Origin of the sequence: Psychrobacillus sp. OK032, assembly GCF_900111345.1 — a bacterium.
Classification (GTDB): Bacteria; Bacillota; Bacilli; order Bacillales_A; family Planococcaceae; genus Psychrobacillus.
This window is the reverse complement of sequence record NZ_FOGY01000002.1, coordinates 172,778-288,120: the sequence shown is the minus strand read 5'-3', so window position 1 is coordinate 288,120 and position 115,343 is coordinate 172,778. Positions and strand designations below refer to the sequence as shown.

General features: G+C 37.1%; 106 protein-coding genes, 1 pseudogene and 1 other annotated feature (1 of these 108 cut by a window edge). Of the genes and pseudogenes, 102 read left to right on the top strand and 5 right to left on the bottom strand.

Annotation, left to right across the window (positions count from 1 at the left end; all coding sequences use genetic code 11):
• From mnmA to mtnN, 15 genes are all read left to right on the top strand, one after another.
• A protein-coding gene (mnmA, locus tag BMZ04_RS04990; RefSeq protein ID WP_143128273.1) for a tRNA 2-thiouridine(34) synthase MnmA crosses the window boundary here: on the top strand, positions 1 to 892 show its 3' portion. The gene continues 221 nt to the left of window position 1, outside the view; the window shows 892 of its 1,113 coding nt (coding positions 222–1,113); its start codon lies beyond the left edge, outside the window; the stop codon is at positions 890 to 892.
• A gap of 14 nt (positions 893 to 906) precedes the next feature.
• A complete protein-coding gene (locus BMZ04_RS04985; RefSeq protein WP_093266178.1) occupies positions 907 to 1,563 on the top strand; it encodes a tetratricopeptide repeat protein in 657 nt (218 codons plus the stop codon).
• A 29-nt stretch (positions 1,564 to 1,592) separates the two neighbouring features.
• Positions 1,593 to 4,007, top strand: coding sequence for an SF1B family DNA helicase RecD2 (locus BMZ04_RS04980; RefSeq protein WP_093266176.1), 2,415 nt, complete (start codon positions 1,593 to 1,595; stop codon positions 4,005 to 4,007).
• Positions 4,008 to 4,063: 56 nt separating this feature from the next.
• Positions 4,064 to 4,279, top strand: a binding site (T-box leader).
• Between the two features lie 44 nt (positions 4,280 to 4,323).
• A complete protein-coding gene (alaS, locus tag BMZ04_RS04975; protein WP_093266174.1) occupies positions 4,324 to 6,957 on the top strand; it encodes an alanine--tRNA ligase in 2,634 nt (877 codons plus the stop codon).
• Positions 6,958 to 7,191: 234 nt separating this feature from the next.
• Positions 7,192 to 7,458, top strand: a complete 267-nt coding sequence (locus BMZ04_RS04970; RefSeq protein ID WP_093266172.1) for an IreB family regulatory phosphoprotein — start codon at positions 7,192 to 7,194, stop codon at positions 7,456 to 7,458.
• A gap of 2 nt (positions 7,459 to 7,460) precedes the next feature.
• Positions 7,461 to 7,880, top strand: a complete 420-nt coding sequence (gene ruvX, locus BMZ04_RS04965; protein ID WP_093266170.1) for a Holliday junction resolvase RuvX — start codon at positions 7,461 to 7,463, stop codon at positions 7,878 to 7,880.
• A 10-nt stretch (positions 7,881 to 7,890) separates the two neighbouring features.
• On the top strand, positions 7,891 to 8,178 hold the full coding sequence (locus BMZ04_RS04960) for a DUF1292 domain-containing protein (RefSeq protein WP_093266168.1): 288 nt from the start codon (positions 7,891 to 7,893) through the stop codon (positions 8,176 to 8,178).
• Positions 8,179 to 8,276: 98 nt separating this feature from the next.
• Positions 8,277 to 9,395, top strand: coding sequence for an endolytic transglycosylase MltG (gene mltG / locus BMZ04_RS04955; RefSeq protein WP_093266166.1), 1,119 nt, complete (start codon positions 8,277 to 8,279; stop codon positions 9,393 to 9,395).
• 215 nt (positions 9,396 to 9,610) lie between these two features.
• Entirely contained in the window at positions 9,611 to 10,246 is a 636-nt protein-coding gene (locus BMZ04_RS04950) for an O-methyltransferase (RefSeq protein ID WP_093266164.1), read from the top strand.
• A gap of 4 nt (positions 10,247 to 10,250) precedes the next feature.
• Positions 10,251 to 11,180 (top strand): peptidase U32 family protein, encoded by a 930-nt coding sequence (locus BMZ04_RS04945; RefSeq protein ID WP_093266162.1) that lies wholly within the window; start codon positions 10,251 to 10,253, stop codon positions 11,178 to 11,180.
• Positions 11,181 to 11,491: 311 nt separating this feature from the next.
• Positions 11,492 to 12,766: a peptidase U32 family protein gene (locus tag BMZ04_RS04940; protein ID WP_093266160.1), complete on the top strand. Its 1,275-nt coding sequence runs from the start codon at positions 11,492 to 11,494 to the stop codon at positions 12,764 to 12,766.
• The gene (gene udk / locus BMZ04_RS04935) at positions 12,766 to 13,404 is read left to right on the top strand and encodes a uridine kinase (RefSeq protein WP_093266157.1); all 639 of its coding nucleotides are present in this window, start codon (positions 12,766 to 12,768) and stop codon (positions 13,402 to 13,404) included. Before BMZ04_RS04940 ends, udk begins: the two co-directional genes overlap by 1 nt.
• A 113-nt stretch (positions 13,405 to 13,517) precedes the next feature.
• Positions 13,518 to 13,991 (top strand): transcription elongation factor GreA, encoded by a 474-nt coding sequence (greA, locus tag BMZ04_RS04930; RefSeq protein WP_093266154.1) that lies wholly within the window; start codon positions 13,518 to 13,520, stop codon positions 13,989 to 13,991.
• Positions 13,992 to 15,012: 1,021 nt separating this feature from the next.
• Positions 15,013 to 15,684, top strand: coding sequence for a YrrS family protein (locus tag BMZ04_RS04925; RefSeq protein WP_093266151.1), 672 nt, complete (start codon positions 15,013 to 15,015; stop codon positions 15,682 to 15,684).
• Between the two features lie 364 nt (positions 15,685 to 16,048).
• Positions 16,049 to 16,741 (top strand): 5'-methylthioadenosine/S-adenosylhomocysteine nucleosidase, encoded by a 693-nt coding sequence (gene mtnN, locus BMZ04_RS04920; RefSeq protein ID WP_093266149.1) that lies wholly within the window; start codon positions 16,049 to 16,051, stop codon positions 16,739 to 16,741.
• 197 nt (positions 16,742 to 16,938) lie between these two features.
• Here mtnN and sigK read toward each other — a convergent pair whose 3' ends face one another.
• Together sigK and pssA are read right to left on the bottom strand one after the other, a co-directional pair.
• The gene (sigK, locus tag BMZ04_RS04915; protein ID WP_093267153.1) at positions 16,939 to 17,667 is read right to left on the bottom strand and encodes an RNA polymerase sporulation sigma factor SigK; all 729 of its coding nucleotides are present in this window, start codon (positions 17,665 to 17,667) and stop codon (positions 16,939 to 16,941) included.
• A gap of 105 nt (positions 17,668 to 17,772) precedes the next feature.
• Complete coding sequence (pssA, locus tag BMZ04_RS04910) at positions 17,773 to 18,312, bottom strand: CDP-diacylglycerol--serine O-phosphatidyltransferase (RefSeq protein ID WP_093266147.1); 540 nt, start codon at positions 18,310 to 18,312, stop codon at positions 17,773 to 17,775.
• Between the two features lie 89 nt (positions 18,313 to 18,401).
• Between pssA and BMZ04_RS04905 the strand changes: the two genes are divergently transcribed.
• From BMZ04_RS04905 to BMZ04_RS04850, 12 genes are all read left to right on the top strand, one after another.
• A complete protein-coding gene (locus BMZ04_RS04905) occupies positions 18,402 to 19,184 on the top strand; it encodes a phosphatidylserine decarboxylase (protein ID WP_093266145.1) in 783 nt (260 codons plus the stop codon).
• Positions 19,185 to 19,222: 38 nt separating this feature from the next.
• The gene (locus BMZ04_RS04900) at positions 19,223 to 19,744 is read left to right on the top strand and encodes a YqeG family HAD IIIA-type phosphatase (RefSeq protein WP_093266143.1); all 522 of its coding nucleotides are present in this window, start codon (positions 19,223 to 19,225) and stop codon (positions 19,742 to 19,744) included.
• Positions 19,741 to 20,844, top strand: coding sequence for a ribosome biogenesis GTPase YqeH (gene yqeH, locus BMZ04_RS04895; protein WP_093266141.1), 1,104 nt, complete (start codon positions 19,741 to 19,743; stop codon positions 20,842 to 20,844). The genes BMZ04_RS04900 and yqeH overlap by 4 nt, the downstream gene beginning before the upstream one ends.
• An 11-nt stretch (positions 20,845 to 20,855) precedes the next feature.
• A complete protein-coding gene (gene aroE, locus BMZ04_RS04890) occupies positions 20,856 to 21,686 on the top strand; it encodes a shikimate dehydrogenase (protein ID WP_093266138.1) in 831 nt (276 codons plus the stop codon).
• Entirely contained in the window at positions 21,673 to 21,978 is a 306-nt protein-coding gene (yhbY, locus tag BMZ04_RS04885) for a ribosome assembly RNA-binding protein YhbY (protein WP_093266136.1), read from the top strand. Before aroE ends, yhbY begins: the two co-directional genes overlap by 14 nt.
• Positions 21,975 to 22,547: a nicotinate-nucleotide adenylyltransferase gene (locus BMZ04_RS04880; protein WP_093266134.1), complete on the top strand. Its 573-nt coding sequence runs from the start codon at positions 21,975 to 21,977 to the stop codon at positions 22,545 to 22,547. The genes yhbY and BMZ04_RS04880 overlap by 4 nt, the downstream gene beginning before the upstream one ends.
• Complete coding sequence (yqeK, locus tag BMZ04_RS04875; RefSeq protein ID WP_093266132.1) at positions 22,537 to 23,103, top strand: bis(5'-nucleosyl)-tetraphosphatase (symmetrical) YqeK; 567 nt, start codon at positions 22,537 to 22,539, stop codon at positions 23,101 to 23,103. The genes BMZ04_RS04880 and yqeK overlap by 11 nt, the downstream gene beginning before the upstream one ends.
• A 4-nt stretch (positions 23,104 to 23,107) precedes the next feature.
• Entirely contained in the window at positions 23,108 to 23,461 is a 354-nt protein-coding gene (gene rsfS / locus BMZ04_RS04870) for a ribosome silencing factor (protein WP_093266130.1), read from the top strand.
• Complete coding sequence (locus BMZ04_RS04865) at positions 23,461 to 24,198, top strand: class I SAM-dependent DNA methyltransferase (protein WP_255367802.1); 738 nt, start codon at positions 23,461 to 23,463, stop codon at positions 24,196 to 24,198. The genes rsfS and BMZ04_RS04865 overlap by 1 nt, the downstream gene beginning before the upstream one ends.
• Positions 24,199 to 24,268: 70 nt before the next feature.
• Positions 24,269 to 24,901, top strand: a complete 633-nt coding sequence (locus tag BMZ04_RS04860) for a helix-hairpin-helix domain-containing protein (RefSeq protein ID WP_093266128.1) — start codon at positions 24,269 to 24,271, stop codon at positions 24,899 to 24,901.
• A gap of 63 nt (positions 24,902 to 24,964) precedes the next feature.
• Positions 24,965 to 25,528, top strand: coding sequence for a ComE operon protein 2 (locus BMZ04_RS04855; RefSeq protein ID WP_093266126.1), 564 nt, complete (start codon positions 24,965 to 24,967; stop codon positions 25,526 to 25,528).
• 110 nt (positions 25,529 to 25,638) lie between these two features.
• The gene (locus BMZ04_RS04850; protein ID WP_255367801.1) at positions 25,639 to 27,810 is read left to right on the top strand and encodes a DNA internalization-related competence protein ComEC/Rec2; all 2,172 of its coding nucleotides are present in this window, start codon (positions 25,639 to 25,641) and stop codon (positions 27,808 to 27,810) included.
• A gap of 462 nt (positions 27,811 to 28,272) precedes the next feature.
• Here BMZ04_RS04850 and BMZ04_RS04845 read toward each other — a convergent pair whose 3' ends face one another.
• A complete protein-coding gene (locus BMZ04_RS04845) occupies positions 28,273 to 28,407 on the bottom strand; it encodes a YqzM family protein (RefSeq protein ID WP_093266124.1) in 135 nt (44 codons plus the stop codon).
• 155 nt (positions 28,408 to 28,562) lie between these two features.
• Here BMZ04_RS04845 and holA point away from each other — a divergent pair, with 155 nt between their 5' ends.
• The gene (holA, locus tag BMZ04_RS04840; RefSeq protein ID WP_093266122.1) at positions 28,563 to 29,567 is read left to right on the top strand and encodes a DNA polymerase III subunit delta; all 1,005 of its coding nucleotides are present in this window, start codon (positions 28,563 to 28,565) and stop codon (positions 29,565 to 29,567) included.
• 70 nt (positions 29,568 to 29,637) lie between these two features.
• On the opposite strand, the gene rpsT is transcribed toward holA, so the two are convergent.
• Positions 29,638 to 29,886 (bottom strand): 30S ribosomal protein S20, encoded by a 249-nt coding sequence (gene rpsT, locus BMZ04_RS04835; protein WP_093266120.1) that lies wholly within the window; start codon positions 29,884 to 29,886, stop codon positions 29,638 to 29,640.
• A 161-nt stretch (positions 29,887 to 30,047) separates the two neighbouring features.
• Between rpsT and gpr the strand changes: the two genes are divergently transcribed.
• The 24 genes from gpr (at position 30,048) to recO (ending at position 55,623) form a co-directional block, all read left to right on the top strand.
• Complete coding sequence (gpr, locus tag BMZ04_RS04830; protein WP_093266118.1) at positions 30,048 to 31,061, top strand: GPR endopeptidase; 1,014 nt, start codon at positions 30,048 to 30,050, stop codon at positions 31,059 to 31,061.
• A gap of 55 nt (positions 31,062 to 31,116) precedes the next feature.
• Positions 31,117 to 31,926: a stage II sporulation protein P gene (gene spoIIP / locus BMZ04_RS04825; protein ID WP_093266116.1), complete on the top strand. Its 810-nt coding sequence runs from the start codon at positions 31,117 to 31,119 to the stop codon at positions 31,924 to 31,926.
• Between the two features lie 804 nt (positions 31,927 to 32,730).
• A complete protein-coding gene (gene lepA / locus BMZ04_RS04820; protein ID WP_093266114.1) occupies positions 32,731 to 34,560 on the top strand; it encodes a translation elongation factor 4 in 1,830 nt (609 codons plus the stop codon).
• A gap of 64 nt (positions 34,561 to 34,624) precedes the next feature.
• Positions 34,625 to 35,761, top strand: a complete 1,137-nt coding sequence (gene hemW, locus BMZ04_RS04815) for a radical SAM family heme chaperone HemW (protein ID WP_093266112.1) — start codon at positions 34,625 to 34,627, stop codon at positions 35,759 to 35,761.
• A gap of 87 nt (positions 35,762 to 35,848) precedes the next feature.
• Positions 35,849 to 36,886 (top strand): heat-inducible transcriptional repressor HrcA, encoded by a 1,038-nt coding sequence (gene hrcA, locus BMZ04_RS04810; RefSeq protein WP_093266110.1) that lies wholly within the window; start codon positions 35,849 to 35,851, stop codon positions 36,884 to 36,886.
• Between the two features lie 15 nt (positions 36,887 to 36,901).
• Positions 36,902 to 37,459, top strand: a complete 558-nt coding sequence (gene grpE / locus BMZ04_RS04805; protein WP_093266108.1) for a nucleotide exchange factor GrpE — start codon at positions 36,902 to 36,904, stop codon at positions 37,457 to 37,459.
• 44 nt (positions 37,460 to 37,503) lie between these two features.
• A complete protein-coding gene (dnaK, locus tag BMZ04_RS04800) occupies positions 37,504 to 39,336 on the top strand; it encodes a molecular chaperone DnaK (protein ID WP_093266106.1) in 1,833 nt (610 codons plus the stop codon).
• A 129-nt stretch (positions 39,337 to 39,465) separates the two neighbouring features.
• The gene (gene dnaJ, locus BMZ04_RS04795; RefSeq protein WP_093266104.1) at positions 39,466 to 40,587 is read left to right on the top strand and encodes a molecular chaperone DnaJ; all 1,122 of its coding nucleotides are present in this window, start codon (positions 39,466 to 39,468) and stop codon (positions 40,585 to 40,587) included.
• A gap of 13 nt (positions 40,588 to 40,600) precedes the next feature.
• Positions 40,601 to 41,545, top strand: coding sequence for a 50S ribosomal protein L11 methyltransferase (gene prmA / locus BMZ04_RS04790; protein ID WP_093266099.1), 945 nt, complete (start codon positions 40,601 to 40,603; stop codon positions 41,543 to 41,545).
• 10 nt (positions 41,546 to 41,555) lie between these two features.
• Positions 41,556 to 42,296, top strand: a complete 741-nt coding sequence (locus BMZ04_RS04785; protein ID WP_093266094.1) for a 16S rRNA (uracil(1498)-N(3))-methyltransferase — start codon at positions 41,556 to 41,558, stop codon at positions 42,294 to 42,296.
• A 15-nt stretch (positions 42,297 to 42,311) separates the two neighbouring features.
• Positions 42,312 to 43,652 carry a tRNA (N(6)-L-threonylcarbamoyladenosine(37)-C(2))-methylthiotransferase MtaB gene (gene mtaB / locus BMZ04_RS04780; protein WP_093266092.1) on the top strand — a complete coding sequence of 447 codons (1,341 nt, stop codon included), beginning with the start codon at positions 42,312 to 42,314 and terminating at the stop codon, positions 43,650 to 43,652.
• A gap of 84 nt (positions 43,653 to 43,736) precedes the next feature.
• Positions 43,737 to 44,408: a deoxyribose-phosphate aldolase gene (gene deoC, locus BMZ04_RS04775; protein ID WP_093266090.1), complete on the top strand. Its 672-nt coding sequence runs from the start codon at positions 43,737 to 43,739 to the stop codon at positions 44,406 to 44,408.
• Positions 44,409 to 44,511: 103 nt separating this feature from the next.
• Positions 44,512 to 44,685 carry a 30S ribosomal protein S21 gene (gene rpsU, locus BMZ04_RS04770; RefSeq protein ID WP_016426884.1) on the top strand — a complete coding sequence of 58 codons (174 nt, stop codon included), beginning with the start codon at positions 44,512 to 44,514 and terminating at the stop codon, positions 44,683 to 44,685.
• 260 nt (positions 44,686 to 44,945) lie between these two features.
• The gene (locus BMZ04_RS04765; protein WP_093266088.1) at positions 44,946 to 46,271 is read left to right on the top strand and encodes an NfeD family protein; all 1,326 of its coding nucleotides are present in this window, start codon (positions 44,946 to 44,948) and stop codon (positions 46,269 to 46,271) included.
• Positions 46,271 to 47,275, top strand: a complete 1,005-nt coding sequence (gene floA, locus BMZ04_RS04760) for a flotillin-like protein FloA (RefSeq protein ID WP_093266086.1) — start codon at positions 46,271 to 46,273, stop codon at positions 47,273 to 47,275. The genes BMZ04_RS04765 and floA overlap by 1 nt, the downstream gene beginning before the upstream one ends.
• 29 nt (positions 47,276 to 47,304) lie before the next feature.
• The gene (locus BMZ04_RS04755) at positions 47,305 to 47,754 is read left to right on the top strand and encodes a hypothetical protein (RefSeq protein ID WP_093266085.1); all 450 of its coding nucleotides are present in this window, start codon (positions 47,305 to 47,307) and stop codon (positions 47,752 to 47,754) included.
• Positions 47,755 to 48,043: 289 nt separating this feature from the next.
• Complete coding sequence (locus BMZ04_RS04750) at positions 48,044 to 49,150, top strand: sporulation protein YqfD (protein WP_093266083.1); 1,107 nt, start codon at positions 48,044 to 48,046, stop codon at positions 49,148 to 49,150.
• On the top strand, positions 49,147 to 50,106 hold the full coding sequence (locus BMZ04_RS04745) for a PhoH family protein (RefSeq protein ID WP_093266080.1): 960 nt from the start codon (positions 49,147 to 49,149) through the stop codon (positions 50,104 to 50,106). The genes BMZ04_RS04750 and BMZ04_RS04745 overlap by 4 nt, the downstream gene beginning before the upstream one ends.
• Before the next feature lie 124 nt (positions 50,107 to 50,230).
• Positions 50,231 to 52,342 carry an HD family phosphohydrolase gene (locus BMZ04_RS04740; protein ID WP_255367800.1) on the top strand — a complete coding sequence of 704 codons (2,112 nt, stop codon included), beginning with the start codon at positions 50,231 to 50,233 and terminating at the stop codon, positions 52,340 to 52,342.
• Between the two features lie 20 nt (positions 52,343 to 52,362).
• Complete coding sequence (gene ybeY / locus BMZ04_RS04735; RefSeq protein ID WP_093266078.1) at positions 52,363 to 52,848, top strand: rRNA maturation RNase YbeY; 486 nt, start codon at positions 52,363 to 52,365, stop codon at positions 52,846 to 52,848.
• The gene (locus BMZ04_RS04730) at positions 52,835 to 53,200 is read left to right on the top strand and encodes a diacylglycerol kinase family protein (RefSeq protein ID WP_093266074.1); all 366 of its coding nucleotides are present in this window, start codon (positions 52,835 to 52,837) and stop codon (positions 53,198 to 53,200) included. The genes ybeY and BMZ04_RS04730 overlap by 14 nt, the downstream gene beginning before the upstream one ends.
• 11 nt (positions 53,201 to 53,211) lie before the next feature.
• Positions 53,212 to 53,619 (top strand): cytidine deaminase, encoded by a 408-nt coding sequence (locus tag BMZ04_RS04725; RefSeq protein WP_093266071.1) that lies wholly within the window; start codon positions 53,212 to 53,214, stop codon positions 53,617 to 53,619.
• Positions 53,606 to 54,526 carry a GTPase Era gene (era, locus tag BMZ04_RS04720; RefSeq protein WP_093266068.1) on the top strand — a complete coding sequence of 307 codons (921 nt, stop codon included), beginning with the start codon at positions 53,606 to 53,608 and terminating at the stop codon, positions 54,524 to 54,526. The genes BMZ04_RS04725 and era overlap by 14 nt, the downstream gene beginning before the upstream one ends.
• A 314-nt stretch (positions 54,527 to 54,840) precedes the next feature.
• Positions 54,841 to 55,623 carry a DNA repair protein RecO gene (gene recO / locus BMZ04_RS04715; protein WP_093266065.1) on the top strand — a complete coding sequence of 261 codons (783 nt, stop codon included), beginning with the start codon at positions 54,841 to 54,843 and terminating at the stop codon, positions 55,621 to 55,623.
• Between the two features lie 222 nt (positions 55,624 to 55,845).
• Here recO and BMZ04_RS04710 read toward each other — a convergent pair whose 3' ends face one another.
• Positions 55,846 to 57,228, bottom strand: coding sequence for a glycine--tRNA ligase (locus BMZ04_RS04710; RefSeq protein ID WP_093266062.1), 1,383 nt, complete (start codon positions 57,226 to 57,228; stop codon positions 55,846 to 55,848).
• Between the two features lie 504 nt (positions 57,229 to 57,732).
• Between BMZ04_RS04710 and BMZ04_RS04705 the strand changes: the two genes are divergently transcribed.
• The 50 genes and pseudogenes from BMZ04_RS04705 to BMZ04_RS04460 all read left to right on the top strand — a co-directional run bounded on the left by BMZ04_RS04705 (position 57,733) and on the right by BMZ04_RS04460 (position 115,268).
• Entirely contained in the window at positions 57,733 to 58,371 is a 639-nt protein-coding gene (locus BMZ04_RS04705) for a helix-turn-helix transcriptional regulator (RefSeq protein ID WP_177184327.1), read from the top strand.
• Between the two features lie 11 nt (positions 58,372 to 58,382).
• The gene (locus BMZ04_RS04700) at positions 58,383 to 59,192 is read left to right on the top strand and encodes a pyruvate, water dikinase regulatory protein (protein ID WP_093266058.1); all 810 of its coding nucleotides are present in this window, start codon (positions 58,383 to 58,385) and stop codon (positions 59,190 to 59,192) included.
• A 218-nt stretch (positions 59,193 to 59,410) separates the two neighbouring features.
• Positions 59,411 to 61,240: a DNA primase gene (gene dnaG, locus BMZ04_RS04695; protein WP_093266055.1), complete on the top strand. Its 1,830-nt coding sequence runs from the start codon at positions 59,411 to 59,413 to the stop codon at positions 61,238 to 61,240.
• A 28-nt stretch (positions 61,241 to 61,268) separates the two neighbouring features.
• Entirely contained in the window at positions 61,269 to 62,393 is a 1,125-nt protein-coding gene (gene rpoD / locus BMZ04_RS04690) for an RNA polymerase sigma factor RpoD (RefSeq protein ID WP_093266052.1), read from the top strand.
• Positions 62,394 to 62,473: 80 nt separating this feature from the next.
• Positions 62,474 to 63,037 carry a hypothetical protein gene (locus tag BMZ04_RS04685; protein ID WP_093266049.1) on the top strand — a complete coding sequence of 188 codons (564 nt, stop codon included), beginning with the start codon at positions 62,474 to 62,476 and terminating at the stop codon, positions 63,035 to 63,037.
• A 408-nt stretch (positions 63,038 to 63,445) separates the two neighbouring features.
• Positions 63,446 to 64,402, top strand: coding sequence for a sugar kinase (locus BMZ04_RS04680; protein ID WP_093266046.1), 957 nt, complete (start codon positions 63,446 to 63,448; stop codon positions 64,400 to 64,402).
• 52 nt (positions 64,403 to 64,454) lie between these two features.
• Entirely contained in the window at positions 64,455 to 65,075 is a 621-nt protein-coding gene (locus BMZ04_RS04675) for a bifunctional 2-keto-4-hydroxyglutarate aldolase/2-keto-3-deoxy-6-phosphogluconate aldolase (protein ID WP_093266043.1), read from the top strand.
• Between the two features lie 16 nt (positions 65,076 to 65,091).
• Positions 65,092 to 66,165: a mannonate dehydratase gene (gene uxuA / locus BMZ04_RS04670; protein ID WP_093266040.1), complete on the top strand. Its 1,074-nt coding sequence runs from the start codon at positions 65,092 to 65,094 to the stop codon at positions 66,163 to 66,165.
• Positions 66,165 to 67,001 (top strand): SDR family oxidoreductase, encoded by an 837-nt coding sequence (locus BMZ04_RS04665; protein ID WP_093266038.1) that lies wholly within the window; start codon positions 66,165 to 66,167, stop codon positions 66,999 to 67,001. Before uxuA ends, BMZ04_RS04665 begins: the two co-directional genes overlap by 1 nt.
• 5 nt (positions 67,002 to 67,006) lie before the next feature.
• Complete coding sequence (locus BMZ04_RS04660; protein WP_093266035.1) at positions 67,007 to 68,023, top strand: LacI family DNA-binding transcriptional regulator; 1,017 nt, start codon at positions 67,007 to 67,009, stop codon at positions 68,021 to 68,023.
• Positions 68,024 to 68,101: 78 nt separating this feature from the next.
• Positions 68,102 to 69,439: a gluconate:H+ symporter gene (locus tag BMZ04_RS04655; RefSeq protein WP_093266033.1), complete on the top strand. Its 1,338-nt coding sequence runs from the start codon at positions 68,102 to 68,104 to the stop codon at positions 69,437 to 69,439.
• 319 nt (positions 69,440 to 69,758) lie between these two features.
• Complete coding sequence (locus BMZ04_RS04650; protein ID WP_093266031.1) at positions 69,759 to 70,898, top strand: acyl-CoA dehydrogenase family protein; 1,140 nt, start codon at positions 69,759 to 69,761, stop codon at positions 70,896 to 70,898.
• A gap of 135 nt (positions 70,899 to 71,033) precedes the next feature.
• Entirely contained in the window at positions 71,034 to 71,408 is a 375-nt protein-coding gene (cccA, locus tag BMZ04_RS04645) for a cytochrome c550 (protein WP_093266028.1), read from the top strand.
• A gap of 91 nt (positions 71,409 to 71,499) precedes the next feature.
• The gene (locus BMZ04_RS04640; RefSeq protein WP_093266026.1) at positions 71,500 to 72,192 is read left to right on the top strand and encodes a tRNA (adenine(22)-N(1))-methyltransferase; all 693 of its coding nucleotides are present in this window, start codon (positions 71,500 to 71,502) and stop codon (positions 72,190 to 72,192) included.
• Between the two features lie 3 nt (positions 72,193 to 72,195).
• On the top strand, positions 72,196 to 73,314 hold the full coding sequence (locus tag BMZ04_RS04635) for a Nif3-like dinuclear metal center hexameric protein (RefSeq protein WP_093266023.1): 1,119 nt from the start codon (positions 72,196 to 72,198) through the stop codon (positions 73,312 to 73,314).
• Between the two features lie 1,570 nt (positions 73,315 to 74,884).
• Positions 74,885 to 75,292, top strand: coding sequence for an FAS1-like dehydratase domain-containing protein (locus BMZ04_RS04630; protein WP_093266020.1), 408 nt, complete (start codon positions 74,885 to 74,887; stop codon positions 75,290 to 75,292).
• Positions 75,293 to 75,303: 11 nt separating this feature from the next.
• A complete protein-coding gene (locus BMZ04_RS04625) occupies positions 75,304 to 75,684 on the top strand; it encodes a MaoC/PaaZ C-terminal domain-containing protein (protein ID WP_093266017.1) in 381 nt (126 codons plus the stop codon).
• A 321-nt stretch (positions 75,685 to 76,005) separates the two neighbouring features.
• Entirely contained in the window at positions 76,006 to 77,085 is a 1,080-nt protein-coding gene (gene dctP / locus BMZ04_RS04620) for a TRAP transporter substrate-binding protein (protein WP_177184326.1), read from the top strand.
• Positions 77,086 to 77,182: 97 nt separating this feature from the next.
• Complete coding sequence (locus tag BMZ04_RS04615; RefSeq protein WP_093266011.1) at positions 77,183 to 77,704, top strand: TRAP transporter small permease; 522 nt, start codon at positions 77,183 to 77,185, stop codon at positions 77,702 to 77,704.
• Positions 77,705 to 77,718: 14 nt separating this feature from the next.
• A complete protein-coding gene (locus BMZ04_RS04610) occupies positions 77,719 to 79,008 on the top strand; it encodes a TRAP transporter large permease (protein ID WP_093266009.1) in 1,290 nt (429 codons plus the stop codon).
• 198 nt (positions 79,009 to 79,206) lie between these two features.
• The gene (locus tag BMZ04_RS04605; protein ID WP_093266006.1) at positions 79,207 to 80,091 is read left to right on the top strand and encodes an NAD(P)-dependent oxidoreductase; all 885 of its coding nucleotides are present in this window, start codon (positions 79,207 to 79,209) and stop codon (positions 80,089 to 80,091) included.
• 202 nt (positions 80,092 to 80,293) lie between these two features.
• Positions 80,294 to 80,710 carry a cupin domain-containing protein gene (locus BMZ04_RS04600; RefSeq protein ID WP_093266005.1) on the top strand — a complete coding sequence of 139 codons (417 nt, stop codon included), beginning with the start codon at positions 80,294 to 80,296 and terminating at the stop codon, positions 80,708 to 80,710.
• Between the two features lie 258 nt (positions 80,711 to 80,968).
• On the top strand, positions 80,969 to 81,733 hold the full coding sequence (locus BMZ04_RS04595; protein WP_093266002.1) for an SDR family NAD(P)-dependent oxidoreductase: 765 nt from the start codon (positions 80,969 to 80,971) through the stop codon (positions 81,731 to 81,733).
• A gap of 103 nt (positions 81,734 to 81,836) precedes the next feature.
• Positions 81,837 to 82,961 carry a zinc-binding dehydrogenase gene (locus BMZ04_RS04590; RefSeq protein WP_093265999.1) on the top strand — a complete coding sequence of 375 codons (1,125 nt, stop codon included), beginning with the start codon at positions 81,837 to 81,839 and terminating at the stop codon, positions 82,959 to 82,961.
• 153 nt (positions 82,962 to 83,114) lie between these two features.
• Entirely contained in the window at positions 83,115 to 84,209 is a 1,095-nt protein-coding gene (dctP, locus tag BMZ04_RS04585) for a TRAP transporter substrate-binding protein DctP (RefSeq protein WP_093265996.1), read from the top strand.
• A gap of 117 nt (positions 84,210 to 84,326) precedes the next feature.
• Positions 84,327 to 85,091 carry an N-acyl homoserine lactonase family protein gene (locus BMZ04_RS04580; protein ID WP_093265993.1) on the top strand — a complete coding sequence of 255 codons (765 nt, stop codon included), beginning with the start codon at positions 84,327 to 84,329 and terminating at the stop codon, positions 85,089 to 85,091.
• Positions 85,092 to 85,190: 99 nt separating this feature from the next.
• Positions 85,191 to 86,300, top strand: coding sequence for a TRAP transporter substrate-binding protein DctP (gene dctP, locus BMZ04_RS04575; RefSeq protein WP_093265990.1), 1,110 nt, complete (start codon positions 85,191 to 85,193; stop codon positions 86,298 to 86,300).
• Positions 86,301 to 86,470: 170 nt separating this feature from the next.
• Positions 86,471 to 87,550: a TRAP transporter substrate-binding protein DctP gene (gene dctP / locus BMZ04_RS04570; protein WP_093265988.1), complete on the top strand. Its 1,080-nt coding sequence runs from the start codon at positions 86,471 to 86,473 to the stop codon at positions 87,548 to 87,550.
• Positions 87,551 to 87,679: 129 nt separating this feature from the next.
• Positions 87,680 to 88,840, top strand: coding sequence for a serine hydrolase domain-containing protein (locus tag BMZ04_RS04565; RefSeq protein ID WP_093265986.1), 1,161 nt, complete (start codon positions 87,680 to 87,682; stop codon positions 88,838 to 88,840).
• Positions 88,841 to 89,027: 187 nt separating this feature from the next.
• Positions 89,028 to 89,795: a glucose 1-dehydrogenase gene (locus tag BMZ04_RS04560; RefSeq protein ID WP_093267138.1), complete on the top strand. Its 768-nt coding sequence runs from the start codon at positions 89,028 to 89,030 to the stop codon at positions 89,793 to 89,795.
• Positions 89,796 to 89,991: 196 nt separating this feature from the next.
• Positions 89,992 to 91,329, top strand: a complete 1,338-nt coding sequence (locus BMZ04_RS04555; protein WP_093265984.1) for an MmgE/PrpD family protein — start codon at positions 89,992 to 89,994, stop codon at positions 91,327 to 91,329.
• Positions 91,330 to 92,260: 931 nt separating this feature from the next.
• Positions 92,261 to 94,258: an acetoacetate--CoA ligase gene (locus BMZ04_RS04550; RefSeq protein WP_093265982.1), complete on the top strand. Its 1,998-nt coding sequence runs from the start codon at positions 92,261 to 92,263 to the stop codon at positions 94,256 to 94,258.
• A gap of 126 nt (positions 94,259 to 94,384) precedes the next feature.
• The gene (locus tag BMZ04_RS04545; protein WP_177184325.1) at positions 94,385 to 95,377 is read left to right on the top strand and encodes a zinc-binding dehydrogenase; all 993 of its coding nucleotides are present in this window, start codon (positions 94,385 to 94,387) and stop codon (positions 95,375 to 95,377) included.
• Positions 95,373 to 95,591, top strand: coding sequence for an SDR family oxidoreductase (locus tag BMZ04_RS04540; protein ID WP_369802633.1), 219 nt, complete (start codon positions 95,373 to 95,375; stop codon positions 95,589 to 95,591). The genes BMZ04_RS04545 and BMZ04_RS04540 overlap by 5 nt, the downstream gene beginning before the upstream one ends.
• Before the next feature lie 1,496 nt (positions 95,592 to 97,087).
• Positions 97,088 to 97,855: an SDR family NAD(P)-dependent oxidoreductase gene (locus BMZ04_RS04535; protein WP_093265980.1), complete on the top strand. Its 768-nt coding sequence runs from the start codon at positions 97,088 to 97,090 to the stop codon at positions 97,853 to 97,855.
• Between the two features lie 152 nt (positions 97,856 to 98,007).
• Positions 98,008 to 98,556 (top strand): TRAP transporter small permease, encoded by a 549-nt coding sequence (locus BMZ04_RS04530; RefSeq protein WP_093265978.1) that lies wholly within the window; start codon positions 98,008 to 98,010, stop codon positions 98,554 to 98,556.
• Between the two features lie 30 nt (positions 98,557 to 98,586).
• The gene (locus tag BMZ04_RS04525) at positions 98,587 to 99,855 is read left to right on the top strand and encodes a TRAP transporter large permease (protein ID WP_093265975.1); all 1,269 of its coding nucleotides are present in this window, start codon (positions 98,587 to 98,589) and stop codon (positions 99,853 to 99,855) included.
• Between the two features lie 141 nt (positions 99,856 to 99,996).
• On the top strand, positions 99,997 to 101,055 hold the full coding sequence (locus BMZ04_RS04520; RefSeq protein WP_093265972.1) for a TRAP transporter substrate-binding protein: 1,059 nt from the start codon (positions 99,997 to 99,999) through the stop codon (positions 101,053 to 101,055).
• 148 nt (positions 101,056 to 101,203) lie between these two features.
• Positions 101,204 to 102,127, top strand: a complete 924-nt coding sequence (locus tag BMZ04_RS04515; protein ID WP_093265969.1) for an alpha/beta hydrolase — start codon at positions 101,204 to 101,206, stop codon at positions 102,125 to 102,127.
• Between the two features lie 620 nt (positions 102,128 to 102,747).
• Entirely contained in the window at positions 102,748 to 103,152 is a 405-nt protein-coding gene (locus tag BMZ04_RS04510; RefSeq protein WP_143128272.1) for a hypothetical protein, read from the top strand.
• A gap of 103 nt (positions 103,153 to 103,255) precedes the next feature.
• Positions 103,256 to 104,326: a TRAP transporter substrate-binding protein gene (locus tag BMZ04_RS04505; RefSeq protein ID WP_177184324.1), complete on the top strand. Its 1,071-nt coding sequence runs from the start codon at positions 103,256 to 103,258 to the stop codon at positions 104,324 to 104,326.
• A 1,001-nt stretch (positions 104,327 to 105,327) separates the two neighbouring features.
• Positions 105,328 to 106,074 carry an SDR family NAD(P)-dependent oxidoreductase gene (locus BMZ04_RS04500; RefSeq protein WP_093265961.1) on the top strand — a complete coding sequence of 249 codons (747 nt, stop codon included), beginning with the start codon at positions 105,328 to 105,330 and terminating at the stop codon, positions 106,072 to 106,074.
• 658 nt (positions 106,075 to 106,732) lie between these two features.
• Positions 106,733 to 107,914: a thiolase family protein gene (locus BMZ04_RS04495; RefSeq protein WP_093265958.1), complete on the top strand. Its 1,182-nt coding sequence runs from the start codon at positions 106,733 to 106,735 to the stop codon at positions 107,912 to 107,914.
• A 54-nt stretch (positions 107,915 to 107,968) separates the two neighbouring features.
• Positions 107,969 to 108,988 (top strand): zinc-binding dehydrogenase, encoded by a 1,020-nt coding sequence (locus BMZ04_RS04490; RefSeq protein ID WP_093265955.1) that lies wholly within the window; start codon positions 107,969 to 107,971, stop codon positions 108,986 to 108,988.
• Between the two features lie 272 nt (positions 108,989 to 109,260).
• Positions 109,261 to 109,439 (top strand): annotated as a pseudogene (locus tag BMZ04_RS04485) (3-hydroxyacyl-CoA dehydrogenase family protein); the annotation flags it as partial.
• A gap of 46 nt (positions 109,440 to 109,485) precedes the next feature.
• Positions 109,486 to 110,664: an acyl-CoA dehydrogenase gene (locus BMZ04_RS04480; RefSeq protein ID WP_093265952.1), complete on the top strand. Its 1,179-nt coding sequence runs from the start codon at positions 109,486 to 109,488 to the stop codon at positions 110,662 to 110,664.
• A 44-nt stretch (positions 110,665 to 110,708) separates the two neighbouring features.
• On the top strand, positions 110,709 to 111,488 hold the full coding sequence (locus tag BMZ04_RS04475; protein ID WP_093265949.1) for an enoyl-CoA hydratase-related protein: 780 nt from the start codon (positions 110,709 to 110,711) through the stop codon (positions 111,486 to 111,488).
• Positions 111,489 to 111,666: 178 nt separating this feature from the next.
• Positions 111,667 to 112,644: an NAD(P)H-dependent flavin oxidoreductase gene (locus BMZ04_RS04470; protein ID WP_093265946.1), complete on the top strand. Its 978-nt coding sequence runs from the start codon at positions 111,667 to 111,669 to the stop codon at positions 112,642 to 112,644.
• Positions 112,645 to 112,926: 282 nt separating this feature from the next.
• Positions 112,927 to 114,303 (top strand): MFS transporter, encoded by a 1,377-nt coding sequence (locus BMZ04_RS04465; protein WP_093265943.1) that lies wholly within the window; start codon positions 112,927 to 112,929, stop codon positions 114,301 to 114,303.
• Between the two features lie 224 nt (positions 114,304 to 114,527).
• Positions 114,528 to 115,268, top strand: a complete 741-nt coding sequence (locus BMZ04_RS04460; RefSeq protein WP_093265940.1) for an IclR family transcriptional regulator — start codon at positions 114,528 to 114,530, stop codon at positions 115,266 to 115,268.
• Positions 115,269 to 115,343 lie beyond the last annotated feature (75 nt).

The following is a 115,343-nucleotide window of genomic DNA, read 5'->3' as shown; positions in this document are numbered from 1 at the left end:
TTTTGAAAAACAATATTGGGATAAAGTATTTACGTATTTCTTAGAAGAGTACAAAGCGGGGCGAACACCAAATCCTGACGTTATGTGCAACAAAGAAATCAAATTCAAAGCGTTTTTAGAGCACGCATTAGCATTAGGTGCTGACTATTTAGCTACTGGGCACTACGCGCAAGTAGAAGTACGTGATGGACAAACGCGCATGTTACGCGGCAAAGATAATAACAAAGATCAAACGTATTTCTTAAACCAATTAAACCAAGAGCAATTAGAAAAAGTCATGTTTCCAATTGGCCATTTAGAAAAGAAAAAAGTTCGAGAAATTGCATTAGAGCAAGGCTTGGCAACAGCAACGAAAAAAGATTCTACTGGTATCTGTTTCATCGGAGAAAGAAATTTCAAAGAATTTTTAGGTCAATATCTTCCTGCTCAAAAAGGTGTAATGGAAACGATGGATGGTAAACAAATGGGTCATCATGACGGGTTGATGTATTATACAATTGGACAGCGTCATGGTTTGGGTATTGGTGGTTCGGGAGACCCTTGGTTCGTTATTGGAAAAGATCTAGAACGAAATGTATTGTTAGTAGGTCAAAATATTAACAATGATGCATTGTTTTCTACTAGTTTAACAGCAACCGATCTATCTTTTACAACTACATTAGAAAAACCAAAATCATTTACTTGCACAGCAAAATTCCGTTACCGTCAAGAAGATGTAGGTGTTCATGTAGAGTTACTTTCAGAAGACAAAGTACTTGTAACATTTGATCAACCTGTTCGCGCAATTACACCGGGACAAGCAGTTGTACTTTATCAAGGCGACGAATGCCTAGGTGGAGCAACGATTGACGAAGTGTTTAAAGATGGATTGAAATTGGACTACGTCGGGTAACAGGAGGTTTTAGAATGAATTACAATGAATTAGGGATTCAAGCGATTCAAGAAGAAAATTATGAAAAAGCAGTAGAATTATTCACAAAGGCAATTGAAGAAAATCCTGATGAAGCGATTGGCTATATTAACTTTGGAAATCTACTAGCTTCTATGAATGAAAATGACCGTGCAGAACGATTTTTTCAAAAAGCAATTACACTAGACGAGCACGCTGCCACTGCATTTTATAGTCTAGCAAACTTATACTATAATACTGACCGTTTCGAGGAAGCTGCTAAACTTTATGAAAAAGCAATTTCGAATGGAATTGAAGGGGCAGATGCATATTTTATGCTAGGAAAAAGCTTTGAAAAAGAAGGGCATACTAAGCTTTCCTTGCCATATTTACAACGTGCTTTTGAACTAGCACCCGAAGATATTCAAATTGCACTTTCGTATGGTATTGCGCTAGCAAGTATGGAAATGTTTGAACAAGCGGAACCCCTGTTCAAAGAAATTTTAGCGTTAGAAGCAGAAAATGCAGATGCGCATTATAATTTAGGTGTGTTATATGCTGTTTCTACATCGGATACAGATGCCGCTTTACATCATTTAAAAGAAGCTTTTACCATTCAACCAACTTATGATCAAGCACGTTATGTGTACGACATGATTTCGTTACGTAATTAATGAACAGAGTAAACCCCGGAGGCGATAGTATGACAAACGAAATGAACATGGAAAAACAGTTTATATCTGGTCGTCCTATCGTCTCTATTTTTCATAATCCTCAAAACCTATTTTCCATCATCAAATTAAAAATAAAATCTACCAATACTACATATACCGATAAAGAAATAATTGTAACTGGTTATTTCCCATCACTCGTGTTAGAAGAAGCATATAAATTTACTGGGTATATTAAGAATCATCCGAAATATGGTGTACAGTTCCAAGTGGAGACATTTCAAAAAGAAGTGCCTGCAACAGAGCAAGGAATTGTCCATTATTTATCGAGTGATATGTTCCCAGGTATTGGACGCAAAACGGCTGAAATAATTGTGAAAAAGCTTGGTTCAAATGCTATCAATAAAATATTAGACGACCCTGCTGCTTTAGATGCGATTCCAAGGCTCGCGGAAGAGAAAAAACAAACACTACGAGCCGTCTTAGAACAAAATTTAGGTTTAGAGAAAGTAATGATCCAGCTGAACGAATGGGGTTTTGGACCTCAAATTGCGATGAAAATATACCAAGCATACCGAGAAGAAACCCTCACAGTGCTAACAAAAAATCCATACCGTCTGATTGAAGAAGTGGAAGGTGTCGGATTTGTACGTGCAGATGAACTTGGTTATAAATTAGGCATTAAAGGGAATCACCCAGACCGTATTAAAGCGGCAATCTTTCATCTGTTGCAAACTGCATCTTTAAGTGAAGGACATGTCTTTTTATATGCGGAGCAGTTACTCGAATCGGTTAAAAAACTGTTGGAGACTGCTCAAAGAGAAGAAATACCGTTTGACTCGATTACGAAATGTTGTATAGAACTTGCAGAAGAAAGCCGAATAGTAGGGGAAGTAAATCGTTTTTATATCCCGTCTCTTTACTACTCAGAAGTAGGAATCGGTTCAAAAATTGAAACATTGCTCGGTGAAAATGACGCGCATCATAAATTTCCACTAGCAGAGATGAAAAAACATTTAGGTGGAATTGAAGAACGTTTAGGTGTGCAATATGCTACTACCCAAGTAAAGGCGATTGAAACGGCATTAAATGCTAGTATGACTTTACTTACAGGTGGACCGGGTACAGGGAAAACGACGGTAGTCCGAGGGATCGTTGAATTGTATGCGGAACTTCATGGACTTTCACTCGATCCAAAAGAATGGGCTAAAGACAAAAAGCCGTTCCCTATTGTATTGGCGGCTCCAACTGGGAGGGCGGCTAAACGATTAAGTGAGTCAACGGAATTACCAGCGATGACTATTCACCGGTTGTTAGGATTTACAGGTCAAGAAGACTCCGATGTGGAAGGAAAAGAAATAGAAGGGAAGCTAATCATTATTGATGAGACTTCCATGCTCGACACTTGGCTTGGACATCAATTGTTAAAAGCAATTCCGAAAGATGCACAAGTAATTTTTGTAGGAGATCAAGATCAGTTACCTCCTGTTGGACCTGGACAAGTATTGAAAGATTTACTTGCTTCTAAACGAATTCCAACAGTAGAACTTAAAGATATTTATCGACAATCGGAAGGTTCTTCTATCATTGAATTAGCGCATGACATGAAAAGAGGCTCAGTTCCCAAAACGTTGTTGGATAAAACGAGGGATCGTTCTTTTATTAAGGCTTCGACAGAACAAATACCAAAAGTAGTGGAGCAAGTATTAAAAAGTGCTTTATCCAAAGGACATTCTATTCGTGATATACAAGTTCTAGCCCCAATGTATAGAGGACCAGCTGGAATTGATGCATTAAATAAAATGATGCAAGAAATGGTCAATCCAAATCCTGATGGTAAGCGAAAAGAAATGATTTTTGGAGAAACGATTTATAGAATCGGCGATAAAGTGCTCCAACTCGTCAACCAGCCGGAAAGCAACGTGTTTAACGGAGATATGGGGGAAGTAGTGAGTATTTTTAGAGCTGCGGAAACGGTAGAGAAAAAGGAAATGCTAGTCGTTTCATTTGATGGTACGGAAGTGACGTACGAAAAAAATGATTTAAATCAAATTACATTAGCTTATTGCTGTTCTGTACATAAATCGCAAGGTAGTGAATTCCAAACGGTTATTATGCCAGTGACGAGAAGTTATATGAAAATGCTACGTCGAAACCTATTATATACAGGAATTACGAGAGCTAAAAGTTTCTTAATACTTTGCGGGGATCCAGAAGTATTTAAGTTTGGGGTTGAGCGGACGGATGACTTACAGCGTCTAACAACACTAAAAGATCGATTGGCTGGTAGTGAAGAGCAGCCCGTGGAGGAGGAAGTGGAAGATGCACCTTCCGAAGAAATCTTTGTAGACACGACTTTTTTAACAGCGGATAATTATCACTTGATCGATCCATTAATCGGCATGAAAGGAATTACACCGTATCAATTTATGGGTGCTGACAATTGACAATGGGACAATTGTTTCTTATAATCAATTGCATATAACGAAATCAATTGCATATAACGAAAATGTTGACGGAGAAAGTACTATTATTACCTGACTAGAGAGGGATTCCAAGGCTGGAAGAATCCCCAGTGCATAATAATTAGGAAAGCTACTCTTGAGTGCAGTTAAAACCTGCCGTATTGCTGCGTTAAGGCTTCTTTAAGAGACATATTTGGCCGTAAGCTAATATGTAACTAGGGTGGTACCACGAAATAATAGCTTTCGTCCCTTTTGGGATGAGGGCTTTTTTTATTTCTAAAAATTAGGAGGAATTTTGATGAAACAATTAACAGGTGCTCAAATTAGACAAATGTATTTAGACTTCTTTATTGAAAAAGGACATACACAAGAACCATCTGCTCCACTAGTACCGATTAATGATCCATCTTTGCTTTGGATTAATAGTGGTGTTGCAACATTAAAAAAATATTTTGATGGTCGTGTTGTGCCGGAAAATCCACGTATTACAAATGCGCAAAAATCGATTCGTACAAATGACATTGAAAATGTAGGGAAAACGGCTAGACACCATACATTCTTTGAAATGTTAGGTAATTTCTCGATTGGCGAATACTTTAAAAAAGAAGCGATCGAGTGGGCATGGGAATTTCTAACAGACGAAAAGTGGATGGCTTTTGAAGCAGAAAAACTATCGATTACGGTTCATCCAGAAGATGAAGAAGCATATAGTATTTGGAGAAACGAAATTGGTATTCCGGAAGAAAGAATTATTCGACTTGAAGGTAACTTCTGGGATATTGGAGAAGGTCCAAGTGGTCCCAACTCCGAAATTTTTTATGACCGAGGGGAAAGCTATGGAAATGATGAAAATGATCCAGAGTTATATCCAGGTGGAGAAAATGAACGTTATTTAGAAATTTGGAACTTGGTATTTTCTGAATTCAACCATAATCCAGATCACACGTACACACCACTACCAAAACAAAATATTGATACTGGCATGGGTCTGGAACGTATGGCAAGTGTCGTACAAGATGTTCCTACAAACTTTGATACGGATTTATTTATCCCAATTATTCGCCAAACGGAAATAATTTCAGGGAAAACATATCGTACAAACGATGTAGATGATACAGCATTTAAAGTAATTGCCGACCACGTTCGTACAGTTGCTTTTGCAATCGGAGACGGTGCACTTCCATCAAATGAAGGGAGAGGCTATGTACTTAGAAGATTACTTCGACGTGCAGTACGTTTTGCAAAACAACTTGGTATCGACAAACCATTTCTATTTGAGCTTGTTCCTGTTGTTGGAGAAATAATGCAAAGCTTCTATCCGGAAGTAACGGCAAAAAAAGATTTCATCATGCGTGTTATGAAAACAGAAGAAGAACGTTTCCATGAAACACTTCATGACGGTTTAGCAATTTTAGAAAAAGTAATCGAAGAGCAACGTGCAAAAGGGGAATCATTTATTCCAGGAACGACTACCTTTACTTTATATGATACGTACGGCTTCCCAATTGAACTAACAGAAGAATACGCAGAAGAAGCAAATATGACAGTAGACAAAGAAGGATTCAAAACAGAGATGGAAGCACAACGCTCCCGTGCTCGTGCTGCTCGTCAAAATGTCGATTCGATGCAAGTCCAATCAGAGGTTTATAGTAATCTTCATGACGAAAGTGAATTTGTTGGATACGACACACTTACTGTTTCAACCAAAATTTCATCGATTATTCTTGGACAAGCATTGGTGAAATCTGCTAGTGAAGGCGATGAAGTACAAGTTATCTTAACGCAAACTCCTTTCTATGCAGAAAGTGGAGGTCAAATTGCAGATCACGGAACTATTGAAAATGAGTCTTTTAGAGGATTTGTAAAGGACGTACAAAAAGCACCGAATGGACAAAACTTGCATACGGTAGTAATTGAATCAGGTGAAATTAATACGGATGGAATAGTTACTGCTAGCGTAGATCTATCACTTCGTGGATTTACAATTAAAAATCACTCTGCTACACATCTATTACATCAAGCACTTAAAGATGTTTTAGGAACACATGTAAACCAAGCTGGTTCTTATGTTGGTCCGGATCGTTTGCGTTTTGACTTTTCACATTTTGGACAAGTAACAAAAGAAGAGCTCGAAAAAATTGAGCGTATAGTGAATGAAAAAGTGTGGGATAATATTCCGGTAGTTACTGGATATCATAATATAGATGAAGCGAAAAAAATGGGGGCAATGGCATTATTTGGAGAAAAGTACGGTGATATTGTCCGAGTTGTACAAATGGGTTCATTCTCCTTAGAGCTTTGCGGGGGTGTTCACGTACAAAACACTTCTGAAATCGGATTCTTTAAAATCCTATCAGAAAGTGGGATTGGAGCGGGAACACGACGTATTGAAGCTGTTACTGGTAAAGGTGCTTTTGAAGTGGTAAAAGAAGAAGAACTAGTACTTGCTGAAGCAGCAAACTTATTGAAAGCACAACCAAAAGATCTTGTTTCTAAAGTAGCACAAACATTACAAGAATTAAAAAATACACAAAAAGAAAATGAATCACTTTCTGCAAAAATTGCAAATAGCCAAGCAGCTTCCGTATTATCTGCTGCTCAAACAATAAACGATGTTACCGTGTTATCCGTAAAAGTAGATGCAAAAGACAATAACCAGTTGCGTCAAATGATGGATGATTTAAAACAAAAACTTGATAAAGCAGTCATTGTCCTTGGAGCTATTGATGGGGATAAAGTAATGATTTCTGCAGGAGTGACAAAAGATTTAGTAGGCGGGAACTATCATGCAGGAAATATCGTCAAACTAGTAGCAGAACAATGTGGAGGAAAAGGTGGCGGTCGTCCTGACTTCGCAATGGCTGGTGCAAAAGACGGTAGTAAACTAGAGTCGGCATTAAATTCAGTTTACGAACATATGAAATCTATCTAATTTCACTCAGTCAGTGGCCTTAGAACTTGTTGAAGAAGTTAATGCCTCTGGCGGATGCCACAGATTTTTATTTTGGCACACTGTTTTTCTGCGGAGCTAACGAAGAGAAGCGGAAAACAAATACGCCAGGGCATATTTGATATGTTGGTATATTTGATACTATTTCCAATTTCGGTTATACTGAAAATAAGATAAGTAAAGTTGCCTACTAAAATCGAAAGCGAGGTGCTGATCATGAGTTCATTTGATAAAACGATGAAATTTAATTTTCCTGAAGAGTCGATGGAACAGGAAGTCAAACATGTGATGCTACAAGTACACTCTGCACTAGAAGAAAAAGGGTATAATTCTATCAATCAAATTGTAGGCTATCTACTATCTGGTGATCCAGCTTATATTCCTCGCCATCAAGATGCGCGTAATATGATTAGAAAGCTAGAGCGCGACGAGATTTTAGAGGAATTAGTTAAGTTTTACATTAAAAGAAATAACGAGGCTTAAACATGCGAATTATGGGTTTAGATGTTGGTTCCAGAACTGTAGGCGTTGCGATAAGTGACGCTATGGGTTGGACCGCACAAGGTATTGAAACCATCAAAATTAACGAAGACGAATTAAATTTTGGTTTGGATCGTATTGATGAATTAGTTAAGCAACATGTAGTAACCGAATTCGTTGTTGGTTATCCTAAAAACATGAATAACACTATTGGTCCGCGGGCAGAGGCATCCGAACGCTACGCGAAGCTACTAACCGATAAATACAATTTTCCTGTTACAATGTGGGATGAAAGATTGACAACAATGGCTGCAGAACGTATGTTAATAGATGCAGATGTTAGCCGTAAAAAACGGAAACAAGTTATTGACAAGATGGCCGCAGTAATGATATTACAAGGCTTTCTAGACAGAAAAAATAGATGAGGTGACTGCAATGGACCATGGTCAAGAAAATATTACAGTAGTAGATGAAAGTGGAAATGAGCAACTTTGCAATGTACTATTCACATTTGAATCAGAAGAATTTGGAAAATCTTATGTCCTTTATTATCCAGTCGGTGCGGAAGAAGATGAAGACGAAGAAATCGAAATTCACGCATCTTCATTCACTCCGAACGAAGCAGGCGAAGATGGAGATTTACTTCCAATCGAGACGGATGCTGAGTGGGATATGATCGAAGAAATGTTAAATACATTTTTAGATGAAGAAGACGAAGATTAATCATTCGATAAAAAAGGAAGGAAAGAGGCACTCCTCGTTCCTCCTTTTTCTTTTTGGTCATTATCTAGTATAATGAATTGGAATAAGGGGGGAAACCCGTGGGAAACGAATCAAAAAAAGAAATAATGTTTGATCGGATGAAAAAAAAGAAAAAAGAAGTGAAGCTTGTCAGAAGAATTGTATTGTCCATCGTACTATTTCTAGTTATTGTTGGTGGAATAGGTGGATATATTGCTTATAGTTATGTGAAAAGTGCATTAGAACCAATGGATCCAACTTCTGAAGAGCAAGTGGAGGTCGACATAGCAATAGGTTCAGGCTTAGATACAATTTCCGCAACTCTGGAAGCGAATGGGATTATTAAAGATGCAAAAATATTTAAATACTATGCCAAATTTAATAATGAATCTAATTTTCAAGCAGGAAAGTATAACTTAACAAAAGCGATGACTTTAGATGAAATTATCGAAAGTTTAAAAACTGGTAAAGTATACAGGGAACCGTTGTTTTCATTGACAATTCCAGAAGGACTAACTCTAGAACAAATAGGACAAGTAGTTGAAAAGAAAACTGGACAATCTGCCGATGAATTTTTCCAACTAGTAACAAGTGATGAATTTGTCGATAGAATGATTGTCAAGTACCCAAATCTACTTTCAGAGGAGATAAAAGGTGAAAACGTTCGGTATGCATTAGAAGGATATTTATATCCTGCAACTTATCCGTTTTTTGAAGAAGATCCATCATTAGAAGTCATAGCTGATACAATGATGGCAAATACAGAAAAAACAGTATCAGCCTATTATGATCTTTTACAAGCAGAGGAAAAAACTGTGCACTGGTTGTTGACATTTGCATCACTACTGGAGGAAGAAGCTACTGCACAAACGGATAGAGAAACAATTGCGAGCGTCTTTTATAATCGACTGGGTATTGATATGCCATTGCAAACAGATCCGACCGTTTTATATGCGCTAGGTAGCCATAAAGATCGTGTACTATTTGAAGATTTGGAAGTGGATAACCCATATAATACATATCAGAATTTAGGTTTGCCACCTGGTCCAATAGCGAACGCAGGGAAATCCTCTATTGAAGCAGTATTAAATCCAACAGATACGGATTATTTCTATTTCCTTGCTGATAAAGAAGGACAAAACCACTTTTCCGAAACGTATGAACAACATCTTCAGAAAATAGACGAGCACTTAAAATAATATAATGCAGGAGAAGGAATGATATCGCATTCCTTCTCCTGCTATGCTATTATAAGATATGTTTTTTACTGAATAAATGCTGAAGCGCTAAGTCTGCCTCCGAGGGGCAACGTTCTTCTGCGACGAGCTGTGCGCGGGGGTAAGAGCTGAAGCTAGACAGTTACTAGATAAGAAAGTGTATACTTTTTTATCTATTAAAAAGGGGTTAGCTAGAAATGAATGTAAGTGATGATTTTTTAAAAGACATGATAAAACCTCGCTCCGCTATTTTTATGGAAATGGAGCAATATGCAAAAGAAAACCATGTGCCCATTATGCAGTTAGTCGGGATGGAGTCCCTACTTCAACTTCTTTCCTTGCAAAAACCAACATCGATTTTAGAACTTGGAACAGCAATTGGCTATTCTTCTATGCGTATGGCGACGAAGTTAACTAATGCAACAATCGTAACGGTAGAACGAGATGAGCAAAAAGCAGAACTCGCGAAAAGCTATATAGAGCGAGCGAACTTGCATAATCGTATACAAGTTATTATTGGGGATGCTTTAGAAATTTCACACGAGCAATTGGAAGGCCGAACATTTGATGCGATTTTTATCGATGCTGCAAAAGGACAATATAAAAACTTTTTTGAGAAATACGCTCCATATCTAAATGATGGTGGCGTTATTTATTGTGATAATTTATTGTTAAATGGCTTGTCCGAATTGCCAATGAGTGAAGTACCGAGACGAAAAAGAACGATGGTACGAAACCAACATCAATTTATGGAGTGGCTAATAAATCATCCCGATTATGATACGGCATTCCTACCAGTCGGGGATGGCATGTTAGTAAGTATTAAGAGGTGAATAGATGAAAAAGACAGAGCTATTAGTAACTCCAACTAGTTTAGAACATATGACTGAGTTAATAAAAGCGGGAGCAGATGCTTTTTTAGTTGGGGAGCAGTTTTTCGGTTTGCGTCTAGCAGGAGAATTTACAATAGAGGATATTAAAGTTGCAAGAAAAAGCACAAAAGAACATAATAAGAAATTATATGTTGCGATGAACGGTCTTTTTCATAATGACAAGGTGGATGTACTTGCTCCTTATATGCAAAAATTACAAGAAATCGGTGTGGACGGCATAACATTTGGAGATCCTGCTGTCATTATTGCTAGACGTGAAGCAGGTGTTACGATTCCATTACATTGGAGTACCGAACAAACAGCAACAAACTATTTTACAGCTAACTATTGGGGTAAGCGTGGAGCCAACCGTGCCGTTTTAGCACGTGAACTGAGTTTAGATGAAATAGTGGATATAAAGGAAAATGCATATGTCCAAATAGAAGTACAAGTTCATGGAATGACGTGTATGTTCCAATCGAAACGTTCGTTACTAGGGAATTATTTTTTGTTCCAAGATAAAGTGATGGAAATAGAAAGTCGTTCCAACAATAAAAACATGTTTTTACATGATAAAGAACGAGCGAATAAGTACCCAATTTATGAAGATCAAAATGGTACACATATATTCAGTCCCAATGATATGTGTATGATTGATGAGCTGAACGAACTTTTAGATGCAGAGGTGGATAGTTTGAAAATAGATGGGATTTTACATGATCCCAATTATGTAACATCCATAACAAGTTATTATAGACAAGCCATTGATGCATACTACGATTCTTCAGCTAGCTATAAGAAGATTAAAAAAGAATTATTCAACAAAATTAAGGAAATACAGCCTCCAATCAGACCATTAGACACTGGATTCTTCTTTAAAGAAACCGTCTATTAGGAAAAGCGGAAGCGCTTATGTTAGAGGTATACAGTCTAGGTACGCGACATCGTGTCGCAAAGACTGTATGACCTGCATCCTGCAGGCCTCCGACGTAAATGTGAAAAAGCGAGGAGGCAGTTCCTAAGCCACCACAGCTTTTTCACATTTGACCCCGAGGGGTAAAGCGCTGAAGCTGGACAACTAAGAAAAGCGGAAGTGCTTATGTCTGAGGTATACAGTCTAAGGAGACGACATCGTATCGCAAATACTGTATTACCTGTTTCAAGGTAAAGCGCTGAAGTTGGACAGTTAAGAAAGGAAGGTATTAAGTGACAGTTACTAAATTAGACAATATAAGTGAACTTGTTAACGGTAAGCGCGTTATTACAAAAAAGCCTGAGTTATTAGCGCCTGCAGGAAGTTTAGAAAAACTGAAAATTGCTGTTCATTATGGGGCTGATGCTGTATTTATCGGTGGTCAAGAATTTGGATTACGATCAAATGCTGGAAATTTCTCCATAGAGGAAATGCGTGAAGGTGTCGAATTTGCGAAGCGGTACGGAGCGAAAATTTATGTGACGACGAATATTTTCGCACATAACGAAAATATGGATGGGCTAGTAGAGTATTTGCAAGCTATTGAAGATGCCGGAGTTACTGGAATCATAGTAGCTGATCCGTTGATTATTGAAACATGTCGTACTTATGCTCCTAAGTTAGAGTTGCATTTAAGTACTCAACAATCATTATCCAACTGGAAAGCAGTTCAATATTGGAAAGAAGAAGGGTTACATCGGGTTGTACTCGCACGTGAAACGACTGGCGATGAAATTCAATTAATGAAAGAAAAAGTAGACATTGAAATTGAAACATTTGTGCACGGTGCTATGTGCATTGCTTATAGCGGTAGATGTACTCTTTCTAATCACATGACAGCCCGTGATTCTAACCGTGGTGGCTGTTGCCAATCATGTCGTTGGGATTATGATTTATATGAACAAAAAGATGGGGAAGAGCACCCATTATTTGAAGAAAAAGATATTCCATTTGCGATGAGTCCAAAGGATTTAAAACTGCTAGAGTCCATACCGAGAATGATTGAAATGGGTATAGATTCGTTAAAAGTCGAAGGACGAATGAAGTCAATTCATTATATTGCAACTGTCGTTAGTGTTTACCGAAAAGTAATCGATGCATATTGTGCAGATCCAGAAAACTTTGTCATGAAACAAGCGTGGCTTACAGAACTTGAAAAATGCGCAAACCGTGAAACGGATACGGCATTTTTTGAAGGCGAACCAAGTTTTGAACAACAAATGTACGGTGTACACGATAAAAAGCTCGGTTACGATTTTGTAGGACTCGTTTTAGACTATGACGAGAAAACGCAAATAGTAACGCTTCAACAACGGAACTATTTTAAACCGGGTGACGAAGTAGAGTTTTTTGGACCCGAAATTGAAAATGTTCGGATAACAATATGTGAAATAACCAATAAAAAAGGACAAGTATTAGATGCAGCAAGACATCCTTTAGAAATAGTACAGTTTATATGTCCTGTTAAATTGTACCCAAATAACATGATGAGAAAGGGGCTAAAATAATGTCAAGTCGAACTCCTCTTATCATAGGAATCACTGGCGGTTCTGGTTCTGGTAAAACGAGTGTCACAAATGCAATTAGTGATGTGTTCAAAGACCATTCCGTTGTCGTGATCGAACAAGATTATTATTATAAAGACCAAAGCCATTTAAAATTTGAAGAACGTTTAAACACAAACTATGATCATCCACTTGCTTTTGATAACGATTTGCTTATCGAGCATATTCGTGACTTATTAAATAATAAAGCAATAGAAAAACCGGTGTATGATTATGCACAGCATACGCGTTCTAATGAAACGATTACAATAGAGCCAAAAGATGTAATCATATTAGAAGGTATACTAGTGCTAGAAGATGAGCGACTCCGTAATTTAATGAACATAAAATTATTTGTGGATACTGATTCTGATTTACGAATTATTCGTCGAATTTTACGAGATATTCACGAAAGAGGTCGTACGGTTGAATCAGTAGTAGAGCAATATCTCACAGTCGTTCGTCCTATGCATAACCAATTTATAGAGCCGACTAAAAAATATGCAGATATCATTATTCCAGAAGGCGGACAAAATGAAGTGGCAATAGATTTAATGGTTACAAAAATAAAAACTATTCTTGAAACTAACGTTATTGTGTAATATGATGATTGGTGATTGACAATAATTTCATGAAATTCATATCATTTTATAGTTCAGCATAGAATGGTACATGAAGAATGTTTTAAGTGTGTATTTAAAGGAGTGTATGGGAAGTGTCAACAGAGAAACAATATCCAATGACCGTTGCTGGTAAACAAAAATTAGAAGAAGAATTAGAATTATTGAAAACGGTGAAACGTAAAGAAGTAGTAGAACGTATTAAAATTGCGAGAAGCTTTGGAGACTTATCCGAAAACTCGGAATATGATTCTGCAAAAGAAGACCAAGCATTCGTAGAAGGCAGAATTTCTACACTTGAGTCGATGATTCGAAATGCAGTTATTATTGAAGAAGAAGGCAATAATGATACTGTAGCACTAGGGAAAACGGTAACATTTATCGAAATTCCTGATGGTGATGAAGAAACTTATACAATCGTTGGTTCAGCAGAAGCTGATCCACTGGAAGGTCTAATTTCAAATGATTCACCTATTGCTAAAGGTTTACTTGGTAAAACAATAGGAGAAAAAGTGAAAATAGTGACACCAGGCGGAGAAATGGACGTAGAAATAAAATCTATTTCATAACAAGGAAGAGGTAAACATTATGTTTGCCTCTTTTTTGATGCTTGAGGAAATTATATTAACTAGACAAGTGGTTAACTTCCTAATAATATTTGAGTATCATTCTTTAGCGATAATGAGACTTTGTGAGTTAAATGAAGAGTCCGCAATGATTTTCGTTGCAGGGCGGACGCTCTCCGCGGGGTGAGCGATGAGCCATCACCATAGCTTCGCCGTCCGTTGTGATGTCTCATCTGTCTCACTTCATCCCGCAGGAGTCGCCGCCTGCTACGAAAATCAATGGAGCTTGCTGACTTATTAGTTTCTCGCTTAATAAATCAAAATATTTATTAGAAAATTAAGACAAAATCCACATTTAGTAAATATTTCATTAAGTATTATCCGGTAAAAGGAAAAATATGATCAACTGGTCATTGTAAGCAACTAGTTCTATGAGAAAGCAACCAAACTAGTACGAGAGGAACTAATTTGAGGACGAAAGCAATTAATTCTCCAAACTAAGAGTTTATTGTTGTTGAAATAGGAATTGTTTGGTTATTCATAGCGTGTTGAAACTCAAGTGCACTAATTAATAAGCAATTTTATACAATTAATGATAGTTGGCACTTTTTTCCGTAATGCGGCGGTTCTAGTAAATCTATTCGTTTGTAGGTTGATGCTAAATTAGTCAGCATATTTTGTTGATTGAAGTGTAGGGCGACGACTCCAGCGGGAATAGCAAATGTTTTTTCTGCACCGAATGCGAAGCGGCAGGTGCATGAGCTGAAAGCCCCGCAGGAGCTCGAGCTCCGAGGAGATTGAAGCCATGCCCGCGGAAAGCGTCCGCCTGGAGCGGAGATCATCTGCGCTCGCGGTAGTTCAATAAGTTGCATTATCCCTATATTGCACCTTCTTTTTTTTGTGGAAACCACTAAAAAAGGATGCACTTGAAACCACTTAGGATTTTGTTCTGAAAAATGAAACTTAACATACTTTATAAACGTCTTATAATATTGTACTCTCTAATCTATGGAGGAGGATTTTGATGCTAGAAAATAATCGTCGAATGAACTCAAGGCAAAATAGAAAGAAAAAAAATAATAAAATCCTAAATATATTAATCGGGATAGTACTACTATTAATTATTGTAGTAGTCGTCAATATCGTAACAGACGATAAAACAGAAGAAGCAACAGTAGAACAAACTGTATCAGATACTCAGGAGTCGCAAGAGGACACGACAGAAGAAAATACTTCTGAGCAACAGGAAGAAGGTACTTCTGCAAACGAATCCGTTACCGAAAATGAGTCGAGCGCTACATCTACAGAGAAAGTAGATATAACAGCAGATGAATCTGAGGATAATAACAATTCTAATACAAATGAGCAATCAAGTAGTGATACAAGCGATGTTAGTACAGACTCTACATGGGAACCAATTGGTACAACTCAAACAGGTGAACATATCTCCAGTTATGACCGTTCATCAGTTGACTGGGCAGAGAAGGTAGAAGCACTTGCTTATGCAGCTGAACTAGACCCTTCTAATATGTTTGTAAAGTTTTTAGGTAATGGTGGGAGTCCTCAAAAATCGATTGGAACTGTCACTTCTAAGGATGGAAAAGAAATTTATCGAATCCATTTAGAATGGGTAGATGGGCAAGGATGGAAACCGACGAAAAGAGAAAAGTTATCAACATTAGAAGACGCCTCTTGACTTCAAGGGCGTCTTTGACTTATTTTAAAAGAAGTGCTTTATCTTCATTCAGTATTTTTTTTCGACGAGCTTGCGCAGTAGCAGTAGACTACCACCTCTAGAGGTGGTGAGATGAATGCTGTTTTGCTACTATTCAGCGGGTGTTCAAACGCCCGCTGAACGAAGATAAAGCCTCCGGCGGCAGTTTTGAATGGAGTCAAAGAAGGCAGTCTAAGTTCGCGACGTCCTGCTCCTGCGCAAAGCTCGTCGCAAAAGAGCTTTTGTCGCATCGACGGCGTGACCTACATCCTGTAGGCCTCAAGCTCGATTCAAAATCTGGACGCAATTACGCTGAGGCGTAATTAATAGAGAGGGGCAAAATAAGATGAAAATTGCAGTTATTGGTGCAATGGAGCAAGAAGTAGAATTATTGCGAAATGAAATAGAAAATGCTGAAACTAAGTTTATTGCAAATAGCGAGTTTACAATCGGTACTTACAAAGACCATGAAGTAATTCTTTTGAAAAGTGGAATAGGTAAAGTTAATGCCGCAATGACAACAGCTATTTTATTAAACGAATATAAACCGGATTACGTGATTAATACAGGTTCAGCTGGTGGATACGATCCAACACTCTCTGTAGGTGCAATTGTTATTTCGGATGAAGTACGACATCATGATGTAGATGTGACGGCTTTTGGATATGAAATAGGACAAGTTCCACTACTCCCAGCAGCTTTTAAATCAGATGTACATTTGATGAAACTAGCAGAAGATGCAGTAAAAGAGATTGGAGAACATGAAGCGGCTACCGGGTTAATAGCAACTGGAGATGTTTTTATGCATGATCCTGAAAAAGTGGAAGAGGTTCGAAGTCATTTTCCACAGATGAAAGCGTGTGAAATGGAAGCGGCAGCTGTTGCACAAGTTTGTCATCAGTTCGAAGTTCCCTTCGTTGTAATTCGATCATTATCGGATATTGCTGGAAAAGAATCTTCGATAAGTTTCGATGAATTTTTACCGGTAGCAGCTAAGCATTCAACTGAAATAGTATTACGTGTAGTAGAGAGATTATAATTTGTCATGAATTTGACAAACTAGAATGGTTACTACCATATTAATAATTAATACATTGTATGCTATGATAAAGGAACAAACGCTTTCATTATGTTGGAGGGGGTAATGGAATGATCTTTTTGATGGGTATGTCTATTTTAATTACTGCTGTTTTAGCATTCATTATGATAGCAGAGACAAGTGAAGATTAAGTTCTTCTAAGCTCTTTTGGTGTTTGATACATCAAAAGAGTTTTTTTCATGAATATATGATTGGTATAGTTTGACGAGTGCACGTTTTTCAATTCGTGAAACGTAACTTCGTGATATTTTCAATTGCTTCGATATTTCTTTTTGGGTCATTGGTTCATGCCCAAGTAAGCCATATCGTCTAATCACAATATCTAGTTCTCGTTTTTCTAAATGTGACAAATGTGTATACAATCTGTTTGTATCTTCTTCATCGACAAGTTGCTCATCGGTACTTTTATCCATATTCTGAAGTAAATCTGTTATCTCTAAAGAATGGCCGTCTTTATCCATTCCGATTGGTTCATGCAATGAAACGTCTTTTTGTACTTTTTTCAATGAACGTAAATACATTAGGATCTCATTTTCTATGCATCTTGCTGCATAAGTTGCTAATTTTGTTTTTTTAGTGGGTGTATAGCTATTTACTGCTTTCATCAATCCAATTGTACCAATGGAGATATAATCGTCTAATAGCTCGTGTTTTGGATGAAATTTTTTTACGACATGTGCAACAAGCCGCATATTTCGTTCGATTAGTTCATCTCTTGCGGACAAGTCACCTTCCAAAAAACGATCAATCATTACTTTTTCTTCTTCTGGTGAAAATGGTTGATGAAACGCCTGACCCTTTAAGTAACCGAGAACAAGAGGGAGATCTGAGACAACACTTATAAATGCAGTCAAAAGACCAGAAATACTATTCACCTCCATCAAGTTATACATTTTAGTATATGTCGAAAAACATAGGAATATGAAAAAAACGACTGCAAGTAGCAGTCGTTCAAAATTGATGAAAAGTATTTATACTTTTTTTAACGTAAAGGTACTGATCATTAAAAAAGCAAGTATGATAAATAAGAACATATAAGAAACAGATGGTATCATATCAATGGCGAAATAAGATAAAGTTAAAATAACCCCTGCAACTGTAATCGGGAGTCCAGTAAAAAATCCGTTCGATTCCGATATATTAAATCGAGCAAGTCTAAATGCGCCACATGCGATATAAATGATTGTTATAGCCATACCTGCTGTACTAAATTCTTGTAACACTAGGGAATACAATAACAACGCTGGTGCCACACCAAACGATATAATATCACTCATCGAATCTAGTTGTTTTCCAAGCTCCGATTCAAGATGAAACTTTCTTGCAACCATTCCATCGAATCGGTCTAATAAACCTGCTATAAATATAAATAACACACTATATGCAGGAGAATCATTCATCGTAGCCATAATGGCTGCGCCACCAAATGCAAGATTTGCAATAGTAATCATATTTGCCGCATGTGATTTCAATTTCTTTCGGGTATTGGACATAATACTTTGTAAATACATTGTAAATCACTCCTTTACAATCCAACTATTTTGTTTATTATACTTTGAATAAGTAAAAAATGTAAGCAATTGTTTATAGGGAGATAGAAATGAGAGAAAAATTATATCAATCGATGATTGAATTAACGAATGGCAGATGGTCATCATCTATTATTCAATCCTTTGCACGATCAAAGCTAAGTAAATCCATCATACCTACATATATTAAATATTTTAATATAACTTTACAAGATGTTACCCGTCCAATAAATGATTTTTCTACTTTGCATGATTTTTTTATCCGAGAAGTGTCAGCAGAGAGCCGACCAATACATGTTGGGTCAAATAGTATTATTAGTCCTGTCGATGCAACGGTTGAAACATTCGGTTCTATTTCGAAAGATGGCATTTTTTTCGTGAAAGATAAATCCTATACATTAGAGAACTTACTTGGTTCACAAAAGATTGCAAACCAATTCGTAAATGGAAAGTATATCATTTTGTATCTAAGTCCGGCTGAGTATCATCGCATTCATGCGCCGGTGGACGGGGAAGTTATACGTCAATATATGCTTGGAAAAAAATCGTATCCTGTTAATAAATGGGGGCTTCAATATGGAAGAGAAGCAATTAGTGGAAATTACCGTTTGTTAACCGAACTAAGTATGCCAAACAAGAAGCATTGTTTTCATATTAAAGTGGGGGCAATGTTTGTTAATTCGATTGAGTTAACAAATACATCTTCCGTATGGAAAAAAGGCGATGAAGTTGGTTATTTCTCGTTTGGATCAACAGTGGTCATGCTATTTGAAGAAGCGAGTATGGAGTTTTCATCCGCTATGAAACCCGGGAAGTTTGTACGAATGGGTGAGATTGTGGCAAATATGCTATAATCGAAAAAAGAAAAAGCGTCGAATTGGAGTGTTTGTTTTTGTATTCATATTTTATACCAAGTGAATTTGTAAGAAGCATCTTTCAAATAACACCTGAATTCTTAAAAGAAAAAGGTGTGAAAGCGGTTATTACAGATTTAGATAATACTCTAGTAGAGTGGGATCGTCCTAATGCAACACCAAAGTTAATCGAATGGTTTGCAGCCATGAAAGCATCTGGCATACAAGTAACGATTGTTTCCAATAACAATGATTTACGGGTTAAATCTTTTGCAGACCCACTTGAAATTCCTTTCATATCAAAAGCACGTAAACCGTTAGGGAAAGCTTTCAAACAAGCGGTGAGTAAAATGAATGTAAACCGTGAAGAAGTAGTTGTCATTGGAGACCAGCTCTTAACGGATGTGTTCGGTGGTAATCGGCAAAAGCTTCATACTATTTTAGTCATACCGGTTGCAAATTCAGATGGATTTTTTACGAAATTTAATCGCTTAGTAGAACGAAGAATTTTTAGTTATCTTGATAAAAAAGGTCAAGTAACATGGGAGGAAGAAGAGTGACAGAAGCACCAAAATGTATCGGTTGTGGAACAATTATTCAAACAGAGAAAGTAGGGGAAACGGGGTATGCCCCAGTTTCTTCATTAGAAAAAGAAGATATCATTTGTCAGCGTTGTTTTAGATTAAAAAACTACAACGAATTACAACCTGTTTCGCTAACTGATGATGATTTTTTACGCATTTTAAATGGTTTAGGAACGCAAAAAGGACTAATCGTTAAGATTGTTGATATTTTTGATTTTAATGGTAGTTGGCTTCCTGGATTACATCGTTTTGTTGGAAATAATCCTATTTTATTGATTGCCAATAAAGCGGATTTATTACCAAAATCGGTAAAGAAAAACAAAGTGATTAACTGGATGAAACAAGAAGCGAAAAAATTAGGCTTGTCTCCAATCGATGTGTTATTTGTAAGTGCACATAAAGGAACTGGTATGCCTGAGGCAATGGAAGCTATTGAGCATTATCGTAAAGGTGAGAATGTATATGTAGTTGGTTGTACAAACGTTGGTAAATCAACTTTTATCAACCGTATTATTAAACAGGCAACAGGAGAAGATGCAGTAATTACTACCTCTCATTTTCCTGGAACAACGCTTGATATGATTGAAATTCCGTTAGACGATAAAAAAGCATTGTATGACACACCAGGTATTATCAATCATCATCAAATGGCGCATTATTTAGATCCAACTGAGCTAAAATATATTACGCCGAAAAAAGAAATTAAACCAAAAGTGTTCCAATTGAACAGCGAGCAAACCTTATTTTTAGGTGGATTATCTCGTTTCGATTTTATCAAAGGAGATCGTTCGGCATTTACTTGTCATATCGCAAATGATATTCCGATTCACCGAACGAAGCTAGAAAATGCGGACAACTTATATAAAGAACATAAAGGGGAGTTATTATCTCCGCCATCTGAAGAGTTTGCAGATTTATTGCCACCTTTAGTCCGTCATGAATTTAAGATTAAAGATGCAAAAACGGATATTGTTTTCTCAGGATTAGGTTGGATTACTGTACAGCAAGGAGGCGTAGTCGTCGCTGCGCATGCACCAACTGGAGTGGAAATATCTATTCGACCGTCGCTTATATAGGAGGTTTTCAAGTGAAAAAATGGTTTGCTGTTATAGGAAATCCAATTGCACATTCTCTTTCTCCTTATATGCATAGTACATGGCTTAAGGAGCAGCATATAGATGCTAGTTATATTCCAATTCTCGTAGATGAAGAAAATCTTCATGATGCGGTGAATTCGTTGAAACTACTAGGTTGTAGCGGTTGGAATGTAACCGTACCATATAAAGAAGCAATTATTCCTTATTTAGATAAAATAGACCAATCGGCAATAGGGATTGGTGCCGTCAATACCGTTGTAAAAACCGAAGATGGTCGGTTTGTAGGATATAATACGGATGGCTTGGGATTTATCGAATCACTTGGACCGATTAGTCAAACAAATCGAATTCTAATTCTAGGTGCTGGTGGTGCTGCAAGAGGTATTGCCCATGCATTTACACAATTAGGGTTCTCGCAAATTGCGATTGCTAATCGTACTTATGCGAATGCACAACGACTAGTGGAAGAATTACAACTTGGACAAGCACTCCCATTAGAAGTAGCAGAAGAGGCGCTTGCACAGTTCGATATAATCATTCAAACAACTCCACAAGGGATGAAAAATAGCACGGCAACGCTACCAATTCAGCTTAACCAAATAAAAGAACATGCAATTGTTGCGGATATTGTATATAATCCTTTAGTTACCCCTTTTTTAGAGGAAGCGAAAAAATACAATGTTCGCACGGTAAATGGATTAGGAATGCTCGTACACCAAGGGGCATTAGCCTTCTCGTATTGGAATGGAATCAAACCAAATACGGAACAAATGGTAGAACGTCTAACCGAGCAATTAGGAGGAAATTATGTTAACAGGTAAACAAAAAAGATTTTTACGCAGTCAAGCACATCACTTATCGCCAATTTTTCAAGTTGGAAAAGGTGGCGTCAATGATGCAATGATTAAACAAATAAGCGAAGCACTAGAAGTTCGTGAATTAATCAAAATTAGTATTTTACAAAACTGTGAAGACGAAAAGCAAGAAGTGGCAGAAGCACTTGCAAAAGGGACTCGTGCTGAGCTTGTTCAATTGATTGGTTTAACAGTTGTATTATATAAAACATCGAAAAATAATAAACGAATCGAGCTTCCAAAAGCGAGTCGAGCATGAGTAAGAAAATAGGAATCTTAGGTGGTACATTTAATCCACCTCATATTGGTCATTTAATCATTGCCAATGAAGTTTTACATGCACTACGTCTAGATGAAGTACGATTCATGCCTAATGCTACCCCTCCGCATAAACAAAAGGACGAGCAAGTAACGACAGCCGAGAGATTAAAGATGCTACAGCTTGCGATTCGTGGTATTCCGAATATGTCAGTGGAAACAATTGAACTAGAGCGTGGAGGTACTTCTTATACATTTGATACGATGGAACTGTTAATGCAACGTGAACCGGAAGCGTCGTTTTACTTCATCATTGGTGGCGATCAAGTAGAGTATTTACCAAAATGGCACCGTATAGATGAACTCGTTCAAAAAGTACAATTTGTAGGTGTTCCTAGACCAAATACAAAGATGGAATCAGCATATCCTATTAGTACAATTACGATTCCTCAAATAGATGTATCTTCTACACTTATCCGTAATCGATTGATGAATGGGCTAACGACGAAATATCTTATTCCCGATCGAGTGAATGATTTCATTCAAAAGGAAAAGTTATATGAAATTTGAGCATGTAATGGAGCAGATGAAGGATAGAATGCCGGAAAAACGCTATATTCATACTAGAGGAGTAGCTACAACGGCAGTTCATCTTGCAAGAAAATACGGAGAAAATGCGGAAAAAGCAGAGCTTGCGGGTATTTTGCATGATAGTGTGAAATATGCAGAGAAAGAATGGTTAAGAGAGAAGATTATTTCGGAAGAGATGGATCCGATTTTATTGGAGTACCACCACGAGCTTTGGCACGCTCCTGTTGGAAGTTATGTAGCTAAAAATGAATTTAACATAAACGATGAAGATATATTAAATGCGATTAAATACCATACTACTGGTCGAGCGGGTATGTCCCGACTTGAAAAAATTATTTATGTCTCTGATATGATAGAGCCTAGCCGTAATTTTCCAGGAGTAGATCTATTAAGGGAAAAAGCGGAACTAGATTTAGAAGAAGCCATGGTTAGTTGTATCAAACACAGTATGATCTTTTTAATCGAAAAAAAACAACCGGTATTTCCGGATTCATTTCATTGTTACAATGAATTGATACAAAGAAAGGGAAAGTGAACGAATGACAACGACAAAATCATTAGTAGAAATTGCTTTTAAAGCAGCAGACGATAAACGAGCAGAGGACATCGTCGTACTCAATATGCAAGGGGTATCATTACTTGCGGATTACTTTTTAATCTGCCACGCAAACTCAGACCGTCAAGTACAAGCGATTGCAAAAGAATTAGAACAGCAGGCATCGATTGCAGGGTATCATGTGAAGCGTTTGGAAGGGTTCGATGAAGCTAGATGGATTTTAGTTGATATGGGCGATGTTGTGGCACATGTATTCCACAAAGATGATCGTGCTTATTATAATTTAGAGCGCCTTTGGGGAGATGCACCAATGATAGAAGTTGGGCTAGATGCGTAATGGCAATGTACGACCGATTTGCCTTTATTTATGATTCACTTATGTCCGATATACCATATGATAAATATGCAGAATGGGTGCAGGCAACTGCACCTGTTTCTGCTGGAAAACGATTAGTTGATATAGGCTGTGGCACGGGTGTCCTTAGTGTAAAATTTGCGAAAGCAGGGTATGACGTAATCGGAGTAGATTTATCGGAAGCGATGTTAACGATTGCCCAAAATCGTAGTTTGGAAGAAGGTACAGATATTTCCTTCGTGTGCCAATCGATGTCTGAAATAGACGGCATTGACGACGTAAATATAGCAGTAATCGCCATCGATTCGGTCAATTATTTGGAGACCTTGGAAGAAGTGAAACAAACATTTGAACGTATTTACGAGGTACTTTCACTAGGTGGACAGCTATTTTTCGATGTACATTCTCTATATAAAATGGATGAAATTTATCCAAATGGTCCGTTTACTTATGAAGACGATCAAGTTGCGTACATATGGCATACGGAAATAGGCGATGAAGAACATTCGATTTATCATGATATGACATTTTTCGTTCGAGATGAATCGGGTAATTATGAGCGATTTGAAGAATCACATTATCAACGTACATATCCTTTAGAATCATATACGGAGTTGTTAAAACAAGTTGGATTTACTTCTGTCACTGTTTCAACATCTGTTTTTGATAACCAGGATGAAAAAGAAATTGAACGTTATTTTATACATGCTACAAAATAATTCTTTCCAAAGAGAGGTAAATTTAGTATAGTTTTTATAACTCCATATAATTTACCTCTTTTTCGAGAGGATGATATTTCTGTTTCGTTTATTAATTCAGAAATACAAGAAAAAGCTGTTGCTCCCAACAACAGTAATCACGATATTATTATTTTTCGTTTTACAATCCCAATTCAAATCAGCACCTCCCACAGCTGATCTTGTACAACCTATCCCATTTGAAGATTCCTTTATTGAACAACAAGAAAATACAACTGAATATGTAGAAGACATCGCTATTTTTGTCGAGGTAAAAGGCGCGGTGAATAACCCAGGAGTTTATGAACTCTTAGAAGGAGATCGCGTATTAAATGCGATTGAGCTTGCTGGAGGCTATTTACCTACTAGCAATAGTAAAAATATTAACCATGCACAAAGAGTAGTAGATGAAATGGTTATTTACGTTCCCCTTGAAGGAGAAGAAATAGCAGATGTAGAAACAGTTGCTACAACACAATCGGCTAATTCTAATTTAGTAAATATTAATAAAGCGGATGTCACGATACTATCAACTCTACCAGGAATAGGTCCTGCAAAAGCAGAAGCAATACTCGCATATCGTGAAGGAACTGGCAACTTTAAAGAAAAACAAGATCTAATGAATGTAACTGGTATCGGACAAAAAACATTCGAAAAATTAGAACCTCTAATAACTGTGAAGTAATATTGACTGTTCACGATAAAAACTACTACACTAGAAGAAGTATATATTTACGGAGGTAGTTATATGGAGCGTATTACATGGGACCAATTTTTCATGGCACAAAGCCATTTACTTGCATTAAGAAGCACTTGTAATAGATTAGCAGTAGGTGCAACAATCGTTCGTGACCGACGTATTATGGCAGGGGGCTATAATGGTTCTATTTCAGGTGGGGATCATTGTATCGATCATGGCTGTTACGTTGTAGATAATCATTGTGTAAGGACAATTCATGCAGAAATGAATGCATTATTACAATGTGCAAAATATGGTGTTTCGGTAAATGGAGCAGATTTGTATGTGACCCATTTTCCTTGTTTACCTTGCACGAAATCGATTATTCAATCGGGAATTGCTCGACTTTATTATGCACAGGATTATAAAAACAATAAATACGCGATAGAATTGCTTGGACAAGCGGGCGTAGAAGTGATTCAAGTATCGTTTGATGAGCGTAAAATCGACTTTTTAAGCGATGAAAAGGTTGCACTTTATATTGAGTTGCTAACGAAGTTGCGTGAGAAAGGAGCAAGTATGGAAGAATTGGCACCTTATGAAACGAAGGTGGCAGAATTATTCGGCGTATAACCATTCAAGGAAATCTTATTTATGTGGCCTTATCTGTTGTAATTGCTACGGTTAGTGCGTATGAATCGTTGAGACTATTGTTGTTATTTGTACTTCTATTTTGCTGGCTAGTGTCTAAGCAAAAGCATATACTTTTTACAATCGGAACAATAATATTTGGTATTACTTTTTATTTTTATGTGCTAGCAGTTATGCCAATGCAAGCAAGTGAAATACACGTTAAGGAAATAACTTGGACAGATGTTTACCGGATAAATGGACAATACATCCGAGGATTTGCTATTTCAGAAAATCAAGAAAAATGGTATGTACAACTTAAATTAAGTGCGGAAACTGAAAAAGCCGTGCTTACGCATTCATCGCTTGCAGGCATGGTGTTTCAAGTGATAGCACAAGAAGTTGAGAAACGTCCTGTATCCCATGCATATGCTTTTAACATGGATTCCTATATAAAAAGTAATGGTGCAGTTGGTCAGATGGCAGTAGAAACATATCGAATCACTCAGAAAAATGAGTCCTTTTTTACGTATATGGCAGAAAAGCGATTCGCGATGAAAAGTCATATACAAACTACATTCCCTCTATCGTTACAATCGGAGGCGGAAGCGCTTTTAATCGGAAGTAGAGAACAAATGCCATCCGATATGCAAGATGCCTATCAAACATTAGGAATTACGCATTTATTTGCTATTTCAGGTCTTCATGTGGCTTTACTGGCATTAATGGTATATGAATCACTGATACGAATTGGTATTAGAAGAGAAACAGCGAATTTAGTCTTAATAATTGCTCTTCCACTTTATGCATTTATCGCTGGAGGGGCACCATCCGTCTGGAGATCTGTTTCCGTAACCGAGATTATTTTAATTAGCTTAATGTTTAAGAAAAAACTTGCGATTGATGATGCATTCTCGTTAAGTATTATTGGATTTGTCTTACTAACGCCGTGGGTCATTTTTCAAATTGGTTTTCAATTATCTTATTTAGCCGCGTTTTCACTTATTTATTCGTCTGTGTTTTTAAAAAATAGTACATCATATATAATGCAATCTTTTGTTATTACAGCACTTTGTCAATTGATTGTTTATCCAATTCTTCTTTATCAGTTTTATGAAATTTCCATTTCCTCATTCCTCGCAAATTTAGTTTTTGTTCCACTATTTTCGTTTGTCATTTTACCTATTAATCTCTTTTTATTGTTACTCACGTATATCTCTACTTCGATTAGTGATTTTCTTTTCCATTTCTATGAACCGATACGCAGTTTATTAGGTGACTTTATCATTTACTTAGGTAGCTTACCTTATCAAATGTGGAATCCGATGAAGCCGTCAATGCTACTTGTGTTCATGGCATATGGAACAGTGTTGTTCTTTTTTATTTCGATGGAACGGAAAAAGCGGCTTATTTTAAGTAGCTTTCTGCTTTTTTTACCTATTGCGGTTATGCATGTTAGACCCTATTTAGATTCATCAACGAAAATAACGTTTTTGAATGTCGGGCAAGGTGATTGTATTGTAATAGAAATGCCTTATCGAAAAGAAATAATCATGATTGATACTGGTGGCATATTACGGTTTGAACAAGATGCATGGAAAACGACAAATGAAGTTTACAAAGTAGGGAAACAAATTGTTGTACCGTTTTTAAAAGGGAAAGGAATCACAAAAATAGATACACTGGCTATTACACATGCAGATGCGGATCATATGGAAGCTGCTGAGGAGATTCTACAAAAAGTCCACGTAAATGAAATTCATATATCTCCCGGATCTTCAAATAAAGGAGTTATGGAAGAATTAATGAAAGAAGTATTACAACAACAAATTCCTATGATAGAAAAAGGAGCGGGAGAGGAAATAGATTCAAGCTATTATCAGTTTCAATATATCTATCCAATGGATGCCATATATGAAGGAAATAATGATTCGCTTGTCTTATCGATGCGAAATAGTTCTTTTCATGGATTATTTATTGGAGATCTAGAAAAAGAAGGAGAGTTAGAGCTAGTTAATAAATACCCAGAAGCGTTAAAAGATATAACATTATTGAAAATTGGGCATCATGGAAGCAAAACTTCTAGTGAACAATCTTTTTTAGCATTAACGAATCCGGACATATCCATCATTACTGCAGGATTTGGAAATCAATTTGGCCACCCACACCCTGATGTAGTCGAGCGTTTAGATGCCCTTCATATTCCTTTTTTACAAACCGGTAGAGATGGCACGATTGAAGTAGAAATAACGAAAAGCGGAGAGATTTTTGTGACAACTCCTTAGTAATAAGAAGAGCACACGATGCACTTCAAAAGCTACTTGTCCCGAGTTTCTAGCGAGCTTTGGTCTGAGTTTACTTAGGCTGATTTTCACTGCAGGCAGAGACTCTAGCGGAATTAGCCCCCACTGGAGGAATAAAGGAACGAAGGCTAAGAACACCACCTTGGAAGGCATAGAGTTCCTCGAGTCCTGCTCCTGCGCAAAGCTCGTCGCAAAAGGTCTGTGCTCCTGCGCAAAGCTTGTCGCAATAGAACTCTTGCGGCAACGATTTATGACCCAGGTCCTGTGGGCCACACGCCTTCGTGACCAATATCCTTTTGCCTTGAGGAGAACTGAAGCCAAGCCAGCGAAAAACGTCTGTCTGAAGCGGAAATCAACTTTGTTCGTATATATTATTCGCTTTTATGAAATTGATTTAACTAAAAAAGGGTTCTGTCTAGTGTAGACAAAACCCTTTTCTAGTTATTATCGAGAAACAAACTCAACAATTACTGCAATAGCGAACATAATTGTAAAAAATCCAAAGGAGACTACAAAACCTACGCCTGAGTCAATAGCGTCGTTACGCTTTGACTGTACATTTTGTTCAAATTCATTCATTATTACCCCTCCTATTTCCACCTAATTATATAGGATAGCCTATTAAAAATCTACATGGAATCTTTCATTTCTACTTTCCTTCTAACAATGTCACAAATTATTCACTACTTTTAAGTTATAATAAAGACAAACATACAGTAGTAAGGAGATCTAGGATGATTTCAGAAAAATGGATGCAAATAGCCAAAAATGATTTATCGGATGTGTATTTATTATACGGAACGGAAGCGTATTTTATAGAAGAAACAATAAAGAGATTGAAAAGACAATTAAATGAGCATGGGGAAGTAGAAATAATTACATTCGACATGGAAGAAAAAAGCGTAGACGAAGTAATATATGAAGCGGATACGATTCCTTTTTTCTCAGATAAAAAGCTTGTCATCGCAAAAAATGCATTCTTTTTAAAAGCAACAGAAAAAGGAAAAGAGAAAATAGTGCATGATACAGTTAGTTTAGAAAAGTGGCTACAAAGTCCTTCTCCAACTGCTATAGTCGTTTTTATCGCGCCGTATGAAAAATTGGATGAGCGTAAAAAAATTACAAAGGCGATGAAACAATCCGCTAATGTAATCGAGGCGACTAGCTTGCAAGCACATGATTTAAAAAGCTGGGTATTACATGAACTTAAAACACATGGCAAAACAATGTCCGAAGATACTCTCGATCGTTTCATTGAATTTGGTGGAACCGATTTGGTACATTTACAAACAGAATTAGCGAAAATCGCGACGTATGTAGGAGAAACGGTAGAAATTGATACAGAGACAGTGAAAAAATTACTCGTTCGAACGTTGGAGCAAGACGTTTTTACACTAGGAAATGCTTATCTTGCGGGCAATAAAAGCGAAGCACTAGCCATTTATCATGATTTATTAAAGCAAAAAGAGGATCCGTTAAAGTTAAATGCATTGATCGCATCGCAAGTAAGGTTGATGGTACAAGTAGGTCATTTGAAGAAAAAAGGGTATCACGCCCAACAAATAGCTGGCCAACTAAAAGTACATCCATACCGAGTTAAATTGCTTTTTGATAATCCGATATTGTATAACGAAGAAAAATTACTTCACACATTGAATGATCTAGCTACAGTAGATTTGCAGTTAAAAACATTAAATATTAATCGAGACAGGATATTAGAACTGTTTCTTATGAAATAAAAAACACAAGTGACAATAATGTTAACATAAATAAAGACTGACCGAATATATTCGGTCAGTCCTATTTAAATTACGCTTTTTTCATTAATTGAGCTTTCTTACGAGTAGCTGCGTTTTTATGAATTAAACCTTTAGAAGCTGCTTTCTCCAATTGTTGGATCGCAGATTTAATAAGTTCTTTTGCGTTTTCGTCATTGTTAAGTGCAGCATTGTCCGCTTTTCTTACAGCAGTACGCATTGCTGATTTAGCAGTAGCGTTTTGAGCGTTCAAAGTTGCGTTTTTCTTAACACGTTTAATTGCAGATTTAATATTTGGCATACCTTTCACCTCCTAAAATGGTCTCGAGATGATACTTTTCTTTGTTGAAACTGTCTAATACAACAAGCATTATTTTAACAAACGCGAAAACAAATTGCAATATATAATTGCAAAGAATATTTACTTGACACATCGTCCAAACTAATTTGGAGGTGAATTATATGTGGGGAAGAACCGATTTATTAGATGAATCAGACGAAATGGTAAAACATCGTTCAAAAGAAGATAAGAATACGTTAGAAAAATCAGAGGGCATAAAATTTGATGAAAGTAGGGATGGAGCAGTATTAGTAACGTCTATTGAAGTAGACGAAAACGGAGAAAAGGAAATAGGAAAGAAAAAAGGGAAGTATATTACGTTAACCGATTTAACTGTTAGTCCAGTTGATGACCGTAGCTTTCAACACTTGGAAAGAATATTCGTCGAAAAGCTAAAAGAAATTCATAAAGATATTAAACTGACGAAGTCATCCAAAATATTAATAATAGGGCTTGGCAATGCACTGATCACACCAGATGCAATAGGACCAAAAGCTATTGAAATTTTACAAAGTTCTGCATTGACATCCGAGGAGCATATCAAGGTCGTCATGTATGCACCAGGTGTAACGGGCCAAACTGGATTTGAGACTAGTGACTTTATAGAAGCGATTAGTAATGCATATAAGCCAGATTTAATCATTGTATTAGATGCACTAGCTGCAAGGAATAGTGAACGTCTTTGTAAAACAATTCAACTTACTAATACAGGTATACATCCTGGTTCTGGTGTTGGAAACCAACGTAAGGAAGTTTCTGAGGAAGTATATGGAGTGCCTGTTACAGCAATAGGAATACCAATGGTTGTTGATGGACCAGTATTATATGCAGATGCTATGGAACAAGTTATTCATTATATCGCCTCTAAAATAGAAGAAAAAGGAAGTCCTTCTTCTGCATTAGCGGTTACTCCGATGGTTTCCAGTAAAAAACCAAATATCGACAAAAAAGTATTGGAACCAATCTTTGGGGAATGGGTTACTTGGCCAACTGAAGAAAAAAGAAAGCTGTTTGAAGAAGTATTTGTTGGAAAGAATCCTTCCTTGTTTGTAACACCAAAAGAAACAGATGCATGGGTGGAACAATATGCTCATTTGCTATCTAACGGCTTAGAGTCATGGATTTCTAGCAGATAATGTCGTTCTAAAATTCCACTTTTCCACATACGATTGTGTGAGGAGAGTGGAATATATGGCTAAATCCCTGAAGAATTTAACAAGCATCTTAATCCTTTTATTTTTAGCACCTATCATTATTGCAACCGTCCAAACACCTCTTTTTATTGCTCAACCAGAACAGGTGGAAGAAAAGAAAAAAGAGGACATTCCCGTAGTTTATGCTGCACAATTGGAAAAAAAACAACCAGTCGTCCAAGAAGTACTAATGGAGCCCCAAAAAGCATTTGTTTACTTTACTCATTCGCATGAAGCTTATCAACCGATACTTGCTGCACAAGGTGAGAAAATAGCTATTTATCATCCAATAAGCAATATCACAACTTTTCAAGATCAGATTAATGCCCAGTTTGCATTTCATCAACTAGAGGCTACCTTTCTAGAAAATTATAATAAAAAAGAAATGGATGACTATAATTCAATACGTCCATTAGTACAAGAAGCAATCGGACAGAACGGATATGATATTGTTTTAGATATTCACAGAGATTCTGCAAAGGCTAATGTGACGACGCTTAAAAGTGGAGAAGAAAGCTACGCTAAATTTATATTCGTTATTGGCGGAGAGCACCCCAACTACAGATGGAATGAGCAGCTTGCGCAAAACCTCTCTAACCAATTAAATAAATTAGTACCCGGAATTTCAAGAGGGATTTTACTGAAAGAAGGAAGGGGAGTAGATGGTGTTTACAATCAAGACCTTTCTAGAAATTTACTCGTTGTGGAACTTGGAGGCATCGATAATAACGAACAAGAAATTAACCGTTCGATTGCAATATTAGCGAAAGCTTTATCAAATATGTTAAATGAGCAGTTACCATCATAGATATTATAAAGAGATAGTAAATTACAATTGCCTCATCTCTTTTTTAAAAGCTAAGAGTAAAATATTCACTATTTTTTTCCGAATTTATTAAAATACTATTCATTTCCGTTACAGGCGGACGCTTTCCGCGGGGGGAGCGATGAGCCGTCACCGTAGCTTCACGTCTGTTGTGTCGTCTCATCTGTCTCACTCATCCCTTGTGACGCTGCCTTCCAATACAATTAAATGTTTTTTCTCTAATTTTTAACAAAAGATAAAACAAGTAATAGTGAAGGAAGTATGTAGGGTATGGACTTGTTAGAGAGAATTATTAAGAGGGTATATATCCTAACTTTCTACTAGGAAAAAAGTATATGAAAAAACAGACAGTATCTAATATATATAGAGCAGCACTATCTTGAAATTGTATCTTCGAGAGCTACTTCTATGTTTAGGAAAGTTGTTTTTCTTTCATTTTCCAAAAAGTCCTTCATCTATTCCTATAGTTAAAGGAGATGAAAGACAGACAAACGCCATAGAATTATCGAAGAAGAGGCTAGTCGTGGTGTTAGTCACGACCAGCCTTTCTAGTTCGTCGTTAATGGTAAAGCAATTAGTCTCATTCGTACTTTACTTATATAAAAAATATACTCGTAGATTGTGTTATGTACGGGTTTTTGTTAAGATTAAAATCTGGCAAAAAAAATCTATATGAACTTTTATTAAAAATAATGATGTGAAGTGTACATAAATTGTTACAGTAATATTTCTTAAACAATCCTTTATCTGTTATAATGCAAGTAGTTTAATTAGGAGTGAACAAGTATGAATCATGAAGAGAGATTAGCACGACAGAAAAAAATACGTAACTTTTCGATTATCGCACATATTGACCACGGGAAGTCGACGCTTGCAGATCGTATTTTAGAAAAAACACAAACGGTAACATCACGAGAAATGCAAAGCCAATTACTCGATTCAATGGATTTAGAACGAGAACGCGGAATTACGATAAAATTGAATGCCGTTCAATTGACATATAAAGCAAAAGATGGAGAAGAGTATATTTTCCATTTAATCGACACACCAGGACATGTCGATTTCACGTATGAAGTATCGAGAAGTTTAGCAGCTTGTGAAGGGGCAATACTTGTAGTGGATGCTGCACAAGGAATTGAAGCACAGACGCTTGCAAATGTATATTTAGCGTTAGACAATGATTTGGAAATTTTACCAGTTGTTAATAAAATTGATTTACCTGCTGCCGATCCAGAACGAGTGAAAAAAGAAGTGGAAGAAGTAATCGGTTTAGATGCTTCCGAAGCAGTGCACGCTTCTGCAAAAGCAGGGATCGGTATTGAAGAAATTTTAGAACAAGTAGTAGCAAAAGTTCCAGCGCCTACTGGAGATCCTTCTGCGCCTCTAAAAGCGCTTATATTTGACTCGTTATACGACCCTTACCGAGGTGTAATTGTTTATATTCGAATTATGGAAGGTACGGTGAAACCTGGAGACAAAATAAAAATGATGTCTTCAGGAAAAGAATTTGAAGTTGTGGAAACAGGAGTATTCACTCCAAAAGCAACGATGCGTTCAGAACTAACTGTCGGAGACGTTGGATTTTTAACTGCATCGATGAAACATGTAGGAGATTCAAGTGTTGGGGATACGATTACATTAGCTTCGAACCCGGCTACAGAAGCGCTACCAGGATACCGAAAAATGAATCCAATGGTATTCTGCGGTTTATACCCAATTGATAACTCTAAATATGTAGATTTACGAGATGCGCTTGAAAAATTAGAATTAAATGACTCCGCTTTAGAATTTGAACCGGAAACATCTCAAGCGCTAGGATTTGGATATCGTTGTGGTTTCTTAGGACTGCTTCATATGGAAATCATCCAAGAACGTATCGAACGTGAATTTAAAATCGATTTAATAACGACTGCACCGAGTGTTATTTATGATGTAAAGTTAACAAGTGGAGAAACGATTAAAGTCGATAACCCATCTATGATGCCAGATGCTCAAAAAGTCGATAAAATTGAAGAGCCATATGTAAAGGCTTCGATTATGGTTCCAGAAGATTATGTCGGGTCTGTTATGGAGCTTTGTCAGCGTAAACGTGGAAACTTTATCACAATGGATTATTTATCATCTGCGCGTGTGAATATTATATATGAAATTCCATTATCTGAAATTGTGTACGATTTCTTTGATGCATTAAAATCTAGTACAAAAGGATATGCGTCTTTTGATTATGAATTAATCGGATACAAAGAATCAAAACTGATGAAAATGGATATTCTGCTTAATAGTGAGAAAGTGGATGCACTAAGTTTTATCGTACACAAAGATTTTGCATATGACCGTGGAAAAGCGATAGTAGAAAAGTTAAAAGCATTAATACCTAGACAACAATTTGAAGTTCCGGTACAAGCTGCGATCGGTCAAAAAATTGTTGCTCGTTCAACGATTAAATCAATCGGTAAAAACGTATTAGCAAAATGTTACGGGGGAGATATTTCCCGTAAGCGTAAACTTCTTGAAAAACAAAAAGAAGGTAAAAAACGTATGAAACAAGTAGGTTCTGTAGAAGTTCCTCAAGAAGCATTTATGGCAGTTCTGAAAATGGACGAGCCAAATAAATAAAAAGAAAGAAGGGGGCATAGGTAATAATAGCCCTCTTTTTCTTATATAGAGAGTTGGAAGTAATATGGTACGAGGAGTATATATTCATATTCCTTTTTGTCATCAAATTTGTAATTACTGTGATTTCAATAAATTCTTTTTTCATAATCAGCCAGTTGATGAATATATTGAGGCGCTAGGCCAAGAAATGGCTTTATGGGCGGATGATTTAAAAGATGCATCCATTGAAACTATTTTTATCGGAGGGGGAACACCGACTTCATTGTCAGTAGAGCAATTGGAACGTTTATTTACGCTCATTCATATGTATATCCCTTTAGGACAAGTAGTAGAATTTACATCTGAGTCAAATCCAGATGAATTAACACTTGATAAGATGCAAACAATGCGGAAGTTTGGAGTAAATCGATTAAGTATGGGTGTGCAAACATTTGATCAAGAGTTGCTACGAGTACTTGGAAGAACGCATTCTAATGATCATGTGTATAAAGTAATCGAATACGCAAAACAAACTAATTTTCCTTCGATTAGTATAGATTTAATGTACGGCTTACCAAATCAAACCATGGACCAATGGAAAGCATCTTTAAAAGAAGCATTCCGTCTAAACATTCCGCATATTTCTGCATATTCTTTACTAGTGGAGCCAAAAACGATTTTTTATAATCTGTTATCGAAAGGAAAGCTTACACTTCCAGGGGAAGATTTAGAAGCAGAAATGTACAGCTATTTAATGGATGAAATGAAGATGAATGGTTATGATCAATACGAAATTAGTAATTTTGCGCATAAAGGAAAAGAATCCAAACATAATTTGCTTTATTGGAATAATGATGAATATATTGGGCTTGGAGCGGGGGCACACGGGTATGTAAATAGTATGCGATATTCGAATCATGGACCTTTAAAAAAGTATATGCATACAATTGAAGCGAAGGAAAAACCTATTATGATGCAAAAAGAAGTTTCTCAAATTGAAAAAATGGAAGAAGAAATGTTTTTAGGCTTGCGTAAAAACAAAGGAGTATCATTAGGTCGATTTGAACAAAGATATGGTCAAACGTTACAAGAAGTGTATGGGAAAGAAATAGATGATCTTTTGGAAAAAGAGTTTGTCACCATCGAGAATGATTTTATCAAACTAACGAATCGAGGACGCTTTGTTGGGAACGAAGTATTCCAATATTTTCTTACAAGCTAAATCGTTGACAGTTCTCTATAGATTTGATAAATTTTCTATATAAGTATTAGCACTCTATATGAGTGAGTGCTAACAGAGGTGATAATCATGCTAACTAACAGGCAATTATTAATATTGCAAGTAACGGTAGATGATTTTATCGAAACCGCTCAACCAGTTGGATCTCGCCAACTTTCGAAAAAGGAGGAAGTTCCATTTAGTCCTGCTACTATTCGAAATGATATGGCAGATTTAGAAGAAATGGGCTTTTTAGAAAAAACACATACTTCGTCTGGTCGCGTACCTTCGCAAAAAGGCTATCGTTATTATGTAGACAATATGTTAACTCCACAACGAATTTCCAATAATGAGATTAAACAAATTCGTTCAATTTTTGAAGAACGAATGGTAGAGACGGAACAAATAATTCGTAAATCTGCGGCAATTTTGTCTGAACTAACGAATTATACCTCTATTATGTTAGGCTTAGATGTGAGAAAACATCGTGTGAAACGGTTTTCTATTGTTCCTTTAACGGATGATTCCGCTGTTGCTATTATTGTGACAGATAGTGGACATGTAGAAAATCGTGTATTTTCCATACCGGAAAGCTTTACCGCATCAGATATTGAGCGCATGGTCAATTTGATTAATGAGCGTTTAGTAGGTGTTCATTTGCATGAGCTCCCTACTAAATTAGAAGCTGTTACATTAGCCGTTTTACGACAAAACAATGGACGCTTAAACGATTTACTAGGTTCATTAAACAAAGCGCTAACAATTGAACATGAAGATAAAGTTTACTACGGTGGGAAAATGCAACTGTTAAATCAACCTGAATTTAATGATGTAGAAAAAGCACGAAGTATTATGTATTGGATGGATCATGTAAATCAAATGCCCGGACTATTCCATTTAGACCAAAAAGGAATTCAAATTCGAATTGGTACTGAAAACAACCATCTAGCTATGGAAGATTGTAGTATTATTACAGCTTCCTATGATATTGGGGAAGAACAGATCGGGTCTATTGCAATCATTGGTCCTACTCGAATGGATTACAAACGAGTCGTTTCTTTACTAGATGTGATGAGTGTGGATCTATCGAGAGAATTATCGAAAATTTTACATGGACCGCATGGATAAGGAGAGTTGCTATTTATGTCTGAACAAAAAGATGAAATTGTAGAAGAACTAGAAACTGAAGAGCTAGATGAACAAGTAAAAGTTACAACTGAAGAAGTAGAAAAAGTAGAAGAAGTAGTAGAAGTAGATGAGCTAACGCTTGTCAAACAACAATTAGAAGAAGAACAAAACAAAGCAATTCGTTTACGAGCAGATTTTGAAAACTATAAACGTCGTGTACAACTAGATAAAGAAGCAGATTACAAATACCGTGCGCAATCTGTATTATCAGATATTTTGCCAGTACTAGATAATTTCGAACGTGCATTAGCCGTTGAAACTACTACTGAAGAAGCTGCTTCTTTAGCAAAAGGCGTAGAAATGGTATATCGTTCTTTACTTGACGCTGTTTCCAAAGAAGGTTTAGAACAAATTGAAGCGGAAGGCGTCCCATTCGATCCAAACTTCCATCAAGCAGTAATGCAAGAAAAAGATGATACAAAAGATTCTGGTATCGTGCTTCAAGAATTACAAAAAGGGTATAAGTTAACAGATAGAATTCTAAGACCATCTATGGTTAAAGTTAACGAATAAAATAATAATGACTATTTGCACTTTATATTTAGGAGGAACTATTTATGTCTAAAATTATCGGTATTGACTTAGGAACAACAAACTCATGTGTATCAGTATTAGAAGGTGGAGAACCAAAAGTAATTCCAAATCCAGAAGGTAACCGTACAACTCCATCTGTTGTAGCTTTTAAAAATGGCGAAAAACAAGTTGGAGAAGTAGCAAAACGTCAATCTATTACAAACCCACATACTATTGCTTCCGTAAAACGTTTAATGGGTACATCAGAAAAAGTTAAAGCGGAAGATAAAGAATATACTCCACAAGAAGTATCAGCAATGATTCTTCAATACTTAAAAGGATTCGCTGAAGAATACTTGGGAGAAAAAGTTACAAAAGCAGTTATTACTGTTCCTGCATACTTTAATGATGCAGAGCGTCAAGCAACAAAAGATGCTGGTCGTATCGCTGGTCTTGAAGTAGAACGTATTATTAACGAACCAACTGCAGCAGCTCTAGCATATGGTTTAGATAAAATGGATCACGACGAAAAAATCCTTGTATATGATTTAGGTGGCGGTACATTCGACGTATCTATTCTGGAGCTTGGAGACGGTGTATTTGAAGTTCTAGCTACTGCAGGGGATAACCGTCTTGGTGGGGATGACTTTGACCAAATTATAATTGATTACCTAGTACAAGAATTTAAAAAAGATAACGGAATTGATTTATCACAAGATAAAATGGCAGTACAACGCCTAAAAGACGCTGCTGAAAAAGCGAAAAAAGATTTGTCAGGTGTTACATCAACTCAAATTTCATTGCCGTTCATTACAGCAGGAGAAGCTGGACCACTTCACTTAGAAGTTACATTGACTCGTGCGAAATTTGATGATTTAACTGCTCATTTAGTAGAACGAACTATGGTGCCAACTCGTCAAGCAATGTCAGATGCTGGATTATCAGCTTCTCAAATCGATAAAGTAATTCTAGTTGGTGGTTCTACACGTATTCCAGCAGTACAAGATGCTATTAAAAAAGAAACAGGTAAAGAACCACATAAAGGTGTAAACCCAGATGAAGTAGTAGCGATGGGTGCTGCTGTTCAAGGTGGAGTATTAACTGGAGATGTGAAAGACGTTGTATTACTAGACGTTACGCCACTTTCATTAGGTATTGAAACAATGGGCGGTGTATTCACGAAGTTAATCGAACGTAATACGACAATTCCAACATCAAAATCTCAAACATTCTCAACTGCAGCAGATAACCAACCAGCAGTAGATATTCATGTTCTACAAGGTGAACGTCCAATGTCAGCGGATAACAAAACACTTGGTCGTTTCCAACTTGCGGATATTCCACCAGCTCCACGTGGCATTCCACAAATCGAAGTAACATTTGATATTGATAAAAACGGTATCGTAAATGTTAAAGCAAAAGATCTTGGAACTGGAAAAGAACAAAATATTACAATTCAATCGAACTCTTCATTATCTGACGAAGAAATCGAACGTATGGTAAAAGAAGCAGAAGCAAACGCTGAAGCGGATAAAGTGCGTAAGGAAGAAGCTGAAGTTAAAAACGAAGCAGATCAGTTAGTATTTATGACAGAAAAAACATTAAAAGATTTAGAAGATAAAGTATCAGAAGAAGAGAAAAAATCTGCTGAAGATGCAAAAGAAGCATTAAAAGCAGCACTTGAAGCTGGTAACTTAGAAGATATTAAAGCGAAAAAAGATGCGTTAAATGAAATCGTTCAACAACTTACAATGAAGTTATATGAGCAAGCTCAAGCTGAAGCTGCTGCAAATGGTGGCGCTCAAGCTGACGCAAAAGATGACGGTGTAGTTGACGCTGAATTTGAAGAAGTAAATGACGATAAAGACAACAAGTAATTAGTAAGTTAGTCGGTGAGGAAAAGTCAAAGACCGTATTCGGCTTTGGCTTTTCTTACTGTTTAGACGTATAAAATTTTCCGTGTTACAATATTCATTACGTGTAGGTAAAGAGCAGGAGAGTGAACAATGGATAAACGTGATTATTATGAAGTGCTAGGGATTTCCAAAAGTGCTTCTCAAGATGAGATAAAAAAAGCGTATCGTAAACTTTCAAAACAATATCACCCGGATATTAACAAAGCAGCAGACGCTGATGTGAAATTCAAAGAAATTTCTGAAGCATATGAAGTATTAAGTGACGATCAAAAACGAGCACAGTACGATCAATTTGGCCATTCAGGTCCAAACCAAGGATTTGGTGGATTTGGTGGTGGAGATGGCTTTGGTTTTGAAGATATTTTCAGTTCGTTTTTCGGTAGTGGGGGCGGTTCAAGACGACGTGATCCTAACGCACCTAGAAAAGGTAGTGATCTTCAATATACAATGACGATCGAATTTGAAGAAGCTGTTTTCGGAAAAGAAACAGAAATAGATGTTGCGAAAGAAGAGACATGTGACACTTGTACTGGGACTGGTGCAAAACCAGGAACTCACGCTGAAAATTGTTCGCACTGTAATGGTCAAGGTCAAGTGAACGTAGCACAAGATACTCCATTTGGTCGTATTCAAACGAAACGGGCTTGTCATTATTGTGAAGGTACTGGGAAAATCATTAAAGATAAATGTTCGACTTGTTATGGAAAAGGTACTGTAAATAAACGTAAAAAAATTAAAGTAACAATTCCAGCAGGTGTGGATGATGGTCAACAACTTCGCGTAAGTGGTCAAGGGGAACCTGGTGTAAATGGTGGACCAGCAGGTGACTTATATATTGTATTCCGCGTAAAAGCCGATCCTAGGTTTGAACGAGATGGCGACGACATTTATTATGTACTAACACTAACATTTGCTCAAGCCGCACTAGGGGACGAAATAGAGGTACCGACCGTTCAAGGGAAAGTTAAACTAAAAATTCCGGCAGGTACTCAATCTCAAACAACATTCCGCTTAAAAGGCAAAGGTGTCAAAAACGTCCACGGTTATGGCACTGGAGATCAACATGTAGTTGTGAAAGTGATGACACCGAAGAAATTAACGGAAAAACAAAAGCAGTTACTACGTGAGTTTGCAGAAATTAGCGGAGATATTCCAGAAGAACAAGGCAGTTCATTATTTGATAAAATCAAAAGAACGATAAAAGGCGAATAAGGAGTGGGCGCAAGTGAAATGGTCTGAACTATCCATTCATACGACAAATGAGGCAGTGGAAGCAATAAGTAATATTTTGCATGAGGCTGGAGCTAGTGGAGTAGTTATTGAAGATTCAGAAGAGTTATTAAGAGAAAGAGAAGATGTTTTTGGTGAGATCTATAGCTTAAATCCAGATGATTTCCCTGTAGATGGTGTTCGAGTGAAAGCTTATCTAGCAGAAACTAGTTTTCTACTGGAAACAGTAGAAGAGATCAAACTTGCGATTAACAACTTACAAAACTTTAATATCGACCTTGGTCATAACCATGTCACTGTACAAGAAGTAGACGAGGAAGATTGGGCTACTGCTTGGAAAAAATATTATCACCCTGTAAAAATATCGAATCGTTTTACAATTGTACCTACTTGGGAAGACTATGAGCGTGTAAATACGGATGAATTAATAATTGAACTAGATCCAGGAATGGCATTTGGAACGGGAACGCACCCTACTACTGTCATGTGTTTACAAGCACTTGAAAAAACAGTTCAAATAGGAAGTAGCGTCATTGATGTAGGGACTGGTTCTGGTGTTCTTTCTATAGGGGCAGCAAAATTAGGCGCAGCCTCCATCCATGCGCTAGATTTGGATGAAGTAGCTGTTCAATCTGCAAAAGAAAATATTGCGCTAAATAAAGTAAATGATATCGTTCAAGTAACACACGGTAATTTACTTGATAATGTGAACGAACAAGCAGATATCGTCGTTGCAAACATATTAGCTGAAATTATTATGACTTTTACTAATGATGCTTATTCCATCGTTAAAGATGGCGGCCTATTTATTACGTCTGGTATTATTGCAACGAAAAAGGAAGATGTTCGTAATTCCTTACAGCAAGCAGGATTCGAAATTGAAGAAGTAATGATGATGGAAGACTGGGTTACAATCATTTCTAGAAAGATTGTTAAGTAAGGAGACGCTCATGCAACGTTATTTTACTAATGAACCTATAGAGGAAAATAATACAGTAACGATTACAGGTGAAGATGCGCATCATATGATTCAAGTGATGCGCATGTCTTCCGGAGATGATGTATATGTAGTAGCAGAAGGCAAAACATATACAATGACCATCTTAGAAGGTACTTCCAAATCAGTACATTTACAGATAAAAGAAGCACATGAACAATCTACAGAAATGCCGGTTAAAGTTTCCATCGTTTGTGGACTTCCAAAAGGTGATAAGCTAGAATTAATAACCCAAAAAGCGACAGAGCTAGGTATGCATACACTATATCCATTTGAAGCGAAACGTTCTATTGTAAAATGGGACAAACAAAAAAACGAGAAAAAAATCGCTCGTTTACAAAAAATCTCAAAAGAAGCCGCAGAACAATCTCATCGTTCTTTTATCCCACTAATACATAAACCAATCTCATTAACCGAGCTGTTGGAAATTTCTAAATCGTATGATGTGAAATTTGTTGCGGATGAAGAAGACGCAAAGCTTGAGCAGCGACAAAAGTTTGCTGACCAATTAAAAAAAGTGTATGATAAACAATCGATACTAATCGTATTTGGCCCAGAAGGTGGGCTCGATCGTCAGGAAGTACAACTACTGTTAGAAAATGATTTTCAACCCATTGCACTTGGACCAAGGATTCTAAGAACAGAAACTGCACCGTTATATGCGCTTGCTGCAATTTCTTATGAATATGAATGAAAGAGGTGTGAGGACTTGTCATCCGTTGCATTCCATACATTAGGCTGTAAAGTAAACCACTATGAAACAGAGGCTATATGGCAATTATTTAAAGAAAACGGCTATGACCGTACTGATTTTGAAAAACAATCAGATGTATATGTGATTAATACATGTACTGTAACAAACACTGGTGATAAAAAAAGTCGACAAGTGATTCGTCGTGCAATTCGTCAAAATCCAGATGCTGTTATTTGTGTAACAGGTTGTTATGCACAGACTTCTCCCGCTGAAATTATGGCAATTCCGGGGGTAGATATCGTCGTAGGGACCCAAGAGCGTACAAAAATGCTCGATTATATCGAACAATATAAAACAGAACGTACGCCGATTAATGCAGTAGGAAATATAATGAAAAACCGTGTTTACGAGGAATTGGATGTTCCTTCATTTACAGATCGTACTCGCGCATCATTAAAAATCCAAGAAGGCTGTAATAATTTTTGTACTTTTTGTATTATCCCATGGGCTCGCGGGTTAATGCGTTCTAGAGATCCAGAAGAAGTAGTTCATCAAGCGCAGCAACTTGTAGACGCAGGTTATTTAGAAATCGTATTAACAGGTATCCATACAGGTGGATACGGTGAAGACTTAAAAGATTATAACTTAGCGCAGCTTTTAAGAGATATCGAATCGAAAGTAAAAGGCTTAAAACGCCTTCGTATAAGCTCGATTGAAGCAAGTCAATTATCGGATGAAGTAATCGATGTTTTAAGAGATTCTAATATTGTAGTAAGACATTTACACATTCCTATTCAATCTGGTTCTGATACCGTTTTAAAAAGAATGCGTAGAAAATATACAATGGAGTTTTTTGCAAATCGATTAGATAGACTTAGAGAAGCACTTCCAGACATAGCCATTACTTCAGACGTAATTGTTGGTTTCCCAGGTGAAACAGAAGAGGAATTTATGGAAACGTTTAACTTTATTCGTGACCAAAAATTCTCGGAACTTCATGTATTCCCATATTCCAAACGTACTGGTACGCCTGCAGCAAGAATGGAAAATCAAGTGGATGAAGATATTAAAAATGAACGTGTTCACAGGTTAATTTCGTTGAACGATCAACTAGCTGCACAGTACGCATCCCGTTTTGAAGGGGAAGTATTAGAGATTATTCCAGAAGATAAATACAAATTAAATCCCGAAAGTAATTTATACGAGGGGTACACTGATAATTATTTGAAAGTAGTTATTCCTGGTACAGAAGATTTAATTGGAAAACTAGTACGTGTGAAAATAACGAAGGCTGGTTATCCATACAATGAAGGGCAATTTGTTCGGGTATTGGAAAATGTAGAAGAACTAGTTTAAGTCAGTGAGAACAATCTCACTGGCTTTTTTTTAGATTCTCGATTATGATAAAGAGGTACGTACAACTCGGAGGGAGATTTTATAATGACTCAAAATATTGCGGCATTAATCGATCATACATTATTAAAACAAGACGCAACCAAAAATCAAATTGAAAAACTTTGTGAGGAAGCAAAAACCTATACATTTGCATCTGTATGTGTAAATCCAACATGGGTAAGTGTTAGTGCGGAACTATTGAAAGGTTCACCAGTAAAAGTTTGTACAGTAATTGGCTTTCCACTTGGTGCAAGTACTTCAGCTGTTAAAGCGTTTGAAACAACAAATGCAATCGAAAACGGTGCGGAAGAAATTGATATGGTTATAAACGTAGGTGCTTTAAAAGATCAAGATTATAACCTGGTGCAAAAAGATATCGAGGCAGTAGTACAAGCTGCTAAAGAGAAGGCAATTGTCAAAGTTATTTTAGAAACTTGCTTATTAACAGACGAAGAAATTTTGAGAGCTAGTGAAATATCTAAACTCGCTGGAGCAGATTTTGTTAAAACTTCTACTGGGTTTTCTACAGGAGGAGCAACTGTAAATGCAGTGAAGTTAATGCGAAGTGCAGTTGGTCCAGAATTAGGAGTGAAGGCTTCTGGTGGTGTTCGAAGCTTGTCGGATTTACAGTCGATGGTAGACGCAGGTGCAACTAGAATTGGTGCAAGCTCTGGTGTAGAAATTGTCCAAGGTCTAGAAAGTAAATCTGATTATTAATTTAGGCGAAAGTATTGACCAAGTGTAAAGTATACGGTATAATTTTTTAGTACATAACACTAGGTTATGTGCTTGACGTGTGTTCGGAGGGAGGGAAAAAGAGATGTCAAAAACTGTCGTTCGTAAAAACGAATCGCTTGAAGATGCTCTTCGCCGCTTCAAACGTACTGTATCTAAAAGTGGTACAATTCAAGAGGTAAGAAAGCGCGAGTTTTATGAAAAACCAAGCGTAAAGCGTAAAAAGAAATCTGAAGCTGCCCGTAAACGTAAATTCTAATTTATTTAAATTTACCAAGCTTCGAAGCTTTGGTTTCCATAACCAAGCATGAAACGTAAAAAGAAATCAGAAGCTGCACGTAAACGTAAGTGGTAAATTAATCCCAACCATCCCTACGTTCAAAACACGTACTGTATGATTAACATTTACAATTATGTAAACCGAGAAAATTATTTTTCTCGGTTTATTTTCATTTTTGAAACTTTTATGGTGCTCATCCGTATATAGAATTATACATATAGAAGAAGGGAGGTTTAAGGATGAAATTGTCACGGTATTTTATTTCTTTCTGTTTATTGTTATTTTCATTATGCTTAGTTGTTCCTTCATTCACTGCTGATTCACCTACCGTTTATAAAATTCCAATCCATAAAGAAGTGGAAAAAGGTTTATATGCTTTTTTAGAGCGTTCTATACATGATGCTGAAGAAGCGGGAGCAAAAGCTATTATTTTCGAAATAAATACCCCTGGTGGCTTTGTGGATTCAGCGCAGAAAATTGCAGATTTACTCGATTCTACTTCGATACAAAAAATAGCTTATATCAATTCAGAAGCGCTATCAGCAGGAGCTTTTTTAGCATTGCATACGGATGAAATTTATATGTCTCCTAGTGGTACAATCGGTGCAGCAGCTGTAATTGATAGTATTGGTAATACTGCAGATGAAAAAGCAAATAGTGCATGGAAAGCAAAAATGATAAATGCTGCAAAGCTTACCGGAAAAGATCCAAAATATGCGCAGGCAATGGCGGATGACCAGGTAGACTTACCGCAATATAGAGCACCTGTAGGAAAATTATTAACGCTTACTTCCGAGGAGGCGCTAGAAGTAGGTTACTCGAATGGGACGGTAAAATCATTTGGAGAATTGTTAGATAAGACAAATTTAACTAATGCAAAGGTCATTGAAACAGAAGAGACATTTATGGAATCGGTTGCACGATTTATTACGCATCCAATTATCGTGCCAATTTTATTGTCGATTGCAAGTTTAGGATTGATAGTGGAGCTGTATTCTCCAGGATTTGGAGTTGCAGGGACGATGGGGCTTATCTCCATCGGATTGTTCTTTTTCGGGCATTTAGTTGCTGGTCTTGCAGGCTATGAAACTTTGATTATTTTTGTTATTGGAGTTCTTTTAATAATAGCTGAATTCTTCTTGCCGGGAGGAATTAGTGGAATTTTAGGTGCAGCTGCTATTATTTTTAGTATAATACTAGCAGGAGGCAATATTGTGCAAATGAGTATTGCTGTATTAATTGCTTTAACAGTAGCTATAGTGGGAATGGTGATTATTATGAAGTTCTTTGGAAAAAAGATGAAAGCATTAAACAAGATTATCTTGTCGGATGCTACAACGACGGAACAAGGATATGTGTCCAATGAAAATCGAGTTGATTTAATTGGCAAAGTGGCCATTACAATGACTGCCCTTAGACCGTCTGGAACTATACGTATCGACAATGAGCGAATCGATGCAGTATCCGATGGTAGTTTTGTTGCGAAGGACAAACAAGTTACGATTATTAAAGTAGAAGGCTCTCGTATTGTAGTGCGAGAAGTCGCGGAAGAGGAGGCAACATAATGGTATTTACTGGATCAACAATTACGTTAATCATAGTGATCGTTTTAGCATTTATCGTGCTATCGGTATTTTTCACATTTTTCCCAATCACACTATGGATTTCAGCTTTAGCAGCGGGAGTGAAAATTAGTATCTTTACACTTGTAGGGATGAGGTTACGTCGAGTAATTCCATCACGCATTGTCAATCCACTTATTAAAGCACATAAAGCTGGATTGAAAGTGGCGATCAATCAATTAGAGAGCCATTATTTAGCAGGTGGTAACGTAGACCGCGTTGTAAACGCACTTATTGCGGCGCATCGTGCAAATATTGAACTAACATTTGAACGGGCGGCAGCGATTGATCTAGCTGGTCGAGACGTACTAGAAGCCGTGCAAATGTCTGTTAACCCGAAAGTAATTGAAACGCCATTTATCGCAGGGGTTGCAATGAACGGGATTGAAGTAAAAGCGAAAGCACGTATTACCGTTCGTGCCAATATAGACCGTTTAGTCGGTGGTGCGGGTGAAGAAACAATCGTTGCCCGTGTTGGCGAAGGAATTATCTCAACAATCGGATCTAGTACTAGCCATGAACGTGTACTTGAGAATCCAGATTTAATTTCTCAAACTGTGTTGGCTAAAGGATTAGATTCTGGTACAGCTTTTGAAATTCTATCGATTGATATTGCGGACGTTGATATAGGTAAAAATATCGGGGCAGAACTACAAACAGAGCAAGCAGAAGCGGACAAGAAAATTGCACAAGCAAAAGCGGAAGAACGTCGTGCAATGGCCGTAGCCTCTGAGCAAGAGATGAAAGCAAAAGTAGTAGAAATGCGATCTAAAGTTGTAGAAGCAGAAGCAGAAGTACCACTAGCGATGGCAGAAGCACTAAGAGAGGGAAATATCGGTGTGATGGATTATATGAATTATAAAAATATCCAAGCAGACACAAGTATGAGAGACTCAATTAGCAAAGTCGGAGGAGATAAACCTTCTACTGGAGAGTTGAAAGACTAGTCTAATACCGCAGAAAGGAGGTCTTCTCCTTGGAAGGGATTATTTTACTCATCGTATCCTTACTTATAAGTACACTTTTTGGCAAGAAAAAGCAAAAGCAAAATCAAAATCCAACAAAAGTTCCTAAGCCAGTAAATAAAGTTCCTGAGATAAAACCATTCGTAGAGAACCCTTTTAAAAACTTAGGTGAGTTGGCAAGGGAATTTAAACAAGAACAACAAACGAAAATTGAACGTAAAACAACTAATATAAAGACAGAACCAGTTATACCGGTTAAGGAAGAAAAAGCACAACGTGAAGTGAGTCGCGATCAAGGTGTGCCAAGAGCTTCTGGTCGTTTATCTGTATACCAAGCGAATAGACTAGATGTAAATGCTGCAAAGCCAATGATGGCGAGCGTTTTGCCGGAAACGAAGGATGAACTTGTTCGAGCAATTATATTGTCCGAAATATTAGCGCCACCAAAATCCAAAAGATAACTCATGAACACCCCTTTACATGCATAAATTCATGTAAAGGGGTGTTTTTTATAAAACAGTTATTTCCACTCCATGCGAGTATTATGATTGATAATTTTAGTGATATTATTTTAGATTACGAAATAACTCTTCTTAAGTTAAATGAAAACAGCGTATTATGTTCGTATGATTATTATTTACTGGAAATAAATGCAGACAGCTTACAGATTAAATCGCTATCTTCCGAACGCTTACATTTAACAGTAGAAAAGCTTAACTTTTTTAATATAACTAGGAAGGATCGTACTTAATGGCAAGCCTTATACGTGTACAAATACCGATAACTACTGATCAACATGTCTTATTTCAACGTTTGTTTGCACTAAATATTAACTTATACAGTGTGTATAGTAGCGATGACTACTTATATTTCTCGATAAAAAAGAAAGATTTAAAGGCTTTTCGAAAAGTTAGGAAAGCGATGAAAATAAAAGTAGCCTTAGTAGATGAAACGAAAAAAGGAATAATTTCACCTTATTCATACTCTTTCATAGGTGTCGCTCTTTTTTTCTTAATACCTATCTTACTTGCGCAATTTATTTGGACAATTCATATTGAATCGGATTCACCTGAAAATAATATTTTGCTATATGAAGAACTAAAAGCGATGAATATAAAAGAAAAAATGCTTACTTCTTCGTTACCAGCTGAACAAGAGATAAGGCAAAAGATTTTGTTGAAGTACAAAGAGTATTCATGGGTTCATTTTGCCCAGTCAGGTTCAACGCTTATCGTATCTCCAATGCTTGCACCAATTAAAACTGAACGGGATATAAAAGACGCACCACCAGTCCATTTGATCGCTAAAAGAAGTGGTGTTATTACAGATTTTGAATTGGTAAAAGGAGTAAGAGCTGTACAGAAACATGTAGCGGTTAAAAAAGGAGATACTCTCGTAAATGGTTTTGTAACACAAGGAGATAAACGAATTATTACGAGTGCGGAAGGAAAGGTATATGCAAGTTATTGGATTGAACTCCAGTTTGAACTACCTAAAAAAGTATCCATTGTAAGGCCAGATGAAAGAGAGTTGCTTATTCAAAAAAAGGGACAGTCAAATGTTCCATATTGGAGGGAAATCGTTCTTCCTTCTTTCTTGAGAAACTATGTAGTGGCTGGATACGTACAAAAAAATATAGAAGAGACTTACGAGTTAAGTGAAAAATCGATGGAACGATTAATACGTCCATTACTATTTCAAAAGATAATCAATGATTTGCCTGCTGGGACACAAATATTAGAGGATAAAGTTTTGCAGGTATCTATACAAAATGATAAAGTAAAAGGGAAAGTATTATTATTGGTAAATGAAAATATTGCAATACCACAAGTTATACCCCAAGGAGACGAAGCATGAGCGAACAAAAACAACTCGATATAAACTTGCAGGACCCTGCAGAAGCGGTGATGCTTCTCGGAATATCAGATAAAAATGTAAAGCTTATTGAAGCGGAACTAAAGGTACAACTCATCACAAGAGGCGAACAAATTCAAATTGTTGGCGAAGAGAAAAATGTAGAAGAAGCGAAAAAACTAATGGTACAACTTCTTGCTGTTATTCGTAAAGGCATCAATATAAACCTTAGGGATGTCACTTCTGCTGTTGAGATGAGCTTGAATGGAACAATTGAATATTTTTCAAGTTTGTATGATGAAGAAATTGCAAGAAATACTAAAGGAAAAGCAATACGTGCCAAAACGATTGGGCAAAGAGAGTATATACAAGGAATTCGGCATTCGGATTTAACATTTGGAATTGGTCCAGCAGGTACAGGTAAAACATACCTTGCAGTCGTTATGGCAACCCAAGCATTAAAAAATGCACATGTGAAAAAAATCATTTTAACGCGTCCTGCCGTGGAGGCGGGGGAGAGTCTAGGTTTCTTACCTGGAGACCTAAAAGAGAAGGTAGATCCATACTTACGTCCGTTGTATGATGCATTGCACGATGTGCTTGGAACGGAACAGACGGAACGGCTAATGGAACGTGGTACGATTGAAATTGCTCCGCTTGCATATATGCGCGGTCGCACATTAGACGATGCTTTTGTTATTTTAGACGAAGCGCAAAATACAACGAAAGCACAAATGAAGATGTTTTTAACCCGTCTTGGTTTTGGTTCAAAAATGGTAATCACTGGAGATAAAACGCAAATAGATTTACCAAAAGGTGCTGAATCTGGTTTAATCGTCGCCGAGAAAATTTTAGGTCATGTTTCTGGTATTCATTTTCAATACTTAGAACAGGGAGATGTAGTCCGTCATCCACTAGTAGCTAAAATTATCCAAGCATACGACGAGCAAAAATCATAGCATTTCCAAAAAGCAACGGTCTATTAGCTGACTGTTGCTTTTGTTAATTTTAAGGAAATAGTAATGACTAGTTTTAACTTTAAGGTATAATATAAGGACAAGCTGTGAAGGAGCTGAGTTTAGAGTGAAAACCATTTTGTTAAAATGGAGAGAATGGCGCAATAATAAGTATCTCCCTTTCGTTATCATTCTCTTAACAGCGGTTTGCATGTTCTTTTTATTAATTGGTAATGTGAAAGAAAGTAAATATGATATAGAACGATTCCAGCTCTCACCCGACACTATACGTTCTGTTAAAACAATGGAAGACCCAGTCAAAACGGAAGAAGAAAGAGAAAAAGTAGCATCAGAGGTTCTTCCAGTCTATCAATTTCAGGAGGAAACTGCTGATAACCAGGCTGCAATTATCCGCTCTATTTTTGATAGCGTGCTCGAAGTGAAAAAAAATCCGAATGATGAATTAAATGAAGAAGATGCAGCTATAGCACTTGTGAAATTGAAAGATGAAATGGACGTTTTAGCAGAAAATGCGAGTATCATTCCTTTAAGTGATGAAATGTTAACTATTTTATTGAAGCAATCAGTTCCTGTTTTGCGTGAATCAAAAGAAAAATTAGCTACAATTACAGAAAATGCATTAAGTGAACCAATACGAACGGAAAGTGTTCCAGCTGCGCGTGAAAAAATTGCTGCCCAGGTTACAAGTACACTTGGATTTTCCGCGGAGTATATGAATATTATTATCAATATAGCGCGTGGTTCAATTGTAGCAACAGAAATCGAAAATGAAGAGTTAACTGAGTTACGGATTGAGCAAGCAAAAGCAAGTGTTGAACCGACGCGAATTCTACAAGGGCAAATACTAGTACAAAAAGGAGAACTAATAGACCGAGAAGTTTATAGGCAGATTGAATTACTTGGGATGTTAACGGATAAAACTTCTTATAAGCCGCCTATAGGTGTTGGATTGTTTGTTATCCTTACGATGTGGATTCTATTTGCACAAACGTTTCGTAAAAAAGAGAAAACAATTACTAACTCCAAAAACTTAGTTGTCGTTGCTTTTAGTCTAATCGTTTCTGTCTTAATCATGATAGTGTTGCAATCAGTTGCAAATAATTTTGATGTAGTCATTGCATTTATATTTCCGACTGCATTGGTCTCCATTTTTGTTTACTTATTAGTAAATGAACGTGCAGCACTTATCACTAGTTTTGTAGTTGCTGCTTATGCGGGTATAATTTTTCAAGAAGGTTATACCAATGTATTTCAAATGGAAATTTCGTTATACATATTATTCGGGAGTATAGCAGGTATTTTTGCGATGCAACGTACACATAATAATTCTCAAATATTTAGAGGAAGCTTTGTTGTTTCAGTGGTAAACATATTATTTATATTATTTTATTTATTAATGACAAAAACGACTTATCAATTTACAGATATATCATTTTATGTTGGAGTAGCCGTTTTATCGGGTATACTATCTGGAGCTCTAACGATTGGGATATTACCATTTTTTGAATCCGTGTTTGGCATTTTGTCGACGATGCGGTTAATCGAACTATCCAATCCGAATCATCCATTATTGAAGAAAATATTAACAGAAACTCCTGGAACGTATCATCATAGTTTAATGGTCGCAAACTTAGCGGATGCTGCTTGTGAAGCGGTTGGTGCAAATGGGCTACTAGCACGTGTTGGAAGTTATTATCATGATATTGGAAAAACGAAACGACCGGGTTTTTTTATCGAAAATCAAGTGAATGGGTACAACCCACATGATAATTTACCACCTGAAACGAGTCGTGATATTATAATTGCACATGCCGGTGACGGCGCAGAAATATTACGGAAACATAAAATGCCAAAAGAAATAATTGATATTTCGGAGCAACATCATGGAACAAGCTTACTCAAATTCTTTTACTATAAAGCAAAAGAAATGAAAGAAGATATTCTAGAAGAACAGTATAGGTATCCAGGACCTAAACCTCAAACGAAAGAAATTGCTATTATTTCGGTTGCCGATAGTGTAGAAGCTGCTGTCCGTTCGATGAAAGAACCAGATGCAGAAAAAATTAGGGATCTGATCCAATCAATTATAAAAGGAAAATTACTAGATGGTCAATTTGACGAATGCGATCTATCGTTAAAGGAAATAAAGAAAATGGAAGAAAGTTTCTGTACAACGATGAATGGTACATTTCACTCCCGAATTGAATACCCAAAATAAGGATGTTAGGGGCTAAAAATATGCTAGAACTAGATTTAATGGACGAAACACAAACACTATCCGAAGAAACAATTACACTTGTTGAAAAAGTTTTAACTTCTGCTGCAACGCAATTAGGTGTAAAAGAAGGAAGTGAAGTAAGTGTTACATTTGTAACGAATGAGGCTATTCAAGAGATTAATAAAACTTATCGCCAAAAAGATATGCCAACAGATGTTATTTCTTTTGCTATGGAAGAAATGGGAGAAGGGGAAATAGAGATTAAGGATGCGGATATTCCTACGTTGCTTGGCGATATTATCATTTCTGTCGAACGTACAACAGAACAAGCGGCATCTTATGGACATACTTTTGAACGAGAGCTTTGTTTTTTAGCAGTACATGGTTTTTTACATTTACTTGGTTACGATCACGGTACAGAAGAAGAAGAAAAAGAAATGTTCGGTTTACAAGAAACGATTTTACAGGCTTTTGGTTTAAAGCGTGAAGGCCATGAACTTTCGTAAATTCTTTAAGTCTTTCGTTTTTGCCTTTCAAGGCATTATACTTGTAATTAAAAGTGAGCAAAATTTCCGCTTTCATGTACTGGCAGCAGTTGTTGTTTTATTGGCAAGTTTATTAACGGGATTGTCCAAATGGGAATGGATAATCATTGTAATGTTAATTTGCGGGATGTTCATGATAGAATTAGTAAATGCGTCGATTGAACGTGTGGTGGATTTAGCATCACCAGAGTTACATCCCCTTGCAAAACAGGCAAAGGATCTAGCAGCAGGTGCTTGTCTCGTGTATGCCATTTGCACGGTAATCGTTGGCTTAATCATATTTATCCCGAAATGGACGGGAATATTATTTTAGAGGTGAATTAGATGAATAAAGAAATGTTATTAGCAGCATCTATTAAAGCGAGAGAGAATGCGTATGTGCCTTATTCAAAGTTTAAAGTTGGAGCAGCACTTTTAACGAAAGACGGAGAAGTAATCCATGGTTGTAATATTGAAAATGCATCATTTGGTTTGACTAACTGTGCAGAGCGTACTGCTGTATTTAAAGCAGTATCTGAAGGGAAAAAAGATTTTGCGGCGATTGCAATTGTTGCTGATACAGAAGGACCTGTCTCTCCTTGCGGTGCATGCAGACAAGTACTAGTAGAATTTTGTGAAAAAGATATGCCGGTTTTGTTAACGAACTTGAATGGTGAAGTATTAGAAACGACAGTTGCAGAGTTATTACCGGGCGCATTTAAAACGGAGGATATGGAATATGGAGCAAAATAACAAAGGGTATAAATCGGGATTTATCTCGATTATTGGACGTCCTAATGTAGGGAAATCCACATTTTTAAATCGAGTAATTGGCCAAAAGATTGCCATAATGAGTGACAAGCCTCAAACAACTCGAAACAAAGTACAAGGTGTCCTAACATTAGATGACAGCCAAATGATTTTCATTGATACACCTGGTATTCATAAACCAAAGCATAAGCTTGGTGATTTCATGTTAAAAGTAGCTAAAAACACACTTCGTGAAGTGGATGCTATTTTATTTATGGTGAATGCAACAGAACCAAGAGGTAAGGGTGATGAGTTCATCATTGATATGCTTGAAAATAATGAAACACCCGTATTCCTAGTTATCAATAAAATCGATCAAGTACATCCGGAGGAGCTAATCTCAATCATCGAGTCGTATAAAGACAAATATGATTTTGCAGAAATAGTACCGATATCTGCATTACAAGGAAATAATGTAGATCGATTGCTTGAAACTATTCAAAAATACTTGCCAGAAGGCCCTCAATATTACCCTGCGGATCAAGTAACAGATCATCCAGAACGTTTCATCATCTCTGAATTAATCCGTGAAAAGGTACTCCATTTAACGCGTGAAGAGATCCCTCATTCCATTGCGGTAGTTATTGATAAGATAAAAAAAGAAGAAGATACGGAAAAAGATATGATCCGTGTAATGGCAACGATTATCGTGGAGCGGGATTCCCAAAAAGGAATTGTTATCGGGAAAAGAGGCGCACTTTTAAAAGAAGTGGGCACAAGAGCACGCCATGATATCGAAATGCTACTTGGAACGAAAGTATTCTTAGAATTATGGGTAAAAGTGCAAAAAGATTGGCGCAATAAATCGACCCATTTACGTGATTATGGATTTAGAGAAGACGAGTATTAAGAAATCAAAAGCGGAAGCGCCTATGTTAAAGAATACAGTCTAAGTTCGCGACATCGTGTCGCAACAACTGTATGACCTGCATCCTGCAGGCCTCCGACAGGCAAATGGGGATGAGGTAGGTCTGCAAAGTACGCCACATCCTGTGGTAAAGCAGACATGACCCGCATCGTGTGGGCCCAGGAGGCAGCTCCTCAGCCACCACAAGCGATTTTGTATGCGACGAGCTGTGCGCAGGAGCACATGGTTTTAACTGCGACGAGCTGTGCGCAGGAGCAAGGCGCTGGAGCTAGACACTAAGAAGGAAGGGAAGGCTTTTGCTTCAAAAAGTAGAAGGCATTGTCTTGCGGACTTCATCTTACGGAGAAACGGATAAAATTGTTACGATATTTTCACGAGAATTAGGAAAAAGAGCGGCAATGGCTCGTGGTGCTAAAAAACCAACGAGCCGATTATCTTCTATATCCCAGCCATTCACCTATGCGTTTTTTTTAATTCAGCAAGGAAGAGGGATGGGAACTTTACAACAAGGGGAAATTATTGACTCGATGCGCTCCATTCGAGAGGATATTTTTACTACTGCATATGCTAGCTTCATCATGGAGCTGGTGGATAAGTTAATAGAAGATGAATATCCGAAACCACATGTGTTTACTATTTTGCAAGAAGCACTGGAGGCCATTTCCGGGGAATATGATCCAGAAGCAATTAGTTTATTTGTAGAATGGAAGATGCTACCCATTGCTGGGATTTATCCGGTGTTGCATCAATGTGTCAACTGCGGAGCAACGGACGGGGAATTTGCGTTTTCATTTGCTCAAATCGGATTTCTTTGCCACAGATGCTTTTCAGTCGATCCATATTTAATACGACTTACCCCGGCACAAGTAAAGTTAATCCGTACCTTTTATACCGTTCCGATAAGCCAAGTTGGCAAGCTTACTTTGAAAAAAGAAACAAAGGGCTTTATCAAAAAAATTGTACGAACCATTTATAATGAACAAGTAGGAATTCGATTAAAGTCCCAAGGATTTTTAGATCAAATGGAAAAGACGCCAGAATTTTTTAATCCAATAAAAGATCCAAGTTCAGAAGAATAACTTCGAACTTGGATCTTTTTATATGTTGAAATCTTGAGCTATCCGAGCAATTATTTGGGGTAACCGAACATAAATCGGCTATCCGAGTATTTATCTGTATTATCCCAGCAAAGAAATGTTACCAAATTATAACCAAACGACAATCAAACAATAGCCGCGATCAACTTCCACTCCCCAATTTTAAAAACCAAATCAGACAATGTCTAATTTGGTTTTTTAACATTAAAATTGTAATTTTTCTTCAATATATGCTTTCACATCTGCAATTGGCATTCTTGTTTGTTCCATAGAATCACGGTGGCGAACTGTTACTTGGCCATCTGTTTCTGAATCGAAATCGTATGTGATGCAGAATGGTGTTCCGATTTCGTCTTGGCGGCGGTAACGTTTACCGATTGATTGAGATTCGTCATAATCTACCATAAAGTGTTTACTTAAATCAGAGAACAAAGCTGTTGCACCTTCTGATAACTTTTTAGATAAAGGTAAAACTGCTGCTTTCACTGGAGCTAGAGCTGGGTGGAAACGCAGTACAGTACGCTTATCGTCACCTTCTAGTTGCTCTTCGTCATACGCTTCACATAGGAATGCAAGTGTTACACGATCCGCCCCAAGAGATGGTTCGATGCAATAAGGTACATAACGTTCATTCGTAATTGGATCGATATAGTTAAAATCTTCTCCAGAATGTTCCATATGTTGTTTTAAGTCAAAGTCGGTACGATCAGCGATACCCCATAGCTCTCCCCAACCAAATGGGAATTTATATTCGATATCTGTCGTAGCATTAGAATAGTGGGATAGTTCATCTTCTGAGTGATCGCGTAGTCGAATACTATCCTCTGCAACGCCTAAGTTCAGTAACCAATCTTTACAGTAGTTACGCCAGAACTCAAACCATTCCATATCTTCGCCTGGTTTACAGAAAAATTCTAATTCCATTTGTTCGAATTCTCTTGTACGGAATGTAAAGTTACCAGGAGTAATTTCGTTACGGAAGCTTTTTCCTACTTGCGCAATACCAAATGGCATTTTTTTACGCATAGAACGTTGAACATTTTTGTAGTTTACAAAAATACCTTGAGCTGTTTCAGGTCGTAAGAAAATTTCGTTTGTAGATGATTCTGTTACCCCTTGGAATGTTTTAAACATTAAGTTGAACTGACGAATATCTGTATAGTCAAACTCTCCACAAGAAGGGCATACTACATGATGCTCTTTCATGATTTCTGCCATTTTTTCAAATGAAAGGCCGTCAATAACCATTTCAATTCCTTTTTTATCAAGTGCATCTTCGATAATTTTGTCCACACGATGACGAGATTTACATTTTTTACAGTCAATCATTGGATCATTAAAATTGCCGATATGTCCAGATGCTACCCATGTTTTTGGATTCATTAAAATGGCTGCATCCAATCCTACGTTGTGTGGGGATTCTTGTACGAATTTTTTCCACCAAGCTTTTTTAATATTATTTTTTAATTCCACACCAAGTGGCCCGTAATCCCAAGTGTTTGCAAGTCCGCCATAAATTTCAGATCCTGGGAATACAAAACCTCTTTGTTTTGCTAAGCTAACTACTGTTTCCATTGAAAATTCCATAACAAACCCTCCATTTTTTAACTTAATTCAGCAGAAGTCCCTTGCTTCTATAAGTGCTGGATAATGCTATAATTTCTTCAATTCAATAGGGGGAAATCCCCAGCTGAATGAAGTTAAAGCCTCCGGCGGATGCCACAGATTTTGAAGGGAGTTAATTGAGCAAGCTCAATTCAAAATCTGGGCGCAATCACGTCGAGTCGTGATTGATTATTGCTTTCAAAAAGAAAAAACTCGTCTCCGGGCTAAATTAGCCCGGGGACGAGTTTTTAACCCGCGGTTCCACCCCGATTGATTGAAAAATACAATCCTCTTTAAAAGCATAAGCTCTGAGCTGCCGTTTCCTGTATTGTGGTCTTTCACTATCACCACTCGCTAAATTTACAGTACTTATAATACTCTTCAACGCTTTATTATTTGTTGTTATTGTAACATGAGCCAGTTTACTTCGCAATAAAGGAGTAAGTAGTATATAATAATTTAGTATTAAGCAAACAATTTGAGGCGGTGATTCCAATCGAACTCAACAAACGGCAAAATGAAATTTTGGAAATTGTTAAAGGAAATGGCCCTATTACAGGCGAGCAAATTGCAGAACGACTAAGCTTAACTAGGTCTACGCTTCGCCCCGATCTTGCTATTTTAACAATGGCTGGTTTTTTAGACGCCAGACCGCGTGTTGGTTATTTTTATTCCGGCAAAAAAACAAGCCAAGCTATTTCAGATAATATCGCACAGATGGTAGTAAAAGACTTCCAATCTATTCCCGTTGTTGTAGAAGAAAGCATGACAGTATATGATGCTATATGTCATATGTTTTTAGAAGATGTAGGATCTTTATTTGTCGTGGATAAACAATCTCTATTGTCTGGTGTACTTTCTAGAAAAGATTTCTTACGAACGAGCATTGGAAATCAGGATTTAAACAAAATGCCAGTACATATGATTATGACGAGAATGCCGAATATTACGTATTGTATGAAAGAAGATACCATTATTGAAGTGGCAAATAAATTAATGAGTCGTCAGATTGATTCATTACCAGTAGTGAAAGAACGAAAAGATGGTTTAGAGGTCGTTGGAAGAATTACGAAAACGAATATTACACGTGCTTTCTTGTCTTTAGCCGATGACCATGACTTATAAGGAGTGACACGATGAAAATGTTAAACCTGTTTATTGTCTCAGATTCAATCGGTGAAACGGGAGAACTAGTGGCAAAAGCGGCGGTAAGTCAGTTTAGACCTGGTCTACAACATACAAAGTTAAAAAGATTTACCCATATTGATTCATTGGATCATATTAAAGAAATTACTGAACTAGCGAAAGAACAAAATGCTATTATTTTATATACGCTTGTGCAAACGAAAATGCGTGACGCGTTAATAGAAAACTGTAGGGCATATGGTTTAGATTCAGTCGACCTGATTGGTCCACTGATTCATCTTTTAGAAAAAAATTTAGAAGAAAAACCATTTGAGGAGCCTGGTTTAGTTCGCAAGCTAGATGAAGATTATTTTAAAAAAATTGAAGCAATCGAATTTGCTGTAAAATACGATGATGGAAGAGATCCACGTGGCTTATTGCAAGCAGACATTGTACTAATCGGAGTCTCTAGAACTTCAAAAACGCCTTTGTCACAATACTTGGCGCATAAAAGGTACAAAGTAGCAAACGTCCCATTAGTACCGGAAGTAGAGCCTCCGGAAGAATTATTCCAGGTAGATCCTGCAAAATGCTTTGGCTTAGTAATCACACCAGAAAAACTAAATTCTATACGTAAAGAAAGATTAATAGCAATTGGTTTAAATGATGATGCTAGTTATGCTAAGATAGAACGGATAAATGAAGAAATTGCTCATTTTGAAAAAGTAGTAAAAGAAATTGGATGTACTGTTATCGATGTAACAAATCGGGCAGTAGAAGAAACGGCCAATTTAGTAATTAATCACATTCAACAAAAATAATTATAAAAAAATGAACCGATTCACATTTGTGAAAAGGTTTTTTTGTATTGCGAATCGAATAAAGTATAGATTAATAATGTGAAATGTTTTATAATAGTTAATTGTGGTAAAAAATAATAACTATATGAAACTTTTTTTATGAATTATTTTGTCGTTTCTTGCAGGATTTTTCTTGTTTATCTCGAATTAATAAAGTAGCGAGCAAAGATGGTGAAATAATGACGAATCGTATAGAAGAAGAAGTTATCGAACAAGTTAGGAATAACACAGATATTGTCGATGTTATTAGCGAATATGTTCAACTTACGAAAAGAGGTAGGAATTATTTTGGTTTATGCCCTTTTCATGGGGAACAAACACCATCTTTTTCAGTAACGCAGGAGAAACAGATTTTTCATTGTTTCGGGTGCGGTGCTGGTGGAAATGTAATTACATTTTTAATGGATATCGAAAATCTTTCGTTCCAAGATGCGGTAAGTAAACTTGGAAGTCGGATTGGACTTTCGATTGAAGAAAGTTCCTCCAATCATTCAGAAGCAAAAGCACCTGTCTCAAAAGAAGTATCAATTATGAAAAAGGCGCATGAATTTGCGAGCGATTATTTTCATCATTTGTTACTTCATACGGAGGAAGGAGAAAATGCATTACATTACTTAAAGGAAAGAGGGTTTTCTACTGAAATCATCGAAAAGTATAAAATTGGGTGGTCATTACCTAATTGGGATGCTTTAACAACATTATTAGCACGAAAAGGTATGGATTTACAAGAAATAGAGAAAACTGGGCTTATTATCCGAAAAGAAAATGAATTAAAGTATTTCGACCGTTTTAGAGGAAGAATTATGTTTCCTGTTTTCGATGAAACGGGACATGTAATAGCCTTTTCAGGAAGAATACTTGAAAAAAGTGAAAATGAAGCAAAATATTTAAATAGCCCGGAATCACCAATATTCCAGAAAAGCCAGGTACTTTATAATCTAGATAAAGCTCGTCTAGAAATTCGAAAACAACGAAATGTGATTGTCTTTGAAGGCTTTCTAGATGTAATTGCTGCATCTACAGCTGGAATTTCCAATGGCATTGCAACAATGGGGACGGCTTTGACGTCTCAACATATTATAAAACTGAATAGATTGACATCAAACGTCACATTATGTTATGACGGGGATAAAGCTGGTATGGAAGCAGCTAAAAGAGCAGCAATTGCTTTACAAGCTCAAAACATTCAAACAGAGGTAGCAATTATTCCGGATGCAATGGATCCAGATGATTATATTAAAAACTACGGAGAAGAAGCTTTTCGCACCAAAATTATGGAAAAGCCACATTCTTATTTATCCTTTATGATGATTGTTTCTAAACGTGATAAGAATTTTAACAATGAAAATGATACATTACAGTATATTCAAGAAATATTGGAAATACTGAGTGAGAGAAATTCTTCTGTAGAGCGCGATCTGTACATTCGACAACTTTCGCAGGAAACAAACGTTTCAGAAGAAGCAATCTATCAACATTTACGAAAACTTCAAGGAAAAAAAGCAAAACAATTTAAAAGTGAACCATCCATTCCTCTCCCAACCAATCAAGAATTGACTAAAAAGAAGAGGACTATCTCAGCAGATGAGAGAGCAGAGCGAATGTTACTTTCTCATATGCTGCACAATGCACAAATAATTGATATTGCACGAAATAATGCTGGAGAACAATGTTTTATTAGGGATGCATACGAGGCAGTTTATGTACGCTTAACCGGATTTTATGAACAGTATCCAGATGGAGATTATCAACGATTTTTAGAAGTACTAAATGATGCACAACTTAGAAATATAGTTATGGAAGCAGCGCTCTCAGAACGTGATCCAGAACATGAAACAGAGGAAGTCATGGACTGCTTGCGCCATATTCGAAAATACCGGATAGAGCAACAAATTGAGCGGAAGTTACATGAAGCAAAAGAAGCAGAGAAAATGACGGATATGACAAAAGCTTTGCAACTTGCTCAAGAAGCTATTCAGTTAAAAAAGTCGTTAGCAACTTTTGAATAAACATCCGGTAGCAAAAGGAGGATTTCTTATGGCGGACAAGTCTGAACGTACAAAAGAAACGGATATTGAATTATCATTAGAAGATGCAAAAAAACAATTAATCGAATTAGGTAAAAAAAATGGGGAGTTAACGTATCACGATATTGCGGAAAAGCTAGCTCATTTTGAATTGGAATCGGATCAAATCGAGGAATTTATCGATCATCTAGAAGGAAAAGAAATTGAACTTAGCCGAAAAGATGGCGATGAAGAAGATTTAGATCGTTTGATGAAGGGGAAAGAAGAAACTTTCGATTTAAATGATTTAAGTGTGCCGCCTGGTGTAAAGATTAATGATCCTGTTCGTATGTACTTAAAAGAAATCGGACGCGTAGATCTACTAAAAGCGTCTGAAGAAATTGCACTTGCGGAAAGAATAGAACAAGGCGATGAAGAAGCTAGAAAACGTCTAGCAGAAGCAAACCTTCGATTAGTAGTAAGTATTGCAAAGCGTTATGTAGGTCGTGGAATGTTGTTCTTAGATCTAATCCAAGAAGGAAATATGGGACTAATTAAAGCAGTTGAAAAGTTTGATCACCGTAAAGGGTTCAAATTTAGTACGTACGCTACTTGGTGGATTAGACAAGCAATTACTCGTGCCATTGCAGACCAAGCTCGTACAATACGTATTCCGGTGCATATGGTTGAAACAATCAATAAGTTAATTCGTGTACAACGACAATTATTGCAAGATTTAGGTCGCGAACCTTCTCCAGAAGAAATTGGAGAAGAGATGGATTTACCTCCAGAAAAAGTACGTGAAATCCTAAAAATTGCACAAGAGCCAGTTTCTTTAGAAACACCTATTGGAGAAGAAGATGACTCCCACTTAGGCGATTTTATCGAAGATGCTGATGCTCAATCCCCTTCTGATCATGCTGCATATGAATTACTAAAAGAACAATTAGAAGATGTGCTAGATACTTTAACAGATCGAGAAGAAAATGTACTACGTCTTCGATTTGGTTTAGATGATGGTCGTACGAGAACATTGGAGGAAGTAGGAAAAGTATTTGGTGTCACACGTGAGCGTATTCGCCAAATTGAAGCGAAAGCACTACGTAAACTTCGTCATCCTTCTCGCAGTAAGCGTCTAAAAGACTTCTTAGAATAATTTAGGAAGAGACATCCTTGTAGGGTGTCTTTTTCTGTTTTATACTTATGGATAACTGTCAGATGAAATGAGGACGAGCCATGTCAGTTCAACGTAAGCAAATTATCCTAAATGAGATTGCTTTTTGGAAGAAAAATAAATTACTTCCTGAACATTATTGTGACTTTCTAACAGCCCTCTATGCGCAAGGAGAAGGGGTCGAGGATGAAAGAAAAGAAAAATATTCGCAAGCATTACTAGCGAAGGAAAACAAGAACAAAACGTTTTTATATGTAATACTCGGATTCGTTACAGTACTTTTAATAGCATCACTTATACTAGACGCTACCGCTGCATTTATCCCAATTATTGCAACAGGAATTGCGATATGCTTATTTTTATACATAGCTATTAAACTAGCAAAAACTAAATCGATAATGACACCTTTATTGTTCGTTTTTTCAGCCCTATTACTATTAGGAATATCGTTTAAAGTGTGGGATGTTTATTTTATTGAATACCCTTTAGTGTTAATTGGTTTTATGATTGGAAATTGTTTAATATGGTTGTTTTCCGGGTTACTTTTGAAACTCGTATATTTTAGTATTTCCGGTATGGTTGGAACAGCACTTATATTATTTTACTTATTTAAATTTTATTTTTAATTTAATCGTTCGAACACCAACAGACAAACTTGTTGGTGTTTTTTCTTTTCCAGCGATAATGATGTAGTAATTATTTCGTTCTTGATGTTTGTGTAAAATGGGATCCTTGCGAAAGTTATAAAATTATAATGGTGAAAGTTGGTTAATCAACAGCCGGATCATACATATTAATTCATCATTCGACAACTTTGGGTGTGACTTACCTATTTTCTGAGTAAAAAATATCATTTTCTAAAAAAATAACTAACTATTTTAAATTTAAGTTGAAATTGAAAACCCTTTCAGCTTATAATCTATATAAACCGATTTACTAAACCGGTTTATAAACAAATAGTAAATACATTGATAACTAATTTAGTTGATAAAAAAGTAGAAAAAGTCCTATTCATGTGAAAGGAGTATATGATTTTGGTTTCAAATTTTGGTGTTTTTACACTAGGGGATGCTTTGATTACATTTAATCCATCCGATACTGGGCCTCTGAGATATGTTCCAAGCTTCTCACGAAAAGTGGGAGGTGCTGAATTGAACTTTGCGATCGGTTGTGCACGCTTAGGACTAAGGTCGAAGTGGATGAGCCGTTTAGGTGGAGATGAATTCGGTCGAGTAATTTATAATTTTGCACGTGGTGAAGGAATAGATGTTTCAGAAGTGAAGCTAGTGGATGGTTATCCTAGTTCTTTAAATTTCAAAGAAATTCGGGAAGACGGTTCTGGAAAAACATTCTACTATCGATATCAATCTCCCATTTTAACAATGGAACCAAGTGATATCACAGAAGCAATATTAGAAGGTGTTGATATTGTTCATCTAACTGGCGTATTTTTAGCGATTGACCCGAAAAATCTAGACATTACTATACAAGTATTGAAGCTTGCAAAGGAAAAAAATATTCCTGTTTCTTTTGATCCAAATATTCGGTTGAAGCTTTGGACGATGGAAGAAGCAATTGCTGCATATATGAAAGTTTTCCCTTATGTTGATATTTTACTAACTGGAAGAGATGAAATTGAGTTGATACATGGAGATTCTTCCGAAGAATCGTTAGAGGCATTTGCAGTAAAATTTAATATCACTCATTTGGTCATCAAAGATGGTGGAAACGGTGCGAAAGTATTCATAAATGGCGAATGGTTTAAAAAAGAAGCATTTAAAGTACAGCCAATTGATACAGTTGGTGCAGGTGATGGATTTGACGCTGGTTATGTTTATTCTTATCTACATAATTATACTCCACTTGAAAGCTTACAGTTCGCTAATGGAGTAGGGGCACTTGTTACAACAGTTTCAGGTGATAATGAAGGACTTCCTGAACTCGACGAGGTATTATCTTTTATTCGCAATGAAAAAGTTATCGAGAGATGAAATAATTCAAAATGAATAATATTCATTGCTTCGATTTAAGGAGGAAAGTTATATGTCCAAACACTCAATTCTTGCACAACTAACAGAAACAAAAGTAGTAGCAGTAATTAGAGGTAATAGCTATGAAGAGGCAGTACAACTGACAAAGGCAGCTGTAGAAGGTGGTATTCGTGCAATTGAATTAACGTATACAACGCCACAATTGGAGAAAGCATTTAGTGAACTGCATGATATCGACGCATTATTAGGTGCTGGTACGGTGCTTGATCCTGAAACGGCAAGACATGCAATTTTACATGGTGCAAAATTTATCGTTAGTCCACATTTCAGCGCAGAAGTTGCTACTGTTTGTAATAGATATGGCATTCCTTATTTACCTGGTTGCATGACAATCCTAGAGATGGTGAAAGCGTTAGAAGCGGGATGCGATATTTTGAAACTTTTCCCAGCGAATAACTTCAGTCCTTCCTTCATTAAGTCTGTCAAGGGTCCACTTCCACATGTAGAGATTATGCCAACAGGTGGGATAAACGCAGGCAATATGAAGGAATGGCTTGATGCCGGTGCTGTCGCAATTGGTGTAGGTAGTGATTTAAACAAAGCTTATAAAACAGGCGGCTATGATGCTGTTGTAGAAGCTAGCAAAAATTATATGGAAGCTAGTTTAAATTGAAAGGAGAGGTAGTACGATGAATATTACTTTTCGTTGGTATGGAAGAGGCAATGACACAGTAACACTCGAACAAGTAAAACAAATTCCAGGTACAAAAGGAATAGTATGGGCGCTTCATCAAAAACCTGTTGGAGAAGTATGGGAACGAGAAGAGATAAAATCCGAAGTTGAATATATCGAATCATTCGGTTTTCATGTGGATGTAGTAGAAAGCGTCAATGTACATGAGGCGATCAAATTAGGAAATAGTGAACGGGATCAATATATCGAAAACTATAAAGAAACGATTCGTAACCTTTCCGAATTTGGTGTTAAAGTAATTTGTTATAATTTCATGCCAATTTTTGACTGGACACGTACAGAAATGTTCCATCCGTTAGAAGATGGTTTTACTGCTTTGTTTTTTGAAAAATCGAAAGTGGAAAATTTAGATCCACAAGAACTTGTAAAAACAGTTAGCGAAGCATCCGAATTAACTTTACCAGGATGGGAACCAGAAAAAATGGCCCGAATTTCTGAATTATTCGAAGCTTATAAGGAAGTGGATGAAGCAAAGCTATGGGATAACTTAGCTTACTTCTTAAACGAGATTTTGCCAGTTGCCGAATCTGTAGGTATTAAAATGGCGATACATCCAGATGATCCGCCATATTCTATTTTTGGATTACCAAGAATAATTACAGGAGAAGCAAGCTATGAAAAACTAATCGAAATTTCAGATTCACCTGCAAACGGTTTCACTATGTGTACAGGTTCAATGGGTGCAAATCCTGAAAATGATATGGTTCAAGTTGCTAGAAAGTATGCTTCACGTTCACCGTTCTCCCATATTCGAAATGTAAAAGTTTATGAAAATGGCGATTTTGTAGAGACATCTCATTTCACAAGTGATGGTTCTATAGATATAAAAGGTGTCGTGCAAGAGCTCAATAAGCAAAATTATGATGGATACGTAAGACCAGACCACGGTCGTCATATTTGGGGAGAAGTTTGCCGACCAGGTTATGGTTTGTATGACCGTGCATTAGGCATTATGTACTTAAACGGATTATGGGATGCTTTTGAGATGAAGAAGGGGGATATCGAATAATGATTCCTATTCATGAAAATTTAAAAGATCGTGTTGCTGTTATTACTGGTGGAAGCGGCGTTTTATGTTCTCAAATGGCTCGTGAACTTGCACGACAAGGAGTTAAAGTAGCAATTTTGAACAGAACAGCAGTAAAAGGTGAAAAAGTAGCTTCTGAAATTGCAATGGCTGGAGGGACTGCTATTGCAATAGAGACGGATGTCCTTAATAGAGAATCTCTCGAACATGCAAAAGAAACAATCTTACAGCAATTCGGTCGTATTGACATTCTAATTAACGGAGCTGGAGGAAATCACTCGGACGCAATTACTGGTCCGGAAAAATATGATGATAACACAGAAGGGAAATCATTTTTTGAATTAGACGAAAATGGATTTTCTAATGTATTTTCATTAAATTTTACAGGAACCTTCTTACCAAGTCAGGTATTCGGGAAAGAATTATTAAAAGCAGATGCTCCTGCCATTGTTAATATTTCATCCATGAGTTCTTATGCGCCTCTAACGAAAATACCAGCCTATAGTGCAGCAAAGGCTTCTATCAATAATTTTACTATGTGGATGGCTGTACATTTTGCTGAGACGGGTTTAAGAGTAAATTCAATTGCTCCAGGTTTTTTCCTTACAACTCAGAATAAGGATCTACTGGTAGACGGAGAAGGAAATTATACGGCACGTTCTAAAAAGATTATCGAAGCCACTCCAATGAAAAAGTTTGGGGAACCTAATGATTTACTAGGTGCTTTACTTTTTCTAGTAGATGAATCATATTCCTCATTTGTTACGGGAACGACGCTAGCAGTGGACGGCGGTTTCATGGCTTATTCGGGGGTCTAGGTCACATGAAAACCTCAACTATTGCTGATGTTGCAGCTCACGCAAAAGTATCTAAAAGTACAGTATCGCAGTATTTAAACAAACGTTACGAATATATGAGCGAAACTACGCGTAAAAGAATTAAAGAATCGATTGAAGCGTTAAATTATCGACCAAATATTGTAGCTCGAAGTTTAAAACAGAAATCTACTTTTACAGTTGGAGTAATCGTTGCTAACATTCTGCACTCCTTTTCAACGCAAATTATTCGGGCGATTGAAAATAATTTTCATGAACATGGGTTTCATATTATCGTATGTAATGCAGACGATGAACCCGATAAAGAAAGAAACTATATCGAGATGTTAATGGCGAAACAAGTCGACGGCATTATTATATTCCCGACTGGGGGAAATCTTGATTTGTATAAGCAAATGAAAAAACAACATTTTCCAATTGTATTTATGGATAGAACAATCGAAACTACAGAAATCCCTTCAGTAATGTTGGACAATCATCAAGCATCCAAACTAGCGGTTGATTGTTTTGTGGAAAGCGGTTACACGCGTATAGCAATCGTCACCACTTCGATTATAAGAAATATTAGTCCGCGTGTAGAAAGGATTGAAGGGTACAAAATAGCACTTGAACAGCATGGTTTACCGATTGACCCAGAATACATTAAAACATCGGAGCTAGAAAATATAGAAGGGGTGCTAGACGAGTTATTTAAACTTGATCTAGCTCCTCAGGCTATTTTAGCTGCGAATGACAGAGTTTTGATTGAAGTATTGAAATACATAAAAAAGCAGAATTTAATTATTCCAAATGATATAGCGCTTGTTGGTATTGATGATGTATCATTTGCAAGTTTTTTTACACCTAAGATTACGACAATTTCACAACCTGCTGTCGAAATGGCGAATATAGCAGTTAACTTGCTGTTAAATCAAATCAGAAATGAACCTAGTACTAACGAAACAACTGTTTATCGTTTAGCTGCTACTTTGAATGAAAGAGAATCTTGTTCATTCGATAGATAAAATATTTGTACGAATATGCTGTGTTAAAGAAAATTGAAATATTACAATAAAAAAGGTTGGATTTGGGAGGAAATGAATATGGATTGGATTTTAGAATACTTGCCATTAATTTGGGTATTTCTAGGGGTAGCATTATTATTATATTTGAATATAGTTGTAAAGCTAAATAGTGTACTTGCTCTTTTAATTGTTGCAATACTCGTTGGTATATTGAACGGTTTAACTTTAGATGCAGTTATCGTATCTATCAAAACAGGTTTTGGTGGCACGCTCGGAAGTTTAGCCATTATAATCGGAATGGGTGCTGTCCTCGGTAAATTAATGGTCGATTCTGGAGCTGCTCAACGTGTAGCTTCAACATTATTGAACAAATTCGGAGTGAAAAACGTTGAATGGGCTATCTTAATTGTTGGTTCTATTTTCGGTGTTTCAGTATTTTATGAAGTAGCTTTTATCATTCTTGCTCCACTTGTGATTAGTATTGCAATTGAAGCTAAAATTCCATATTTGCGTTTAGGAATTACGATGGTTGCAGCCGCTACAATGGCGCATAGTATTTTCCCACCACAACCTGGGCCAACTGCACTTGTAGAGGCTTATGGTGCGGATATGGGTATGGTTTATATATTGGGCTTGGTTGTGGTCATCCCGTCAGTAATTGCAGCGGGAATTATTTTACCTAGATTGTTACGTAATTTAGATCGTCCTGTACCACCACTATTAAAAAAATCGAAAGAGTTTGCTGATGATGAAATGCCTAGTTTTGGAATTAGTTTAGTAGTTCCACTATTACCTGCAATCATTATTACAAGTGCTACCGTATTAAATCTTTTTATTGATGAGACATCAAAGTTCTCTCAAATAATTAACTTCTTTGGTAGTGCAGAAATTAGTATGATCTTAGCCGTATTAATCGCTATTTATGTATTTGGATTACGTAGAGGTCGTACGATGCCAGAAATAATGTCGTCATTTTCTGGTGCAATCGAAGGCATAGCGATGATTGTTTTTATCGTTGGTGCAGGTGGCGCGTTTAAACAAATTATTTTAGATACAGGAATTGGAGATTTCATTGCAGGAATGATGGAGAATACGAGTGTATCCCCATTAATTATGGCTTGGGTGATCACTGCAATGATACGTATCGCAACAGGGACAGGCGTTGTTTCGGCAATTACCGCAGCTGGAATCGTTGGACCTCTCATTCATACATTTGATGTGAACCCTGTATTAATGGTATTAGCTACAGCTGCAGGAAGTAATACGATTACCCATGTAAATGATGCTTCGTTCTGGCTGTTCAAAGAGTATTTTAATTTATCTATTAAAGATACGTTTAAAACTTGGGGCCTTCTATTATTCACGACATCAATTGTTGGTCTTGGAGTTGTATTAATCCTTAGTTTATTTATCTAATGAAATAAAAGCTGTCTTTAAGTCCGTGAATCTGGATTTTAAGACAGCTTTTTTGATTATTGTGCGATCATTTTGTCCTCCCTTCCTTAAAAAAAATTAAGAAAGTATCCCCAGCATCTAGCAAAAATTAATTATTAGTTTGGATATAGCGCCAATGCTGTTTAAAGCAAATGAGGTTTTGATTTTCAAATAGCGAATCTCGCTGTTTGAAAAGAGATTATTAAATATATATTCTTTTTTTATATTAAACTCCAAAAAGTTTTTATTTTCAGTATAATGAAATAGTAAGGGTTTAATATTTACAAAGGGGATGGCAGAAATGAACTTTGATTTGACACAAGAACAAGCAATGATTCGCAAGACGATTCATGAATTTGCGAATGAAGTAGTCGCACCAGGTGCAATTGAGCGAGACAAGACAAAAGAGTTTCCAAAAGAAATCTTTAAACAGCTAGCCGACATGGGGATGATGGGCTTACCGTTTGCAGAAGAGTATGGCGGAGCAGGATCAGATACTATAAGTTTTGCTATTGTAACAGAGGAACTGAGTCGAGCATGTGCTTCAACTGGCATTACTTACTCTGCGCATATTTCACTTGGTGGAGCTCCTCTAAACTTGTTTGGAACAGAAGAACAGAAACAAAAATATTTAGTACCAATTTGTACGGGAGAATCATTCGGAGCATTCGGGCTAACAGAACCTAACGCTGGATCGGATGCAGGAGGAACCCAAACCACTGCAAAAGAAGATGGTAGCGACTTTGTTATTAATGGTAATAAGTCATTTATTACAAATGCTAGCTATGCGAAACATCTAGCTTTAACGGCTATAACGGATGTAAAGGATGGGAAAAAAGAAATATCAGCGATTATTGTACCAACTGATGCGGAAGGGTTTAAAGTCATCGACAATTACGAGAAAATGGGTCTAAATGCTTCTAATACGACGGAATTAGTAATTGAAAATGTTCGAGTACCACAAGAAAACTTGCTTGGGAAACGTGGGAATGGGTTTAGACAATTTTTAGTGACACTTGATGGTGGGCGAATTGGTATAGGAGCAATGGCAGTTGGAATTGCGCAAGCTGCATTTGACCGCGCATTACGCTATTCAAAAGAACGTAAACAATTTGGAAAAACGCTTTCTGAATTTCAAGTAACACAATTTAAGTTAGCAGATATGGCGATGAAAATCGAATTAGCTCGAACGATGGTGTATAAAGCGGCATGGCTGAAAGACCAAGGACGAGCATTTGGAAAAGAAGCTTCTATGTGCAAACTGTATGCATCAGAAATTGCGATGGAAGTGGCAGATCAAGCAATTCAAATTCATGGCGGTTATGGCTACATGAAGGAATATGAAGTAGAACGTTTCATGAGAGATGCGAAACTTCTTGAAATTGGAGAAGGTACTTCTGAAGTGCAACGTATGGTAATTGCAAGACATATTGGTTGCTAGTCCAAATTATGTCTAAATTGTCACAAAGAAATAAAACTTCCTCCTTAGGACTTTTCGTTTCCGTTAGAATGCAGTACAATATTAGTGTTGACTAATTCTATTTAGAAAAGTACATAACAAGAGGGAGGGTAAATGATGAAAAAGAATCCAATTATTCCATTTATATTAATTATGGCATTTGGAATTGGTTTAATTTTCTTCTTATCCATGGAAGGCGTAAGCAATAAAGAAGAAATTGCTGCAACTGAAGAAGCTGCTGAAGGCGGTGCAGCTGAAGGTGAAGCAACGGCAGGTTCGTTTGATCCTGAAGCATTTGCACAAGGTAAATGTATTTCATGTCACGGTAACACATATGAAGGACAAGGCTCATTCCCAGCATTAGTAGGGACTGCTCTTTCAGAAGATGAAATCAAAGACGTTTTAGCTAATGGTAAAGGTGCAATGCCAGGTGGTTTAGTACCAGCTGAAAATATTGATGCTATGGCTGCTTGGGTTAAATCTTTAGAATAGTATCATTTTCAACAAGACCTTCGATTCTATAAATGAATCGAGGTCTTTTTTACTTTTTGTTATAATGAGATGTAGAAGAGGTGTTTACAATATGAATGCAAAAAATTTATCGGAAAGACTTAAAACAGTCGCTTCCTTTGTAGAAAAAAATACTATTTTGGCGGATATCGGAAGTGATCATGCTTATTTGCCTTGTTATTTAGTGCATACAGGTATTATTACACAAGGAATTGCAGGTGAAGTAGTGAAAGGACCATTTGAATCTGCGCTAAAGCAAGTGAGAAGCGAAGGGCTAGAAAAGCAAATAGATGTGCGTTTTGGAAATGGTTTAGAAGTAATTGAAAAGACGGATAATGTCCAAACAATTACAATAGCCGGTATGGGTGGTCCCCTTATTGCCTCCATTTTAGAAGCTGGAAAAGATAAACTCGATACGATTGAAACATTAATTTTACAGCCAAATATTCACGCAAAAGCAATTCGTGAATGGGCAATGAAAGAAAATTGGAAAATCGTAAACGAAACAATACTAGAAGAGCATGATAAAATTTATGAAGTTGTTGTCCTTCAAAAAGGTCTAATGGAACTAACCGAGGCAGAATTACTAGTTGGTCCTTTTTTGATGAAAGAAAAGTCATCTGTTTTTCAAAAAAAATGGTCTAATGAACTAAGTGAATGGCAACGAATCATGGACCAACTAAATAAAACTGTGGAGTCCAAAGATGTACAACAAAAGAAAGAAGAGCTTGAAAGAAAAATCGCTTTAGTGAAGGAGTCGTTATAGAAAATGAAACAACCAAATGGTCAACAGATCATCTCTCTTTTTGAACAATGGGCACCCAAATCACTAGCCGTCGAAGGTGATTCGATTGGACTTCAAGTAGGTACACTAAATAAGCCGGTTTCTAAAGTACTTGTTACACTGGATGTAAACCAAAAAGTTGTACAAGAAGCCTTAGAACTAGGCTGTGAGTTAATAATTGCGCATCATCCTCCAATATTTCGTGGGTTGAAAAATATGAGGACCGATTTACCACAAGGAAAACTTGTAGAACAATTAATTAAGCATAATATTGCGGTATATGCTGCACATACGAATCTCGATATAGCAACTGGCGGAGTCAACGATTTATTAGCAAATGCATTGAAGTTAGAAAATGTAGAAATATTGGAGCAAACAACTGCTGAAAAGTTGATGAAGCTAGCGGTATTTACGCCTAAAGAATCGACAGAACAAGTGAGAACAGCTTTAGCAAACGCGGGAGCTGGTCAAATTGGCGATTACACTAATTGCAGCTTTACTTCACAAGGTGAAGGACGTTTTAAGCCGTCAGCATGTGCAGATCCTTATATTGGTAATGCAAATGTGCTAACTGTTGTGGCGGAAGATAAAGTAGAAGTAGTGTTTCCTATATCTATTAAAAATCGTGTACTAAAAGCTTTGCTTACGTCGCATCCTTATGAAGAGCCTGCCTATGACCTTCTACTTATGGACGTAGAAGTGAATGAAAAGGGGCTTGGAAGAATTGGGACATTGGCAAATCCAGTTACGCTTTCCGAATATGCACAAACTGTGAAAGAACAATTACAAGTTCCGTTTGTACGCGTAGTTGGAGAGTTGGATAAACCTGTTCAAAAGGTTGCAGTACTTGGTGGGGATGGCAATAAATACATCCAAACAGCGAAACGAGCAGGAGCAGATGTATTTATTACAGGAGACATGTACTTTCATGTGGCGCAAGATGCCGAAGCAATAGATTTGGCGGTAATTGATCCAGGTCATCATGTAGAGTCTATTATGAAAACAGGTGTCGCAGATTATATGAATACAGCATGTATCGAAAAGAAACTAGCATGTACATTCATTCCATCCAAGCTTTCTACAGAACCATTTCAACTAATTTAAAATAGAAAGCAGCTTCCAACAAGGGAGGTCATAGAAAAGTTCACCATTCTAGACTAGAACAAGTAACCCTATCATACACGCTTCGGCTACCACTTAAAGGCGTCTACACCGGTTCTATATAGGCATATTGAAGATATCTAATTCAATCCAATGTAGACAAAAACTGGAGAGCTTTCCCTCGATTTTATAGAGGAATCATAGTGAAAATTACTAAAGAAAAAATGCGACATTTCGTTCAAAATTGAACGAAATGTCGCATTTTGAATTTAAATACGATTTCAAATTATAAACGTAAGTTTTTCAGTGGCCTCCTGTAGCAATATGTCTTTATAGCTTCGAGAGTAGCAGGGGTCAGTACAGCAGAGGCATTCAAAGGGGTTACCAGGTTATAATAGCTGACCTTATTATCCTATTTATTGTAATTCTATTTTTACCTACTTGGTGGGACTTAGCTGAATATCTGAAAAATTAATATTTACAGAGAATTATTGTTGATCTAGTTTCATACATTAATTAAAATAGAACAGTGTTCTTTTTTATTGAATTATAAAATGAGATGACAATAAAAAAATAAGAAGCTCACAAAAAAGAGATTTTTATTTTCTGTAACACACGATTGAAAGCGCTTTCTATCTAGCTGTTGCTAAAGTTGTTATTTTAGATATTAACCAAGAACGAGGAGAAATAGTGGTTGAAAAATAAAACAAAATGGTGAGGAAGCACAATTTTACAAAACAGATTTATTAGATTTAGATGCCCTAAAACAAGTTATTGACAGAATAAATCAGCAATATTGTAAGATAGACATTTTGTTGAACCATATGTTGGAATGCCTGATGCTGGTGATGTAGTAAATGTAATGTAAAGAGACTTTGACTTTGCCATGGGACTTAATCTAAAAAGACGATTTTTTACTAACCTTAGCATCATTTTTTTGCTAATAGGTTTGCTCCTGCTCGTCCCATTCCTGAAAAGTTAACCGATTTCGTTCCCTAGCAGTTTATTTGTCATAGCACAAGATTCGAGTGAATGCGATTTGACCAGGGCTTACAGAGACTCCAATGATGCAGTTTTTTACGAGACCGAATATATTTTAACCGATATCCATTGGGAAGTTTTGCACGTGTGGGTTATATTAGAAAAGCAGCTCTGTTTCGTTTTTGTTTCTAAAAAAACGTCTAAATGTTGGTGAGTTTCGCTCTATTTGTGTTGAGGATAATAACTATTATTGGGTAGAGTTATTTTTAACTTTATAAATATTGCGGTCAAAAATCAAAATAATCAATTTAATATTTTTATTATTTAGAAAATTTTGAATTGACATATATTCATATAATACTTATTATTAAAACAGTACAGTGTTCCTTTTTAATTTAAACAAGAAAGGAAAGATGTTTGTGAAATCAGAAATAGAAGGCGAAGTAATTTGGAATCCTTCTCAACTATACATTGAGAAAACATTAATGCAGCAATATATGAACTGGTTAAAAGAAAAGATGTGAAAACAAAGAAAAGCTTTTCTAAAAAATAGAATGCGAATATCTATCATTTTAAATGAGGAGTGAAGCAGTTGAATAAATCGTTACAAGAATTGATTGGAAAAGAATTAGATACATTTACCTTTAGAGTAGAAACAGGAAAAATCAGAGAGTACGCCGAAGCTATTGGGGATCTAAGAGAGGAATATGTAAATGGAGAGAAGATTTTACCAACTTTCCCTACTGTTATCGAATACTGGGGTGGAGGCTACTTAGCCTGGTATTCACTAGGACTAGACAAGCAGAAGGTTTTGCACGGTGAACAGGAATACGAGTATATTGGAAAGATCAAACCTGGTGATACCATTACAGTTCATTCAATAGTAGAAGATGCTTACACAAAGTCTACAATGAATTTTATCATTCTTAAGAAGGAATATTTTAATGGGACAGGTCAACTTGTATTAAGATCACGTTCAACCATTGTAGAAAGACATTAGGAGGGGAAAAAATGAACGTCGGATATCAATTTGATCCAATACAAAAGGAAGAAATAACTCATACACAGCTTGTTAGATATGCAGGAGCATCTGGAGATTTTAATCCACTTCACACTGTCGTCCCATTTGCAGAAGAAGCAGGATTAGGTGGAGTAATCGCTCACGGTATGTTGATTATGGGATTTATCGGCCAGGCAATCGGTGAATGGGTATCTGTGGATGATCTTGCGAAGTTTTCTGTTCGATTTAAAGCGATTACAAAACCGGGCGAGAAAATTACTGTAAGGGGTAAAGTGATTGATGATAAAGACGGCTGTTGGGTATGTGAAGCAGAAGCTGTTAACGAAGGTGGAGAAGTAAAGGTTAAAGGAATTTTTGAGGTTAGAAAGTAATTTATTTACCAACTTTCATTTTAAGAATTGTAAGCACTTTCATTACGAGTATTGGGGGTAATAAGATTGTAAAAATTTACTAGTGGAGACATAGCGAAACTTTCACAGACCTGTAGAAGTAACTGTATATGATTGATTATAAATTTAATTAATCACCTAGATATAATGTCTATTAATTAATATATCCTAGTTTTAATAATTTCATATAACTTTTCTATACGGATTACTAAATTGATATGAATGTTAGGAGTATTTGATAAGATTTCAAAGTATGATTTTTATTCGGTCGATTATGAAAATCGCAAAAGGGGGAAAAGTCTTGTGAGATTAATTCAAAAAAAATGGTTAATGTTTTTGTTTCTGTCTGTGCTAGCTTTCGGGCTTGTTGCCTGTGGTAATCAGGAGAAGAATCAAGTAGAGGCTAAAAATGGTGAGAAATTCGTTATCAAAATTGCCGATCATTTACCTAAGACACACTTGATTTCGATCCACGGTACTCTACCGTGGATCGAAAGAATTGAAGAACTAGGGGAAGGTAAAATTGAAGTAGAGTATTATCCCGCAGAACAATTAGGAAAAGTAGGCAGCCAGTTAGATAACTTGAAAAATAAAGTAGTAGATATTTCTTTCATTGCTCCACAGTGGAATGCAAGCGTTATGCCGGTGAGTGCTGTTAGTGGAAATCCTGGTATTATAAAAGACTCTTTAAGTGCTTCGAAGGCTTACAATAAAATTGTACAAGAGGATTTATATGAGATTGAGTTTAAACCGAATGGAATTAAGCCTTTATGGGCTGGAACTTTGAGTCCATACCAAATTGTAAACTCGAAGCATCCTATTACATCTCTCGAAGATTTGAAGGGACTAAAGATTAGAACTGCAGATGGCTTACAGGAAGAAATGATGAACAAATGGGGCGCAACTCCTATATCAGTGCCTGGAAATGAGTTGTACTCAGCTTGGGAGCGGGGCATAGTTGACGGGACGGTCATATCATTTTCTAGTTGGCCTGTTTACCAATTGGAAACAATCGCAAAATATTCAACTGTTAACGCAACTCTACCTACAGTTGCTTTGACCTATTCAGTAAATGAGGATATTTGGAACAGTTGGCCAAAAGAAATACAAGATGCAGTGCAACAAGCAAGCGATGAAATTATTGAACAGTTCGCAAATGGAATTATGGGAGAAGAAGAAAAGTTAATAAGACAATATCAAGAAGAAACGGATGTTGAGTTTTTTGAGATACCAGAGGATGAATTACAAGAATGGAATAAAGAAATGCAACCCTTTAATAAAAAGTGGGCAGAAGACTTAGACAGTAAAGGATTGCCTGGAACAGAAATTCTCGAAAAGTTTATACAGTATAATGAGGAATTTAGTAAAAAAATTGATCATTAATATCAAAAGTTATATTCATATTAAGTTGGGGCTATTGGTGTTTAATTGATCAATGGCTCCATTCTTCACTCAATAAACTATCACGAGGAGTGTTCAAATGAAAAAAGTAACAGATATAGTTGACAAAATTGATTCTGTGTTTTTTTTGATAGCGCAAATTGCTGTATTCATCATGATGATACTCACAACAGCAGATGCCGCGATGAGATATATTTTTAACCATGCAATTATCGGAGCTTTTTATTTTTCCGAAAAATATTTAATGGTGATTGTTGTATTTCTCAGTATAAGCTATGTAATGAAAATGGGCGGTCATATTAGAATTGATATGTTTATTCGATATTTACCTAGGACATTAGTAAAAGTTTTAGATATTATTTACCCCTTATTAGCAGCTACTCTAATGTTCGCAATAGCTTATCTAAGCATGCATGTAACTATAGAATATTATGTTACCAAGAGTGTTGAAGCTGGACTCATTCCGTGGCCAATATGGCTATCATGGATTTGGGTTCCGATTGGAGCTTACATGTTTACTTTACGTTTAGTATTAATATCTATCCAAAACCTATTGGGATTTAATAAAGAAATTATTATAGACAATGAAGAGATGAACTAATGGAGGGGATATAAATGACAGTTGCAATTCCGTTGATATTATTATTCGTTTTTTTAATTACAGGGATGCCGGTTGCTTTTTCTATGGCTATATCGGGAGCTGTTGGCTTGCTTATTATAGGAGGATTAGATTTATTTTTAGGTATTGCGCAAACAGCACCATATGAAAATGCAGCTGTTTTTTTATTTACAACCGTGCCAATGTTTATTTTCATGGCTGAATTATTGACGGCTAGTAATATGACAAAAGATCTTTTTTCCGCGTCGAATAAATGGCTTGGACATTTACCAGGAGGGCTAGGTATCGCTACCATCCTTGCTGGTGCGGGACTTGCGGCAGTGAGCGGTTCAAGTACAGCTTCCGCAGCTACTCTTGCTACTTCAGCCGTACCAGAAATGAAAAAGTATGGGTACAAGACGCATTTTTCAATGGGGGTAGTTAGCGTAGCAGGAACTCTTGCTGTTATGATACCTCCAAGCATCGCCCTTATTCTTTATGGTATTTTGACAGAGACTCCCATTGGGCCACTACTCATTGCTGGAATTATTCCGGGCCTTGTTACGGTAGTAGGTTATATCGTTACCATTCTTATTTGGGTAAAGCAAAAACCCGAAGTCGCACCATCAAGGGCAGAAAAAGCACCAATGAAAGAAAGATTATTGTCACTTAAGCTAATTTGGCCAGTAATAATCCTTATGACCGCGGTAATTGGAGGTATTTATGGAGGAATTGTTACTGCCACGGAAGCAGGTGCATTGGGAGCATTTGCAACCTTTGTCATTGCATTATCCCTACGCAGGTTGAAATTTAAGGATACTCAAAATGCATTGAAAAATACGCTTAGATCGACTGCCATGATCATGACGATTATCATTGGTGCCATGTTTTTTGGTTATTACTTAATTTCTACTCAAATAACCCAGGATTTAATTAATATCATTGTTGAATCTGGTATGTCTAAATGGTTAGTGCTCGCAATTGTAGTGATTCTATACCTTGTATTAGGTTTGTTTATGGATCAGACGGCTATTCTTATATTAACACTTCCTTTTACATTTCCTTTGATGATGACATTTGGGTTTGATCCGATTTGGTTTGGGATTATTGTAGTCAAAACGGCAGAAATCGGTTTGATAACACCTCCCGTAGGGTTGAATGTCTTTGTTGCTTCGGGAGCCGCCAAGGTCAATACTTCAGAGGGATTTAAGGGAGTGCCCAGGTTTGTCGTAGCCGAGCTTATTATACTGCTAATCTTAATTCTATTACCTTCCATTGCTACTTGGCTACCTAATTTGATGGGGTAAAAGATTTTCAAGAAAACAGGTTAATATGTTGATATAAAGAATCCCTTTTTATCGGCTTCGGGGCTTGAGAGACCATACCGTCATAAGCCGGACGGAAAACCGCCATCTTAGTGATACGCCTACATGAAGTTTTGATGAAAGTGGTTTTAAAACTGAATATAAAATGACATCAAACATAAAAAGGAGGAGACGTAAATAATGGATTTCAAAGTAGGTTTTATAGGATTGGGTAATATGGGTTCACCAATGGCCAAAAATATTTTAAAAGAAAGTGCTTCATTACAAGTATGGGATATTAGTGAAAAACAATGTCAAGATTTTGTCACGGAAGGTGTAACAGTAGCGAGAAATGTTGCTGAAATGGCAGAGCAATCTGACATTATTTTTCTATCGCTACCTGGGCCAAAGGAGGTTAAGGAAATTGTAACCGGAGAAAATGGCCTGGTGACTTTTGGAAAACCTAACCAATATATTATTGATCTAAGTACTATAGATCCTTCGACAAGTAAGGAAATGGCTTTATTTGCCAAGAATAAAGGGATTACCTACATTGATATTCCAATAAGTGGAGGTGTGCCAAGAGCCGCCGAAGGCACACTTTCCTTGATGGTGGGTGGAACGGAAGAAGAGGTGGAAGGCATTCTTCCATATTTGCAGGCAATGTCGTCTAACATTTATTATATAGGTCAAAGAGGTGGCGGTTCTGCAATCAAATTAATTAATAATTTCATGGGTAGCAGTCAGATGTTTATTACCGCAGAAGCGATTTTGATGGCTGATCATCTAAATATACCTTTTGAGACTTTTTATGACGTTATATCAACAAGTAACGGATCGAATCGGATTCTTACAGCAAAAATGCCGAAGATTAAAAATAATGATATTGAACCTGGATTTACAGTTGATTTAACGCTAAAGGATTTAGAATTAGTAATACAGTTATGTAAGGATAAGGGAATCGCTAATTTCTCCGCCACACTAGTTCAACAATGGTTTAGAATTGCACAGCTTCGTGGTTACGGAAAAAAAGACATATCTAGTATTATCAATTTGGTAAGAGAGGTTGAACCTGTGAAAAAATGAGGATGATGAGATAGCGTTAAAAGTAAAAAAATAGAGAGTAATTGCTTTGCTTGATAAAAACGGTAAATCCAGTCAATTAGGACTGTCGTCATAATAAAATGAAGCTGTTTACTATTGATGGTGGTTAGCAAATATCGTTATTTGATAAGCCGAAATAGACCAAGCCGTAGAGAAGAACTGTACGAAGGGAGAAAAATAGAATATGTTAAAATCAAATATTTTAAATGAGAGCGTTATTTTTCCAAAAGGCGAAGAAATTGAAAGTAGCAATTTTATAGGAGTAGCATGGCTACAAAGGCTAGTAAATAATGAAAGTACTTTTAATTGCCCGATTAGCAATGTGACTTTTGAACCTGGCGCGAGAAATAACTGGCATAAGCATCCAGGTGGCCAGATTCTGCTTTGTATCGGTGGTAAGGGATATTATCAGGAAGAAGACAAACCGGTACAGGTGATTCATGAAGGGGATGTTGTAAAGATTCTTCCGGATATAAAACATTGGCACGGTGCTACACCGGATAGCTGGTTCTCACATATCGCAATAAGTACTAATCCTCAAAAAGGCGCCGCCGAATGGTTGGAACCCGTGACAGATCAAGAATATAACAATTTAAAATAACATGAACTTTATCTTACAGTGTCACAGAAAGTTTAATCTAGTTTTTTCACAGCGAGCTTGAGGAAATTCGTTTTAAGGAAAAGCTGAATGACTTGTAGGTAAGACGGTCATTCAGGTTCCTTAATTATCAATGAAGTTACACTGGAAAGTGAGCAAAGATTTATTTGTGAGTGAAATTTTCTCTCGGATTCGGAAAAATATACCAGTGAAACTAGCAGGACCGTGTTCCGCTTGTTTATAAAAAAGGGAGATGACATTATGAAATTAGCAGGAAAAGTAGCAGTAATTTCTGCAGCTGCCTCAGGAATGGGACGAGCAGGTGCAAATCTTTTTGCAAAAGAGGGGGCAAAAGTTGTTATTTTAGATGTTAATCAGGAACAAGGAGAATTGGTAGTTGAAGAAATAAAACAAAGCGGTGGTGAGGCACAATTTTATAAAATAGATTTAATAGAGCTAGATGCAATAAAAGAAGTTATTGATAGAATAGATCTACAATATGGCAAGATAGACGTTTTGTGGAACCATGTCGGAACTCCTGGTCCAAATGGTTTTGAGAATGTAACGGAAGAAGAATATGATTTTGCCATGGGACTTAATCTTAAAAGTGGATTTTTTACCACCCAATACGCTCTCAAAAGCATTAGAAAAGCAGGTACAGGATCCATTATCTTCACATCTTCAGTTGGGGGACTTAAAGCATCCCCAACTAGTGTCGTTTATTCGACAGGAAAAGGTGCTGTAGTTAACCTAGTTCGATCTCTGGCAGTTAATTTGGCAAAAGAAAAGATCCGTGTGAATGGGATTTGTCCTTCGCTAGCGGAGACTCCGATGATGGCCCAATTTTTGGCAAGGTCGAAAGATGATGATCCCGAGAAAAACAAACAATTTCTTTTAGAACGAATTCCATTAGGACGATTTGCCCGTCCTGATGATATTGCAAAGGCAGCTCTTTTTCTTGCATCAGATGAATCTACTTATATAAGTGGGGTAAATTTACCGGTAGATGGAGCGTATATGGCGTAAAATGACTGAATATTTTGTTTTTAGTAGTATTTCCCTAAAACTCTAATCGCTAGATATGAAAGGTCCAATTTAATATAAATCGAAACAAAGGGGCAAATAATTAATGGAGAATGCAAAGTTAAGTAAGGTATCGGTTTTAGAGGAATTCGGAAAACCTATTCAATTTCTTGAAGTTCCTATTCCAGAAATGAAGGCGCGGGCCATTTTGGTTCGGGTGGAGATGGCTGGAATTTGTGGATCTGACGTGCATCTGCAGTTAGGGGAGTTAGGCGTCGGAAATGATTCTCCTCTGCCTATTATACAAGGTCACGAGATCATAGGGAAAATTGTAGAGTTGGGAGAAGGGCGTGATACGGACATAAACGGAGAAGCACTCCAAATAGGTGACCGAATTATGTGGGAACAAATAAGTTGTGGGCAATGTTACTGGTGTCAAATAGCTAATGAGCCGGTATTGTGTTCAAATAGAGAGTCTTATGGATTTCTTCATCCTCTTGCTCTCAGAGGGGGTTTTGCTGAGCATGTGTACATTACTCCCTCTACAAAAGTTATAAAGATTCCTCAAGAGCTAACAAATGAAGAAACAATTGGTGTTGCCTGTGCTTTTAGGTGTGTTGTTGCGGGATATGAAAGATTGGGATCAATCGGCTTTGGGGAAAACGTTGTCATTCAGGGGTCGGGTCCGCTTGGTCTTTACGCTACGGTGGTAGCTCGTGAAAGCAATGCTGGGAAGGTTATTGTTGTTGGAGGTCCAGAGGATAGGTTGGAGTTAGCGAAAAAGTGGGGTGCTGATCACGTCATAAATATTGATGATGTCAAGGATCCTGCAGATCGAAAAGCACAAATACTGGAACTTACCAATGGGAGAGGACCCGAGGTTGTTATTGAATGCAGCGGTTATGCGCCGGCATTTAGCGAGGGGATAGATATAATACAAAAAAGTGGAAGATATCTTATTTTGGGAATGACCTCCTCAACGGCAACTAGTTTAGTACCGAGTCTTATCGTTGATAAGTGTATTACAATTATTGGTAGTATATCAGCTACAATTAATCATTTTCATAAAGGCCTTCAATTTATTAAAAGAAACAGAAATAAATATCCATTTGCTGAAATTGTAACTAGTAAATATCATTTGGAGGAGATAAATGAGGCACTTGAAAACATGAGATTAGGAAAGGATATCAAGCCCGTGATTGACAACACGGGACGTCCAGAGAGGATATAACTTGTTGTATGAGGTGAATTTTTATGTCTTGAATATGCTTGTTCTCCTAAATGACATAACGGCGTCTTCAGTTCAATTGTTTTATATAGTATTTTCAAGGTGATTACGTATTGGTAACACAATTGGATATATAAAAAAGGGAGGAAAATTCTATTGAAATTACTTTCTAAAAAATGGTTAATCTTTCTTTTCTTATCTGTGTTAGCTTTCGGTCTTGCTGCCTGTGGTAATGAGAAGGAGATAGAAGTAGAGAATGATACTGAAGGAAAAAGTAATGAAGCTACTATTGATGAAAAAGTTGTAATTAAGATTGCCGATTATTTACCTATGACTCATATGATTACTGAGCGTGGTACATTACCGTGGATTGAAAGAATTGAAGAGTTAGGAAAAGGGAAAATAGAAGTGGAGTTTTATCCAGCGGAACAATTAGGTAAAGTTAGCAGCATGTTTGATAACTTGCAAAATAAAGTAACAGATATTGCTGTCATTCTACCTGAGAGGCTTGAAGGCGATATACCGCTGAGTGTTGTTGGTGGAAATCTTGGTATAGTAAAAGACTCCGTAAGTGGTTCGAAGGCATACAATAAACTCGTCCAAGAAGATTTGTATGAGCTGGAGTTTAAACCTAATAAAATTAAGCCTTTATGGGCAACACTTGGCACTTCAAACCAAATTACCAATTCGAAGCGTCCTGTTAAAACTCTTGATGATATTAAAGGACTAAAAATTAGAACTTCGAATTCCTTGCAGGATCAAATACTGCACAAGTGGGGCGCAGTTCCTGTATCAATGTCGGGAACTGAGATTTATTCATCCTGGGAACGAGGCATAGTCGATGGAACACTCTTATCATTTTTCAGCTGGCCGGCATACCAATTGGATACGCTCGCAAAATATACAACTGTTAACACATCGGTGGCCAGGGGTATTGTCCTGTTTTCAGTAAATGAGGAAGTATGGAACAGTTGGTCAAAAGAAGTGCAAGATGCAGTGTGGCAAGCCAGCCAGGAAACTGCTGAACAGTTCCCCAAAATCATCCAGGAGCATGAAGAACAGTTAATGAAGAAATATCAAGAAGAAACGGATATTGAGTTTTATGAGTTACCAGCGGATGAATTACAAAAATGGGAGGAAGATTTTCAATCTATTAATAACAAATGGGCAGAAACCTTGGACGTGAGAGGATTTCCTGGAACAGAAATTCTTGAAAAGTTTACACGGTATAATGAGGAATTTAGTGAATAAAATCGGTAATAGTATCAATGTATCAGATTAAGTTGAGCTGTTTCTCAACTAAAGAATAAGAAAAATTCAAATATTTAACTATTAATCTATGAAATAAATAATAAGGAGAGGATTCTGATGGCTGTAAAAGGTATGTATTTCTTAGACGGTGGTGTACTTACTCTAGATAAGAGTCTGGTCACATATAAACAGGGGTTTGGAGAATCTCTTGACATCCCCGTAGTTCCAGTTTTAATAGATACGGATGATGGGTATGTCTTATTTGATACAGGAGTTGATCCGGAGGGATTGATTAACCCCGATGAAACATGGGGAGAGAAACAAGCTGCCTTCAGACATTTTACAGAGGAAAATGATATTCGAAACCAACTACAGAAAGTCGGGGTTAGCCCAAAGGATGTTAAATATGTGGTGAATTCTCATTTCCATTGGGATCATACGGGAGGCAATCGATTCTTCGACCAATCAACGATACTTATTCAAAAGTCTGAATATCGATTTGCTTATTATCCTGATTGGTTTGTTGAAAATATTTATCTAAAGCACCAATTTGATTATCCGTTAAATTACAAGTTAATAGAAGGAGATTATGAAGTGGTAGAGGGTGTGTATATCACCACTTCACCAGGACACTCGCCTGGTCATCAGTCTCTGGTTGTTCATTTACCAAATCAATGTGCAGTGCTAGTAGGTGATGCGGTTTATGCGAAGGAAAACCTAGAAAAAAATATTCCACCGGGAAATCCATGGAGTTTACCTAGAGCGATTGAATCTATTAATAAACTTCAGAATATAGCAATTAGAGAGAACGGACATTTATACATTACGCACGATCCATATTTTTGGGAAGATTATAAACGAGCACCATATTTCTATAAATAAAAGCAGAAGTGTTTAGAATTAGATGTATTTAACAAAATAAATTCAAACAATGGGAAAAGTGGATATTTTATATAATGTTGAACAAAAGGTATTTAAAAAATGGAGGAATTTTTATATGAAATTGCTTTCAAAAAAAGGTTATGCTTTCTTTTCTTATTTGTGTTAGTATTCGGACTTACCGCCTGTGGCAGTAGGAATACGGAACAAGTAGAAGATAATAATGAAGTAAAAAGCAACGAGGTAGAAAGTGATGAACAAGTTGTAATCAAAATTGCAGATTATTTACCTACGTCCCATTTGATCTCCATTCATGCTACATTACCTTGGATTGACAGAATTGAAGAATTAGGTGAAGGAAAAATTAAAGTGGAGTATTATCCGGCGGAACAATTAGGAAAAATAAACAGCCAGTTTGATAACTTGAAAAATAAAGTCTCAGATATTGCTTATATACAACCTGAGCGGATTGAGGGGGTTTTGCCACTGACTAATGTTGGTGCCAATCTCGGTATAGTAAAAGATGCTGTAAGTGGTTCGAGGGCATTCAGTAAACTTGTCCATGAGGATTTATATGAGTCAGAATTTAAAGCTCATGGAGTTAGGCCTTTATGGGCGGCAGTATCTTCTTCTAACCAAATTGTAAACTCGAAGCATCCTGTGAAAACCATCGAAGATTTTAAAGGACTAAAGGTCAGAACTTCAAATGGCATGCAGGAACAATTAATGAGCGAATGGGGTGCAACCCCCATAACAATGTCTGGAGGTGAGTTGTATTCATCCTGGGAACGGGGCATAGTTGATGGATCTCTCTTTGCATTTCTTAATTGGTCAGCTTATCAATTGGAAACGATTGTTGAATACTCAACTGTTAACGCCGCAGTAGGTAGAGGCATTATTATGTTTGGGGTAAATGAGGAAGTATGGGACAGCTGGCCAAAAGATGTACAAGAGGCGGTGCGCCAAGCAAGTGAAGAAATTGCTGAGCGGTTCCCAAAAGATATAGCCGAATATGAAGAAAAGCAAATAATGCAATATAAGGAAGAAACGAATATTGAATTTTATGAGATACCAGAGGATGAATTACAAAGATGGAATGAAAAATTTCAATCTTATAATAACAACTGGGCAGAAAATTTAGATAGAAAAGGATTGCCTGGAACAGAAATTCTTGAAAAGTTTACACAGTATAATGAGGAATTTAGTGAATAAAATCAATCATTTCTACCAATGACTCCACTTACAAAGTATAAAAACAATTTAATTGGTTTGTTGCGAATATTTATGTAAGCACCAATTTGCTTACTAGTCCATTAGTTGTTCATTTACTAAATCAATGCACGGTTTACTAGAATTCACAGGGATAAAGGGAGAAGATTATATTGAATTCAATTACAAACAAATGGATGTTTTTTCTTTTAATCTTTATGTTAGTTTTCGGGCTCGTTGCTTGTGGTAGTGAGAATATGACACAAGCAGGGAATGATACTGTAGAAAAAAGTAATGAAAAAGTCGTGATAAAGATTGCCGATACCTTTCCTACGACACATTTAATTTCTACGATGGGTGCATCACCTTGGATTGAAAGGATTGAGGAATTAGGGGAAGGGAAAATTGAAGTGGAGTATTATCCAGCAGGACAATTAGGAAAAGTAGGTAGCATGTTAGACAACTTAAAAAATAAAGTTGTAGATATTAGCTACATACAACAAGATCAGTTTGAGCATACTTTTCCGCTTAGTAATATTGGTGGAAATCTTGGACTGGTGAATGACGCTATAAGTGGTTCGAAGGCATACAATAAACTCGTCCAAGAGGATTTATATGAGCTGGAGTATAAACCGAATGGAATTAAGCCCTTATGGACAATGCTTACTCAATCAAACCAAATTATAAATTCAAAGCATCCTGTTAAAACTATCGAAGATTTTAAAGGACTAAAGGTTCAAGCTTCAAATGCGATGCAGGAACAACTAATGCATGATTGGGGTGCAACTCCTGTATTATTGCCTGGTAGTGAATTGTATTCATCCTGGGAACGAGGCATATTAGATGGAACACTCATTTCATTTTTGAGCTGGCCAGGTTATCAGTTGGATACAATCGCAAAATACACAACTGTTAACGCACCTCTAAGTAGAGGAAATGTCGCTTATTTTGTAAATGAAGAAGTTTGGAACAGTTGGCCAGAGGAAGTACAAGATGCAGTTTGGCAAGCTAGCCAGGAAATTGTTGAACAGCTCCCAGGAAGTATTGTCGAACACCAAGAAGAACTAATAAAACAATATGAAAAAGAAACAGAAATTGAGTTTTATGAGATACCAGAAGAAGAATTACAAAAATGGAATGAGAAATTTCAATCTTATAATAACGAGTGGGCAGAAAACTTAGACAGCAAAGGGTCACCTGGAACAGAGATTCTTGAAAAGTTTACGAAGTATAATGAGGAATTTAGTAAATAAAATAGATTATTTAAATGATCAGGTTTTTGATGAACTTGGAGTTCGTGAGATTTTGACGTTCCCGGTTCATAGATTGATCATGAAGATACCCTATGATCGCTACGAAAACCATAGGAAGGTTTGAAAGTTATGAATACAAATCTGATCCTACAAAATGTTGTTTTGAACAAAAAAATACCTGGTATAGTTGCTATTGCAGCAAATGGGGATGGCGTGATTTATCAAGGGGCATTTGGAAAACGTAGAATAGATGCGGACATATCTATGACCCTTGATACTGTTTTTTGGATAGCCTCTATGACGAAACCAATAACATCCGTAGCTGCTCTTCAACTTGTTGAAAAAGGTAAACTTCAATTGGATGAACCTATCAGCCAAGTAATACCGGAGTTAAAGGCAGTCCAAGTACTTGAAGGATTTGATAGTGGCGGTCGTCCCAAACTACGAGCAACTAAGAGACCCATTACACTTCGACATCTCCTAACCCATACATCGGGTTATACATTTAATACTTGGAATAACGATATGTTGCGCTACACGGAATGGGCAAATATTCCTTCAATCCTAGAGGGTAAAGACAGGACAATTAACACTCCTTTGGTCTTTGATCCAGGGGAGCGTTGGGAATACGGAATAAGTACGGAGTGGGTAGGAAAAGCAGTGGAAGCCGCAAGCGGCTATTCTTTATCGAAATACGTAAAGGAATATGTGTGTAATCCAATTGGTATGAACGACACCGAATTCATTCTTCGGCCAGATCTTCGGTCACGTTTAGCTGGTATGCATCAACGTCAACCTAATGGTGAATTAAGTGTGATCCCTCCTTACGAGGCACCACAAGGTTCGGAGCTTTTCAGTGCTGGAGGTGGACTATACTCAACCGCAATAGACTACATCAAATTCCTTCAAACGTTATTACATGATGGTAGCTTTAACGGTACTCGTATACTCCAACCAGAGAGCGTTGAACAAATGGGGATCAATCAAATTGGAGATCTTAATGTTGCGCTGATGCGTTCTGTGGTACCATCTCGCAGCAATGATGTGGATTTTTTCCCAGGGTTGGTGAAGAAATGGAGCTTAGGGCACATGATCACAACGGAAGAAGCAACGACTGGTAGAAGCGCTGGTAGCCTAGCCTGGGCTGGATCAGCTAATACCTATTACTGGATTGATCCTGTAAAGCGTTTGACTGGAGTTTTTTTTACCCAGCTGAATCCTTTTATGGACGAAACCGTTTTGCAAGCATTTGCTAAATTTGAAACAGAAATCTATGATTCTTGCAAGTGATTCCTATAATTGGCGACTGTATTATTATAACGTTATGTATTTAATTTGGAAGATAAAGTAACAGTTAGATTTGGGACCAGGGGAGACTAACTTGATAGGTCAAGCTAGTACTCGAATCTCTGAAATTCAGTATGGGATTGATAACCAAATGTCGACAACTATGGAAAGGAATGATCGATGAATGTCTATGATGAGATTAAAAGGTAAAACTGTATTAATTACAGGAGGAAGTTCTGGAATTGGATTTGAGACTGCAAAACAAATGGTTGAAGAAGGTGCTTTCGTCTATATTACGGGCAGACGAAAAGAGGCTTTAGAAGAAGCGGCGAATAACATAGGACCAAACGCTAAAGCAATTCAAGCAGATGCGGGAATCAAAGCAGATATGGAACGAGTTTTTAAAACGATACAGGATGATAAAGGTTCTTTGGATGTTATCTTTGCCAATGCCGGGATCGGCGGGTATGTCAAATTGGAGGATATCACGGAAGAGGAGTTTGATAGGGTATTTAACGCCAATGTAAAAGGTGCGCTGTTTACAGTACAAACTATGCTTCCGATTTTACCTAATGGTGCTTCTATTATCCTGAATACTTCAATTACAGCGAATCTTGGTTTACCCAATTTCACTATTTATTCCGCTTCAAAAGCAGCATTGCGATCGTTTATTCATAGTTGGACAACCGATTTAAAGGATAGAAAAATTCGCGTGAATGCAGTTAGTCCAGGTGTTATACCTACCGCAGCTGCTACTGGAGAGTTGGGTAGAAGCGAAGAAGAAGAAAAAGAACAACAAAAATGGAGAGCTAGCCTAACTCCTCTGGGACGTGTTGGGCATACCAAAGATATTAGTAATGCGGTGATTTTCTTGGCATCCGATGAAAGTAGTTATATTACTGGTATTGAACTAACAGTTGATGGTGGATTAACCAGCGTTTTTCCTAATAAACTGTAAAGAGGATAAGGTAGCGTTTATTTTACAAAGTTATCGAATAGACAGAGGGAGTAAGCTTACTTTGTTCGAAGAACGATTTTCCACGGTGAAAAGACAGGTGTTGCTACATGTTTGTTTCGATTCTATCTTCAGGTAGTTTATTAGTAAAATTGTTTTTCGGCGAATTGTGATTATAAATAAAACAGGAGGAGAAATCATGGGATATCATGAAGACTTTGGACATGCGCTTGCCGCCTTTGCCATCAAAGAGGCACCGGCAAAGGCTTCTCCATTCTATGTCGACGCATTCCTCAACTGGTATGGTTGCGCGCTTGCAGGCTCGGGTCAGGAGGTAGTCCAGCGGGCAGTCGCGTTTTACCAGATGGATGCGCCGAGCAGGCTTCTGCCGCTAATCGGGCGTTCGGAGCGTCTGAGTGCCTCGGCGAGCATCGCAGTGGATTGTATTGCCTCTGCTAGTCTCGCTTATGACGATATTCATTTCGAAACAACGCTTCACCCGGCAGGTCCAGTGGCTTCGGCTATTCTGGGGCTTTCACGCTGTCAGCCAGTCTCGGGGATAGATGCACTTCACGCGCTCCGCGTAGGGATGGAGATTGAGTGCCGTGTGGCGCTAACTATGTTTGGTCCGGAAACAGGTGCTGCGATGGGATGGTATCCAACGGGAATCGCGGGCGGTCTCGGGGCGGCCGCAGCAGTAGGTCGCTTGCTTGGATTTGATGCGGCACGGATGGAGACCGCCCTTGGTCTCGCTGCAGCCCGCGCTTCGGGTACACGCGGGACGCACGGGTCGATGGCCGCCTATTGGGTACCTGGTCTCGCCGCAGAGGCAGGCTATGTTTCCGCGCGCCTAGCAGAAGCAGGTCTTTCTTGCGGAATAGCCTCACTAACTGGTGCAAATGGTCTTCTCATGCAGGTTGCGTCAAGACCCAATGTCGAGGCGGGCCTCGACGGGCTAGGCACACAGCATGTCTGTGAAACCACGGCCTGTAAGCCTTATCCTTTTGGCTTCATCGCCAGCGCAGTCATCAAGTGCTGCCAAGATCTTCATGCGAAAATACAGCGGGAGGAGCGCAAACTGCGCAAACTGGTCGTGCGGGTTTCGCCAACGGCCGCAAAACTCGGGGGTAATTCCGAACCTAAAACAGTATTCGATGCTCATGTCTCTCTGCGCTACATCACCGCCCGTGTACTTTCAAATCCCGCAAGTGTCTTCGAACCCGTCAATGAGGATTTCTTCGTAAGTGAGGAGATTGCGGAGATTTCCCGGTGCGTGATTGTAGAAGGAGACAAAACCCTGCATAACGAACAAGCTCGATGCCTCGCCATCTTCGAAGACGGCAGCGAAAGCGAAATCCGCTGCGACATTGCCCCCGGTGCGCCTGGGAATCCACTGAGCACTGAGGATGTCAAAGCGAAATTTCTAAGGCTTGTGTCAGGGATAAGGGGACGCGAGGAGGCCGAGCGGATACTTAGTGCGTTGTGTTGTATTCACGAGATGAGGGACATCTCAGAACTTCTCGCTCCCTTACCGTAGACCGCGGAGTCCTGAGAGAGGGGAGCGGAATAATCGGACCGCGTCCCTTCGTGCAGGTGCGCTTTTGGACTGCGCAATTGTCAATATCCTTTGAAGTTACTGAATCAAACCAAATTTCAAACTTCAAGCACCCTGTTAAACCTCCGAAGATGTTGGATGGCAAAAGACTAGAGTTGGAAGTTTTTTGCAAGAAAAGTATTGTACGGTTGAATCGTTAATCCTATAACAATGCCTGGAATATCAGTTTAGGGGGTGTTGTTTACAGCGGGACTAAGTTTGCTCTCCGTGCAATAACAGAAGGGATACGTTGGAATTACCTACAATAGCTAATACTCGATCTATTATCATTTCACCAGGAACAGTAATAACGGAATTAAGAAATTCCATACGGTTGAAGATGCATTAAAAATATTAAATAAACATGTAACTCCCACTAATTAACACCAATAGCCCTGGATCCCCAAAACATTGCGGATGTCATTATATATGCAATTTAACAGCCGCATAGTGTTTCTGTTAAAGTTCATAAAATTAATTATTTTCTGAAATTTTCTAAAATTATTTATTTAGTAAAGAAATTAGAAGCATTAGTATACAGTCATAGTAACAAAGCGGAAAACGAGACTAAAATATATTGTTGAAAATTCACAAACATTAAAAATCGGTTATTGATATAACTTTGTAAATTAGTTCTAAAACGAGCGGTTTTTTAAAAATGGATATAAAGGTAAAATAATGAAATTGATGAAACCAATTAATAATCATCTTTTATTTTTGAATTTTTTTATAGTGAAAAGGTACTTATAAAGGGAATACCAATATGTAAAATCATCAAATATTACCTGAGCAGGAGGGGTGCAGGAATATCAATTAAGAAAAATGTAAAAAAGCATCTGAAATACTGAAAAAAAGCTAGAAAGGATGGATAACTGTGAAGCTAAAAACAGAAAGCGAAGTAATTTGGAATCCTTCTCAATCTTACATTGAGAATTCGCAAATGCATCAATATATGAACTGGTTAAAGGATAAAAAAGGGTTAACCTTTACAGACTACAATGAATTATGGAAGTGGTCTGTGAATGAACTAGAGGAATTTTGGAAGACAATATGGGATTTTAGCGGGGTAAAAGCATTTAGAAAGTATGACCAAGTTCTTGAAGGAAGAATGCCAGCCGCGAAATGGTTCACCGGTTCTAGGATCAATTTTGCAGAAAATATTTTATTGAAAAATCAAGGAGATAAAATAGCCATTCACTTTCGATCCGAAACTATTAAAGGGACAAAGATAAGCTGGAATGAGCTTCAAGAAAAAGTGGCGTCTTTGGCCCATTCATTAAAGGGACTAGGCGTTAAACCAGGAGATCGGGTAGCTTCCTTCATGCCGAATATTCCGGAAACGGTCATTGCATTCCTAGCAACAGCCAGCATTGGGGCTATATGGTCAAGCTGTTCCCCTGATTTTGGGGCAAGTAGCGTTGTGGACAGATTCAAACAGATTGAACCAGTAGTACTGTTTGCTGTCGATGGCTACCAATACAACGGAAAGTTGTTTGATAAAAGTGCAGCCGTTTCTCAGCTACAAAGAGATTTAGGTAGTTCTTTAAAACATACGATTCTTGTAAATTATCTCGAAAAAGATCAATTGGATGAAAAACTTGACGATGTGATTCCTTGGGAAGATTTTTTAATGCAAAAAGCAGAGCTGGTTTTTGAAAGCGTTCCCTTTGATCATCCATTATGGATTGTCTATTCTTCCGGAACAACGGGACTACCTAAACCAATAGTCCATGGACATGGTGGGATACTCCTTGAACAGTTTAAGACAATGCTTCTTCATAAAAACTTATCACCTAACCAGACCTTTTTTCAGTTTACTACAACAGGATGGGTGATGTGGAATGTATTGGTAGGTAGTTTGTTTTCTGGCGCAACAATAGTCTTATATGATGGAAGTCCTTCATATCCAAATTTAGAGGTTTTATGGGAGTTAGTCGAAGAACTAGGTGTCACATATTTTGGTATAGGAGCCCCATTTCTCCTTAATTCCTTGAAAGTCGGAGTTATACCAAAAGAAAGGTATGATTTATCCAAATTAGAAGTGATAGATTCAACAGGTGCACCATTGAGTGAAGAAGGATATCGTTGGGTCTATGAAAATGTAAAAAAAGACTTATGGCTAAGTTCTTCAAGCGGTGGAACCGATGTGTGTACATCATTTGTGGCTGGAGTTCCAATTTTACCGGTAATAATAGGTGAAATCCAAGGAAGATGTCTAGGCGTGGAAGCACAAGCCTTCGACGAAGAAGGAAACCCACTCGTTAATGAAGTTGGCGAGCTTGTTATCACAAAACCGATGCCATCGATGCCTTTATATTTTTGGAATGATAATGAAAACAAAAGATATCACAGCAGCTACTTTGATATGTATCCGAATATTTGGATGCATGGAGATTGGATTCGATTCGATGAAAATGGCAGCTCTGTAATTTTTGGAAGATCGGATTCAACTATCAACCGCTCGGGCGTTCGTACGGGAACAAGTGACATCTATCGAATTGTTGAAGGACTAGATGGAATCATGGATAGCCTTGTGATTGATTTGGAAGTGCTCGGTCGTCAAACATCACTACTCCTATTTGTTGTTCTAAGAACAGATCAACTGTTAGATGCCCATATGGAGAAGAAAATTAGAGAACAAATTAGAACACAAATATCTCCAAGATTTATGCCCGACAAAATCTATAGTGTTGAGCAAATACCTAAAACGCTGAACGGCAAAAAAATGGAGGTGCCAATACGCAAATTACTGTTAGGGTTTGAGTTTCAGAAGGTAATAAATCCTGATTCGATGAACAATCCTGAATCATTGCCCTTTTACATCAACCTTGCAAATGAATTAATTGAGAAGAACAAAGAGAAGATTTTCTAATAAATAGAATGAGGATATCTAAGAGGACAAAATGCCGCTCGTTTTGTCCAATGTAAACAAAGATGGTCAGTGAAAAAATACCTAGCATTTGTGGTAATCTGAATATTTAGCTTCGGAGGGATCTTTTTGAAAGCATTTATACACATCGGAAAACCAGGTTTAGAAAATACCTGTTATACAGATATGGTAGAAGGTGAACCGAAAAAAGGCGAAGTAAAAGTTCGAGTTAAAGCCGCAGGATTAAATCACCGTGACATATGGAGTTTATATCGAAGAGGAGAGGAAGCAGGGCCGGTTATACTAGGATCAGATGGTGCAGGTGTGATTCACTCTGTAGGTGAAGGGGTGGAAAATGTTCGTTTAGGGGACGAAATAATTATAAATCCTAGTTTAGGATGGCTTCATAAAAGCGATGCTCAGCCGAATGAATTTGAAGTAATTGGTGTACCTACTAATGGAACATTTGCAGAATATATCATAATTCCAGCTGAAAATGTTGAACCCAAACCAAAATATTTGTCATGGGAGGAAGCAGGAGTTATTCCTGTAGCTGCTTTGACAGCTTACCGGGCACTCTTTACAAGAGGGAAACTTCAATCTAATCAAACTGTTTTGGTCCCGGGAATTGGAAGTGGTGTCGCTATATTTGTAATGTTAATGGCAAAAGCAGCTGGTGCACGGGTGATTGTTACGTCAAGAAGCACAAAGAAATGTCAACAAGCTATAAAGTTAGGAGCAGATTTAGCTATCGATAGTGAAAGCGATTGGAATGAAGCTTTAGATGGCGAGATAATAGATTTAATAATTGATAGTGTAGGAGCTGCTACATGGGACAAAGCCCTGTCGGTTCTAAAAAAAGGAGGGTCCATTGTTAATTTTGGAGCGACATCAGGACAAAAAGTTGAAATAGATCTCAGAAATTTATATTTTGGACAATACAATATATTAGGAACAACACTGGGAAGTCATAAGGAGTTCAGAGAAATGATTCAATTTGTGGAAAAACATGAAATTAAACCTGTTATTGATAAGGTATATTATCATAAAGACACAATAAAAGCATTTGAGCGTATGAATGAAGGTTCCCAATTCGGTAAGATTTGTCTAATTATGGATTAAAATATCAATATCAAAGTTTAGAGAAAATAACTACTTTTATAAGAGCTATTTTCAGTCTGTGCTAAATAAAAATCCTATGGGTCGATTAGGTAAACCGGAAGAAGTGGCTAGACTATTTAATTACCTGGTTTCTGAAGAAGCCGGCTATATTACTGGACAATGGCTCGACATGAGTGGTGGAAGAGCTGTTTATTACTTGAGTAGTGAAAAATAAACAAAATGTGTGACGCAATCTTCTATATCAGTTCCATAGTTGCCCTTTTTGGAAATCAGAAAGGGTTTTTTTTAGTTGGAAAAGCACAGTACAAACTAGTAGAAACGCTATTTAGTCTTAATAACTCAACTTTCACACCCAATTCAATAGCGTGATCAAGTCGCTGCACTAGCTTTGTAGTTCTCCAAATATGTAAATTGACAATTTGCACTATTCAGCGGTCGGCAGGTTGGTAGATTGATTTAAAAAAACTCTACCGCCTGGCGCAGCCTGTCCAATATAAAAAGAGCATCTTTAGTTCCATTCATTGTGTGATGTCGAACGGTACGCCCGAAAAATTGTTTTCATTACGGGATGCGCTAGATATTGAGGTGTTTTTTAAGACGACCAAATCCCTTTTGAAACTTCAAAAAGAGTTTCAAGGTCGTTCATAAGATGGGAGGATAAGCAACACGACGATTGTATTTTCCCGCTAAATCGTACTCTACTAGCAAAACCCCCTGTAACACCGACGAACTAACATTAGGGTGGCTTTTTTAAAAATAAGCGTACTATATCAATGAAGAGTAATAATTATTCAGAATAATCCCAACTTTTATACCTATATTGCTGATATGAGATAATTTAAATATATTTTATTTATCTTATAAGTATTTTTGGGGGATTTTATTGATTACGAGAAAAGAAAATAGAGAACAAGAAAAAGACATCAATTATTTTATTTTTCGAGTTCCTCAAAATTCAAAAACATTTCTTTTAAGATTTTATAGGTAGACTAAAAAATGTCCAAGATCACCGATCACAAAGCAATATAACCTATGGCACCGAAACTCTTCTCTTTACCAATCTATTAAAAAATATAGCGGGATTGAAGTCCATGAGAAGGAACAGGGCTGTATACCTTTCAGGAGAAACATTGTTTGAGACATTATGATTTCAGAGGTTCTTATAGAACAGTATGTAATTTTATAGTAGTAGTAAATATGAATGAAAAATATTTAAAATTTTTAGAAAATTATGAATTGACAGAACTGAATATATTGCTTATTATAAAAAGAGAACGATGTTCTGTTTTTTTATAATAAGAAAAAAGGGGATGACAATCGGACCTTTCGTTGCTACTTGGTTCCCAGACTTGATGAATTAAAATAATTACGGTTAATTGAGTCCTTAATTACATTAGTAATATAAAGGATGTTTGAGATTTTAATAGTTTAGAATACATGAATATATATTAATTGAATATTCGTTATTTAGTGTAAATTTTAATTGACATAGTCTTGTGTATAAAAGAATATAAAACAAGAACAGCGTTCTTATTTTCGGGGGAGGGAGATAACAATTGAAGAATCATGATGCTCACAAAAAAGAATTTTTTATTTTATGTAACTCAAGCGTGAAAGCGTTTTCACTTCGGTTTATTGTTTAAGTTCTAGTACCATTTAGAGGTTTGTTATGAAATTTTTAATAAATTTTGATAAGTAAGGTGGTAGAAAATGATGAGATTAGAAGGAAAAGTAGCAGTAATTTCCGGAGCAGCATCAGGAATGGGACGTGCAGGAGCAATCCTTTTTGCAAAAGAGGGGGCAAAGGTTGTTATTTTAGATATTAACCAAGAACAAGGAGATCAAGTGGTTGAGGAAATCAAACGAAATGACGGGGAATCACAATTTTATAAAACAGATTTATTAGATCTGGATGCCTTAAAACAAGTGATGAATATAATTGACGAACAATATGGAAAAATAGATATTCTGTGGAACCATGTTGGATCACCTGGTCCCAGTGGTATAGAAAATGTCGAGGAAAAAGATTATGACTTTACCATGGGACTTAATGTGAAAAGCGGATTTTTTACTACTAAATATGCTCTCCCAAGTATGAGAAAAGCGGACAAGGGTTCCATAATCTTCACATCTTCTGTTTCCGGTCTTGTCGCGTCCCCATATGGTGTCGTTTATTCCACAGCAAAAGGAGCTGTGGTTAACATGGTTCGCTCTCTTGCAGTTAATTTGTCAAAAGACAAGATCCGAGTTAATGGGATTTGTCCAGGGCTGACAGAGACTCCAATGATGGAACAGTTTTTGACCAGATCGCCAGATGATAATCTTGAAAAAAACAAAGAATATATTTTAAGCCGATATCCATTAGGAAGATTTGCAATTGCGGATGATATTGCAAATGCAGCTCTGTTTCTTGCTTCTGATGAATCAGACTTTATTAGTGGGGTTAATTTACCAGTGGATGGTGGATACACGGCATAAAGTGATTGAAAGTTTAAAGTAATTATTATATTAAAAATGAAAGAAAAAGTATGTAATGGAAATTTAATTCTACTATATTTATTGGCAGTGAATGGGTAAGTGATTACATGAATTGAGCTTAATACTATGATTTATGAAAGGGTGAAGCACAAATGGACAGCATAAAAAGGCTAGAATCGTCTACCAAATTGCTAGATAGAATCCTAGAGATAACAGCGATGTCTCTATTAGTTCTTAGCACAGTATTAGCCATATCGAATGTGGTAACGAGAGTATACTTTGATACAACTTATCCAATAGTAGATGAAATATGCCGCTATTCGATTATCTATGGATCCTTTTTATATCTTGGGCCTTTAATAAAAAAGGATGAACATATAAAGATGGATTTTTTGAACAACATATTAAAAGGAAGGTTGTTACAAGTAAATAATCTAATCATTAATGTTATTTTATTTGTATCATGTGTAATTCTTTTTTGGACAGGAACGCAATGGGTTCTTTCATCATTCCAATTAGGTTTAAAAACAACTTCAGGTACTATGTTAATGGCAATTCCTTCTTTAGCCGTTCCAATTGGAATGTTCTTCGGTTGCATTTATTCTTTTCTTCTAATAGTAATGGATTATAAAAAAATCCGTCTAAGTGTCGGTGAGAGTCTCTCATCTCTGGATGTCGAGGAAGTCAAAGCCCACTTGTAAAGTTTAGATTTGTGAAAGGAGGAAACTTGCTTGATATTACTAGGATTTATTATTTTTTTAATCATGCTTTTTATTGGAGTTCCTATTTGGTTAGCACTGGCTTTAGGTGGAGCGTTTTGGGGCATCTTTCTTATGGGGCAGCCATTGGTGAGTATGCCAACTCAATTTTTTATTTCAATGGACAGCTGGATTTTACTAGCAATTCCCTTTTTCTTACTGTCTGGAAATCTGATGACATATTTGGGTCCGGCTCACAAATTGTTAAAGGTTATTAATGATTTAGTAGGGCATTTTCGAGGTGGATTACCTGCAGCAGCCGTCATAACATGTGCTATATTTGGAGCCTTATCAGGTTCGTCTATTGCAACCGTTGTAGCTGTAGGAACATTGATCATTCCTCAAATGACTGCTCTAGGATACTCTAAAGAAAGTAGTATGGGAGTTGTCGCTTCTGCCGGCACTTTGGGCTCAATGATTCCGCCAAGTATCTTTTTCGTTTTATATGCTTCGATGGTTGAGGAAAATGTAGGCGACCTTTTTATTGCGGGGATTTTACCAGGTATTTTAATTTCAGTCATCTTAGTCATAACAGCAGTGATTGTCAGCTTAAAAGATCACGCATCTTTAAAAGAGAAAAGTTCCTTTGCGGAGATCAGAAAGTCCCTTTTTGAAGCAATTCCGCCATTGTTTATGCCTGTGATCATATTAGGAGGAATCTATAGCGGTTTCTTTACACCGACTGAATCTGCAGCTGTTTCTATTTTATATGTTTTGATTATTAGTTTCCTTTTTAATAGAAAAGAGTTTACACGTGCGAATCTAATAAAAAGTCTTAGGAGTTCAATGATGACCACGGCTGTTATTTACATCATTTTAGGAGGAGCCCAATTATTTTCTACGGCTTTGATGTATTCACAGCTTCCACAGAATATTACCAGAGGTTTAACTGAAATAGCATTGGCTCCATGGATTATAATGCTTTTAATATTATTGCTTTTCTTTATTCTAGGTACATTCTTAGAACCTATTCCGATTCTATTTATTACGATGCCTATTCTCTTCCCTGTAGTAACGGGACTTGGATATAACGCTATCCATTTTGGTGTTGTTACATGTGCATTGATGATGATCTCACAAATAACACCACCGGTAGGAGGAACTTTATTCGCATTATCCAGTCATTTTAAAGTAAATGTGGGAGTTGTCGTAAAAGGGTCTATGCCTTACCTGTATGCTCTCATTATTGCCGCCTTGGTCCTTTTATATGTTCCTTGGTTTAGTACATTCTTAATTAATTAGGAACAAGCGTACAGGATAAGCCTTGCATTTTATTATAAATAAGAGAAGCTTTTAGGTAATAACTTTGTTCTAATTTAATTGGAAAGTTTAAATTTTATAGCTGGAAAATTCAATAATTTAAATAAATAAGGGGGAAATTCTTTGAAGAAGTTCTTTATTGTAATAACGATATTGATGATTCTCATTTTATCTGCTTGTAGTGGATCTTCAAAATCTAGTCAAGAAGGAGATGGGCCTGGAAATTCTAACAGTTCTGAATATGTACTTAAAGTATCACACGCGTATCCTACAACCACATTACACCATCAATCACTTGAATGGTTTAGTGATGAACTGGAAAAGAAAAGCAACGGCAGATTATCCCTTGAAATATACCCAAGTGGTCAATTAATGCCGCCAGGTCAAGAGATCCAGGCAATCATTAATGGGCAAATTGATATGGGTATACCTATTTCTACCGTCCTAGGCAGCATAGATCCAATTTGGCATCTCTTCGAATTGCCCTATTTGTTTGAATTTAGTAATGAAGATCCATCCCTATATTACAAACATAAAAGAGCCTTTTTTGACAGTCAAAAAGGAGGAGAGGTGATTAAGAAGAATTCAGAGGAGCATGGTCTAAAGATATTGTCTATGTCCCAAGAGGATTTCAGTCAATTATTCACAGTTAGTAAAGACAATATGATTACTGATTTAAAGAGTGCGGAAGGTCTTAAAATCAGGGTTGGAGGCGGAACGATGTTAAATGATACGATTAAGGCTCTAGGCGCTAATCCCACAGTCGTCGATGCTACTGAAGTGTCCACTTCCGTCCAGCAAGGTGTTATAAATGGTCTTGTATCAACACCCTATTATGCTCTTTCTAATTATCCAATCAAAACTTGGACTTCCATCCCTATCAATAATTTCACCATTGCAGTCATGATGTCTCAACAGAAATTTGAATCTCTTCCTGAAGATTTGCAAACTATTCTTGTAGAGACAGGCAAGGATTTTGGTAAACATCTTGATGAGGTTTTTCTAGAAAATCAAAAAAATAATGAGAAATTAGCTAAAGAAAAAGATGCAGAAATGTACTTTCCTACTGAGGGAGAACACAATGAGTTTAAGGAAATCCTATTACCTTTTCATGATAAATGGGCAAAAACAGTTGAAGGCGGACAGGAATTACTCGATGAGGTAGAAAACACCAGACCATAGTTTAAACGAAATCGGCTGACAAAAAAGGATGTTGCCAACAACTCTTCTTTATCAGTTGATTTTTTGTTGATTAACTCATTTGTATTTTACAGGAAAAAGGTACAGATTAATTCATGAAATTCATTATGATATAGGAGGGAAATTTGAGATGACAAAAATTGAAGCTATCAAGCTAGGTTCAGGAGATGAAATGATCACCGGCTTATATGCCCCTTCTGCCGATCTTCAACCAAAAGCTTTAATTGTAGCTATTCATGGCGGCTCATTTTCTTCAAAATACTATTACCTGGAGTCAACTGCAACTAATTCCTTGCTTAAGTTAGGATCAGACATGGGATATTCTGTAATTGCAATTGATCGTCCTGGCTATCGTGCTGTGGGTGAAAAAGGTCTGGCATTTGATACTCAACTTCCGATACTTCAAAAAGTTATATCGAGGGCATATGAGAAATATGGAGAGGATTCTGCTGGGGTTTTCTTGGTTGGGCATTCTATTGGAGCAATGATATCAATTCTTTTAGCTGCAGAAAAAAAGGTAGTTCCATTGCTTGGAATGGATGTGAGTGGTGCGGGCTTGGCATTTCATTCTGTGGCAAAAGAAGTGATCAAAAAAAGTATTTCACACGGTCGCCTAAATATAGATCCAAAAGTCAAATTGAGTCTTCATTGGGGCCCTGATTGGACATTCTCGCAAGATGTATTAAAAGAATGTTTGGATACCTTCCATACTAAGTCACCAGAAATTGAAGCTGTTGATGCGTTGTCTTGGGAGAAACGTGTTCTAATAGAAGGACCGCGCGTGACAGTTCCGGTACAATTTACTATTGGGGAATATGACGGTATTTGGGATGGTAATACCAGAGTTATGGAGCGTGTTCATGGGATATTTAGTTCGTCACCTTTTGTTGCTGTAAACTTGCAACGTTTTACAGCTCACAATATTCACCTTCAAAAAGTTAATAGAGCATTCAATTTACGAACGTTAGCATTTCTTGACGAGTGTATTTTATATCATTCATCAGCCCCTGATAATTACGGTAAAGGTTTTGTAATAAATAACGACTCTATATAAGATAAACTAGTATGTCAATACTAAATCAAACACCTTTCTTAAGGGAAGTAATTTTGTACTCTATCGGGCTTACGTAGCCAAGGGTGCTGTGCGTACGAAATTATTGTACCAATTGACGTAATCGAAAAGTCAAGAGACAGCTGTTCAAGGGTAGGGTAGTGCAATCCGTTGATGAGTTCTATTTTTAATAGCTTAAACGTAGCCTCTGCCACCACATTATTATAAGGGTTCCCCTATTGGCTAAGAGATCGTTTCATCTTGTATTGACTTAATAACTCATCAATCCCAACGTTCTTGATTTCAGATCCACGGTGGGTATGAAAGACTTTCACTTGTCTAAGTGAATACTTAACCAATGCGAAGCCACCTTGAGCTAGAGCCGCGTCTTTTTTCTCTCCGACGCTATAGATTCTGTTTATACCAAGTGGGCAGAAACCTTACACTAATTCGTTATATAACGAGTAGTGAGCTTAAATGCACCTGCTGCCAATCAACAACCAAAGGCTTTAATTATAGGCATTTATGGTGGCTCTTTTTCTTCAAAATACTTTTACTCATAGTCAAATGCAAACAATTACTTGCATACGTTAGGATAAGAATTGGATATTCTGTAATTGCGATTGATCGTCCTGGTTATGGTGCTGCAGGTGAAAAAGGTCTTTCATTTTATTCTCAACTTCCGGTTTTTCAAAAAGCAACGTTGTCGGCATATAAGAAATATGGAGGGGAACTGCCGGGGTTTTCTTGGTTGGACATTCTATTGGAGTCATGATTTCCATTCTTTTGGCTGCGGAAAAAATGGTAGAGCATTACTTGGAAATGATGTGAGTGGCGCTGACCTGGTTTTTCATCCTGTGGCAAAGAAAATGATTGAAAACAGCATTGCAAGTTGTCGTCTCAATTTAGATCCAGAGGTCAAATTGAATCTTTATTGGGGTCCTGATTGGACTTATTCGCAACATGTATTAAAAGTATGTATTGATACCTTCTATATCACATCACCAGAAATCGAAGTTGAAAATTAGTTGTCTTGGGAGGGACGTATTCTAAATGAAGGACCGCGTTAGCGAGATATTTAGTTCATCACCTATTGTTAATGTGAACGTACAATTGTTAAGGGGGAAAAATATGAAGAAGTTTTTTATTGGGATTTTCTTTCCTATAATGTTCATTATTTCTGCTTGCAGTGGAGCTTCTGAAACTAGTCAAAATTCACAGCAGAAAAACAATGATGCTGGTAATTCGAATAATACTAAGTATGTTCTGAAAGTATCTCACACATATCCTACAACTGGTTTACACCATCAATCAATGGAATGGTTTAATGATGAGCTGGTAGAGAGAAGTAACGGTAGATTATCCCTTGAAATATACCCGAGCGCTCAGATAATGCCGCCAGGTCAAGAAATTCAGGCAATGCTTAATGGACAAATTGATATGAACATGACTAATTCCGCTCTCATCGGCAGCATAGATCCTATTTGGTATCTCTTCGAATTGCCATATTTGTTTGAATTTGATATGGAAGATCCATCTTTATTTTATAAACACAAAAGAGCATTTTTTGACAGTGAAAAGGGTGGAGAAGTCATTAAGAAGAAAACAGATGAACGAGGACTAAAGGTTTTGTCTATGACCCAAGATAACTTCAGTGAAATATTCACTGCAGGGAAAGGTGAATTGGTTACTGATCTAAAGAGTGCGACGGGGCTTAAACTCAGGACCCCGGGTGGAACAGTATTAAAAGATTCAATTAATGCTATTGGGGCTAACGCAGTAGTAGTCGATGCTGCTGAAGTGGCCACGTCCATCCAACAGGGTGCTTTAGATGGTGTAATTTCAACAGCATACTATGCTCTTTCCAATTACCCGATAAAAACTTGGACTTCAGTACCTATTAATAACTTTACTATTGCAGTCATGATGTCTAATAAGAAATTTGATTCCCTTCCTACAGATTTACAATCTATTCTTGTTGAGACAAGCAAGGATTTTGATAAATTTCTTGATGAAGTTTTTTTAGCAAATCTTAAAAATAATGAGAAACTAGCTAAAGAAAAAGGAGTAGAAGTTTATTTTCCAACTGAAGAAGAACACAATGAGTTTAAAAAAGTCCTGTTGCCTTTACATGATGAATGGGCAAAAACGGTTGAAGGCGGACAACAATTACTCGATGAGATAGAAAACACTAGACCATAATTCCGCGAAATCGGCTGACAAAAAGATAATTGTAAAATACTCTTATTCATTTGATTTCTTGGAGATTAAGAAATTTGAATTTCGAAGAATTAAAATGTTTTTAACCAGAATTACACTATTCTGAATGATTATTTGGTATTTCCGTAAACATCCAATTTCTATTTTTATAGAAATTCTATTGCAGTGATAGTGGCGGTCGTCATCTGGTCATCTGAATGAATGTAATAACCCACCCTTTGAATGGCATTGCTAACTAAATTGGAGAAGAAATTGCAATGATGGGTGGTGTCCAGTTGAGCCTGAGTCAAGGGCAGCCGGAGAAACAGCTCATCTTTGGTGACACTATATGTGATTTTTATAATGAGGAGGATGGTAACGATGAGACTGAGGGACTAGGTGTGCATTGTGACTGTTGGGGCATCCGATCCCCCAACGAAGGAGAGGGATAACTGAGGATCTGGCCGGACCTGCAATATTTTTGGCTTCCGATGTAGTCAGACTAAGTAAATGGTATCACCATGCGGTGGATGGCGGATGGATGGCAGGTGGCGTGGAGTAAATCCATCAAAACTGCTGTCGGGCATTTGTGCTTATAAAAAGCAATTCGATATTTTGGGGAAATTCAAAATCAACATAATTATAATATTTACCTTTTTAAAATAAACAGTGTTCCGTTTTTGGAGAGAAGGAAAATGCCCCTAGGTATTTTGCAAATGGTTATTATCACTAGTGTCGTAAAAAAAGAATTTTCAGTTTAATCATCTTCCCAAATTAGAGCCTAAAAAAGTAAATACCTAATTAAAGGTGGCTATACCCATTTGGAGACTTATTACAATTAGACCTGAGTGACGACAACAATTTGCTTTTTAAAGGGACGGATTTTCCTTCAATCTTTCGAATCCAGATATTCGCTGGTTTCCACAATTCAGCCCTTAAATAACGATTAATTTGTTGTAGAAAGCTTAACATGATTTATCTTTATAATTTGAGGAGTGAGAGGTATGCAACTAATTGGGCAAGTAGCCGTTGTTACTGGAGGCGGAAATAATATCGGTAAAGCTGTTAGCTGGCGGATGGCAAGAGAGGGAGCCTACGTTATAGTAGCTGATATTAATTTTTCAGCTGCCGAAAAAGTAGCTACAGATATTACAGAGGCCGGATTGAAAGCTATCCCTTATAGGGTAGATGTAAGTATAAAACATGAAGTGCGAGACATGATGCGCACAATTGAAGGGGATCTAGGCCAAATAGATATTCTTGCCAATATCGCCGGAATCCTTGGTCCTACCGCACCAACAAGTGAGATTTCGGAGGAGGATTGGGATCTGATTTTAGATGTCAATCTAAAAGGAACCTTTTTATGCTGTCAGGCTGTGATCGATGGAATGATTAGTCGAGGGTATGGCCGGATTGTTAATATGTCTTCCATCACTGGTAAAGAAGGAAATCCGATGCTAGCCGCGTATGTTTCTTCCAAGGCAGGTGTAATGGGCTTTACCAAATCATTGGGTAAAGAAACTGCAAAATCGGGCGTAACGGTAAATTGTATTGCTCCGACGATGATTGAAGGGGATATGATTAAAACAGTAAGTGAGAGCTATTTTCAGTCTGTGCTAAATAAAATCCCCATGGGACGGTTAGGTAAACCGGAAGAAGTGGCTGGACTATTTAATTACCTGGTTTCTGAAGAAGCCGGTTATATTACTGGACAATGCCTCGACATGAGTGGTGGACGAGCTGTTTATTAGTTGTTTGAATCCTTTAGATAAAAATGAAAGGTTATTCTCGATCCAGAAACACTCGATAATACAAGAGGACTTTCTGAAATAACAAAATGGCAGGATGGGTAGATTAGAACTATCTATCCTTCTAAATTTGCTAGTACGGATGCGAAGTCTAAGTTTCCTTTGAAAGTTTGGTAATCGGAAAATTTTCCTTTACTGTAAAATCACAAAGGGCTTTTTGAGTTGGATATGTAGTACTACACACCCTTAGGCGCACCATTTTGACTTAACAAATGAGAAGTGTTTGAGAAATTTGAAATAAGCTTTAAAAGTTTTAGAAAAATCACGGAAAAACCTTGTAAATATTTATTTTTAGAAAATTTTGAATTGACATACTTCTATAAGTTTAATATTATAATAAAAGAGAACAGTGTTCCTGTTTTGGGGGATGGAAAGGGGATGATTGGAAAGGGAAATTTATAATAAAATACTTAATCATCATGCATATTACTTTAATTATAAAAGTAAAAGGATTAGGATACAATGTCTGAACGAAATAATCACTCGACAAGAACTCATATAGGAGCTGCTATAGAACCATTAGTTTATTTGATTATATTTATATGCTATATTCATAAATTAATAGAAAATTCTATTTTTATAAAAAAGGAGAATGGTATAAATGAACTCAGTTTACCTTATTGAAGGAGCACGGACTCCGAATGGAAGTTTCGGTGGCTCTTTAAAAAATTTAACAGATATCGAGCTTGGAGTTGTGGCTAGTAAAGAGGCATTGAAAAGAAGTAATATACCAAGCGAACAAATTGATCAGGTGTTTTTTGGAAACGTTATCCATACATCGAAAGCAGCTTCTTTTTTAGCACGTCACATCGCTCTCTATGCCGGTGTGCCAGTAGAAGCTCCAGCATTAACAGTAAATCGTCTATGTGGTTCAGGACTGCAATCCGTTGTATCCGCAGCACAAGCTATTATGCTAGGGGAAGCTCAGACGGCTCTTTGCGGAGGAGCTGAAAACATGAGCCAGGCTCCACATGTTATCCGAAATTCAAGATTTGGAACAGGCTTAAATAACCTGGACATGGACGATATGCTGGCCCATTCACTTGCAGATCAATATATAGGTTATGGAATGGGGATTACCGCGGAAGATTTAGCGGCAAAATACGAAATCAGTAGAGAAGAACAAGATGAATTTGCTGTTTCATCGCAAAGAAAAGCAGCCGCTGCAAGAGAATCAGGCAGATTCGCAAGAGAAATTGTCGCGGTTGAAGTCAAGGATAAAAAGGGGTCAATTCTTGTTTCAGAAGATGAGCATATAAGACAAGGAACAACTCTTGAAAAGCTTTCTAAATTACGTCCTGCGTTTAAAAAAGATGGAACTGTTACGGCAGGGAATTCAAGTGGAATCAATGATGGTGCTGCAGCAGTTGTTTTGGCTTCTGGACAATATTTGGAGGATAATCCGGAAGTGAAACCATTAGCGAGAATAATATCATGGGGACTCGCTGGAGTTGAGCCAGCCCTTATGGGAATTGGACCTGCTCCATCAAGCAGGAAAGCCCTTTCAGCAGCAGGGTTAAGCTGGAATGACATTGATTTAATAGAAATAAATGAAGCATTTGCAGCTCAAACGTTAGCTTGTATAAAGGAATTAGATTTAGATATGGACAAAGTGAATGTTAATGGTGGAGCAGTTGCTCTAGGGCATCCAGTAGGTGCAAGCGGTGCAAGAATTCTTTATTCATTAGCTCTTGAATTACAAGATAGACAAGGGAAATATGGATTGGCTTCTCTATGTATTGGTGGAGGACAGGGAATATCAGTAATTATTGAAAGAGTATAAATAAGGGTTGCTGTATAGAAAAAATTTGAATTTTAAAATAATGGAGGAGTTTACATGAAAGCTGTAATTCTAAAAGACAAAGTTAAAATGGGGGGAGAAATCGCTCCTCTGTATTATGAAGATGTAGAAATTCCAAAACCTGGGCAAGGGGAAGTTCTAATCCGTTTACGTAATGCCGCCTTAAATAGAAGAGATGTATATGTACGATATGGGGCCTATCCCGGTATTGAAGTACCCTCTACTCCGGGTTCGGATGGAGCAGGAATTATTGAAGAATTAGGTGTAGGGGTTCAAGGATTAGAAATTGGAAGTGAGGTTGTCATTAACCCATCCACCGGCTGGGGGGATAATCCTAATGTTCAATCCTCCGCCTTTTTAACATTAGGGGTCCCAATGGATGGCACATTTGCGCAATACATTAAGATTCCTGCGGAGTATGTATTTTCTAAGCCAAAGCACCTTACTTGGGAAGAAGCTGCAGCGATCCCATTAGGAGGTTTGACTGCCTATCGTGCTGTCGTTACAAAAGGGGAAGTAAAGGAAGGTGATACGGTCATTATTCCTGGTATTGGTGGAGGTGTAGCGACTTTTGCTCTGCAAATTGCTGTCGCCAAAGGTGCAAAAGTTTTCGTTACATCAAGCAGTGATGAAAAAATAGAAAATGCATTGGCGCTAGGAGCCACTGGAGGAGTTAATTACCGGTCTGAAAACTGGGTGAAAGATTTGAAAGCGATGTCAGGTGGTGCCGATTTATCTATTGATAGTATCGGGGGAGCCACTTTTAATGATTTAATCACTTTGGCTAAACCTGGAAGCAAGATTGTTTCATTCGGGGCAACCTTAGGACCAGTAAATAACATTGTAATGCCAAAAATATTTCTTAAGCAATTGCATATTTTAGGGTCAACAATGGGTACATCCGAGGAATTTGCTAGTATGTTAGCTCTTTTTGAGGAGCATCAGCTTAAGCCCGTGATTGACAAAGTTTATCCTCTTGAAGAAATTGAAGAAGCTCATAGCCATATGGAAAAAGGAAGTCTTTTTGGAAAAATCGTAATCTCGATTCCAGATTAATAGATAAAGGGGCTGACTGACCATCATTTAAATATGCTCGCATTAAAGTGTTCAGATTAAATAACAAAAATCTGTTTACTTTATTGGGGGCTTTTTCTATGACGGAAAATGCTTATACTGCGGATGAAAGGGGGCTGATAGAAATGCTTGAGGGATTAAAAGTACTAGATTTTTCCCTATATTGCCCGGAAATTATGCTAGTTTCCGTTTAGATGAATGGGGTGCTGAAGTTGTTAAAGTGGAAACATAACCATTCCGTGATCCAGCCCGTTCCGATGGGACCATTAACCTTGGCTGACTTTATCGCCCTTGATACTTGCCTTTACATTATGGAAGTTCTCTTTGAAGGATTCGCTGATTCGAAATACCGACCGTGTCCATTGCTCCGCAAATACGTAAAAGCAGCTGGTTAGGGAGTAAGTCGGGCCGCGGATTTTACGAATACAATTAAACAAAAAGATAGAAGAAAAATAAGGCTTAGAAAGGCGGATAGAAACATGTCTTTAGATTTTACAGAAGAGCAAGAGATGATGCGTAAAATGGTGCGGGATTTTGCCAAAGATAAAATTGCCCCCATGATTGAATTGATGGAAGAGACAGACGAATTTCCGATGCAGGTGATTCGCAAGATGGGTGAATACGGTCTGATGGGTATCCCCGTACCAACAGAATATGGGGGAGTAGGTGCAGATATTACCTCCTACATACTCACGATTAACGAGATTAGCAGGGTTAGCGCCGCCGTCGGGGTCATTTTATCGGTTCACACCACTCTCGGAACCATACCGATTCTAAACTTTGGGACGGAAGAGCAAAAGCGAAAATATATACCGAAACTGGCGACTGGGGAGTATCTTGGAGCTTTCGCGTTAACTGAACAAAATGCGGGATCGGATGCAGGAAAAATAAGGACAAGCGCAGTGAAAAAGGGCGATAAATATATTCTAAATGGAACAAAGATGTTTATTACAAACGGAGGGGTGGCGGATACGTATATCATATTTGCCGTAACCAACCCTAGCAAGGGTTCCAAAGGAATTTCTGCATTCATTGTAGAAAAAGATATCCCAGGTTTCACAGCGGGAAAAAAAGAAAAGAAAATGGGGTTGCGAGGTTCTAATACAACAGAACTAATTTTTGAAAATGCGGAGGTACCAGCGGAAAATCTGTTAGGTCAAGAAGGAGAAGGTTTTAAAATCGCCATGGCAAATCTGGATGTAGGAAGGATTGGCATAGCTGCACAAGGACTGGGCATTGCCGAAGCGGCTTTCGAATACTCCGTTCAATATGCAAAGGAACGGGTTCAATTTGGAAAGCCAATCGCGACAAACCAAGGGATTTCCTTTAAAATCGCTGATTTGGCTACAGAGATAGAAGCAGCCAGGCTGCTCGTTTACCAGGCCGCGAAGTTTTACAGCCGCGGGATTAAATGCGGAAAAGAAGCTTCCATGGCTAAACGTTTTGCTTCAGATACAGCTATGAAAACAGCTACAGAAGCCGTCCAGATTTACGGAGGTTATGGTTATATGGAGGACTTTCCTGTTGAAAGGCTATTCCGTGACGCAAAAGCAACACAAATCTATGAAGGAACCAATGAAATTCAAAGAATGGTCATTTCAAAATATATTTTCGAAGAAAATAATTATACTTTTTTTAGAAAAACGATCACAGTATAAGATTAATAGATTGAAAGTGATTCCATATAGAAAGGAAAAAAATCATGAAATATCAAACTTTAAAGATTGAGAATGAAAAACAGATAACTTATATTACAATTGCCAATCCCCCGGTGAATGCACTAAGTATAATAACACTTCAAGAGTTAGAAAAAGCAATTGATGTAGCTGTAGAAGATTCAGAAACAAAAGTAATCGTAATTACTGGAGAAGGAAAATTCTTTTCTGCAGGTGCGAATATTAAAGAATTTTCGGCCATCGAAACCTCCCAAGTGGGAATGGAGTATGGACAATATGGTCAGTTTGTTTTCAATAAGATTGAGCAATCTTCGAAACCTGTTATTGCTATGATTAATGGAGCTAGTCTTGGAGGAGGATTAGAGCTTGCCATGGCTTCTCATATCCGAATAGCAGCTGAATCAGCAAAATTAGGTTTACCTGAGTTAATTTTGGGATTCATTCCAGGGTTTGGGGGGACCCAACGGTTAACCCAACTAGTAGGCAGAGAGAAAGCAATGAAATTAATTCTCACGAGTGATGCAATCGATGGAGGGGAGGCCGCACGAATTGGTTTGGTTCTAAAAAGTGTACCCTTGGAAGAACTTGAAGTAACTGTTAGCAGTCTGGCAGAAAAAATCAGTGCTAAAAGTTTACTAGGTATTCGCGCTACTTTAATTGCTATAAATGGGGGTATAAGTCACGGACAGGAGCAAGGTTTCTTATTAGAATCTGAATTGTTCGGAAATTTATTTACGAGTGAGGATTCTAGAGAGGGTCTTCAGGCTTTTAAGGAGAAAAGATCCCCTGTTTTTAAAAACCATTAATATGTCGGTTTCTAAAAATTGATATAGGTATGTATTAAAACTAGTGAGCTGAAACGTGCAAACAGTTTCTTTATTTGCTAGAAAATAAACAATTATAGAATTCGTCATTGTTTTGAAGTAATGCAACCTGAACTTACTACTTAAAAAGATAGAACAACTGATGGGAGTATGAGAAACTATGAAAACACGAGTAACGGAGATTTTTAATATTAAATACCCTATCGTACAGGGAGGACTTGCCTACCTAGCTTATGCCGAACTGGCGGCTGCAGTCTCGAATGCAGGGGGACTCGGTCAAATAACTGCGGCAACGCTTCGTTCACCTGAAAAACTTCGGGAGGAAATCCGTAAAGTGCGTAGACTTACTAATAACCCGTTCGGCGTAAACTTTGCTATTGCCAAGCACGACGGACGATATCAGGAATTACTTGAAGTTGCCATCGAGGAAAAAGTACCAGCAATTTCTATAACTGGAGCCAATCCTCAACCCATTTTTGAACAAATAAAAGGAGAAAATATTCGAACCCTAGTTCTTGTGTCGGGGGTTAGACAGGCACAGAAAGCTGAAGAACTAGGTGCTGATGCTGTAATGGCTGTTGGACAGGAAGGCGGGGGGCATTTAGGACGTGATGATATAGGTACGATGGTACTTATTCCACGTGTCGTAGATTCTGTATCGATTCCAGTTTTAGCCAGCGGGGGCATTGGCGATGGACGAGGTTTATTGGCAGCTTTTGCACTTGGGGCAGAAGGTATTGAAATGGGTACTCGCTTTATTGCTACTCAAGAGTGCATTCATGCTAACCAGAAATATAAGGAGGCAATCCTTAGTGCAAAAGAGACGGATACAGCGATTATTAAGAGAACATTAGGGTCGCCAGGACGAGTCCTGAAAACCGCATATACTCTGGATATTATTGAACGTGAACAGAAAGGAGCGACATATGAAGTCTTAAAAGATATGATTAGCGGCGAAGCTAATTGTCGATATATTTATGAAGGAAATGAATCAGAAGGTTTCGGATGGGTCGGGCAGGTAATTGGTCTTATCAACAATATTCCTACCGTTCAGGAATTGTTTGATGAAATGATTTCTTCCGCAGAAAGAGAACAGATACGTTTAGCTAATCTTATGAGAGAGCGAAACCATATATAATATTAATGTTTAATGAACAATCTATTAAATAAAATTTATTAACTACATCCAATTTTGGATTGTAGTTTTCTTTTATTATTTAATATTGTTAGAAAATTTAGAATTGACTTACTTCTATCACTTAATTATTATAGGATATACATTCTCCTGTTTTTAATCAAATAGAAAGAAGAAGGATTTATTTTACCCAAAAAATTATTACAGATTACTCATTTAGGATCAATTTTAATTGATAGTCTTTCTTCTTTTAAATAAATATGATAAATAATATTGGAGGATTAAATGGGAAATGCAACTTTTTCATTAGAGAGTCGTACTGTACGGCGAGTAAAGATGCGAATATTACCAATAGCTTTTTTTATGTATGTAATCGCATATATGGACAGGGTGAACATTGGATATGCTGCATTAGATATGAATGCAAAACTTGGGATAACTAGTGAAATATTTGGGATTGTAACAGGGATTTTCTTTATTGGTTATATACTCTTTGAAGTTCCTAGCAATATGCTATTAGAACGTTTTGGAGCAAGAATCTCTATGACTAGAATTTTGGTTCTTTGGGGCATTGTGGCAATGGCTACTGGCTTGGTACAAAATACCAACCAATTATATATTTTAAGATTTTTGCTTGGGGTCGCAGAAGCAGGGTGTTTTCCTGGACTTATCTTTTACTTCACATATTGGTTTAGAAAAAAAGATATGGCTGTAACATTAGGTCTGTTTATGACAGCGGTTCCAATATCCTATATCATTGGTGCCCCTCTTTCTACTTGGATTATGGACAATATACATTGGTTTGGACTAGATGGATGGCGTTGGATGTTTATTTTAGAAGGTGCCCCAGCTTTGATTTTAGGAATTGTTGTATTCTTTTATTTAACTGATCGGCCGGAGAATGCCAAATGGCTTAAAGAAGACGAAAAACAGTGGTTAATATCAGAGTTAGAAAAAGAAAAAGTTGAAAAGAAAAAGGAGAAAACACAAAAAAATAACCATTTGCAAGCTTTGACTGATCCTAAAGTTTTGTATCTGGGTATTGTTTTATTCTTTTATATTGCAGGTACTCTAGGAATAGGATATTGGATGCCACAAATTATTAAGGGATTCTCTGAAACACTAACAAATACACAAATTGGTTTAGTAGCAATCATTCCTTATATAGTAAGTGGTGCTGTAATGATTTATTGGTCCTACCGTTCTGATCATAAACTAGAAAGATGGTTTCATTCAATGACCCCTTTAATTGTTGCTGCTTTTGCTTTTCTTGGGTCAGGAATGTTCACAAAACAACCTATCTTAGCAATGTTTTTTATAACCCTGGCAATATCAGGTATGTATTGTTTTAAATCTCCTTTTTTTGCTCTAATTAATTGTATAATCTCGCCGGCTAAAGCTGCAGTTGGAATTGCTGTTATAAATTCAATTGGTAATCTAGGAGGAGTTGTAGGTCCTTATGCAATTGGGTTTTTAAAGGGAATAACAGGAACAGAAAGTTCGGGTCTATATTTACTTAGTGGATGTATGATAGTTTCATTCATCATGGTACTGGTATTAAAAGGTACGATCCTTAAAAATGAAAATACGACAAGGATAAAACCTCTATCACAAAAATTCATATATGATATAAAAGAAAAAAATAAAAATAAATATACATGATCTATGTTTTGGTATTGAAAAATGTCATAGTTATTTGGTTGTTCAGTTTTCTAAAGATTCAGATTTGACATATTCTATTATTTTGATTACTATTTAATGAACAGTGTACCTTTTTTAATAGATGAAAATGGACGTTGATTTTATCTGATTTAAAAGGTATGGATAACCATTAAATTAGTAATAATTAATTAATAAGTACCAAAAGCAAAAGGAGTGAGGATACTTTGTCTGAACTAAATAAATCGCTTGACAGAGGAATCATAATTTTAAAACAAATAGCAATGGAGAATAATGTTGGACTAAGGGAACTATCAAGAATAACAGGTATTTCTCTTACTGCAACAGAGAAAATTGTCAAAACGCTTGAAGAACATAAATTAGTAGATAAAGATGAGTCAGGGAAAATAATATTAGGGAGTGAATTATTTTTTCTAGGCAAAATAGTTGAATCCAGAACAAACTTTATCCAAATAATTCTTCGGGAAATAAAAGAACTGGTAAAAGATATTGATGAAACGGTTTATTTAATTAAAAGAAATGACAAACATATTGTCTTTATTGAAGGCGAAAAATCCAGTCATCCCATCCAATACATGCCGGAAATCGGCAAACCCTATGATTTACCATATGGTGCAACTGGGCAAGCTTTAATGGCTTATTTAGATGAGGATGAAGTAATGGAAATATTAGATCATTACCAAGTTGATTCGAAAAAAATGTTGAAAAAACTGGAGAAAGTTAGAGAGAATAGTTATGCATTAAGTTATCAAGAAAGATTTGAGGGATTGTCAGGTATTGTGTTTCCAATTTTAGCTAAAGATGGAAGTGCACCATTAGCTTTAAGTGTTGCTATTCCAACTTATCGATATTCAGAAGAAAAACTTCATTTTATCATCGAGCGTTCCAAAAAGACTGTCGATAAGATGCAAGACCTTGTGGGGTATTCTTTAGAAGCAATTTATTGATAATATTATTAGCATTAATCTTGTAGATAGTTATTTAAGCACTATGTGCATATTTAAAATACCATTTGTAAAATA

Bases quoted from the DNA above. Each gene is read 5' to 3' on its own strand.
- ybeY (WP_093266078.1), top strand. From the start codon at position 52,363: ATGCTAGAACTAGATTTAATGGACGAAACACAAACACTATCCGAAGAA.
- dnaG (WP_093266055.1), top strand. From the start codon at position 59,411: ATGACGAATCGTATAGAAGAAGAAGTTATCGAACAAGTTAGGAATAAC.
- rpsU (WP_016426884.1), top strand. From the start codon at position 44,512: ATGTCAAAAACTGTCGTTCGTAAAAACGAATCGCTTGAAGATGCTCTT.
- alaS (WP_093266174.1), top strand. From the start codon at position 4,324: ATGAAACAATTAACAGGTGCTCAAATTAGACAAATGTATTTAGACTTC.
- BMZ04_RS04595 (WP_093266002.1), top strand. From the start codon at position 80,969: ATGAAATTAGCAGGAAAAGTAGCAGTAATTTCTGCAGCTGCCTCAGGA.
- BMZ04_RS04650 (WP_093266031.1), top strand. From the start codon at position 69,759: ATGAACTTTGATTTGACACAAGAACAAGCAATGATTCGCAAGACGATT.
- BMZ04_RS04905 (WP_093266145.1), top strand. From the start codon at position 18,402: ATGAGAGAAAAATTATATCAATCGATGATTGAATTAACGAATGGCAGA.
- grpE (WP_093266108.1), top strand. From the start codon at position 36,902: ATGTCTGAACAAAAAGATGAAATTGTAGAAGAACTAGAAACTGAAGAG.
- BMZ04_RS04625 (WP_093266017.1), top strand. From the start codon at position 75,304: ATGAACGTCGGATATCAATTTGATCCAATACAAAAGGAAGAAATAACT.
- BMZ04_RS04730 (WP_093266074.1), top strand. From the start codon at position 52,835: ATGAACTTTCGTAAATTCTTTAAGTCTTTCGTTTTTGCCTTTCAAGGC.
- dnaK (WP_093266106.1), top strand. From the start codon at position 37,504: ATGTCTAAAATTATCGGTATTGACTTAGGAACAACAAACTCATGTGTA.
- BMZ04_RS04710 (WP_093266062.1), bottom strand. From the start codon at position 57,228: ATGGAATTTTCAATGGAAACAGTAGTTAGCTTAGCAAAACAAAGAGGT.
- BMZ04_RS04490 (WP_093265955.1), top strand. From the start codon at position 107,969: ATGAAAGCTGTAATTCTAAAAGACAAAGTTAAAATGGGGGGAGAAATC.
- deoC (WP_093266090.1), top strand. From the start codon at position 43,737: ATGACTCAAAATATTGCGGCATTAATCGATCATACATTATTAAAACAA.
- dctP (WP_093265990.1), top strand. From the start codon at position 85,191: ATGGAGGAATTTTTATATGAAATTGCTTTCAAAAAAAGGTTATGCTTT.
- BMZ04_RS04500 (WP_093265961.1), top strand. From the start codon at position 105,328: ATGCAACTAATTGGGCAAGTAGCCGTTGTTACTGGAGGCGGAAATAAT.
- BMZ04_RS04675 (WP_093266043.1), top strand. From the start codon at position 64,455: ATGTCCAAACACTCAATTCTTGCACAACTAACAGAAACAAAAGTAGTA.
- lepA (WP_093266114.1), top strand. From the start codon at position 32,731: ATGAATCATGAAGAGAGATTAGCACGACAGAAAAAAATACGTAACTTT.
- BMZ04_RS04565 (WP_093265986.1), top strand. From the start codon at position 87,680: ATGAATACAAATCTGATCCTACAAAATGTTGTTTTGAACAAAAAAATA.
- BMZ04_RS04985 (WP_093266178.1), top strand. From the start codon at position 907: ATGAATTACAATGAATTAGGGATTCAAGCGATTCAAGAAGAAAATTAT.
- BMZ04_RS04925 (WP_093266151.1), top strand. From the start codon at position 15,013: ATGCTAGAAAATAATCGTCGAATGAACTCAAGGCAAAATAGAAAGAAA.
- yqeK (WP_093266132.1), top strand. From the start codon at position 22,537: ATGAAATTTGAGCATGTAATGGAGCAGATGAAGGATAGAATGCCGGAA.
- BMZ04_RS04555 (WP_093265984.1), top strand. From the start codon at position 89,992: ATGGGATATCATGAAGACTTTGGACATGCGCTTGCCGCCTTTGCCATC.
- uxuA (WP_093266040.1), top strand. From the start codon at position 65,092: ATGAATATTACTTTTCGTTGGTATGGAAGAGGCAATGACACAGTAACA.
- BMZ04_RS04480 (WP_093265952.1), top strand. From the start codon at position 109,486: ATGTCTTTAGATTTTACAGAAGAGCAAGAGATGATGCGTAAAATGGTG.
- BMZ04_RS04515 (WP_093265969.1), top strand. From the start codon at position 101,204: ATGACAAAAATTGAAGCTATCAAGCTAGGTTCAGGAGATGAAATGATC.
- spoIIP (WP_093266116.1), top strand. From the start codon at position 31,117: ATGGCTAAATCCCTGAAGAATTTAACAAGCATCTTAATCCTTTTATTT.
- BMZ04_RS04660 (WP_093266035.1), top strand. From the start codon at position 67,007: ATGAAAACCTCAACTATTGCTGATGTTGCAGCTCACGCAAAAGTATCT.
- BMZ04_RS04495 (WP_093265958.1), top strand. From the start codon at position 106,733: ATGAACTCAGTTTACCTTATTGAAGGAGCACGGACTCCGAATGGAAGT.
- BMZ04_RS04855 (WP_093266126.1), top strand. From the start codon at position 24,965: ATGGAGCGTATTACATGGGACCAATTTTTCATGGCACAAAGCCATTTA.
- udk (WP_093266157.1), top strand. From the start codon at position 12,766: ATGTCAAGTCGAACTCCTCTTATCATAGGAATCACTGGCGGTTCTGGT.
- cccA (WP_093266028.1), top strand. From the start codon at position 71,034: ATGAAAAAGAATCCAATTATTCCATTTATATTAATTATGGCATTTGGA.
- BMZ04_RS04960 (WP_093266168.1), top strand. From the start codon at position 7,891: ATGGACCATGGTCAAGAAAATATTACAGTAGTAGATGAAAGTGGAAAT.
- ruvX (WP_093266170.1), top strand. From the start codon at position 7,461: ATGCGAATTATGGGTTTAGATGTTGGTTCCAGAACTGTAGGCGTTGCG.
- rsfS (WP_093266130.1), top strand. From the start codon at position 23,108: ATGACAACGACAAAATCATTAGTAGAAATTGCTTTTAAAGCAGCAGAC.
- BMZ04_RS04745 (WP_093266080.1), top strand. From the start codon at position 49,147: ATGAGCGAACAAAAACAACTCGATATAAACTTGCAGGACCCTGCAGAA.
- BMZ04_RS04860 (WP_093266128.1), top strand. From the start codon at position 24,269: ATGATATTTCTGTTTCGTTTATTAATTCAGAAATACAAGAAAAAGCTG.
- yhbY (WP_093266136.1), top strand. From the start codon at position 21,673: ATGTTAACAGGTAAACAAAAAAGATTTTTACGCAGTCAAGCACATCAC.
- BMZ04_RS04785 (WP_093266094.1), top strand. From the start codon at position 41,556: ATGCAACGTTATTTTACTAATGAACCTATAGAGGAAAATAATACAGTA.
- BMZ04_RS04750 (WP_093266083.1), top strand. From the start codon at position 48,044: ATGGCAAGCCTTATACGTGTACAAATACCGATAACTACTGATCAACAT.
- BMZ04_RS04950 (WP_093266164.1), top strand. From the start codon at position 9,611: ATGAATGTAAGTGATGATTTTTTAAAAGACATGATAAAACCTCGCTCC.
- BMZ04_RS04685 (WP_093266049.1), top strand. From the start codon at position 62,474: ATGTCAGTTCAACGTAAGCAAATTATCCTAAATGAGATTGCTTTTTGG.
- BMZ04_RS04655 (WP_093266033.1), top strand. From the start codon at position 68,102: ATGGATTGGATTTTAGAATACTTGCCATTAATTTGGGTATTTCTAGGG.
- BMZ04_RS04640 (WP_093266026.1), top strand. From the start codon at position 71,500: ATGAATGCAAAAAATTTATCGGAAAGACTTAAAACAGTCGCTTCCTTT.
- BMZ04_RS04465 (WP_093265943.1), top strand. From the start codon at position 112,927: ATGGGAAATGCAACTTTTTCATTAGAGAGTCGTACTGTACGGCGAGTA.
- BMZ04_RS04505 (WP_177184324.1), top strand. From the start codon at position 103,256: ATGAAGAAGTTTTTTATTGGGATTTTCTTTCCTATAATGTTCATTATT.
- era (WP_093266068.1), top strand. From the start codon at position 53,606: ATGGAGCAAAATAACAAAGGGTATAAATCGGGATTTATCTCGATTATT.
- BMZ04_RS04970 (WP_093266172.1), top strand. From the start codon at position 7,192: ATGAGTTCATTTGATAAAACGATGAAATTTAATTTTCCTGAAGAGTCG.
- BMZ04_RS04725 (WP_093266071.1), top strand. From the start codon at position 53,212: ATGAATAAAGAAATGTTATTAGCAGCATCTATTAAAGCGAGAGAGAAT.
- BMZ04_RS04980 (WP_093266176.1), top strand. From the start codon at position 1,593: ATGACAAACGAAATGAACATGGAAAAACAGTTTATATCTGGTCGTCCT.
- BMZ04_RS04590 (WP_093265999.1), top strand. From the start codon at position 81,837: ATGGAGAATGCAAAGTTAAGTAAGGTATCGGTTTTAGAGGAATTCGGA.
- BMZ04_RS04945 (WP_093266162.1), top strand. From the start codon at position 10,251: ATGAAAAAGACAGAGCTATTAGTAACTCCAACTAGTTTAGAACATATG.
- BMZ04_RS04605 (WP_093266006.1), top strand. From the start codon at position 79,207: ATGGATTTCAAAGTAGGTTTTATAGGATTGGGTAATATGGGTTCACCA.
- BMZ04_RS04615 (WP_093266011.1), top strand. From the start codon at position 77,183: ATGAAAAAAGTAACAGATATAGTTGACAAAATTGATTCTGTGTTTTTT.
- pssA (WP_093266147.1), bottom strand. From the start codon at position 18,312: ATGTATTTACAAAGTATTATGTCCAATACCCGAAAGAAATTGAAATCA.
- BMZ04_RS04610 (WP_093266009.1), top strand. From the start codon at position 77,719: ATGACAGTTGCAATTCCGTTGATATTATTATTCGTTTTTTTAATTACA.
- BMZ04_RS04470 (WP_093265946.1), top strand. From the start codon at position 111,667: ATGAAAACACGAGTAACGGAGATTTTTAATATTAAATACCCTATCGTA.
- rpsT (WP_093266120.1), bottom strand. From the start codon at position 29,886: ATGCCAAATATTAAATCTGCAATTAAACGTGTTAAGAAAAACGCAACT.
- holA (WP_093266122.1), top strand. From the start codon at position 28,563: ATGATTTCAGAAAAATGGATGCAAATAGCCAAAAATGATTTATCGGAT.
- BMZ04_RS04560 (WP_093267138.1), top strand. From the start codon at position 89,028: ATGATGAGATTAAAAGGTAAAACTGTATTAATTACAGGAGGAAGTTCT.
- hemW (WP_093266112.1), top strand. From the start codon at position 34,625: ATGGTACGAGGAGTATATATTCATATTCCTTTTTGTCATCAAATTTGT.
- floA (WP_093266086.1), top strand. From the start codon at position 46,271: ATGGTATTTACTGGATCAACAATTACGTTAATCATAGTGATCGTTTTA.
- BMZ04_RS04580 (WP_093265993.1), top strand. From the start codon at position 84,327: ATGGCTGTAAAAGGTATGTATTTCTTAGACGGTGGTGTACTTACTCTA.
- BMZ04_RS04635 (WP_093266023.1), top strand. From the start codon at position 72,196: ATGAAACAACCAAATGGTCAACAGATCATCTCTCTTTTTGAACAATGG.
- dnaJ (WP_093266104.1), top strand. From the start codon at position 39,466: ATGGATAAACGTGATTATTATGAAGTGCTAGGGATTTCCAAAAGTGCT.
- BMZ04_RS04535 (WP_093265980.1), top strand. From the start codon at position 97,088: ATGATGAGATTAGAAGGAAAAGTAGCAGTAATTTCCGGAGCAGCATCA.
- mtnN (WP_093266149.1), top strand. From the start codon at position 16,049: ATGAAAATTGCAGTTATTGGTGCAATGGAGCAAGAAGTAGAATTATTG.
- gpr (WP_093266118.1), top strand. From the start codon at position 30,048: ATGTGGGGAAGAACCGATTTATTAGATGAATCAGACGAAATGGTAAAA.
- BMZ04_RS04530 (WP_093265978.1), top strand. From the start codon at position 98,008: ATGGACAGCATAAAAAGGCTAGAATCGTCTACCAAATTGCTAGATAGA.
- BMZ04_RS04765 (WP_093266088.1), top strand. From the start codon at position 44,946: ATGAAATTGTCACGGTATTTTATTTCTTTCTGTTTATTGTTATTTTCA.
- BMZ04_RS04665 (WP_093266038.1), top strand. From the start codon at position 66,165: ATGATTCCTATTCATGAAAATTTAAAAGATCGTGTTGCTGTTATTACT.
- BMZ04_RS04475 (WP_093265949.1), top strand. From the start codon at position 110,709: ATGAAATATCAAACTTTAAAGATTGAGAATGAAAAACAGATAACTTAT.
- BMZ04_RS04865 (WP_255367802.1), top strand. From the start codon at position 23,461: ATGGCAATGTACGACCGATTTGCCTTTATTTATGATTCACTTATGTCC.
- rpoD (WP_093266052.1), top strand. From the start codon at position 61,269: ATGGCGGACAAGTCTGAACGTACAAAAGAAACGGATATTGAATTATCA.
- BMZ04_RS04600 (WP_093266005.1), top strand. From the start codon at position 80,294: ATGTTAAAATCAAATATTTTAAATGAGAGCGTTATTTTTCCAAAAGGC.
- BMZ04_RS04880 (WP_093266134.1), top strand. From the start codon at position 21,975: ATGAGTAAGAAAATAGGAATCTTAGGTGGTACATTTAATCCACCTCAT.
- BMZ04_RS04845 (WP_093266124.1), bottom strand. From the start codon at position 28,407: ATGAATGAATTTGAACAAAATGTACAGTCAAAGCGTAACGACGCTATT.
- BMZ04_RS04700 (WP_093266058.1), top strand. From the start codon at position 58,383: ATGAAAATGTTAAACCTGTTTATTGTCTCAGATTCAATCGGTGAAACG.
- hrcA (WP_093266110.1), top strand. From the start codon at position 35,849: ATGCTAACTAACAGGCAATTATTAATATTGCAAGTAACGGTAGATGAT.